The 89304-nt window shown below is 71.5% G+C and carries 91 protein-coding genes and 1 pseudogene; 56 read left to right on the top strand and 36 right to left on the bottom strand.

All coding sequences use genetic code 11. The features are described 5' to 3' along the window. The coding region (locus AB0A69_RS28380) for a biotin carboxylase N-terminal domain-containing protein (protein ID WP_146166841.1) at nucleotides 1–122 on the bottom strand (122 nt) is incomplete at its 3' end. Between the two features lie 346 nt (nucleotides 123–468). Between AB0A69_RS28380 and AB0A69_RS28375 the strand changes: the two genes are divergently transcribed. After that, complete coding sequence (locus AB0A69_RS28375; RefSeq protein ID WP_361427959.1) at nucleotides 469–888, top strand: hypothetical protein; 420 nt, start codon at nucleotides 469–471, stop codon at nucleotides 886–888. A 28-nt stretch (nucleotides 889–916) separates the two neighbouring features. Here AB0A69_RS28375 and AB0A69_RS28370 read toward each other — a convergent pair whose 3' ends face one another. The 4 genes from AB0A69_RS28370 to AB0A69_RS28355 all read right to left on the bottom strand — a co-directional run bounded on the left by AB0A69_RS28370 (nucleotide 917) and on the right by AB0A69_RS28355 (nucleotide 3603). After that, entirely contained in the window at nucleotides 917–1528 is a 612-nt protein-coding gene (locus AB0A69_RS28370; protein WP_361427957.1) for a nucleoside triphosphate pyrophosphatase, read from the bottom strand. 59 nt (nucleotides 1529–1587) lie between these two features. Beyond that, the gene (locus AB0A69_RS28365) at nucleotides 1588–1716 is read right to left on the bottom strand and encodes a hypothetical protein (protein WP_361427955.1); all 129 of its coding nucleotides are present in this window, start codon (nucleotides 1714–1716) and stop codon (nucleotides 1588–1590) included. Between the two features lie 72 nt (nucleotides 1717–1788). After that, nucleotides 1789–1998: an acyl-CoA carboxylase epsilon subunit gene (locus AB0A69_RS28360; RefSeq protein WP_361427953.1), complete on the bottom strand. Its 210-nt coding sequence runs from the start codon at nucleotides 1996–1998 to the stop codon at nucleotides 1789–1791. A gap of 9 nt (nucleotides 1999–2007) precedes the next feature. Beyond that, entirely contained in the window at nucleotides 2008–3603 is a 1596-nt protein-coding gene (locus tag AB0A69_RS28355) for an acyl-CoA carboxylase subunit beta (protein WP_361427952.1), read from the bottom strand. Between the two features lie 109 nt (nucleotides 3604–3712). Here AB0A69_RS28355 and AB0A69_RS28350 point away from each other — a divergent pair, with 109 nt between their 5' ends. The 5 genes from AB0A69_RS28350 (at nucleotide 3713) to hutH (ending at nucleotide 9667) form a co-directional block, all read left to right on the top strand. Beyond that, nucleotides 3713–4600, top strand: a complete 888-nt coding sequence (locus AB0A69_RS28350) for a biotin--[acetyl-CoA-carboxylase] ligase (RefSeq protein ID WP_361427950.1) — start codon at nucleotides 3713–3715, stop codon at nucleotides 4598–4600. 130 nt (nucleotides 4601–4730) lie between these two features. Beyond that, nucleotides 4731–6005, top strand: coding sequence for an adenylate/guanylate cyclase domain-containing protein (locus tag AB0A69_RS28345; RefSeq protein ID WP_361427948.1), 1275 nt, complete (start codon nucleotides 4731–4733; stop codon nucleotides 6003–6005). Between the two features lie 35 nt (nucleotides 6006–6040). Beyond that, a complete protein-coding gene (locus AB0A69_RS28340) occupies nucleotides 6041–6829 on the top strand; it encodes an enoyl-CoA hydratase-related protein (RefSeq protein ID WP_361427946.1) in 789 nt (262 codons plus the stop codon). A 56-nt stretch (nucleotides 6830–6885) separates the two neighbouring features. Beyond that, complete coding sequence (locus AB0A69_RS28335) at nucleotides 6886–8061, top strand: diguanylate cyclase (RefSeq protein ID WP_361427944.1); 1176 nt, start codon at nucleotides 6886–6888, stop codon at nucleotides 8059–8061. A gap of 64 nt (nucleotides 8062–8125) precedes the next feature. Next, a complete protein-coding gene (gene hutH / locus AB0A69_RS28330; RefSeq protein ID WP_361427965.1) occupies nucleotides 8126–9667 on the top strand; it encodes a histidine ammonia-lyase in 1542 nt (513 codons plus the stop codon). A 30-nt stretch (nucleotides 9668–9697) separates the two neighbouring features. Here the strand turns inward: hutH and AB0A69_RS28325 are convergent, their stop codons facing one another. Beyond that, a complete protein-coding gene (locus tag AB0A69_RS28325; RefSeq protein ID WP_361427942.1) occupies nucleotides 9698–10033 on the bottom strand; it encodes a hypothetical protein in 336 nt (111 codons plus the stop codon). A 106-nt stretch (nucleotides 10034–10139) separates the two neighbouring features. Between AB0A69_RS28325 and AB0A69_RS28320 the strand changes: the two genes are divergently transcribed. Beyond that, nucleotides 10140–10508: a hypothetical protein gene (locus AB0A69_RS28320; protein WP_361427940.1), complete on the top strand. Its 369-nt coding sequence runs from the start codon at nucleotides 10140–10142 to the stop codon at nucleotides 10506–10508. Between the two features lie 210 nt (nucleotides 10509–10718). Beyond that, complete coding sequence (locus tag AB0A69_RS28315; RefSeq protein ID WP_361427938.1) at nucleotides 10719–11984, top strand: Ig-like domain-containing protein; 1266 nt, start codon at nucleotides 10719–10721, stop codon at nucleotides 11982–11984. Nucleotides 11985–12058: 74 nt separating this feature from the next. Here the strand turns inward: AB0A69_RS28315 and AB0A69_RS28310 are convergent, their stop codons facing one another. After that, complete coding sequence (locus tag AB0A69_RS28310; RefSeq protein ID WP_361427936.1) at nucleotides 12059–12916, bottom strand: helix-turn-helix transcriptional regulator; 858 nt, start codon at nucleotides 12914–12916, stop codon at nucleotides 12059–12061. Between the two features lie 147 nt (nucleotides 12917–13063). Here AB0A69_RS28310 and AB0A69_RS28305 point away from each other — a divergent pair, with 147 nt between their 5' ends. Together AB0A69_RS28305 and AB0A69_RS28300 are read left to right on the top strand one after the other, a co-directional pair. Further along, on the top strand, nucleotides 13064–14104 hold the full coding sequence (locus AB0A69_RS28305; RefSeq protein ID WP_361427934.1) for an NAD(P)-dependent alcohol dehydrogenase: 1041 nt from the start codon (nucleotides 13064–13066) through the stop codon (nucleotides 14102–14104). A 94-nt stretch (nucleotides 14105–14198) separates the two neighbouring features. Continuing rightward, nucleotides 14199–14612 carry a DUF1330 domain-containing protein gene (locus AB0A69_RS28300; protein ID WP_361427932.1) on the top strand — a complete coding sequence of 138 codons (414 nt, stop codon included), beginning with the start codon at nucleotides 14199–14201 and terminating at the stop codon, nucleotides 14610–14612. Here AB0A69_RS28300 and msrA read toward each other — a convergent pair. From msrA to AB0A69_RS28285, 3 genes are all read right to left on the bottom strand, one after another. Beyond that, nucleotides 14537–15211, bottom strand: a complete 675-nt coding sequence (msrA, locus tag AB0A69_RS28295; RefSeq protein ID WP_361427930.1) for a peptide-methionine (S)-S-oxide reductase MsrA — start codon at nucleotides 15209–15211, stop codon at nucleotides 14537–14539. The two genes, AB0A69_RS28300 and msrA, sit on opposite strands and share 76 nt — an antisense overlap. Nucleotides 15212–15295: 84 nt before the next feature. Continuing rightward, nucleotides 15296–16399, bottom strand: a complete 1104-nt coding sequence (locus AB0A69_RS28290) for a hypothetical protein (protein WP_361427928.1) — start codon at nucleotides 16397–16399, stop codon at nucleotides 15296–15298. After that, on the bottom strand, nucleotides 16396–18057 hold the full coding sequence (locus AB0A69_RS28285) for a M48 family metallopeptidase (RefSeq protein WP_361427926.1): 1662 nt from the start codon (nucleotides 18055–18057) through the stop codon (nucleotides 16396–16398). The genes AB0A69_RS28290 and AB0A69_RS28285 overlap by 4 nt, the downstream gene beginning before the upstream one ends. A 142-nt stretch (nucleotides 18058–18199) precedes the next feature. Here AB0A69_RS28285 and AB0A69_RS28280 point away from each other — a divergent pair, with 142 nt between their 5' ends. After that, a complete protein-coding gene (locus tag AB0A69_RS28280) occupies nucleotides 18200–19441 on the top strand; it encodes an FG-GAP-like repeat-containing protein (protein WP_361427924.1) in 1242 nt (413 codons plus the stop codon). Nucleotides 19442–19490: 49 nt separating this feature from the next. Here AB0A69_RS28280 and AB0A69_RS28275 read toward each other — a convergent pair whose 3' ends face one another. Beyond that, nucleotides 19491–20594, bottom strand: coding sequence for a hypothetical protein (locus AB0A69_RS28275; protein WP_361427922.1), 1104 nt, complete (start codon nucleotides 20592–20594; stop codon nucleotides 19491–19493). Nucleotides 20595–20751: 157 nt separating this feature from the next. Here AB0A69_RS28275 and AB0A69_RS28270 point away from each other — a divergent pair, with 157 nt between their 5' ends. Continuing rightward, a complete protein-coding gene (locus AB0A69_RS28270) occupies nucleotides 20752–21906 on the top strand; it encodes a cystathionine gamma-synthase (RefSeq protein ID WP_361427920.1) in 1155 nt (384 codons plus the stop codon). A 20-nt stretch (nucleotides 21907–21926) separates the two neighbouring features. Here the strand turns inward: AB0A69_RS28270 and AB0A69_RS28265 are convergent, their stop codons facing one another. The 3 genes from AB0A69_RS28265 to AB0A69_RS28255 are packed head-to-tail and all read right to left on the bottom strand — an operon-like array spanning nucleotide 21927 to nucleotide 23216. Next, nucleotides 21927–22133, bottom strand: a complete 207-nt coding sequence (locus AB0A69_RS28265) for a hypothetical protein (protein ID WP_361427918.1) — start codon at nucleotides 22131–22133, stop codon at nucleotides 21927–21929. Then, nucleotides 22130–22633 (bottom strand): sigma factor-like helix-turn-helix DNA-binding protein, encoded by a 504-nt coding sequence (locus AB0A69_RS28260; RefSeq protein WP_361427916.1) that lies wholly within the window; start codon nucleotides 22631–22633, stop codon nucleotides 22130–22132. Before AB0A69_RS28260 ends, AB0A69_RS28265 begins: the two co-directional genes overlap by 4 nt. Before the next feature lie 31 nt (nucleotides 22634–22664). Next, nucleotides 22665–23216, bottom strand: a complete 552-nt coding sequence (locus AB0A69_RS28255) for a MarR family transcriptional regulator (protein WP_361427914.1) — start codon at nucleotides 23214–23216, stop codon at nucleotides 22665–22667. 226 nt (nucleotides 23217–23442) lie between these two features. On the opposite strand from AB0A69_RS28255, the gene ilvA reads away from it, so the two are divergent. The 3 genes from ilvA to AB0A69_RS28240 all read left to right on the top strand — a co-directional run bounded on the left by ilvA (nucleotide 23443) and on the right by AB0A69_RS28240 (nucleotide 26775). After that, complete coding sequence (ilvA, locus tag AB0A69_RS28250) at nucleotides 23443–24672, top strand: threonine ammonia-lyase (RefSeq protein ID WP_361427912.1); 1230 nt, start codon at nucleotides 23443–23445, stop codon at nucleotides 24670–24672. Between the two features lie 265 nt (nucleotides 24673–24937). Next, nucleotides 24938–25921, top strand: a complete 984-nt coding sequence (locus AB0A69_RS28245; RefSeq protein ID WP_361427910.1) for an ATP-binding cassette domain-containing protein — start codon at nucleotides 24938–24940, stop codon at nucleotides 25919–25921. Beyond that, nucleotides 25918–26775, top strand: coding sequence for an ABC transporter permease (locus tag AB0A69_RS28240; protein WP_361427908.1), 858 nt, complete (start codon nucleotides 25918–25920; stop codon nucleotides 26773–26775). Before AB0A69_RS28245 ends, AB0A69_RS28240 begins: the two co-directional genes overlap by 4 nt. Before the next feature lie 110 nt (nucleotides 26776–26885). On the opposite strand, the gene greA is transcribed toward AB0A69_RS28240, so the two are convergent. Next, complete coding sequence (gene greA / locus AB0A69_RS28235; protein ID WP_361427906.1) at nucleotides 26886–27383, bottom strand: transcription elongation factor GreA; 498 nt, start codon at nucleotides 27381–27383, stop codon at nucleotides 26886–26888. Between the two features lie 216 nt (nucleotides 27384–27599). After that, nucleotides 27600–28001: a DUF4307 domain-containing protein gene (locus AB0A69_RS28230; protein ID WP_361427904.1), complete on the bottom strand. Its 402-nt coding sequence runs from the start codon at nucleotides 27999–28001 to the stop codon at nucleotides 27600–27602. Between the two features lie 98 nt (nucleotides 28002–28099). Between AB0A69_RS28230 and mca the strand changes: the two genes are divergently transcribed. The 3 genes from mca (at nucleotide 28100) to AB0A69_RS28215 (ending at nucleotide 29840) form a co-directional block, all read left to right on the top strand. Further along, nucleotides 28100–28981, top strand: coding sequence for a mycothiol conjugate amidase Mca (mca, locus tag AB0A69_RS28225; RefSeq protein ID WP_361427902.1), 882 nt, complete (start codon nucleotides 28100–28102; stop codon nucleotides 28979–28981). Nucleotide 28982: 1 nt separating this feature from the next. Further along, the gene (locus AB0A69_RS28220; protein ID WP_361427900.1) at nucleotides 28983–29204 is read left to right on the top strand and encodes a hypothetical protein; all 222 of its coding nucleotides are present in this window, start codon (nucleotides 28983–28985) and stop codon (nucleotides 29202–29204) included. Between the two features lie 441 nt (nucleotides 29205–29645). Continuing rightward, nucleotides 29646–29840: a cypemycin family RiPP gene (locus AB0A69_RS28215; protein ID WP_361427898.1), complete on the top strand. Its 195-nt coding sequence runs from the start codon at nucleotides 29646–29648 to the stop codon at nucleotides 29838–29840. 144 nt (nucleotides 29841–29984) lie between these two features. Here AB0A69_RS28215 and AB0A69_RS28210 read toward each other — a convergent pair whose 3' ends face one another. After that, nucleotides 29985–30176 (bottom strand): hypothetical protein, encoded by a 192-nt coding sequence (locus AB0A69_RS28210; protein WP_361427896.1) that lies wholly within the window; start codon nucleotides 30174–30176, stop codon nucleotides 29985–29987. A gap of 27 nt (nucleotides 30177–30203) precedes the next feature. Between AB0A69_RS28210 and AB0A69_RS28205 the strand changes: the two genes are divergently transcribed. The 11 genes and pseudogenes from AB0A69_RS28205 (at nucleotide 30204) to AB0A69_RS28155 (ending at nucleotide 40781) form a co-directional block, all read left to right on the top strand. Then, nucleotides 30204–31709: an alpha/beta fold hydrolase gene (locus tag AB0A69_RS28205; RefSeq protein ID WP_361427894.1), complete on the top strand. Its 1506-nt coding sequence runs from the start codon at nucleotides 30204–30206 to the stop codon at nucleotides 31707–31709. Then, the gene (locus tag AB0A69_RS28200) at nucleotides 31699–32259 is read left to right on the top strand and encodes a hypothetical protein (RefSeq protein WP_361427892.1); all 561 of its coding nucleotides are present in this window, start codon (nucleotides 31699–31701) and stop codon (nucleotides 32257–32259) included. Before AB0A69_RS28205 ends, AB0A69_RS28200 begins: the two co-directional genes overlap by 11 nt. Continuing rightward, the gene (locus tag AB0A69_RS28195) at nucleotides 32256–32828 is read left to right on the top strand and encodes a CypD family RiPP peptide-cysteine decarboxylase (protein WP_361427890.1); all 573 of its coding nucleotides are present in this window, start codon (nucleotides 32256–32258) and stop codon (nucleotides 32826–32828) included. Before AB0A69_RS28200 ends, AB0A69_RS28195 begins: the two co-directional genes overlap by 4 nt. Beyond that, entirely contained in the window at nucleotides 32821–33558 is a 738-nt protein-coding gene (locus AB0A69_RS28190) for a class I SAM-dependent methyltransferase (RefSeq protein ID WP_361427888.1), read from the top strand. The genes AB0A69_RS28195 and AB0A69_RS28190 overlap by 8 nt, the downstream gene beginning before the upstream one ends. After that, nucleotides 33555–34187 (top strand): ATP-binding cassette domain-containing protein, encoded by a 633-nt coding sequence (locus AB0A69_RS28185; protein ID WP_361427886.1) that lies wholly within the window; start codon nucleotides 33555–33557, stop codon nucleotides 34185–34187. The genes AB0A69_RS28190 and AB0A69_RS28185 overlap by 4 nt, the downstream gene beginning before the upstream one ends. Beyond that, entirely contained in the window at nucleotides 34184–35734 is a 1551-nt protein-coding gene (locus AB0A69_RS28180; RefSeq protein ID WP_361427884.1) for a hypothetical protein, read from the top strand. Before AB0A69_RS28185 ends, AB0A69_RS28180 begins: the two co-directional genes overlap by 4 nt. Nucleotides 35735–35740: 6 nt before the next feature. Then, a pseudogene (locus AB0A69_RS28175) lies at nucleotides 35741–35895 on the top strand (DUF255 domain-containing protein); the annotation flags it as partial. A gap of 620 nt (nucleotides 35896–36515) precedes the next feature. Further along, nucleotides 36516–38702, top strand: a complete 2187-nt coding sequence (locus AB0A69_RS28170; RefSeq protein ID WP_361427882.1) for an N-6 DNA methylase — start codon at nucleotides 36516–36518, stop codon at nucleotides 38700–38702. Nucleotides 38703–38871: 169 nt separating this feature from the next. Then, nucleotides 38872–39273, top strand: a complete 402-nt coding sequence (locus AB0A69_RS28165) for a DUF4357 domain-containing protein (RefSeq protein ID WP_361427880.1) — start codon at nucleotides 38872–38874, stop codon at nucleotides 39271–39273. 116 nt (nucleotides 39274–39389) lie between these two features. After that, entirely contained in the window at nucleotides 39390–39623 is a 234-nt protein-coding gene (locus AB0A69_RS28160; protein WP_361427878.1) for a hypothetical protein, read from the top strand. A gap of 426 nt (nucleotides 39624–40049) precedes the next feature. Next, on the top strand, nucleotides 40050–40781 hold the full coding sequence (locus AB0A69_RS28155) for a DUF4365 domain-containing protein (protein ID WP_361427876.1): 732 nt from the start codon (nucleotides 40050–40052) through the stop codon (nucleotides 40779–40781). An 89-nt stretch (nucleotides 40782–40870) separates the two neighbouring features. Here the strand turns inward: AB0A69_RS28155 and AB0A69_RS28150 are convergent, their stop codons facing one another. Next, nucleotides 40871–41437, bottom strand: coding sequence for a Uma2 family endonuclease (locus tag AB0A69_RS28150; protein WP_361427874.1), 567 nt, complete (start codon nucleotides 41435–41437; stop codon nucleotides 40871–40873). A 200-nt stretch (nucleotides 41438–41637) separates the two neighbouring features. Here AB0A69_RS28150 and AB0A69_RS28145 point away from each other — a divergent pair, with 200 nt between their 5' ends. The 5 genes from AB0A69_RS28145 to AB0A69_RS28125 all read left to right on the top strand — a co-directional run bounded on the left by AB0A69_RS28145 (nucleotide 41638) and on the right by AB0A69_RS28125 (nucleotide 50442). Then, nucleotides 41638–43665, top strand: coding sequence for a thioredoxin domain-containing protein (locus AB0A69_RS28145; protein ID WP_361427872.1), 2028 nt, complete (start codon nucleotides 41638–41640; stop codon nucleotides 43663–43665). A 270-nt stretch (nucleotides 43666–43935) separates the two neighbouring features. After that, nucleotides 43936–45192: a glycosyltransferase gene (locus AB0A69_RS28140; protein WP_361427870.1), complete on the top strand. Its 1257-nt coding sequence runs from the start codon at nucleotides 43936–43938 to the stop codon at nucleotides 45190–45192. Next, nucleotides 45189–46823, top strand: coding sequence for a phospholipid carrier-dependent glycosyltransferase (locus AB0A69_RS28135; protein WP_361427868.1), 1635 nt, complete (start codon nucleotides 45189–45191; stop codon nucleotides 46821–46823). Before AB0A69_RS28140 ends, AB0A69_RS28135 begins: the two co-directional genes overlap by 4 nt. Then, complete coding sequence (locus tag AB0A69_RS28130; RefSeq protein ID WP_361427866.1) at nucleotides 46820–48001, top strand: glycosyltransferase family 2 protein; 1182 nt, start codon at nucleotides 46820–46822, stop codon at nucleotides 47999–48001. The genes AB0A69_RS28135 and AB0A69_RS28130 overlap by 4 nt, the downstream gene beginning before the upstream one ends. A gap of 50 nt (nucleotides 48002–48051) precedes the next feature. Continuing rightward, on the top strand, nucleotides 48052–50442 hold the full coding sequence (locus AB0A69_RS28125; protein ID WP_361427963.1) for a galactose oxidase-like domain-containing protein: 2391 nt from the start codon (nucleotides 48052–48054) through the stop codon (nucleotides 50440–50442). Here AB0A69_RS28125 and AB0A69_RS28120 read toward each other — a convergent pair. Together AB0A69_RS28120 and AB0A69_RS28115 are read right to left on the bottom strand one after the other, a co-directional pair. Then, the gene (locus AB0A69_RS28120; RefSeq protein WP_361427864.1) at nucleotides 50420–51037 is read right to left on the bottom strand and encodes a TetR family transcriptional regulator; all 618 of its coding nucleotides are present in this window, start codon (nucleotides 51035–51037) and stop codon (nucleotides 50420–50422) included. The genes AB0A69_RS28125 and AB0A69_RS28120 overlap by 23 nt on opposite strands. A gap of 18 nt (nucleotides 51038–51055) precedes the next feature. Then, nucleotides 51056–51748 (bottom strand): hemolysin III family protein, encoded by a 693-nt coding sequence (locus AB0A69_RS28115; protein WP_361427862.1) that lies wholly within the window; start codon nucleotides 51746–51748, stop codon nucleotides 51056–51058. A gap of 238 nt (nucleotides 51749–51986) precedes the next feature. On the opposite strand from AB0A69_RS28115, the gene AB0A69_RS28110 reads away from it, so the two are divergent. Together AB0A69_RS28110 and AB0A69_RS28105 are read left to right on the top strand one after the other, a co-directional pair. Continuing rightward, nucleotides 51987–53825, top strand: a complete 1839-nt coding sequence (locus AB0A69_RS28110) for a phosphoenolpyruvate carboxykinase (GTP) (protein ID WP_361427860.1) — start codon at nucleotides 51987–51989, stop codon at nucleotides 53823–53825. A gap of 298 nt (nucleotides 53826–54123) precedes the next feature. After that, complete coding sequence (locus tag AB0A69_RS28105) at nucleotides 54124–55860, top strand: Ig-like domain repeat protein (protein WP_361427858.1); 1737 nt, start codon at nucleotides 54124–54126, stop codon at nucleotides 55858–55860. An 84-nt stretch (nucleotides 55861–55944) separates the two neighbouring features. Here AB0A69_RS28105 and AB0A69_RS28100 read toward each other — a convergent pair whose 3' ends face one another. From AB0A69_RS28100 to AB0A69_RS28090, 3 genes are all read right to left on the bottom strand, one after another. Then, nucleotides 55945–56337: a hypothetical protein gene (locus AB0A69_RS28100; protein WP_361427856.1), complete on the bottom strand. Its 393-nt coding sequence runs from the start codon at nucleotides 56335–56337 to the stop codon at nucleotides 55945–55947. Between the two features lie 82 nt (nucleotides 56338–56419). Beyond that, nucleotides 56420–57631 (bottom strand): pyridoxal phosphate-dependent aminotransferase, encoded by a 1212-nt coding sequence (locus tag AB0A69_RS28095; protein ID WP_361427854.1) that lies wholly within the window; start codon nucleotides 57629–57631, stop codon nucleotides 56420–56422. A 121-nt stretch (nucleotides 57632–57752) separates the two neighbouring features. Next, the gene (locus AB0A69_RS28090; RefSeq protein WP_361427852.1) at nucleotides 57753–58043 is read right to left on the bottom strand and encodes a hypothetical protein; all 291 of its coding nucleotides are present in this window, start codon (nucleotides 58041–58043) and stop codon (nucleotides 57753–57755) included. Between the two features lie 117 nt (nucleotides 58044–58160). Here AB0A69_RS28090 and mptB point away from each other — a divergent pair, with 117 nt between their 5' ends. Next, entirely contained in the window at nucleotides 58161–59597 is a 1437-nt protein-coding gene (mptB, locus tag AB0A69_RS28085; protein ID WP_361427850.1) for a polyprenol phosphomannose-dependent alpha 1,6 mannosyltransferase MptB, read from the top strand. On the opposite strand, the gene AB0A69_RS28080 is transcribed toward mptB, so the two are convergent. From AB0A69_RS28080 to AB0A69_RS28050, 7 genes are all read right to left on the bottom strand, one after another. Then, complete coding sequence (locus AB0A69_RS28080; RefSeq protein WP_361427848.1) at nucleotides 59590–60555, bottom strand: hypothetical protein; 966 nt, start codon at nucleotides 60553–60555, stop codon at nucleotides 59590–59592. The two genes, mptB and AB0A69_RS28080, sit on opposite strands and share 8 nt — an antisense overlap. Continuing rightward, the gene (locus AB0A69_RS28075) at nucleotides 60555–61544 is read right to left on the bottom strand and encodes a hypothetical protein (protein WP_361427846.1); all 990 of its coding nucleotides are present in this window, start codon (nucleotides 61542–61544) and stop codon (nucleotides 60555–60557) included. Before AB0A69_RS28075 ends, AB0A69_RS28080 begins: the two co-directional genes overlap by 1 nt. Then, nucleotides 61541–62503: an ABC transporter ATP-binding protein gene (locus tag AB0A69_RS28070; protein ID WP_361427844.1), complete on the bottom strand. Its 963-nt coding sequence runs from the start codon at nucleotides 62501–62503 to the stop codon at nucleotides 61541–61543. Before AB0A69_RS28070 ends, AB0A69_RS28075 begins: the two co-directional genes overlap by 4 nt. Continuing rightward, nucleotides 62500–63066 carry a septum formation family protein gene (locus AB0A69_RS28065; protein WP_361427842.1) on the bottom strand — a complete coding sequence of 189 codons (567 nt, stop codon included), beginning with the start codon at nucleotides 63064–63066 and terminating at the stop codon, nucleotides 62500–62502. The genes AB0A69_RS28070 and AB0A69_RS28065 overlap by 4 nt, the downstream gene beginning before the upstream one ends. A gap of 102 nt (nucleotides 63067–63168) precedes the next feature. Continuing rightward, entirely contained in the window at nucleotides 63169–63483 is a 315-nt protein-coding gene (locus AB0A69_RS28060; protein ID WP_361427840.1) for a hypothetical protein, read from the bottom strand. A gap of 319 nt (nucleotides 63484–63802) precedes the next feature. Beyond that, on the bottom strand, nucleotides 63803–65419 hold the full coding sequence (locus tag AB0A69_RS28055) for a D-aminoacylase (protein WP_361427838.1): 1617 nt from the start codon (nucleotides 65417–65419) through the stop codon (nucleotides 63803–63805). Between the two features lie 15 nt (nucleotides 65420–65434). Further along, nucleotides 65435–66700, bottom strand: a complete 1266-nt coding sequence (locus AB0A69_RS28050) for an alanine racemase (RefSeq protein ID WP_361427836.1) — start codon at nucleotides 66698–66700, stop codon at nucleotides 65435–65437. A gap of 137 nt (nucleotides 66701–66837) precedes the next feature. Between AB0A69_RS28050 and AB0A69_RS28045 the strand changes: the two genes are divergently transcribed. From AB0A69_RS28045 to AB0A69_RS28035, 3 genes are read left to right on the top strand one after another with little or no spacing between them, the layout of a single operon-like run. Beyond that, nucleotides 66838–68076 carry a sugar kinase gene (locus tag AB0A69_RS28045; RefSeq protein WP_361427834.1) on the top strand — a complete coding sequence of 413 codons (1239 nt, stop codon included), beginning with the start codon at nucleotides 66838–66840 and terminating at the stop codon, nucleotides 68074–68076. Next, nucleotides 68073–68870 carry an IclR family transcriptional regulator gene (locus tag AB0A69_RS28040; protein WP_361427832.1) on the top strand — a complete coding sequence of 266 codons (798 nt, stop codon included), beginning with the start codon at nucleotides 68073–68075 and terminating at the stop codon, nucleotides 68868–68870. The genes AB0A69_RS28045 and AB0A69_RS28040 overlap by 4 nt, the downstream gene beginning before the upstream one ends. Beyond that, nucleotides 68867–69271 carry a RidA family protein gene (locus AB0A69_RS28035; RefSeq protein WP_361427830.1) on the top strand — a complete coding sequence of 135 codons (405 nt, stop codon included), beginning with the start codon at nucleotides 68867–68869 and terminating at the stop codon, nucleotides 69269–69271. The genes AB0A69_RS28040 and AB0A69_RS28035 overlap by 4 nt, the downstream gene beginning before the upstream one ends. Nucleotides 69272–69329: 58 nt before the next feature. On the opposite strand, the gene AB0A69_RS28030 is transcribed toward AB0A69_RS28035, so the two are convergent. Continuing rightward, complete coding sequence (locus AB0A69_RS28030; protein ID WP_361427828.1) at nucleotides 69330–70685, bottom strand: M14 family metallopeptidase; 1356 nt, start codon at nucleotides 70683–70685, stop codon at nucleotides 69330–69332. 207 nt (nucleotides 70686–70892) lie between these two features. On the opposite strand from AB0A69_RS28030, the gene AB0A69_RS28025 reads away from it, so the two are divergent. Next, entirely contained in the window at nucleotides 70893–72212 is a 1320-nt protein-coding gene (locus AB0A69_RS28025) for an Nramp family divalent metal transporter (protein ID WP_361427826.1), read from the top strand. 45 nt (nucleotides 72213–72257) lie between these two features. Beyond that, the gene (locus tag AB0A69_RS28020; protein WP_361427824.1) at nucleotides 72258–72614 is read left to right on the top strand and encodes a hypothetical protein; all 357 of its coding nucleotides are present in this window, start codon (nucleotides 72258–72260) and stop codon (nucleotides 72612–72614) included. Here AB0A69_RS28020 and AB0A69_RS28015 read toward each other — a convergent pair whose 3' ends face one another. The 5 genes from AB0A69_RS28015 to AB0A69_RS27995 all read right to left on the bottom strand — a co-directional run bounded on the left by AB0A69_RS28015 (nucleotide 72615) and on the right by AB0A69_RS27995 (nucleotide 77436). Next, nucleotides 72615–74321 carry a glycoside hydrolase family 18 protein gene (locus tag AB0A69_RS28015; RefSeq protein ID WP_361427822.1) on the bottom strand — a complete coding sequence of 569 codons (1707 nt, stop codon included), beginning with the start codon at nucleotides 74319–74321 and terminating at the stop codon, nucleotides 72615–72617. It lies immediately after the preceding gene. A 132-nt stretch (nucleotides 74322–74453) separates the two neighbouring features. Beyond that, nucleotides 74454–74861: a hypothetical protein gene (locus AB0A69_RS28010; protein ID WP_361427820.1), complete on the bottom strand. Its 408-nt coding sequence runs from the start codon at nucleotides 74859–74861 to the stop codon at nucleotides 74454–74456. Next, nucleotides 74858–75289 carry a DUF3592 domain-containing protein gene (locus AB0A69_RS28005; protein WP_361427817.1) on the bottom strand — a complete coding sequence of 144 codons (432 nt, stop codon included), beginning with the start codon at nucleotides 75287–75289 and terminating at the stop codon, nucleotides 74858–74860. The genes AB0A69_RS28010 and AB0A69_RS28005 overlap by 4 nt, the downstream gene beginning before the upstream one ends. An 11-nt stretch (nucleotides 75290–75300) precedes the next feature. Next, nucleotides 75301–75873: a hypothetical protein gene (locus AB0A69_RS28000; RefSeq protein ID WP_361427814.1), complete on the bottom strand. Its 573-nt coding sequence runs from the start codon at nucleotides 75871–75873 to the stop codon at nucleotides 75301–75303. 30 nt (nucleotides 75874–75903) lie between these two features. Continuing rightward, entirely contained in the window at nucleotides 75904–77436 is a 1533-nt protein-coding gene (locus tag AB0A69_RS27995; RefSeq protein ID WP_361427811.1) for a hypothetical protein, read from the bottom strand. A gap of 307 nt (nucleotides 77437–77743) precedes the next feature. Between AB0A69_RS27995 and AB0A69_RS27990 the strand changes: the two genes are divergently transcribed. The 14 genes from AB0A69_RS27990 to AB0A69_RS27925 all read left to right on the top strand — a co-directional run bounded on the left by AB0A69_RS27990 (nucleotide 77744) and on the right by AB0A69_RS27925 (nucleotide 89294). After that, a complete protein-coding gene (locus tag AB0A69_RS27990) occupies nucleotides 77744–78622 on the top strand; it encodes a hypothetical protein (RefSeq protein ID WP_361427808.1) in 879 nt (292 codons plus the stop codon). 151 nt (nucleotides 78623–78773) lie between these two features. Beyond that, nucleotides 78774–79493 (top strand): Flp pilus assembly protein CpaB, encoded by a 720-nt coding sequence (cpaB, locus tag AB0A69_RS27985; RefSeq protein WP_361427805.1) that lies wholly within the window; start codon nucleotides 78774–78776, stop codon nucleotides 79491–79493. A 7-nt stretch (nucleotides 79494–79500) separates the two neighbouring features. After that, a complete protein-coding gene (locus tag AB0A69_RS27980) occupies nucleotides 79501–80751 on the top strand; it encodes an AAA family ATPase (RefSeq protein WP_361427802.1) in 1251 nt (416 codons plus the stop codon). Nucleotides 80752–80797: 46 nt separating this feature from the next. Beyond that, nucleotides 80798–81175, top strand: coding sequence for a TadE family protein (locus tag AB0A69_RS27975; protein WP_361427799.1), 378 nt, complete (start codon nucleotides 80798–80800; stop codon nucleotides 81173–81175). A gap of 2 nt (nucleotides 81176–81177) precedes the next feature. Next, entirely contained in the window at nucleotides 81178–81534 is a 357-nt protein-coding gene (locus AB0A69_RS27970) for a TadE family protein (protein ID WP_361427796.1), read from the top strand. A 25-nt stretch (nucleotides 81535–81559) separates the two neighbouring features. Then, entirely contained in the window at nucleotides 81560–82900 is a 1341-nt protein-coding gene (locus AB0A69_RS27965; protein ID WP_361427793.1) for a CpaF family protein, read from the top strand. Between the two features lie 57 nt (nucleotides 82901–82957). Continuing rightward, nucleotides 82958–83896 carry a type II secretion system F family protein gene (locus tag AB0A69_RS27960; protein ID WP_361427790.1) on the top strand — a complete coding sequence of 313 codons (939 nt, stop codon included), beginning with the start codon at nucleotides 82958–82960 and terminating at the stop codon, nucleotides 83894–83896. Between the two features lie 11 nt (nucleotides 83897–83907). Further along, the gene (locus AB0A69_RS27955; protein ID WP_361427787.1) at nucleotides 83908–84798 is read left to right on the top strand and encodes a DUF5936 domain-containing protein; all 891 of its coding nucleotides are present in this window, start codon (nucleotides 83908–83910) and stop codon (nucleotides 84796–84798) included. After that, nucleotides 84798–86090 carry a histidine kinase gene (locus tag AB0A69_RS27950; protein WP_361427784.1) on the top strand — a complete coding sequence of 431 codons (1293 nt, stop codon included), beginning with the start codon at nucleotides 84798–84800 and terminating at the stop codon, nucleotides 86088–86090. Before AB0A69_RS27955 ends, AB0A69_RS27950 begins: the two co-directional genes overlap by 1 nt. 18 nt (nucleotides 86091–86108) lie before the next feature. Next, nucleotides 86109–86984: a response regulator transcription factor gene (locus tag AB0A69_RS27945; RefSeq protein ID WP_361427781.1), complete on the top strand. Its 876-nt coding sequence runs from the start codon at nucleotides 86109–86111 to the stop codon at nucleotides 86982–86984. A 165-nt stretch (nucleotides 86985–87149) separates the two neighbouring features. Continuing rightward, a complete protein-coding gene (locus tag AB0A69_RS27940) occupies nucleotides 87150–87386 on the top strand; it encodes a hypothetical protein (protein WP_361427778.1) in 237 nt (78 codons plus the stop codon). Continuing rightward, entirely contained in the window at nucleotides 87383–88027 is a 645-nt protein-coding gene (locus AB0A69_RS27935; protein ID WP_361427775.1) for a pilus assembly protein TadG-related protein, read from the top strand. Before AB0A69_RS27940 ends, AB0A69_RS27935 begins: the two co-directional genes overlap by 4 nt. Before the next feature lie 32 nt (nucleotides 88028–88059). After that, nucleotides 88060–88656: a hypothetical protein gene (locus AB0A69_RS27930; RefSeq protein ID WP_361427772.1), complete on the top strand. Its 597-nt coding sequence runs from the start codon at nucleotides 88060–88062 to the stop codon at nucleotides 88654–88656. Next, nucleotides 88656–89294, top strand: coding sequence for an OmpA family protein (locus AB0A69_RS27925; RefSeq protein ID WP_361427769.1), 639 nt, complete (start codon nucleotides 88656–88658; stop codon nucleotides 89292–89294). Before AB0A69_RS27930 ends, AB0A69_RS27925 begins: the two co-directional genes overlap by 1 nt. Nucleotides 89295–89304: the final 10 nt, after the last annotated feature.

Raw genomic sequence — 89304 nt, 5'->3', positions numbered from 1 at the left:
ACGTGCAGAGCGTCCCGGTCCGGATCGGCGTAGACGGCTACGCTCGCGATCCCGGCATCCCGGCAGGCACGGGCGACACGGACAGCGATTTCGCCACGGTTGGCGATGAGCACCTTGCGCACGATGGCTCCCTCCTTGAAACAAGCTGAGTTTAGGGACTACCGACACGGCCTTTCGACCCGTCCCCACTAGTGAGCTTGCCCACACGGAGCGTGATCCGAGGCGTATCCAGGGGGTGAAATCCCTTGTCGCACCACGTTACGCAGGGCACCTTCACGGCACAGTAACCCTGGGGTGTGGTCAAGGTCTCTGTCCTGGCGGCCAGCGCGCTGTCCGGTTTCTTTGTGGACTCCCTACGAATGGGCGAATGATTCTTTGCGGTCGTGTCGAGACCCTTGTCCAAAGGTTTACCAGTCAGTAGCGTTCGCGTCGTCATCCGTACTGCTGGTAACAGTCAGGGGGCCCGTGGTGACCCGAAGACCGATAGCCCTGGCGGCCGGCGTCGCCCTGCTCGCCGAGGCGGCGGGCGTCCTGCTGGTCCACGTCGCGCTGACCGCGGTCCTCGGCGGCCAGCGGATGTCCCTGGCGGGCCTGGACCCGGACGCCATGATCGCCGGGACCTGGGCCATGGGCGGCGTCCTCGCCGCGTTCCTGGCCCTGTGCGGGGTCCTGCTGCTGGTCCTGGCCGTGCGCGACCGCGCGCCCGGCCGCGCGGTGCGCCTCCTGCTGATCTCCTGCGCGATCACCCACGGCGTGCTCGGCGCCGTGACGGCCGCCCTGGTGGGCTGGGGCGCGTTCGCCCTCATGATGGCGATGCTGGCGCTGGTCGTGGCGTCGCTGGTCCTCTACGGCCCCGGGGCCGCGGAGCCCGACGCGGCTCCCGCCTGAGCCCCGCCCCGGCACGCGCGCCGCACCGTCAGGAACGCCCCGTCCACAGATCGGTGATCTCGACGCCCAGCTGCCGCAGCAGACGGCGCAGCAGCGGCAGGGACAGCCCGATGACGTTGCCCGGGTCGCCGTCGATGCCGTCGATGAAGGGGGCCGAGCGCCCGTCGAGCGTGAAGGCGCCCGCCACGTGGAGCGGCTCGCCGCTGGCGACGTACGCCGCGATCTCCTCGTCCGTCGGCTCGCCGAAGCGGACCAGCGTCGAGCCGGTCGCGGACGCGTACCGCTTGGCCGCCGTGTCGTAGACGCAGTGGCCCGTCTGGAGGACACCGACACGGCCGCGCATCGCCTTCCAGCGGGCGGTGGCCTCCTCGGCGTCGGCCGGCTTGCCGAGGGCCTGCTTGTCCAGCTCCAGGACGGAGTCGCAGCCGATGACGAGCGCGCCGCTCACCTCGGGGCGGGCGGCGACGTGAGCCGCCTTGGCCTCGGCGAGGGAGAGGGCGAGCTCGGCCGGCGTCGGGGCGGTGACCTTGTCCTCGTCGACGCCGCTGACGATCACCTCGGGGGCGAGTCCGGCCTGCCGCAGCAGGCCGAGGCGGGCGGGGGACGCGGACGCGAGGACCAGGCGGCGCTGAGCAGTCATGGCCGTCATGGTACGGAACGGATCACCGGACGGCGGATCAGTGCAGGCCGACGACGGGATCAGTGCAGCCCGACGACGAGCATGCCCAGCACCATCGCCAGCGCCAGCAGGATCCCCGCGCGGCGCAGCATGACCTGCATGTCGCGCATCTCTTGGGGGGGTTCGTTCTTCGGGTCGGACCACAGCATGCCTTCGATCCTGAGGCCGACCGGCCCGGTGGCGCCTGAGTACGCGTACTCAAGCGCCACCCTCCTTGGGAACTACGTCGGCCAGTAGGAGCGCGCCCACGAGCGCGGCCCGGGGCGCGGGCGCGCCGTACGGGCGATCCTGGCCGGGTCCGACCAGTCCTCGGGGACGCGTGCCGCGCCGCCGGAGGCCGCCGAGGCCGTCGCGGCGGCGCGCGCCCGGACCACCGCCAGTGCGGCGGCCAGCTCCTCCGGCGTCGGGTTGCCCCGCAGCACCTTGATCATGGGGGCTCCTTACAGGGGGATGTTGCCGTGCTTCTTCGGAGGCAGGTTTTCCCGCTTCGTACGCAGCTGACGCAGCCCGCGCACGATCTGCGCGCGCGTCTCCGACGGCATGACGACGGCGTCGACGTAGCCGCGCTCGGCCGCCGTGTACGGGTTGAGCAGGGCGTCCTCGTACTCCTGGATCAGGCGCGCCCGCGTCACCGCCGCCTCGTCTTCGTCCTTCGCCTCCTCGATGGCGCGCCGGTGCAGGATGTTGACCGCGCCCTGCGCGCCCATCACCGCGATCTGCGCCGTCGGCCACGCCAGGTTCAGATCGGCGCCCAGGTGCTTGGAGCCCATGACGTCGTACGCGCCGCCGAACGCCTTGCGCGTGATGACCGTGATCAGCGGCACGGTCGCCTCGGCGTACGCGTAGATCAGCTTGGCGCCGCGCCGGATGATGCCCTCGTGCTCCTGGCCGACGCCCGGCAGGAAGCCCGGCACGTCGACGAAGGTCAGCACCGGGACGTTGAACGCGTCGCAGGTGCGGACGAACCGCGCGGCCTTCTCGCTCGCGTCGATGTCGAGGCAGCCGGCGAACTGCATCGGCTGGTTGGCGACGATGCCGACCGGATAGCCCTCGACACGCCCGAAGCCGGTGATGATGTTCGGCGCGAACATCGCCTGCGTCTCCAGGAACTCGCCCTCGTCCAGGACGTGCTCGATCACCGTGTGCATGTCGTACGGCTGGTTGGCGCTGTCCGGGATGAGGACGTCGAGCTCCCGGTCCTCGTCCGTCGGCTCCAGGTCCGCCTCCTCCGGGAAGGCGGGCGGCTCGGAGAGGTTGTTCGAAGGGAGGTAGGAGAGCAGGGACTTGACGTACTCGATGGCGTCCTTCTCGTCCCCCGCCATGTGGTGCGCCACGCCCGAGGTGGTGTTGTGGGTCCGGGCGCCGCCCAGCTCCTCGAAGCCGACGTCCTCGCCCGTCACCGTCTTGATGACGTCCGGGCCGGTGATGAACATGTGCGAGGTCTGGTCCACCATCACCGTGAAGTCGGTGATCGCGGGGGAGTACACCGCGCCGCCCGCGCAGGGGCCCACGACCAGGCTGATCTGCGGGATGACACCGGAGGCGTGGGTGTTGCGGCGGAAGATCTCGCCGTACATGCCGAGGGCCATGACGCCCTCCTGGATGCGGGCGCCGCCGGAGTCGTTGATGCCGATGACCGGGCAGCCGGTCTTCAGGGCGAAGTCCATCACCTTGATGATCTTCTGCCCGAACACCTCGCCCAGCGCACCGCCGAACACCGTGAAGTCCTGCGAGAAGACCGCCACCGGCCGGCCGTCGACCGTGCCGTACCCGGTGACGACACCGTCGCCGTACGGGCGGTTCTTCTCCAGGCCGAAGTTGGTGGAACGGTGCCGGGCGAACTCGTCCAACTCCACGAACGAGCCCTCGTCCAGCAGCAGGGCGATCCGCTCGCGGGCCGTCAGCTTGCCCTTCGCGTGCTGCTTCTCCACGGCGCGTTCGGAGCCCGCGTGGGTGGCCTCGTGGATACGGCGCTGGAGATCCGCGAGCTTGCCCGCGGTCGTATGGATGTCGATCTTCTGGGCCGGCTCGGACATCGGGATGCGGCTCCCTGACTGGTCACGGGTTCGTTGGCTACTGATCCGTAGCGTATCGGCGGCGATACCGTTCGGCAGTGCGGTGTTTGCCACACCTACGCTGGCTTGCATGACGTCTTCACATGGTCCAGCAAGCCCGTGGTCGGATCTCGAACGGCCGCCCCTGAACGCCACCGCGCTGCGGCGCGCGCTCCTCGTGCCCGGCGGGCTGTGGACCTCGCTCGACGTCGTGGCCGCCACCGGCTCCACCAACTCCGACCTGGCGGCCCGGGCCGCGGAGCTGTCCGAGGGCGCCGTGCTCGTCGCCGAGGAACAGACCTCCGGGCGCGGGCGGCTCGACCGAGTCTGGTCCGCGCCCGCGCGCTCGGGCCTCTTCTTCTCCGTGCTGCTCCGGCCGCGAGTGCCCGCCGAGCGGCTGGCCTGGCTGCCGCTGCTGACCGGCGTGGCCGCCGCCACCGGCCTGGCCCGCGCGGCGGGCGTCGACATGTCGCTGAAGTGGCCCAACGACCTGCTGGTGAAGGTGCGGCGCGAGGACGGGGTGAAGGAGGAGCGCAAGGCCGGCGGCATCCTCGCCGAGCGGGCCGGCGGCGCCGCGGGCCCGGCGGACGACGCGATCGTCGTCGGACTCGGCCTCAACGTCACGCTGCGCGCCGACGAGCTGCCCGTCCCGACGGCCGGCTCCCTCGCCCTCGCCGACGCCGTCTCCACCGACCGCGACCCGCTGCTGCGCGCCGTCCTGCGCTCCCTGGAGCTCTGGTACGGGCGGTGGACGGCCGTCGACGGCGACCCGGCGGCCTGCGGGCTCCAGGAGGCGTACGCCGCGGGCTGCGCGACCCTCGGCCGCGCGGTCCGCGCGGAGCTGCCCGGCGACCGGACGCTGACCGGCGAGGCGGTCGCGATCGACGGAGGCGGACGGCTCGTCGTGGAGCGGGCGGACGGTGGCGGACGGGAGGCCGTGGGCGCGGGCGACATCGTCCATCTGCGCCCGGCGGACTGAACGCGCTCCCACGACGCCCCCAAGACGCTCCCGCGAGGGGACGTGAGCCACGGCACACCTGCCGTATCGTTGAGGCGATCCAGCGACAGATCGGCAGGGCAGTGCGCAGGGAACGGGCAGGAGGCGGCCGGTGACCGTCGACGACGCGAATTCGCGCAGGTCCGGAGCCGGGTCGGGAGACGGGTCCGGTGGTGGACCCGGAAGCGGGCCCGGAGGCGGGTCGGGAGGCGGACCCGGAGGCGCGTCCGAGCCGGGCTCCGGACCACGGTCCGGGCCGGGGGCCGGCTCCGGCGGAGCCGAGTACCCGACCCCCCACCACGTCGTCGACCACACGGCCGAGCCGACCGACGACCCGCTCGCCATCCGCCTGGAGCAGCTGATCCTCGGCGCCGACCGCCGCTACACCCCCTTCCAGGCGGCCCGCACCGCCGGTGTCTCCATGGACCTGGCGTCCCGTTTCTGGCGGGCCATGGGCTTCGCCGACATCGGCCAGGCCAAGGCGCTGACGGAGGCGGACGTCCTGGCGCTGCGGCGGCTGGCCGGTCTGGTCGAGGCGGGGCTGCTGAGCGAGCCCATGGCGGTGCAGGTCGCCCGGTCCACCGGGCAGACCACGGCGCGGCTCGCCGAGTGGCAGATCGACTCCTTCCTGGAGGGCCTCACCGAGCCGCCCGAACCGGGCATGACGCGCACCGAAGTGACGTATCCGCTGGTCGAGCTGTTGCTGCCGGAGCTCCAGGAGTTCCTGGTGTACGTGTGGCGGCGGCAGCTCGCGGCGGCGACCGGGCGCGTCGTCCAGGCCGCCGACGACGAGGAGATGGTCGACCGGCGCCTGGCGGTCGGCTTCGCGGACCTCGTCGGCTTCACGCGGCTGACGCGGCGGCTGGAGGAGGAGGAGCTCGGCGAGCTGGTCGAGGCCTTCGAGACGACCTGCGCCGACCTGGTGGCGGCGCACGGCGGGCGGCTGATCAAGACGCTCGGGGACGAGGTGCTCTACGCGGCGGACGACGCCGGTACGGCCGCCGAGATCGGGGTGCGGCTCATCGAGACCCTCGCGCACGACGAGACCATGCCCGCGCTGCGGGTGGGCATCGCCTTCGGCACGGTGACGACCCGGATGGGCGACGTCTTCGGTACGACGGTGAACCTCGCCAGCCGGCTCACCTCGATAGCGCCCAAGGACGCGGTCCTGGTCGACGGGGCGCTGGCGGAGGAGCTGTCGCGGACGGGCGAGGCGCCCGTGTCGGAGGCGCAGGTCGCCGAGGAGATCGCGCGCGCCGAGAAGGACGGCGAGGCACCCCCGTCGTACCGCTTCGCGCTCCAGCCGATGTGGCAGCGGCCCGTGCGCGGGCTCGGTGTGATCGAACCCTGGCTGCTGACGCGGCGGGAGCCTAAGATCCCGGGGTAGCGTCGCTAACGCTCGTTAACCGGGAGGGTGTCAGTATGTCCGAGGAGCGCTTCGGGGAGTTCGTCGCGGTACGCCGCCATGAGTACGTGGCGGAACTGGTCCTCGACCGGCCCAAGGCCATGAACGCCGTCTCGTCGGAGATGGCCCGCTCCATCGGCGCGGCGTGCGACGCGCTGGCCGCCGACCCGTCGGTCCGCGTCACCGTGCTGACCTCCTCCAGCGAGAAGGCCTTCTGTGTCGGCGCCGACCTCAAGGAGCGCAACTCCTTCACGGACGCCGAGCTGGTGCGCCAGCGCCCGGTCGCGCGCGCCGCGTACACCGGCGTGCTGGAGCTGCCGATGCCCGCCATCGCGGCCGTGCACGGCTTCGCGCTCGGCGGCGGATACGAGCTGGCGCTCGCCTGCGACCTCATCGTGGCCGACGGGACGGCGGTCATCGGGCTGCCCGAGGTGTCGGTGGGCGTGATCCCCGGCGGCGGCGGTACGCAGCTGCTGCCGCGCCGGGTGGGGGCCGCGCGGGCGGCCAGGCTGATCTACACGGCGGAGCGCCTGAAGGCGGACGAAGCCGAGCGGCAGGGGCTGGTGGACCTGATCGCGGAGGACGCGCGCACGGAAGCGCTGGAGCTGGCCGCGAGGATCGCCGCCAACTCCCCGGTCGGCCTGCGCGCCGCCAAGCGTGCCCTGCGGCTCGGGCAGGGGCTCGACCTGCGGGCGGGCCTGGAGGTCGAGGACGCGGCCTGGCGGTCGGTGGCCTTCTCGGGGGACCGGGCGGAGGGTGTCGCGGCCTTCAACGAGAAGCGCACGCCGCGGTGGCCCGGTGAGTGATGGCCGGTCGCCGGGCCCGGGAGTGAAAAGTTCTGGGGCGTCCCTAAGCTTGAGGAATGGGTGAGGATGTCCGGCTACGGGCCGTAGTGGCGCTGGCGCAGTCGATGGCGTCGGCGCACACCCCGCGCGAATCGTGGCGGGCGGCGGCACTGGGCGCGCGCGACGCGCTCGGCGGCACGTTCGCCGCGCTGTCGACGTGGGAACGGGACCTGGGCCGGCTGCGCGTCCTGGTGAACGCCGGGGACCGGGTCCAGGGCGAGGAGGAGTTCCCGGACGCGGAGACGTACCCGGTGTACCAGTTCTCCGAGATCACCGAGTTCCTGCACGAGCGCTGGGCCGGCGGCGGGGAGCCGAACGCCTGGGTCGAGACGGCCGAGGGCCCGCACGCGGACGCGCACGGGTACTCCGGACTGGGGTCACCTCCCGTCCACGAGGCGGTACGGGGCAGGGTGGCGGCTCTGCGCAGGCGGGGCCGCGGCTGCTGCGTCGTCGCGCCGATCGTGCTGCACGGGCGCGCGTGGGGCGAGCTGTACGTGGCCCGGCCGGTCGGGGCGCCGGTCTTCGGCCCGGAGGACGCCAAGTTCGCCACCGTACTGGCGTCGGTCGTGGCGGCCGGGATCGCCCAGACCGAGCGGCTGGAGGAGGTCCGCAAGCTGGCCTTCACCGACCCGCTGACGGGGCTGGCCAACCGGCGGGCGGTCGACATGAGACTCGACGAGGCGGTGGAGCGCTCCCTCGCCGACGGGTCGGTGGTCTCGCTGGTGGTGTGCGACCTCAACGGCCTCAAACGCGTCAACGACACGCACGGCCACGCGGTCGGCGACCGGCTGCTGGAACGGTTCGGCTCGGTGCTGTCGTACTGCGGGGCGATGCTGCCGGGCGCGCTGGCCGCACGCCTGGGCGGCGACGAGTTCTGCCTGGTCTCGGTGGGCCCGGGTGCGGACGAGGTGGTCGCGGCCGCGGACGAGCTGTGCGTACGGGCCGGGGAGCTGGAGCTCGGCGAGGGCGTGGCGTGCGGCGTGGCCTCGACGGGCGACCCGATCGGCGAGGTGCGCTCGGCGCGGCGGCTGTTCCGGCTGGCGGACGCGGCGCAGTACCGCGCGAAGGCGGCGCGCTCACTGAAGCCGGTGGTGGCGGGGCGCGACGGCGCGGTGATCGAGCTCGCGGACCACCCGCCCGCGGCCGCCCGCGACCGGCGCAGCTTCCGCGACGCGCCGCCCGCGGATCTGTAAGGGGTGCTGGAAAGGCGGGGTAGTGACACGTTGGGATTCAGTCCGTACGCTGCTGAATATGGATATGCACACAGTCGTGGTGGGGACGTCCGGAACCACCGCCCAGGACGTCATCGCCGTGGCCCGCGGCAACGCACGCGTCGAGCTGTCGCAGGAGGCCCTCGACGCACTGGCCAAGGCCCGTGAGATCGTCGATGCCCTCGCCGCCAAGCCCGAGCCCGTCTACGGCGTGTCGACCGGCTTCGGCGCCCTCGCCACCCGGCACATCAGCCCCGAGCTGCGCGCCCAGCTCCAGCGCAACATCGTGCGGTCGCACGCCGCCGGCATGGGCGCGCCCGTCGAGCGCGAGGTCGTACGCGCGCTGATGTTCCTGCGACTGAAGACCGTCGCCTCCGGCCACACCGGCGTCCGGCCCGAGGTCGCGCAGACCATGGCGGACGTCCTCAACGCCGGGATCACCCCCGTCGTGCACGAGTACGGCTCCCTCGGCTGCTCCGGCGACCTGGCCCCGCTCAGCCACTGCGCGCTCACCCTCATGGGAGAGGGCGACGCCGAGGGCCCCGACGGTGTGGTCCGCCCCGCGGGCGAGCTGCTCGCCGCGCACGGCATCGCGCCCGTCGAGCTGCGCGAGAAGGAGGGCCTCGCCCTCCTCAACGGCACCGACGGCATGCTCGGCATGCTGATCATGGCCCTCGACGACCTGGACAAGCTCTACAAGTCCGCCGACATCACCGCCGCGCTCTCGCTGGAGGCGCTGCTCGGCACGGAGAAGGTCCTCGCGCCCGAGCTGCACGCCATCCGCCCGCACCCCGGCCAGGGCGCCGCCGCCGCGAACATGCTCGCCGTCCTGAAGGGCTCCGGCCTCACCGGCCACTTCCAGCAGGACGAGGCCCCGCGCGTCCAGGACGCGTACTCCGTGCGCTGCGCGCCCCAGGTCGCCGGCGCGGGCCGCGACACCATGGCCCACGCCCGGCTCGTCGCCGAGCGCGAGCTCGCCTCGGCCGTGGACAACCCGGTCGTCCTGCCCGACGGGCGCGTCGAGTCCAACGGCAACTTCCACGGCGCGCCCGTCGCGTACGTCCTGGACTTCCTCGCCATCGCCGCCGCCGACCTCGGCTCCATCGCCGAGCGCCGCACGGACCGGCTGCTCGACAAGAACCGCTCGCACGGCCTGCCGCCGTTCCTCGCGGACGACGCCGGCGTCGACTCGGGCCTCATGATCGCGCAGTACACCCAGGCCGCCCTGGTCAGCGAGATGAAGCGGCTGGCCGTCCCGGCCTCCGCCGACTCCATCCCGTCCTCCGCCATGCAGGAGGACCACGTCTCCATGGGCTGGTCCGCCGCCCGCAAGCTGCGCACCGCCGTCGGCAACCTGGGCCGGATCATCGCCGTCGAGCTGTACGCCGCGACCCGCGCCATCGAACTGCGCGAGGGCCTCACCCCGGCGCCCGCCTCCCGCGCCGCCATCGAGGCGCTGCGCGCGGCAGGCGTCCAGGGCCCCGGGCCGGATCGTTTCCTCGCCCCCGACCTGGAGGCCGCCGACGCGTTCGTACGCGAGGGACGGCTCCTCGAGGCCGTGGAGCGGGTCACCGGCCCGCTCGCCTGAGGACACGGGCAGGAGGAGGGGCGCGCGCCGTCAGAGGGCGGTGTGCGCCCCTCGGCGTACCGCGAAGGCCACGAGCCCCGCGCCGAGGGTCAGGAACGCCGTGCCGCCGATCAGATACGGGGTGGTGTCCACGCTGCCGGTGTCGGCGAGCGCCAGCTCCTGCCGCTGCTGCTGCGGCTGAGGCTGCGACGCGGTGGACACGGTGGACAGGGTGGACACGGTGGACGTGGCGTTCGTCCGGGTCTCCTCCGGTGCGCGAACCACCGGGTCCTCAGCGGTGGCGTTGGCCGAAGGGACGAACCACAGCGCGCAGAGCAGCGTACCGGCGGCGGTGGCGGTCAGCAGCGGTCGACGTGCGACGGACACAGATTCAGATCCCCTTGCGGAACCGAGAATTGGTGGGTGCGTCGATGCTAATGAACACAGCGGGTCGCAGGAAAGTCGCGGGGGAGGGCAGCTTACGCTCCGTCATATGAGCCCTTCTGAGACATCACGTTATGTGCGGCTTCGGGTGGAACTGACGCTGGAAATCAGGGACACCGAGGAACTCACCGCCGCCGCCCTGGACCGTATCGACGCCGACGAATTCATGCCCGAGGACGAGCTGACGCACGCCCGCGCGGCCGTCCGCGAGGACGAAGCGGAAGCTCTCGCGTACCTCGTCGACCCGGACACGCTCCTCGGCGAGCTGCCCGGGGTCGAGCTCCTCCAGGCGTCCTGGACCAGCGAGCAGGTCGAGTACGACCCCGAGGTGGAGGAGTGGGATCTGGACGAGGACGACGAGGACGACGAAGGCGACGAAGGCGACGAGGAGGGCGCCGACGAGGGGGAACGGGTGTAAGGGGCGCCCGGTCGTCCGCCGGGGGAGTGGCCGGTTTCAGGGGCCCCGGATCACGTCTCCGGGGCCCGCACCTGCATGCTGGGAACCGGAACCGTTCCGCCATGCGTCGATCAGTGGTGTTCCCCACATACTTCGTGGATCCTTCGTGGATTGGGAACCGGACGGGTTGTTATGGGTGTTGTTGGAACAGTTGGCAGGGATTCGGCGACGATGGAGAAGCGTGTGATGACGGACGGCAAGCGGCGCAAGGGCCTGATGGCCGCGTCCGCCCTGCTCGGTGGCGTGCTGGTGCTCACGGCCTGCAACGACGGCGAGGCCAAGAGCAACGGCACCTCCGGCGGCTCGTCCTCTCAGGCGCAGGTCGACGAGGCGGCGGCCAAGGACGCCTCCAAGGCCCGAATAGTGATCTCGCCGAAGAACGGCGCGAACAACGCGGGCATCAACGACGACGCCAAGGTCACCGTGAGCGAGGGCACGCTCACCCAGGTCACCATGACCACGCAGGACGGCAAGAGCGTCAAGGGCGAGATGTCCGCCGACGGCACGAGCTGGAAGCCCAGCGAGCAGCTGGAGCGGGCCACCACGTACAAGATCGCCGCCTCGGCGAAGGACTCCGAGGGCCGCGAGGCCCACGAGAACTCCTCCTTCACCACCGTCTCGCCGGACAACAGCTTCATCGGCAACTTCACGCCCGAGGACGGGTCCACCGTCGGCGCCGGCATGCCGGTCTCGATCACCTTCAACAAGCCGATCACGGACAAGAAGGCCGTCCAGTCCGGCATCACCGTGTCGTCGAGCAGCGGCCAGCAGGTCGTCGGCCACTGGTTCAACTCCCAGCGCATCGACTTCCGGCCCGAGCAGTACTGGACCGCGGGCTCCACGGTCACGCTGAAGCTGAACCTCGACGGGGTCGAGGGCGCCGACGGCGTCTACGGCGTCCAGCAGAAGACCGTCACCTTCAAGATCGGCCGCAGCCAGGTCTCGACCGTCGACGTCGCCACGAAGACCATGACGGTCGTCCGCGACGGCAAGACGATCAAGACCATCCCGATCTCGGCCGGTTCCCCGGAGAACCCGACCTACAACGGGCAGATGGTGATCTCCGAGAAGTTCAAGGAGACCCGGATGAACGGCGCGACGGTCGGCTTCACGGACGACGACGGCAAGGGCGAGTACGACATCAAGGACGTGCCGCACGCCATGCGGCTGTCCACGTCCGGCACCTTCATCCACGGCAACTACTGGGGTGCCGACTCCGTCTTCGGCAGCGTCAACACCAGCCACGGCTGCGTGGGCCTCAACGACGTCAAGGGCGCCGGTGACCCGGGCCAGCCCGCCGCCTGGTTCTTCGACAACTCCCTCGTCGGTGACGTGGTGATCGTCAAGAACTCCAAGGACAAGACGATCGCTCCGGACAACGGCCTCAACGGCTGGAACATGGGCTGGGCGGAGTGGAAGGCCGGCTCGGCCGTCTGACCCACCCGTACGGCGAAAGGCGGCGGCCCCCCTCGTGGGGGCCGCCGCCTTCGTCGTCAGCGGCACGCGTGGGTTCAGCGCGTCGGCGCGACCTCGTCCACGCCCCAGTTCGCCAGCAGCCGCAGCGCGTCCGCCGACGGCGAGCCCGGCTCCGCCGTGTACGTCACCAGGCTCAGGTCCTGGTCGGCCGGGAGGCGCAGCGTCTCGTACGACAGCGTCAGCTCACCCACCAGCGGATGGTGCAGCCGCTTCACCCCGTGGCCCTTCTCCTGCACCGTGTGCGCGGCCCACAGCGCCCGGAACTCCTCGCTCTTCACCGACAACTCGCCCACCAGCGCCGACAGCTTCGGATCGTCGGGGTAGCAGCCCGCGCACAGCCGCAGGACGCTGACCACCTCGGTGGCCTTCGACTCCCAGTCGACGTACAGGTCGTGCGCGTTGGGGTCGAGGAACACCAGCCGCGCCATGTTCCGCTCCTCGTCCGGCAGCGCGGCGAAGTCGCCCAGGAGCGCGCGGGCCATCCGGTTCCAGCCGAGGACGTCGAGCCGCCGCCCCAGCAGGAACGCGGGCACGCCGTCCATCGCGTCGAGCAGGTACCGCACCTCCGGCCGCACCCGCTGGGGACGGGAGGCGGTCGTGCGCTTCTTCTTCGTCGTCGGCCCCGCCAGCCGCGTCAGATGCGCGTGCTCGGCGTCCGACAGCCGCAGCGCGCGGGCGATGGCGTCCAGCACCTCCGGGGAGACGTTGGCGCCCTTCCCCTGCTCGATCGAGGTGTAGTACGCGACGGAGACCCCGGCCAGCTGGGCCAGCTCCTCCCGGCGCAGGCCCGGCACCCGGCGCGCCCTGCCGAAGTCCGGCAGGCCGACGTCCTGCGGCTTGAGCCGGGCCCGTCGGGAGCGGAGGAACTCACTCAGTTCGGTGCGCTGGTCCATGACACCCCAGTATTCCCGTTCCCGTGCGGTCGAGCCTGATCCCGCCAGTAGTAGGACCAGCGGACGTACGGAAGCCAGGGGGCTGGGCCGATCGATTCCGGCCGGGCAAGATCATTCACGAACACCCCACCAGGAGGAGAGACCGGCATGAACACTGTTGCCGCTTACGCAGCCCCCGCAGCCAACGCCCCGCTGGAGCGCACCACGGTGCCCCGCCGGCCGGTCGGCGAGCACGACGTGCTGATCGAGATCAAGTACGCGGGCATCTGCCACTCCGACATCCACCAGGCCCGCGACGGCTGGGGCGAGGGCATCTTCCCGATGGTGCCCGGCCACGAGATAGCCGGTGTCGTCACCGAGACCGGTCCGGGCGTGACCAGGTTCGCGGTGGGCGACCGGGTCGGGGTCGGCTGCTTCGTGGACTCCTGCCGCACCTGCTCGTTCTGCCGGCAGGGCCTGGAGCAGTACTGCACCGAGGGCATGACCCCCACGTACAACGGCCGCGGCAAGGACGGTGAGCCGACCTACGGCGGCTACTCCACCCACATCGTCGTCGACGAGAACTACACCGTCCGCATCCCCGACAGCCTGCCGCTGGACGTCGCCGCGCCGCTGCTGTGCGCGGGCATCACCCTCTACTCGCCGCTCGTCCACTGGAAGGCCGGCCCCGGCAAGAAGGTGGCGATCGTCGGTCTCGGCGGCCTCGGCCACATGGGCGTGAAGATCGCGCACGCGCTGGGCGCCGAGGTGACCGTGCTCAGCCAGACGCTGCGCAAGCAGACGGACGGCTTCACGCTCGGCGCCGACCACTTCCACGCCACCAGCGACCCGGAGACCTTCGAGAAGCTGGCCGGCACCTTCGACCTGATCGTCTCCACGGTCGCGGTGCCGCTGGACTTCTCCGCCTACCTGGGCCTGCTCAAGACGGACGGCACCCTGGTGAACGTCGGCGCACCCGAGGAGCCGGTGTCCCTCAACCTCTTCTCGCTGATCAACGCCCGCCGCACGCTGGCCGGTTCGATGATCGGCGGCATCGCCGAGACGCAGGAGATGCTGGACTTCTGCGCGGAGCACGGGCTCGGCTCGGAGATCGAGCTCATCCGCGCGGACCAGGTCAACGAGGCGTACGAGCGCGTCCTGAAGAGCGACGTGCGCTACCGGTTCGTGATCGACGCCTCGACGATCTGAGGACGGGACCGGGCGGTGGCATGACCTCCGGGGTAATCGACCCCGGGCGGTCGCGCGGAGACCATGGGGTCATCCCGATGACGAGGAGGACCCCATGACCGCGTACGCCATCGCCACCCTGAAGCCGCCGGCCGTGCTCCACGACGAGGTGCTGGACTACATGGAGCGCATACAGTCCACCCTCGACCCCTTCGAGGGCCGGTTCCTGGTGCACGGGGCGCCCACCATGGAGGTGCGCGAGGGCAGCTGGGACACCGCGCTGGTGATCATCGGCTTCCCGTCGCTGGACCACGCCCGCCGCTGGTACGACTCGGACGCGTACCAGGCCCTGCTGCCGCTGCGCACCCGCCACATGGAGGGCGACGCCATCCTGATCGACGGTGTCGCCCCCGGGTACGACCCGGCCGCGACGGCGGCGGCGATCCGCGAGGCTCAGTCGTCCGCGCCGGCCCCGGCCCCGGCCACGCCCACCGGGCAGGAGACGCCCGTGCCGCCGATGCCGCAGTAGCCGTTCGGGTTCTTGTCGAGGTACTGCTGGTGGTACGGCTCCGCCGGGTAGAAGGGGCGGCCGTCCGCCGGCAGGATCTCCGTGGTGACAGCGCCGTAGCCGGAGTCCTTCAGCACGCGCTGGTAGGCGTCCCGGGACGCGTCGGCGGCCGCCGCCTGGTCCGGGGAGTGGGTGTAGAGCGCCGAGCGGTACTGCGTGCCCACGTCGTTGCCCTGGCGGAAGCCCTGGGTGGGGTCGTGGGACTCCCAGAAGAGCTTCAGCAGCGCGCTGTACGGGACGACGGACGGGTCGAAGACGACACGGACCACCTCCGTGTGGCCCGTCAGGCCCGAGCAGACCTCTTCGTACGACGGGTTAGGCGTGTAACCGCCCTGGTAGCCGACGAGGGTGGTCCACACGCCCTCCGTCTGCCAGAACTTCCGCTCGGCGCCCCAGAAGCAGCCCAGCCCGAAGTCCGCGACCTCCAGACCGGCCGGGTAGGGGCCGAGGAGGGGGGTGCCGAGGACCGTGTGGCGGTCGGGGACGGTGAACTCCTGCTCCGGGCGGCCCGGCAGGGCCTGGTCCGGGGTCGGCAGGACGGGCGTGCGGCCGAAGAACATGGTTCGGTCTCCTTGCGGGGCGGACGCGGTGACGGCACCGGAACAACGTTCCGGTGCCGTCTGGAATTCCTCGCTCCGCCCGCGTCAGGCGGTGGCCGCCGCGGCGGCCACGCTCTCGTCGCGCAGGCGGCAGTACGCCGCCGCCGGGTCGTTCCGGTAGCGCCACGGCAGGGCGTCGACGTAGCCGTCGACCAGCCGGAACTGCTCCACGGCGGCCTCGTCCCGGTCCTGGAGCGAGAGGTAGTACGCCAGCAGGTGGCGGACCTCCGCCAGACGCGGGTGGCCGGGGTCGGCGGCGGCCGCGTCGGCGAGGGCGGCGTCGACCAGGGCGTGCATCTCGGGCGTGCGGTCGCCCTCGGTCGTGTCCGACTCGTCGTGCTCGAAGTGCGCGATGAGCGGGAACGCCGTCATCAGGCTGCCCAGCGGCGCCCCCGCGGCCGCGCGGGCCGCGAAGTCCCGCGCCAGCTCCTCCGAGCCCCGCCACTTGCCGCACCAGTACTGGAGCGCCGAGAAGTGGGCCTCGTAGTGGTGCGGGGCCCGCTCGGTGATCTCCCGCCACAGCCGGTCCATCTCGGCGTGCGGATAGCCCAGCCCGAGCGCGGTCCAGATCTCCCCGACGTACGGCGCCGGGTCGCCCTCGGGTGCGAGGGCCGCCGCGCGGGCGTGCTCCTCGCGGGACCGGGCGAGGATCCGGTGGAAGCCCTCGAACTGCTCGTGCGTGGTGTTCCGCGCCCGCTGGGCGCCGCGGATGCGCCAGGCCAGGAACACCGTGGAGCGGGCCCGTACCAGCGCCGCGCCCGGGTCGTCCGGGTGCGCGGCCTCCCACGCCAGCAGCCAGGCGTCGTCCTCGGCCGCCACATCGGCGAACTCCTCGCAGTACCGGGTGCGCCACTCCCAGTCCCGCGCGGCCGCCGTCGCGTCGAAGAGGGCGGCGGCCGGCTTGAAGTCGCCGCCCTTCGCGGCGGCGAGGGCCGCCTCCAGCGGGGCGGGGCGCGGGGCGGACAGCTCGGTGTTCTGCCGCTCGGGCGGCAGGAAGCCCAGCGCGGCGGCCTCGTCCGCCCGCTGCTCCTCGGAACCGACGTAGCGCCAGCCCTCGCGGGCGCCCTGCACGATGGCCTTGAGGAAGTACCCGCCGACCGCCAGCACGGCGAGTGCGATCACGCTCAGGACGATCCAGATGACGGTCACCGCGCGGCCCCGTCCGTGAGGCCGTCCGTGAAGCCGCCCGGGTGGCCGCCCGTGTGGCCGTACGAGAGCAGCGCGCGCAGCGGCGCGGTGTCGGGGACGTCCGCGGTCGCCGCGTCGACGGCCGCCTCCAGGTCGAGCTCGGTCCCGTCCGGGCCCAGCGGCAGGTGGACGATCGCGGACCGGGACCACGAAAACTCCCAGCGCAGCTGGGCGCGGGCGCTCAGCTCCGCCATCACCATGCCGTTGATCGCCTTGCACAGCACGGGCCGGACGAACTCCCGGAAGACGCGTCCGGTCGCCGAGGCCGCCTCCTCCGACAGCGGCAGCCGCTGCGCCAGTTGCCACAGCTGACCGTCGTCGATCACCTTCAGCAGCGCGGGCAGCGTCGGCGGTTCGCCGGTGTACGCGCCCAGCGCCCGGTGCAGCGGCGACTCGACCGAGGCGAGACGTGCGCTCATGGCCGCGTCGAGCAGCTCCTCCCAGCTGCCGGTGCGGCGGAACGCGCGCGCCTGCTCCGACAGGACCACGTCCTCCAGCACGGCCAGCGTGCGGGCCGGGTCGGCGAGCAGACCCGTCGCGGCGCCCTTGCCCTCGTCGACGCGGCCGTCCTCCGGGAGCGCCTCGATGGCGCGGACCCGGTCGGCGATGGCCGGGTGGGAGTCGTACGGGGAGACCGGCTCGGTGGGCAGTTCGGCGCGCAGCCCGGCCAGCTCCAGCTCGCGGGCGGTCAGCAGGCGGTCGAAGCCGCCGAAGATCTCGCCGCGCGGCGGCAGCAGCCGCGCCGAGGTGCCCAGCGTCGCGTAGCAATCCTTGTAGAAGCTGAACGCGGCGTCCAGCGACGGCAGCTCGCGCAGCGCGGAGGCGGTCGCGTCGCGGCCGGCGATCCGGGCGGCCGCGGCGTCGGCGGCGTACTCCTGCCGGCGCGAGTCGTTCATGGTGGCGCGGAAGTACAGGTGCGCGTAGGCGGTGTAGATCCGGGCCATCGTGCGGTACGTGATGCCGGCGCCGCCCGTGTCGACCTCGCGCGTCTTGCGGCCCTTGGCCTCGGCCTTGGCGTTGCGCTTCTCCTGGCGGGCCCGCTCGCGGCCGGCCGTCTTCGCGGCGCGTTCCTCGAAGTGGGCGATGGTGCGGAAGAGCTGGGTGCGTCCGCGCGCGGTGATGGCGCCCAGCCGGGTGTCGTGGTTGACGTAGTGACCCAGCTCATGGGCGAGGACGGCGCGCAGCTGGGCTTCGCTGAGGCCCTGCATCAGCGGGACGCCGAGGTAGAGGTGGCGCGGCCCGGGGAGCAGGCCGAGGAGCCGGGCGTTCTCGGTGACGGCGGCGTTGACGTCGCCGGTGAGCAGGATGCGGGTGGGCGGCCGCGTGCCGACCTGGTCGGCGAGCTCGCGGACGGTGCGCCACAGCTCCGGTTCGTCGGCCTCGGTGACGGCCAGGCCGCCCTGGCCGTCGTCCTTCGGCGTGCGCAGCATGAACATGCCGCGTACGACCGGGATGGCCAGCAGCACGGACACCACGTACAGCTTGGTGGCGAGCGCGGAGGGCGCGTGCAGGTACAGCAGGTAGTCGATGCCGGCGAGGACGGCCAGCAGCAGGACGCCGAGCAGAAAGAAGCCGGCGAGCAGAACGAGTGCGCGCAGCGCGCGCAGGGATGCGCCCATCGGGCAGAGCTCCCCCACTGAAAATGGACATGACGAAGAGGCGTGGGGGGAAGCGGAGTATCACCCAGCCGGGCCGGTGCGGGCAAGCGAGATCCGTGGGGCTACTGTGACGCGCATTCATCGTCACTGGGGGGCACACCACATGCGCACTCTGCGTCCATCCCTGCGCGGACTTTCCCTGCGCGCGGCGGCCACCGCCGCGTTCACCGCGTTCACCGCGCTCGGCCTGCTGGCGACGGCCGTTCCGGGCGCGCACGCCGCGTCCGGGTACGACCGCTGCCCGCAGGGGAAGTTCTGCCTGTTCGACAACGCCGACGGCACGGGCACGATGACCACGTACACCGGCAGCACGCCCACGCTCGGCACCTTCGACAACAAGGCGTCCGGCATGCGCAACCGCACCGGGCTGTACGCCTGTGTCTACAGCCAGCCGCGGTACGAGTACTCCGACTCCGTCCGCCACGTGGCGCTCCAGGCGGGCAATGAGGACTATGCGTACGGGTTCGAGCACATCAAGGACGAGAACAGCTACCTCTCCAACAACGTCAGCTCCTTCCGCCTCGCCCGTACCCAGCACGAGTGCGGCACCGGCCTGGAGTACATGCCGTGGTATTCGCCGTCCGAATCCAGCGAGCGCGGACCGCAGGAGTTCGGCGACTTCAACGCGGACGGCACCACCGACCTCCTCTTCCGCTCGGTCCACGGCAACCTCTGGTTGCAGCGCGGCGACTCCACCGCCACCCGCATCGGCACCGGCTGGCAGTCCATGACCGCGCTCCTGCGCCACGGTGACCGCAACGGCGACGGCACGGAGGACATCGTCGCCCGCGACACCGCCGGCGCGCTGTGGATGTATCCGGGCAACGGCACGGGCGGGCTCAAGCGGCGCGTCCAGATCGGCACCGGCTGGCAGTCGCTCAAGCACCTCACCGCCGTAGGCGACTTCAACGGTGACGGCAGCAAGGGCGACCTGATCTCCACGGACTCCACCGGCGCGCTCTGGCTCCACCCGGGCAAGGCGGCCGGCACCGTGGCCGCGCGCCAGAAGATCGGCTCCAGCGGCTGGCAGTCCATGACCGCGCTCGTCGGAGCCGGTGACATGAACGGCGACCGCAAGAGCGACCTCGTCGCCCGCGACGCGTCCGGAAACCTCTGGCTCTACCCGGGCCGCGGCACCGGCACCCTGGCCCCCCGCAAGCTGATCGGTGCGAGCTGGAAGAAGTTCAGCCGCGTCTTCGCCGTCGGGGACGCCAACGCAGACGGCTCCAACGACCTGTACGCCCTGGAGGACCCGCTCCTGTACCTGTACGCCAACAACGGCACGGCCCGACTGCGCGAGAGCGGCGTCGACTGGGACTGGGACCGCCGCGAGACGGCGTTCTGACGCCTGCCGTGGAAGCGGGGGCGGCCGGGCCCGGCCGCCCCCGTCCGCGTCAGTGCGGCAGCGTCGCCGGGCTGCCCCCGTTCGCCTCGTACCCCGCCACCGCCAGCGCCCGGAAGATCGCGTACTGCGCCGCCGGGTCCTCGCTCAGCGTCCACGGCAGCGCACCGACGTGGCCGTCCACGTGCACCAGCTGGTTCATCGCCTCCGACCAGCGCTCGGCGCTCACCAGGAAGTGGATCAGCAGATGGCGCACGTGTGCCAGCATCGGGTCGTCCGGGCGGGCCGAGTGCACGGCGTACAGCGCGCCCTCCATGGCCTTGGAGACCACCTCGGTGCCGTAGAAGTCCCGCACCAGCGCCACCTCGGGCAGGTGCTCGAAGACCGCGAACAGCGGCAGCGCGGCCAGCAGCGAGCCGCGCGGGGCGCGGGCCGCCGCGGCGGTGGCGAACTGGTCCGCGTCCCGGCGCGAACCGTGCCACTTCTCGCACCAGTAGTGCAGCGCCGCCAGGTGCGCCCCCATGTGGTGCGGCGCCCGGTCGATGATCTTGGCCCACACCTGGTCGAACTGCTCGTGGCCGTACCCGAGGCCGCGCGCGACGGCCAGCTCGATGATGTACGGCACGGGGTCGCCGGGCGCCAGCAGCGCCGCCTCGCCGCTCACCGTGCGCGCCTCTTCGAGGATGATCCGGAAGTCGTCCGTGCCGGCCGACGAGGAACGCCACGCCTGCTGCACCAGGAACTCCGCGTGCACCGCCGCGCCGCCCGGGTCCTTCGGCTTCTCGGCCCGCCACGCCCGCAGCCACGCGCCGCCGGTGCCCGGCTGCTGCTGGAGCTCCAGCGCCGCCGCCCCCGCGAACGCCTGCACGCGCTGCCAGCGCACCTCGCCGTCCTTGTCGGTGCCGGCCAGCAGCTGCGAGGCGGCCCGCCAGTCCTGCGTCCGCTGCACCACGTCCAGCACGTCGACCAGGTCCTGGTCGGGTCCCGGCATGCGGACGTCCAGCTCCTCCTGGCGCACGAAGCCGTACGCGCTCGGGTCGGCCGCGTCCGGAGCGCCGGGGTCGACCAGCCGGATGCCGCCGCGGCGGCGCGACAGGAACGACGCGACGACCACGCCGATCAGACCGACGGCCAACAGGAACCAGAGAATCTCCATGCGCCCATTGTCCCGGACCCCACCGGCACTCCGGACCCACCGGCACTCCGGACCCACCGGCACTCCGGACCCGCCGGCGGGTCCGGACCGCAGCGGCGGTCCACCCCACAGCGGCGTCGCGTCCGCCGCGCCGCCGGCCCGACTACGCTCGGGCTGCATGAGCGACGAGCACACGCACCAGAGCTTCGAGACCCGCGCCATCCACGCGGGCAACACCGCGGACCCGCTGACCGGCGCGGTCGTCCCGCCCATCTACCAGGTCTCCACCTACAAGCAGGACGGTGTGGGCGGCCTGCGCGGCGGCTACGAGTACAGCCGCAGCGCCAACCCCACCCGTACCGCCCTGGAGGAGAACCTCGCGGCCCTGGAGGGCGGCCGGCGCGGCCTGGCCTTCGCCTCCGGTCTCGCGGCCGAGGACTGCCTGCTGCGCGCGCTCCTCGCCCCGGGCGACCACGTGGTCATCCCCAACGACGCGTACGGCGGCACCTTCCGGTTGTTCGCCAAGGTCGTGGCCCGGTGGGGCGTGGAGTGGTCCGTCGCCGACACCTCCGACCCGGCGGCGGTACGGGACGCGCTCACCGACCGCACGAAGGCCATCTGGGTCGAGACGCCGTCCAACCCGCTGCTCGGCATCACGGACATCGCGGCCCTCGCGGACGTGGCCCGCACCGCCGGGGTCAGGCTCGTCGTCGACAACACCTTCGCCAGCCCCTACCTCCAGCAGCCGCTCGCGCTCGGCGCCGACGTCGTCGTCCACTCGCTGACCAAGTACATGGGCGGCCACTCCGACGTCGTCGGCGGCGCCCTGGTGACCGCCGACGAGGCGCTCGGCGAGGAGCTGGCGTACCACCAGAACGCCATGGGCGCGGTGGCCGGCCCCTTCGACTCGTGGATCGTGCTGCGCGGCATCAAGACCCTCGCCGTCCGGATGGACCGGCACAGCGCCAACGCCGCCCGCGTCGCCGAGATGCTGACCCAGCACCCGAAGGTGACGCAGGTGCTCTACCCGGGGCTGCCCGACCACCCCGGCCACGAGGTCGCCGCCAAGCAGATGCGCGACTTCGGCGGCATGATCTCCTTCCGCGTCCGGGGCGGTGAGGCCGCGGCGGTCGAGGTCTGCAACCGCGCCGAGCTGTTCACGCTGGGCGAGTCCCTGGGCGGCGTCGAGTCGCTCATCGAGCACCCGGGCCGCATGACCCACGCGAGCGTGGCCGGCTCCCTGCTGGAGGTCCCGGCGGACCTGGTGCGGCTGTCGGTCGGCATCGAGAACGTCGACGACCTGCTGGCGGACCTGCGCCGGGCGCTCGGCTAGTTCCGGGCCCCCGGGCAGGATCAGGGCTCCAGGGTCGACGCCCACACCGTGAGCGCGGTCAGCGCGGCGCACAGCAGCAGCCAGGCCGTGCGCCGCAGCAGGCGTGCGCGGCGCAGGCTGCGGGCGCCGCGCTCGATCGCGCGGGCGGCCAGGTCGGCGGGGACCCGCGGGCGCGGCGGGGCCTGGAGCATCCGCCGGACCTCGGCCTCCTTCGCGGGGTCGTTCACGGCGCGGACCCCCGGCCGGTCCCGGGTCCGGCCGCCCGCCCGTCGCGGTGGCGGGCCCGTACCCGCATGGCCCGGACCGCGCGCGTACAGAGGGCCCGCACCCGCTCCACCGGCAGGTCCAGCAGCGCGGCCGCCCGCTCCTCGCCGATCCCCTCGTACAGGCACAGCACGAGGACGAGCCGCTCGCGGGGGGTGAGCGGGGACAGCAGGCCGCCCCGCCCCCGCCGGAAGCGCCAGGCGGCGCGGGCGAACCGCTCCGTCAGCTCGTGGCGGGCGATGTCGTACGGGTCCTCGCCGCGCAGCCGGTCCCAGCGGGCGTACGTGGCGGCCAGCGCGGCGGTCAGCAGTTCCCGCGCGTACGGGTTCCGGGCCGGCGTCTCGGCCGTCAGCAGCGTGGCGGCGTGCAGCAGCCGGCCGGCCGCGCCCGCGACGAACGCCTCGAACTCGCGGGCGCGGTGGGCCCGTGATCGCCGTGCCGTCGCCCGCCGCCGCTGTCGCACGTCCTCATATGAGGGCGTGCGCGCGGCCGGGTCAAGAGGCCGGGGCGGCTTCCGTCGTGCCGTCGCCTTCCGGGGAGGCCGCGGCAGCGGGCGCCTCCACGGGCGGCAGTCCGGCCTGGCGGGCCGAGAGCGCCGAGTTGAACCGGGTGAGCAGCGTGCAGAACGACTCGCGCTCCTCCTCCGTCCAGCCCTCCGTCACCTGGGCCATCAGCTCGCGCCGCGAGGAGCGGACCTCCTCCAGCCGGGCCTGCCCGCGCGGCGACAGCTGGAGCACGACGGCCCGGCCGTCCTCCGGGTGCGAGGTGCGCTTGACCAGGCCGGTGTCCACCAGCGGCGCCACCTGGCGGGTGACGGTGGACGAGTCGATGCCCATCCCGGCCGCCAGCGCCTTCACGCCCATCGGGCCCTCCCGGTCGAGCCGGTTCAGGAGCAGGTACGCGGCCCGGTCCATCGAGTTGCGGAGCTGGCCGGTGCCGCCGAGGCGGGTCTGCTCCGCCCGCCGGGCGAAGACGGCCACCTCGTGCTGGAGGGCATCGAGGAGGCCTTGGTGAAGATCAGTCGTCATGTCCTGGGACGTGGGCATGGCTGCGGCTCTCTCGTGCGGTGGTGGTGGTTGGTGGGGGACAGAGTACGCGGACCCGCGCGAGTCCGTACCAGCGCTGCACAAACGTGATGAGCGGCGGTGTGACCGGCGGTGCGAGCGGCCCTCCGGGCGCCGGCCGGTGCTGGTCCGGCACCGGCCCGGCACCGGCCCGGAGCCGCGGCGAGCGGTGATGTGGGGCGTGGGGCGAGCTGCGAGACTGGCGGTCATGAGCTTCCGTACGCCACACCCCTCACACTCGCTGATCCTCGACGACATCCGCGGGGCGCAGAAGATGCTGTCGGGCGTGGCCCGGATGACCCCGATGGAGGGCAGCCGGCACCTGTCGCGGCTGGTGGGGGCCCCGGTCCACCTGAAGTGCGAGAACCTCCAGCGGACGGGCTCGTTCAAGCTGCGTGGCGCGTACGTGCGGATCGCCGGGCTCCGCCCCGAGGAGCGGGCGGCCGGGGTGGTCGCCGCGTCGGCCGGGAACCACGCGCAGGGCGTCGCCCTCGCCTCCTCGCTGCTGGGTGTGCGCTCCACCGTCTTCATGCCGGTCGGCGCCCCGCTGCCGAAGGTGGCGGCGACCCGGGAGTACGGCGCCGACGTCCGGCTGCACGGCCACGTGGTGGACGAGACGCTGGCCGCCGCGCAGGAGTACGCGCGGGCGACGGGCGCGGTGTTCATCCACCCCTTCGACCACCACGACATCATCGCCGGGCAGGGAACGGTCGGGCTGGAGATCCTGGAGCAGTGCCCGGAGGTGCGGACGATCCTCGTGGGCGTCGGCGGCGGCGGCCTGGTGGCGGGCGTCGCGACGGCGGTCAAGGCGCTGCGCCCGGACGTGAAGGTGATCGGGGTGCAGGCGCAGGCGGCGGCCGCCTACCCGCCCTCCCTGCGGGCGGGCCGGCCGGTCGTCGTGGACACCGCGCCCACGATGGCCGACGGCATCAAGGTGGGCCGCCCCGGCGACGTACCGTTCGCCATCGTCGACGAGCTCGTCGACGACGTCCGCACGGTCTCGGAGGACGCCCTGTCGTCGGCGCTGCTGCTGTGCCTGGAGCGGGCGAAGCAGGTCGTGGAGCCGGCCGGGGCGAGCCCGGTGGCGGCCCTGCTCAGCACGCCGGAGGCGTTCCAGGGCCCGGTGGTCGCGGTGCTGTCGGGCGGGAACGTCGACCCGCTGGTGCTCCAGCGGATCCTGCGGCACGGCATGGCGGCGGCCGGGCGCTACCTGAGCCTGCGGCTGCGGCTGACGGACCGGCCGGGGGCGCTCGCGACGATGCTCGGGGTGCTGTCGGTGTCCGACGCGAACGTCCTCGACGTCGGGCACGTACGCACCGATCCCCGCCTCGGGCTCACGGAGGTGGAGGTGGAGCTGCACCTGGAGACCAAGGGGCCGGAGCACTGTCAGGAGGTGCGGGCGGCGCTGCAGGACGCGGGGTACGTGGTCATGGAGTGAGACCCCGCCGTGCCGCGTGGGGCGGTGGGGGAGCCGTATATCGCGATGGGTATCGCGAGAGTCGAACAGGCCGACGAGTGGCGGCGGTTGACGGCGAACAGCGGCGGCGGACAACGGAAAAGCGCTTGAGTAAACGCGATGTATCGCGTTACGGTGAGCGGGTTGTCATGTTCGCCGGGCGCGACCGACTCGGCGTACCTACGCTCGGGCGGTACGTGTTGATACGCCCGACCCACCACTCGCACCTGCCAACGGGAGAACCCACATGCCAGGCGCTATTCATGCCGAGGGTCTCGTGAAGACCTTCGGCGACGTAAGGGCTCTGGACGGCGTGGACCTGGACGTCCCCGAGGGGACGGTCCTGGGGCTTCTCGGCCCCAACGGCGCCGGCAAGACCACCACCGTGCGCGTGCTCACCACGCTCCTGAAGCCCGACAGCGGCAGGGCGGTCGTCGCGGGCATCGACGTGCTCAAGCACCCCAACGAGGTCCGCCGCTCCATCGGCCTCTCCGGCCAGTTCGCGGCAGTCGACGAGTACCTCACCGGCCGCGAGAACCTCCAGATGGTCGGGCAGCTCTACCAGATGTCCGCCAGGGCGGCGAAGGTCCGCGCCGGTGAGCTGCTGGACCGGTTCAACCTCGCCGACGCCGCCGACCGCCCCGCGAAGACGTACTCCGGCGGCATGCGCCGCCGCCTCGACCTCGCCGCCGCCCTCGTCGTCTCCCCGCCCGTGATGTTCATGGACGAGCCGACGACCGGCCTCGACCCGCGCAACCGCCAGCAGCTGTGGGAGGTCATCAAGGAGCTGGTCGCCGGCGGCACGACGCTGCTGCTCACCACGCAGTACCTGGAGGAGGCCGACCACCTGGCCCACGACATCTGCGTCGTCGACCACGGCAAGGTCATCGCCCGCGGCACCTCCGACCAGCTCAAGGCCCGCACCGGCGGCGAGCGCGTCGAGGTCGTCGTCCACCGGCACGACGAGATCGCCCCGGCCCGCGAGGTCCTCGCCGGCTTCGGCAAGGGCGAGGTCGCCGTGGAGGAGCACACCCGCAAGCTCACCGTGCCGGTCACCGGTGGCGCCAAGCTGCTCGCCGAGGTCATCCGCGAGCTCGACACGCGGGGGGTCGAGATCGACGACATCGGCCTGCGCCGCCCGACCCTCGACGACGTGTTCATCTCGCTGACCGGCCACGCCGCCGAGCGCGGGGGCGACGACACCGAGGCCGTGAAGGAGGCCGTGAAGTGAGCACCCTCTCCGACGCCCCCATGGCCGCGGCCCCCCGGCCGCGCGGGGGCATCGCCCAGTCGGTCGCCGACTCCCTGGTGGTCGCCAAGCGGAACCTCATCCGGATGTCCCGCATCCCGGAGATGGTGATCTTCGGGCTGATCCAGCCGATCATGTTCGTGGTGCTGTTCACGTACGTCTTCGGCGGCTCCATCGAGGTCGGCAGCACCATCGCCCCGGGCGCCTACCGCGAGTTCCTGATGGCCGGCATCTTCGCCCAGACCGTCACCTTCGCCACCGCGGGCGCCGGCGCGGGCATCGCCGACGATATGCACAAGGGCCTGATCGACCGGTTCCGGTCGCTGCCGATGGCCCGCGGGGCGGTCCTCACCGGCCGGACGCTCGCCGACCTCGTCCAGACCACGTTCACGCTGGTCGTGCTCGCGGTCGTCGCCCTCATCGTGGGCTGGCGGGTCCACGAGAACATCGGCAAGGTGCTGCTCGGCTTCGGCCTGCTGCTCCTGCTCGGCTACGCGTTCTCCTGGATCGGCGCCCTGATCGGCCTGTCGGTGCGCACACCGGAAGCGGCCACGTCCGGCGGCCTGATCTGGCTGTTCCCGCTGACGTTCATCTCGAACGCCTTCGTCGACGCCAACAAGCTGCCGACCTTCCTGCGCCACATCGCCGAGTGGAACCCGTTCAGCGCCACGGTGCAGGCGTGCCGGGAGCTCTTCGGCAACCTGCCCCCGGGCTTCACGGTCTCGGACGCCTGGCCCATGCAGCACCCGGTCCTCGCCTCGGTGCTGTGGTCGCTGCTGATCCTGGTCGTCTTCCGGACCCTGGCGGTGCGCAAGTACCGGTCCGCGGCCGCCTGAGGGCGGGCGCCCGCGAGCACGTGCCGCGTGTACCAGGCGTACCGGGCGTACGGAAAAGGGGCCGGGCCGCGTCTCGCGCGGCCCGGCCCCTCTCGTCGGATCTGCCGGGCTCAGCCCTGGTACGGCTTGGCGTCGAGAATCTTGACCGACGCCTTCTTGCCGTTGGGGAGCTCGTACTGGGCGTCCTCGCCGACCTTCTTGCCGTTGACGCCCGTGCCGAGCGGCGACTGCGGGGAGTACGTCTCGACGTCGGAGCTCGCGTACTCGCGCGAGGCGAGGAGGAAGGTCAGGGTGTCGCTCTCGTCGCCGTCGAACGCGATGGTGACCACCATGCCGGGCGCCACGACACCGCTCTCCGTGGGAGCCTCGCCGACCTTCGCGTGCTCCAGCAGCTGGGTCAGCTGGCGGACGCGCAGCTCCTGCTTGCCCTGCTCCTCCTTGGCCGCGTGGTACCCGCCGTTCTCGCGCAGGTCGCCCTCCTCCCGAGCAGCCGCGATCTTGGCGGCGATCTCGGTTCGCGCGGGACCAGACAGGTACTCCAGCTCGGCCTTGAGCTGGTTGTACGCCTCCTGGGTGAGCCAGGTGACGTTCTCGCTGGTCTGGGTCACAGGTGCTCCTCGTCGGTACTGGGATACAAAGCAACGCCCTACCCAGAAGCATTCTGCCTTCCTGGATGGGCGAAACCACGAGCCTAACAATTTCGCGGGGAAAGAGGGAGGACGAACGTCACTTATTTTGCGTCGTCGCAGGTCAGCACGGAATCGGACAGGGCCGTTCCGGTTACTTCAGGCTACTCCGGGGCGCCTACCCCGAGCCGCCCGCTCCTACTCGGAGGTACAGCCGAGCAACTGGGCGCTGGTCGCCTTCGCCGTCGTACGCACCGTGACGACCTCGTCGATCCGCGTGGCGGCCCCGTCGAAGCGGACCTCCTTGCGGCCCACCTCGCCGCCGTCCTCCGCGAGGGCCCGCAGCGTGCAGTAACCCCGGGCGTCCCGCTCCTTGCGGACCTCCAGGTGGACCGCGACCCGGTCCTCCGCGGAGAGGTCGAACTTGATCACCTCGGCGCTGACCTTCTGGCCCGCGACGTAGTCGTAGCCGAACCAGCCGACCACGGCGAGCAGCACGGCGCCCAGTACCGCGCCGAGGACCTTGAGCCGGCGGTCGGCGCGCTCGTCCGCCGAGCGGCCGTAACGGCCTTCGGGGAGCCCTTCGCGCACCGCGCTCATGATCGGTCCTCTCGTACGCCGGACGACGGAATTTTCCGTGCCCCGATTCCGTCACTATAGAAGCCGCCCCACGCCGACTATTCATCGAGGATCGAGTCTTGACCGAGCAGCTGCGACTGATGGCCGTTCACGCCCACCCCGACGACGAGTCGAGCAAGGGCGCGGCCACGATGGCCAAGTATGTGTCCGAGGGGGTGGACGTGCTGGTCGTCACGTGCACGGGTGGCGAGCGCGGCTCCATCCTCAATCCGAAGCTCCAGGGCGACGCGTACATCGAGGCGAACATCCACGAGGTGCGCCGCAAGGAGATGGACGAGGCCCGCGAGATCCTCGGCGTCCGACAGGAGTGGCTCGGCTTCGTCGATTCCGGCCTGCCCGAGGGCGACCCGCTGCCGCCGCTGCCGCAGGGCTGCTTCGCCCTGGAGGACGTCGACAAGGCGGCCGGCCGCCTGGTGAAGTCCATCCGCGCCTTCCGGCCGCAGGTCATCACGACGTACGACGAGAACGGCGGCTACCCGCACCCCGACCACATCATGACCCACAAGATCACGATGGTGGCCTTCGACGGTGCGGCCGACGCCGAGAAGTACCCGGAGCAGGAGTTCGGCCCGGTCTGGCAGCCCCTGAAGGTCTACTACAACCAGGGCTTCAACCGGCCGCGCACGGTCGCGCTCCACGAGGCGCTCCTCGCCCGCGGCCTGGAGTCGCCGTACGGCGAGTGGCTGGAGCGCTGGAAGGAGTTCGAGCGCGCCGAGCGGACGCTGACCACGCACGTGCCGTGCGCCGACTTCTTCGAGACCCGCGACAAGGCGCTGATCGCCCACGCCACCCAGATCGACCCGGACGGCGGCTGGTTCCGCGTGCCGATGGAGATCCAGAAGGAGGTCTGGCCGACCGAGGACTACGAGCTCGCCAAGTCCCTGGTCGACACCTCCCTCCCCGAGGACGACCTCTTCGCGGGCATCCGGGACAATGTCTGACATGAGCGCACACCAGGCACTGACCCAGCTCGTCCCGATCGCCGCCCAGGAGTTCGACAAGAACAAGGTCACTCCGGGCGTCCTCGGCTTCATCGTCTTCGCCGTCATGGCCCTGGCCGTGTGGATGCTGATGAAGTCGATGAACCGCCACATGGGCAAGGTGAACTTCGAGGAGGCCCCGGAGCCGGCGACCGCGCAGACGGCGCCCAAGGGCGCCGAGTAACCACCCGGCTCCGCCGCAGGGCCGCTCCGCAGGACGGGGCGGCCCTGCGGCGTGCCCGGGGGCTTCTCCGCGGACGCCGTCGCATGCGATGCCGGATTTCGTGTACGGAGCGCATTGCGGCGGCGACGGTGGGTCGATGAATCGCACCCGCGGCAGCGGAACAATTAATTCCGGCATTGCGTGTGAGCGTGCGGTTTTCTGTCAGTGGCCGAAAAGCACGGTTGATTTTGAGACACGTCGACCTCGCCGATGTGTAAGGTGCGTGGAGGTCAATGCTGCTTGACGCGTTCTGACGAGGCTGTTTATAGTCGCCACAAGATCGAGTTGCAGAAGTTGTGCAGCCCGCTCACTCGGAGTGGACGACGGGGGTTCAACGTTCGGCACACCGAGACCATTCGCTCGAATGACCACCGACGAAAGGTTAGTGAAGTGCGATCTGAAATGACCATCACGCGCTCGGATTCCGCTGCCATCCGCCCTGAGGCGCTGGCTGCGCAGGATTTCGCGAACACCGTCCTCAGCGGTGCGGCGCCCGGTTTCCACGCGGACTGCGAGACGCCCGCCATGGCCACGCCGGCCACGCCGACCGCTGCTCAGTTCGTCATCCAGGGCAGCACCATCTGCCTCGTCTGCTGACGGACAACTGATCCGGGTGTCGGGGAAACCCGCGTCATGCGGGTTTCCCCGGCATTCGGTTTCCGCGTGCTCGTGATGATGGCCAGATGTGCGATGGGGGAGACGAAGAATCCGGTGAGATGGAAGCGGCGGAGGCAGCGTGCCTCACATGCGAATGCCGCTCAGAAAGCGGCTGACCGCGTACTTCTGCCGATAGCGGTCGGGCAAATCCTCGCGGCGGCGGAAACGCTGTCTCTCCGCGAGGAATTCGAAGACGACGGATTTCTCCGGGGCACCTCGGCCCAGCAGTATCCGCCAGGCAGTCTGAGGCACCGGATCGGCCGCGTCCTCGACCATCCGCGTACCCCCAGGGTGCTCGCGGGAGTGACCCTTGCGGCCTCGGTGGGCCTGGTGCTCGCGCGGGGCAACAGGAAGGCGCAGATCGCCGCGGCGACGGTCATCGGAACGTGCAACCGGCTGAACGAGATCCGCACCCCGTACGGACGGGACGGTGCGGACCAGATGACGGCCGTCATCACGCAGTACCGCGCCCTCACGGCGCTGATCCCCGACCGGCAGGTCTCCGACGACCTGTTCCTGCGGGCGGTCAACTTCCAGGCCGGGCTCAGCTATGTGGTCTCGGGCGTCGCCAAGGCCTTCGGGAGCAGCTGGGTACAGGGCGACGCCCTGCTCGAAGTCCTGCAGACGGAGGCCTACGGCCGGGGGCCCGCCGCGGCCCTCCTGCGCAGGTACCCCCGGCTCTGCCGGGCTCTGACCGTCGGCACGGTGGTCTGGGAGGCGGCCTTCCCGCTCATCTACCTGCTGCCGCGCAAGCAGGCCTCCCACGCCCTCTCGGCGGTCAAGGCCTTCCACGTCGGCGTGGCGGCGACCATGGAGCTGCCGCGCTTCGTATGGGGCTTCTTCGGCTCCCACGGAGCGGTCGGCTACGTCCTGGACACCCGCGGCGCGCGCCGGACCTTCGAGAAGACCGTGCTCGGCATCGCCGGCGGCGTCACCCTCGCGAGCGCGCTGATCGCGCGCGAGAAGCGCCGGATCGCCGAGCAGCGGCGGCTCGGCCCCAAGGGCGCCGCACGGCTCCACCACGCGGACGGCGTCGTCGAGTACAGGGTGGACCGCCCCGCGGACGGGTCCGCCTCCGGCACGGTGATCATCCTCGAGTGCGGCCTGGGGCAGTCCCTCGAGTCCTGGGAGTGGGTCGCGGAGGGCCTGGCGCAGCAGCACACGGTCATCCGCTACCACCGGCCCGGATACGGCCTCACGACGTCGCGTGCGGAGAGCGGGGACCTCCTGGCCGCCGTGCTCGACGAGGTCGGGGCCGAGGGGGAGATCGTGGTGGTCACCCACTCCATCGGTTCGCTGAGCGCGGCCTCCTACGTGCGCGACGAGCGCTTCGCCGACCGCGTCGGCAAGCTGGTGGTCGTCGACGGCACCGACCCGGTGCTCCTGGAGGAGGACCGTACGGACCGCAGGCGGCTCGGCAAGTTCCTCCAGGCCCAGCTCTACACCCTCGTCGCCGCCGTGACCGGCATCTACGAGTGGGCGCCCAACGCGGTGGAACGGCAGGCGGGGTACACGCCCGACACCCAGTACAGCCACGTGCAGTTCGTGTTCACACCGAGGAACATCGTCAACTCGGTCCGCGAGTACCGGGGCATGCGGACCGACGACGCCGTCTCCCGTCTCGGGTCGGTCGCATCGGTCCTGGTCGTCGCCTCGGACGAGTACGCCGACCAACAGGCGGTGCTGGCCGAGAAGCTCGGAGCGAAGATCGAGGTGGTGCACGGCTCCGCGCACCGGTCGATCATCGGATACCGGAAGCACGCCGAGAAGGTCGAAGGCGCTATCAGAAGGTTCATGGATGCTTGCTGACCGGATCAAGGGCGTGGCGGCCTCCTGCGCCGTGGGGGCGCTCGCGGTGCACCTGGTCGCCACCGTCCTGCAGAACACGCCCGACTCCTACAACCAGGACCTGCGCAAGTTCACGGGCGGCTGGCCCATCCCCGGATGGAGGTTCTTCGCGCCGAACCCGGGCGTGCAGAACGTGCACCTGCTGGTACGTGAGACCACCGGCGACGGTCCGACGCCGTGGCGTGACGTGACCCCGGTGGTCCCGCACGGATGGACACAGGTGCTGTACAACCCGCGGAGCCGCGGCCCCAAGGCGCTGTTCGACGCCATGCAGCAGCTGTCCGTCATGAGCGCGAACCAGGCCGATTTCGCCTGGGTCACCCAGAGCCTGCCGTACGACCTGGTGCTCGCGGCGAGCCGGGCCGCGGTGGCCGACGACGCGCAGGCCCTGCAGTTCCTGCTGATGAACGTGTTCCCCAGCGCGCCGCCGGAGCACCGGATGAAGCCGATCCTCACCTCCGAGTGGATCCCCCTCGGTACCGCCGCCCGCACGGCGGGAGCCGCCGGGTGAACGTGGAGAGGTTCGAGGGCGCGGAGCTCCACGTCCACATCACGGGTTCCATCAGCGCGGCGCTCGTGCCGTGGTGGATCCACTGGCTGCGGGAGCTCCATCCGGACCTGGTCGTCAACGTGTCGGTGACACGCGCCGCGTCGCGGTTCCTGGCGGTCCGGTCCCTCCGCCACCTGGCCAACGGCAAGGTGTGGATCGACGCGTGGGACGACGAGGAGACGCCGCCCGAGGTCAACTCCGGGAGGAGCGGCGCCTCCGAGTGCTTCCTCGTCTTCCCCGCCACCCTGGACACCGTCATGCGCCTGGCGCAGGGGCGCGCGGACTCACCCGCCCTCCTGATGCTGCAGGTGACCGATGCGCCCATCGTCATCGCGGACACGTTCCCGGGTTCCAACGAGATCGTCGAGAGCCATGTGCGGACCCTCAAGCTCCGCCCGAACGTCGCGTTCGCCCCGCGGGTGACCGGCGTACGCGCGAGCAACCGGTCGACGGCCGAGGTGGGTTTCAACCTGCCGGGTGCCCTCGCCGTGGCCAACGCAATGCTGAAGGAAGGTCGTCCCGGTGAGTGACCCGAGCGTGTACGACGAGGCGGCGATCGAGGCCTACGACCTGGTGTCCTCGATGCTCTCCCCCGGGGCCGGGCTCGCCGCCTGGGTGTCGTCGCACCGGCCCCTGGCCGGCCGGACCGTCCTGGACCTGGGGTGCGGCACGGGCGTGTCCTCGTTCGCGCTCGCCGAGGCCGGTGCGCGCGTCACGGCGGTCGACGCCTCACGGCCGTCGCTGGACGTCCTCGAGGGCCGACGCCTGGACCGCGACGTCGAAGCGGTGCAGGGCGACTTCCGGGACCTCCGGTTCGACTCCGCGTTCGACGTCATCACCCTGTCGCGGAACACCTTCTTCCTCGCCCAGACGCAGGAGGAGAAGATCGACCTGCTGCGCGTCATCGCCCGGCACCTGAAACCGGGAGGCGCGGCCTTCCTCGACTGCACCGACCCCGCCGAGTTCCAGCAGGCGGGCGGCGACGCGCGTTCGGTCACCTACCCGCTGGGCCGCGAGCACATGGTGACGGTGACGCAGACCGCGGACCGCGCCGCCCAGCAGGTCCTGAGCGTCTTCATCGTCCAGAGCGCGTCGACACTGACCGCGTTCCACGAGCAGGCCACCTGGGCTACGCTCGCGGAGATCCGGCTGATGGCACGGATCGCAGGTCTGCAGGTCGCGGACGTCAACGGTTCGTACGCGGGCGAGCCTTACGGGGCGCGCTCTCGGGAGATGCTGGTCGTTCTGGAGCCGCAGTGAGCAATGTGCCCGCGATCGAGGCCGAGGGCGCCACGGTCGTCCTGGACGGAACCACGCTGCTGGCGCCGACGACGTTCGCGGTGATGCCGGGCGAGTTCTGGTGTCTCACCGGCAGCAACGGCTCCGGGAAGACGACGCTCCTGCGGGCCTTCCTGGGGAGCCGGCGGCTGACGGACGGTGCCGTCCGCGTGCAGGGCGAGACCGTCGACCTGGCCAGGCCCCGGCACCGGCGGATCGTCGCCTCGCTCGTCGATCCGGTGCCCGTCGCGCGCGACATGACACTGCGCGAGCAGGTGACCCTGGTGGCCGCCTCCTGGCACGGCAACACCACGACGACCGCGGAGCGCGCCGAAGAGGTCATCGGGCGACTGGGCCTCAACCCTCTGGGCGAGCGGTTCCCCTCGCAGCTCTCCTCCGGTCAGCTGCAGCTCTTCAACCTCGCGCTGACCCTGGTCCGCCCCGCCGACGTGATCCTGCTCGACGAGCCCGAGAGGCACCTCGACACCGACCGCGTCGATCTCGTCGCCACGCTTCTCGCCGAACGCGCGGAGCAGGGGACGTCCTTCCTGGTCGCCACCCACGAGGCCGCCATGGTGGACGCCTGCGACGGCGTCATGGAGCTGGGATGACGACGGACGGCATCACGGCGGTGGAGGCCGACCCCAAGGCCCGCGTCCACGCCGTACGGCACCGGTACGCCCGCCGCGGTGACCGCGCCACGGCGCACGACTGGGCGTACACCATCTACCTCACCGTCATCCTCGCCTCCGTCTACGTGGCGCCGGTCGTCTATCTGGTGAGCACCTCGCAGCCGCTCGTTCCGCTGGGGTCCTCCCAGGCGGCGACGCCCGTGGCCTGCGTGGTCGCGGCCGCGGCGGTCTGGGGCGCCCAGCTCACCGGCCGGTTCTGGGGACCCTTGGTGCTCAAGCCGTTCCTGCTGCACGTGTTCATGTCGACGGACCTGTCCCCGACGCACTACCTCGGCCCGATCGCCCGCCGCCGGCTGGTGTACGCGGGACTCGGCACGCTGCTGACGGTGTGCACGGCGGCGTTCCTCGTGACCGACCTGTTCGACCACCGGGGAACCGCGCTCCTGCCGCAGGGCGTGTCCGTCGCGGTGGGCATCGGCGCCGTCGCCGCCGTGGCCTGGCTGTGGGGTCAGATCCGTACGGTGCGCGACAACCTCCTGCTCGCCTCCGCCGTGGCCGCCGCAGCCGTCGTCGTCGCGCTGCTCGGCCGGTCCGCCCTCCTGGGCGGGGGCGGCCTGTGGCTCGTCGCCGGTGTGCTGGCGGTTTCGGCGCCGGTGCTCGGGCGGTCCGCCTTCCGGGCCGTCCGTACGGTCGACCTCGCCCGGCTCGCACGCGAATCGGCGCGTGCCGCCGAGGCCCAGACCTTCGCCTGGACCGGCACGCTCCACCACGCGCTCGACCTCTACCGCCCGCAGCCGCGCGGGCTCACGTCGGTCCTGGTGCGTGCGGACGGGCGCCTGCGCGGCCACCTCGCACAGGGGGCGGTCCGCGCGCTCCGCACCCGGGGTCGCGCCATCGCGGCCGGGGCGTTCCTGCTGACCGGCGGTGCCCTGCTGACGCTCGGCGTCACGGAGCCGGACGGCGGACTGGCGACGTTTTCCCTGGTGGCCGGCCCGGTCGCCGTGTACTGGGGGTCCGGGTGGGTCGGCGAGTCCTGGCGCGGTCTGCGCGACGAGCTGACGCTGGCCCCGCTGTTCGGTGAGTGGTGGGGCGGGATGCTCGCCCGCACCCTGGCCTGGCCGGTCGTCGCGGTGGTGGCCACGGTGGGCCTCGCCGGCGGTGTCGTGGCCATGGTCCGGTGGCCGTTCGCGGGTGGCGGGCCGCTCGACGCTCTGCTCTTCGCCGCGGGGACGGTGGTGCTCGTGCTCGGTGCCAGGTTCCTGCGCGAGATGAAGATGAACCTGCCGATCGAGCTGCTGCTGCCCCTCATCACGCCCCTGGGCGACCTCTCCGGGCTCCGGGTCTTCGTCTGGCAGTTCGACGGACTCGTCGTCGTGCTGGTCGGCGTCCTCGCGATGGCGGAGATGCCGTCCGCGCCCGGTGCGGCCCTGGTCGCGCTGGGCATCGCCGCCTGGTGTGTCTGGGCGGGCCTGCGCCGGACGGGGTGGGCCCGCCGGGCCGTGTTCAGCCGCCTCGGCCGGGTGTAGCGGCCCCTGCTCCGAGCGGCGGCGGGAGCGGGGTCCCGCGCGAGCCGGCTGCGCGCCGACACCCCGGTCGACTGGTGGCCCTGGTCGGACGCGGCGTTCGCCGAGGCCCGCGAGCGCGGCGTGCCCGTCCTGCTGTCGGTTACTCGTCGTGCCACTGGTGCCAGTGAACTCGCGCACCCAGGAGTCGGCAGTGCTCATGTCTCCCTGATGATCACGCACTGCTCGCAGAGCTTCGACCAGTCGCCTCGGTCGGAGGTCAGGACGATCGCCGGGGCACCCTCCGATGCGAGCCGCCATTCCGAGGTCGTTGCGTAGGAGCAAGGAGAGCGCCTCGGAGGCACGCGTCAGCGAGCGGGCCGGCCGCTCCTTCACGCGGGGCCCGCTCGGCGTCTTCGTTTCCGGGGCGCCGGCGACGAACGACTCGGCTCGAGCCGCAGTCTCGTCCGTCGGCGGCATGTGCTCCGGCATGGCCGACCAGGGGTGCCTCGTGAACCCGGCCGAGGAGCCATGGGTTCGCCCGTGCGCTGGAGAGCCTCCCCCTCAAAGTGATCTGCATCACACTTCACCCTTTTCTCCATGCCCCGCTGCTGCGGTTCGGTCCGGCGGGCTAGCGGCCGGAGCTGCGGCTCACCTGAGGGGATTCTGCGCAGCAAGACTGCGCAACGAGGCGGTTCAGTCTCTACTCGATGTGCCGCTTCACTGGATCAGGGCACTTTGCCGCTAATCTAGGTGTCACGCGGAGCCCTCGAGCGTCGAGGTCGACGAACGGTGAAGAAGATGGGTGTGCGCAGCGGCACTGCGCACGAAGTTCCGGGCGGAGCACGGGACGACATCGCGGCTGTACCAACTGATCGCGGCCACCGCTGGGGCGTACTTCATCAACCGGGCGAAGTGGAACGAGAAGGACTTCGAGGAGGGGTGCTCGATGATCGAAGAAGCGGAAGACCCGGCAGCAGAGGTCGCCGACCGGCTGTGGCGGGCGTACGCGCCCTACCGGCGCGGCCGGGGTACGGCCGGCGACCTCGACGCGATGCTGGCGATCCTGATGCTCGCCGCCTTCGCGGAGGAGAAAGGCCAAGCCGAGGGCGATTTCGTGAAGCGGTGGAAGCGTGCCTCGGCGGAGGCCGCCGTCGGTTTCTCTCCGGTGGCCGAGCTGCGGGGGGCTCTGCAGGAGGCAGCCCGGCGTCCGGATTTTCCGCTGCCATGGCCGGCTGACCTCGACCTTGGGAGCGGGCCGGACGACGCCGCCTGGACGACGGCTTTCGTCGCGGCGCTGGATCGGAGCCCCGGCCTCGGAGAGGTCGCGGTGGCCGACGTCTGCGAGCTGTTGCTCCAGCGGCACGCGGAAGAAGGGGCATTGCCGGGAGGGGAGTTCTATACACCGCGCGGGGTCGCTGATCTGCTCGCGTATCTGGCCGGCCCGCGTGCGGGAGACCGCATCATGGACCCGGCCTGTGGCACCGGAAGCGTGCTCGCGGCTGCCGCTCGGTACCTGGCCGAGAGGGGGTCGGTCGGTGACAACTCGTTCGAGGCGTATGCGGTGGATCGGGCCAACGTGCGCCCGGCGATGCTGAACCTGGCCCTGCACAGGGTGAGCGCGCCACAGGTGGGGCTGGCGGACCCGGCGATGCTGTTGCGGGACCGGAATCTGGGCCGTGTGGACCGGGTGTTGAGCAATCCGCCGTTCAACCAGCGGATCGACGGGTGGGAACGGCGACAGTTCGTCGCGCCACCGGAGTCGAGTGCCAACTTCGCCTGGTTGCAGCTCGCTTGGTCCCAACTGAAGGAAGGCGGGATCGCGGCGGTCGTGATGCCTGCGCGGGCGGCTTGGGCGGGAGGGGCAGAGGCGCTGATCCGCCGGGAGATGGTGGCCCGGGGCGCGGTTCTCGCGGTGATCGCCTTGCCGGCGTACCTTTTTGCGGGAACCAACATCGCCGTGCACATCTGGGTACTCGGCCGAGGGCGCCGGGCCTGTCCAGCGCACCGAAGCGATTCCGTCATCCTCGTCGATGCGCGCGGCGCGGGACGGCGGTCGTCGGAGCGGCCCCGCGTGCTGGCGAGCGAGGACGTCGGCCGCATCGCCGAACGCTTCCGACTCTGGTTCGAAACCCCGGAGGAGGTGGACGAGCCGGGTTTCTCCCGATCGGTCACCTACGCCGAACTCATCGAGAACGCCGGCAACCTTGATCCGCGGACCTACCTCAGGACGGAGAGCGAGCCGGGTGGGGTCACGGACCTGAGCGCCGTGCTGGCCGATTTTGAGCGGCGTAATCGCGAGACGTCGGAGCTCGGGGCGGAGCTGGCGCAGATCGCCGGCGCACAGGATCAGCTGGCGCAGAACGGCATCCGATGCCAGAGCCTCTCACTGAAGGACGTGGTGGCCGGAGAGGAGACGGCCGATGGCCGTCCCGTGCGGCTGCTCGCGGGGCCTTCGGGAAGCCTGATCCGGGCCCAGGACTATGTGGAGGCTCCTGGGGTCCCTGTGGTGATGCCGAAGGACATCTCGGACATCGGCTTCCTCGTGGACGACATCAAGCGAATTTCCGAGCAGCATGCCGAACGGCTCGACCGATTTCGGTTGAACCCGGGCGATGTCGTGATCGCCCGCCGGGGTGATCTCGGGCGGTGTGCCGTAGTCGGGGAAGAGCAGCAGGGCTGGGTCTGCGGCACCGGCTGTTTCGTGATCAGCCCTCCCGGCACCGTCGACTCCCACTACTTGGCGGCATTCCTCCGCAGCTCCGAAGCTCGGGAGTGGCTCGATGCGCACTCGACCGGAAGCCTGGCACTGCGGACCATCTCACTCGATGTGCTCGGGATGCTGCCCGTCGCCCTTCCCGATCTCGACACCCAGCGGTCCATCGGTGCGGCCATGGCGAGCTTCGATGTCCACGAGCGGCGATTGCTGGACCAGTTGGCGGCGATGCGGGACATGCGCAGCAAGGCGCTGAGCAGCTTCCTGGCGAGGTGAGGCGGCTGGACCCCGTCCGCAGGCGAAGCGGTCGGCATCCGGCGCCCTTCCCCCTTCAGTTCTCCTTAATTGCTGAACCAAGGAGTTGGTCCGAGCTGCTCGTGCTGCTTAAGATCGAAGACAAGTCAAGGAATACCGTCGGGGAAGGCCGTCTACGTCAGGAGCGCGCATGGCCACGCTGAGCATCCACTTCGACCCCGCCGTCATCGCCCGACTCGTGAGCGCGAGCGGTGACGACACCATCCACGTCACCCTGTCCCTCGGCGAAGGGGCCGCCTCGGCGCAGGCCGCTCCGGTGATCCCCCAGGGACCTCTGGCCGGGCTGATGCGCGCCGGCCTGCTGGAATCGGGGGCGGTGCTCACGTTCCGTCAGCGCCGCGCCAACAGGTCGGGCCGTGCCGTCGTCACTGCCGACGGGCAGCTCGTCGTCGACGGACACCCCTCCCCCTTCCCCTCGCCGTCGAAGGCAGCGGAGGCAGTGACCGGCAACATCATCAACGGCTGGACCCTGTGGCGGACACCCGACGGTTCCACGCTGGACCAGCTGCGGCAGAAGCTGGATGCCGAGTAGCCGTCCAGGCGCCCCCCGGCCGGGGGCGTCGAACCCGTCCTTGAACCAGGCCGTTTACCTGCACCCGCCGCCGAGGCATGTCGTTCCGGCAGCGGGCTTCGAATACGGGGGGCTCCTTGTACGTAACCTTTGACCTGATCACCGCCCTTGTCGTTTCCGGGGCCTTCGCGGCCGGGGTGCTCGTCTACCGCCGGACCGCGCCACCGGAGGGCGGTCAGTCGAGAGGAGAGCGGCTGGCGGTCGCACTCGGTGCGGCGGCGACCGTCATCGTGATCGGCAGCTACCTCGGGGGCGGGTTCCGAGGCATCGAGCACGCTGCGAACCCCGCGAAGTCCGAGGTCAGCCGGTAGGCGGTGCCGTGGCCGGAGGTGCCCCGGGCGGAAGGGTCGCCTGGGGCGCCTCCGACGTTCGGGTGCCTTCGGCTTTCGCGAACCCAGTGGTCGGCGGTGCTCACGCGTCCCTGATGGCCACGCGCTTCCCATAGAGCTTCGACCAGTCATCGCAGTCGGAAGTCAGGGGGCGAGCGCTCGGGAGCCGAGCGCCAACGAGCGGGCCGGCTGCTCCTTCTCTATGAGATCGCGGTGACGGAAAACTCGCCGACGCCATCCGGTGAGCGGCTGGCTCTTCGCCGCCACCCCCGCCCTCGCCTGTCTTGGTGCGTCAACTCGACGTCTCCGTAGTCGGCTTGCGTGTGGGTGCGCTGCCTTAGCCTTGACCGAGCAGATCAACAGGAGGGCGAGATGCCTAAGGTTCCTGAGAGCCGGCGCGTTGGACGCATGGCCGTGAACGAGGTGCGTTCGTTGCTGGAGCGGAACGGCCACATCGTGCAGGAAATCGACGGCGCGAACGACCACGGAGAGGATCTGCACGTCACCTTCGTCCGGGATGGGCGACGAACAGCGGACTCTCTGGCCGTGCAGGTCAAGGGCGGGGTCTCGACGCGCACCCGGCGGGGGTACCGCGTCCAGGTCGGGGACCATGGGGACAATTGGCGCGACGGCAGCCTGCCGGTGCTCTGCGTCGTCCACGACCCCGAGCGGAATGGCCTCTTCTGGGCCAATGCGACTCGTCAGCTTCGCCGAGCAGAAGCGCTGCGCAAGACGCTGAAGTCCGTTGTCGTCCGGCGGGAGTGCGCGCTGGACGATTCCACCTTCGAGGCCTTCGTCCAGCGCATGCGAAACTACTTGGCTCGGGAGCGCGAGGGTGTCGGCAGATGGGCGGACATGGCGGACGTCGACTTCGAGCCGAACGACATCGTCAAACCGTTCGTCAACGAAGTTGGCGAGCCCATGGTCTTCTGGCAGAAGCGCGGGGAGCCGTTCGCGGTGTTGCTGCATCACGACCTCGACTGGGAGCCCGTGCGCATCCAGGAGCAGATGCTTCGCCTCGATCTCGTCCCGTCGATCGGGGGCATCATCCTTGACGGTGCCGAAGCACACTGGCTCATGGGCTGCTTCAAGTCCACCGAATGGTGGCGTCGACCAGTCGAAGAAGGCAGGCCCTTCTAGATCCGGTGGTGATGGATTCCGCAAGGCTCGGCATGCCCCGAAAGCCCGCTGACAGCCAAAGGTCGACAACGGGGCGACGCCTCGGTTCCTTACAGGGCCCCGAGATCGACCGTGATGGAGAAAGGTGCGGTGGCCTTCACCGTGCCGGTGAACACCTCGCCGTCCCGGTAGGCCCTGGTAGCGGGATCCAGAACGTACGTGTAGACGATCGGGAGCCCGGTGGCGGCCTGCTCGACCCGCCAGTAGAAGGGAATGCCGGCCTTGGAGTACTGGTCCACCTTCACGATCCGGTCCGTGGTCTCCGAACCGGGCGACACGACCTCGACGACCAGGAGTACGTGCTCGGGGCGGGTGGGTGTGAGGTCGATCGTCTCCGCCCGGTAGACGATGACGTCCGGACGGCGGTTGGTGAGCGGAACGTCCTGCAGGCGGACGTCGAAGTCCGTGTCCGCGTTCCAGTCCGGGCCCGCGGCGGCGTCCAGGGCATTGGCCAGGACCCGCGCCAGCCGGTTGTGCCGCTTGGAGACGCTCGGGCTCACGACGACCATCCCGTCCACGATCTCGATGCCGGCGCACTGCTCCTCGGACCAGGAGTCGTACTGCTCCGCGCTGATCTGCGAATGCATCCACGCGGGCGCCACCATCTCGGCGGTCATGGTGTACCTCCTTCGAGGAGCCTCGGCAGGGCCAGCACTGCTGCGCTCAGCCTACTGTTCCGAGGTGCCAGGCCGCCCGCTCCGGAGGGAGGGAGGTGGATTTGCCACCACGAGATGGACCAGGAGTGCAATTCGGCCAAGCGAGGCGGGCGCGTGAGGGTTTCCCCGGTCGCGCCAGGCACTGTGAGAGGCTGGATCGTATGAACCGGTTGGCTGGTGTGACCTCGCCTTATCTGCTGCAGCATGCCGAAAATCCCGTCGACTGGTGGCCCTGGACACCGGAGGCGTTCGAGGAAGCACGACGGCGCGATGTGCCCGTTCTGCTGTCGGTCGGATACTCAGCGTGCCACTGGTGTCATGTCATGGCGCACGAATCGTTCGAGGACGACGCCACCGCCGCCTACCTCAACGAGCACTTCGTGCCCGTCAAGGTCGACCGCGAGGAGCGGCCGGACGTCGACGCCGTGTACATGGAGGCGGTGCAGGCCGCCACCGGGCAGGGCGGGTGGCCCATGACGGTGTTCCTGACGCCCGATGCGGAGCCGTTCTACTTCGGTACGTACTTCCCGCCCGAGCCCCGGCACGGCATGCCGTCCTTCCTCCAGGTCCTCGAAGGCGTACGGGTCGCGTGGACGGACCGGCGGGAGGAGGTCGGGGAGGTCGCGGGCAACATCGTGCGCGAGCTGGCCGGGCGGTCGCTCGCGTTCGGCGGGGCCGGGGTGCCGGGTGAGCAGGAGCTGGCGCAGGCGCTGCTGGGGCTGACCCGGGACTACGACGCGAAGTACGGCGGGTTCGGCGGGGCGCCGAAGTTCCCGCCGTCCATGGTGGTCGAGTTCCTGCTGCGGCACCACGCGCGGACCGGCGCGGAGGGCGCGCTGGAGATGGCGGCCCACACGTGCGAGGCCATGGCGCGCGGCGGGATCTACGACCAGCTCGGGGGCGGGTTCGCCCGCTACTCGGTGGACCGCGAGTGGGTCGTGCCCCATTTCGAGAAGATGCTGTACGACAACGCGCTCCTGTGCCGGGTGTACGCGCACCTGTGGCGGGCCACCGGCAGTGACCTGGCCCGCCGGGTGGCGCTGGAGACGGCCGACTTCATGGTCCGCGAACTGCGCACCGCCGAGGGCGGCTTCGCCTCGGCGCTCGACGCGGACAGCGACGACGGAAGCGGCAAGGTCGTCGAGGGCGCGTACTACGTGTGGACGCCCGAGCAGCTGCGCGAGGTGCTGGGCGAGGAGGACGCCGCCCACGCCGCGCGGCACTTCGGTGTCACCGAGGAGGGCACCTTCGAGCACGGCTCCTCGGTGCTGCAGCTGCCGCAGGACGCCGGGGTCGCCGACGCCGAGCGGATCGAGGGCATCCGGCGGCGGCTGTTCGACGCACGCGACCGGCGGCCCCGCCCCGGCCGGGACGACAAGATCGTGGCCGCCTGGAACGGGCTCGCCATCGCCGCGCTCGCCGAGACCGGGGCCTTCTTCGACCGGCCCGACCTGGTCGAGCGGGCCACGGAGGCCGCCGACCTCCTCGTACGCCTCCACATGGACGGCTCGGCGCGGCTCGCCCGTACCTCCAAGGACGGCCATGTGGGCGCCAACGCCGGTGTCCTGGAGGACTACGGCGACGTGGCGGAAGGATTCCTCACCCTGGCCGCGGTCACGGGCGAGGGCGTGTGGCTGGAGTTCGCCGGGTTCCTGCTCGACATCGTGCTGGACCGGTTCACCGGCGAGGGCGGCGAGCTGTACGACACGGCCCATGACGCCGAGCGGCTCATCCGCCGCCCGCAGGACCCCACCGACAACGCCGCCCCCTCCGGCTGGACCGCCGCCGCCGGGGCCCTGCTCGCGTACGCCGCCCACACCGGTTCCGAGGCCCACCGGACCGCCGCCGAGCAGGCCCTCGGCGTGGTGAAGGCGCTCGGACCGCGCGCGCCGCGCTTCATCGGCTGGGGGCTGGCGGTCGCCGAGGCGGTGCTCGACGGGCCGCGCGAGGTCGCGGTCGTCGGCGGGGCGGACGCGGAGGAGGCCCGGGCGCTGCACCGCGCGGCGCTGCTCGGCACCGCGCCGGGGGCCGTGGTGGCCTTCGGGCGGCCGGGCGCCGGGGACGAGTTCCCGCTGCTCAGGGACCGTCCGCTGATCGACGGGCGGCCCGCGGCGTATGTGTGCCGCCACTTCGTCTGCGACGCGCCTACCACGGACGTGGCCGAACTCGGTCGGAAACTGTCCAACTGACGACGGAAACAATGTTTTTATCGGGATAGCCCCTGAGTGTCGGTCCCGGCCTCTATTCTCGTCTGCACGAGGAGTTGAGGAGACTCCGCACGCGTTCTGGGGAGGGCGTGTGCGGACGTCGCGCATGGGCGTCGACGGCCAGGGGGGTCCTGCCGCGATCCGCCCCGAAAAGCTGCTTTTCGATCCGGGGATCGACCACCGTCGCGGTGGCGCGCGCCGTACCTGACCGCGCGCCCGCGTCACCGCGGCAGGTCCGAGGGGGGACCTTCCGTGCTCCTATCGCTGTTCGTCGCTGCCGTTTCACTGGCGTTGTTCTGGATGGCCGCGTTCACACTCTGGTGGCAGATGCACGCCTGGCGTACGCCGGAGACGCTCGCCGCCACCCGATTCGCCCGCCCGGACGGCCAACAGGGCCTGTCCTTCTCGCTGTTGCTGCCCGCCCGGCACGAACAGCTCGTCCTGGAGCACACCATCGACCGGCTCCGGGAGTCCAGCCACCGCGACTTCGAGATCATCGTGATAGTCGGCCACGACGACCCGGAGACCGCCGAGGTCGCCGAGCGCGCCGCCGCCCGCGACCCCGGGCGCGTACGCGTCGTGGTCGACACCCACGAGACCAAGAACAAGCCGAAGGCGCTCAACACCGCCCTGCCGTACTGCCGGGGCGACGTCGTCGGAGTCTTCGACGCCGAGGACCAGGTCCACCCCGAGCTGCTCGCCCACGTGGACCACGCCTTCACCGCCACCGGCGCCGACGTCGTCCAGGGCGGCGTCCAGCTGATCAACTTCCACTCCAGCTGGTACTCCCTGCGCAACTGCCTGGAGTACTTCTTCTGGTTCCGCTCCCGCCTCCACCTGCACGCCGCCAAGGGCTTCATCCCGCTCGGCGGCAACACCGTCTTCGTCCGCACCGACGTGCTGCGCGAGGCCGGAGGCTGGGACCAGGACTGCCTCGCCGAGGACTGCGACCTGGGCGTACGCCTCTCCAGCACGGGCAAGAAGGTCGTCGTCGCGTACGACGCCGACATGGTCACCCGCGAGGAGACCCCCGGCACCCTGGTGAGCCTGCTCAAGCAGCGCACCCGCTGGAACCAGGGCTTCCTCCAGGTCTACCGCAAGAAGGACTGGCGCCAACTGCCCACCCTCGGCCAGCGGATGCTCGCCCGCTACACCCTCATGACCCCGTTCATGCAGGCCTTCACCGGCGTCGTCATCCCGCTCAACGCCGCGGTCGCCCTCTTCCTCGACGTGCCCGTCGGGATCGCCTTCATCACCTTCCTGCCGATGATCACCGCCCTGGTGACGTTCGTCTTCGAGATCGTCGGACTGCACGACTTCGGCCGCCAGTACGGGCTGCGCGTGCGGTTGGTCCACTACCTGAAGCTCATCGTCGGCGGGCCCTTCTACCAGCTGCTGCTGGCGGGCGCGGCCGTCCGCGCGGTCTGGCGCGAACAGCGCGGCCGCAACGAATGGGAGCTCACCAGCCACGTCGGCGCCCACCTCGTCCGAGAGGAGGCCACCCGATGACCGCGACCCTGCCCGCACCGCACGCCGCCGCCGCCCCGCAGGCGGCCGTCCCGGCGCCGCCCGACAAGAGACGGCTCGTCACCCGGCCCGTCGTCCGCTTCCGCGGCTCGCGCCCCGACCTGGTCCTGTGCGGCGTCCTGCTCGCCGCGATCCTGCTCGTCCAGGGCTGGAACATCCAGCACTACCCCACCCTCAGCGACGACGAGGGCACCTACCTCGCCCAGGCCTGGGCCGTGCAGAACGGCCACGGCCTCGCCCACTACACGTACTGGTACGACCATCCGCCGCTCGGCTGGATGCAGATAGCCGCCCTGACGTGGATACCGTCGCTCCTGGCGCCCGAGTCGATGACGGTCGCCTCCATGCGTTTCGCGATGCTGCTGGTCGCGGCCGCGTCCGCGGTGATGCTGTACGTGCTGGCGCGCCGCCTGTGGCTGCCGCGCTGGGCGGCGGGCCTCGCCATGGCGCTGTTCGGGCTCTCCCCGCTCTCCGTCGTCCTCCAGCGGGAGATCTTCCTCGACAACCTCGCCGTGATGTGGATGCTGCTGGCGTTCTGCCTGGCCGCCTCGCCCAACCGCCACCTCTGGCACCACTTCGGGGCCGGCCTCGCCGCCGCCGTCGGCGTCCTCACCAAGGAGACGATGCTCGTCGTCCTGCCGGCGCTGCTGGTGACGATGTGGCGGCACAGCCACCGCGACACCCGTAAGTTCGCCGTCACCGGCGCCGTCACGGCCTGCGTGCTGATCGGCCTCACGTACCCGCTGTTCGCGCTCCTCAAGGGCGAACTGCTGCCCGGTGCCGGGCACGTGTCGCTGTGGGAGGGCATCACGTACCAGATGAGCCGCCCCGGCTCCGGCTTCATCCTCACCGAGGGCACCGGCTCCCACGGCGTCCTCGAAAGCTGGCTCTACTACGACCGGGTCCTGCCGCTCGGCGGCCTCGCCGGCGCCGCGCTGCTCCTGGTCACCCTCCGCTGGTCGGTCACCGCGCGGGCGCTGGCCGGGCCGGCCCTCGCCGTCGCCATCCTGGCCCTCGTCGCGATGCGCCCCTCCGGCTACCTGCCCGCCATGTACGTCATCCAGGCGCTGCCCTTCCTCGCCCTGGTGCTCGCCGGGGGAGCGGCGAGCGTCGCCCACGCCGTCCTGCGCAAGGGCCGCCCGCTGCCGGGGCTGGTCCCCGCGCGCCGGACGGCCGCCGTCCTGCTCGCGGCGGCCGCCGCGGTGTACGTCGTCCCGCGCTGGTACGACGGCGACCGCACCGCCATGACCGCCGACGCCAACGCCCCCTACCGGGCGGCCGCCTCCTGGCTCTCCCACGAGGTCCCGGACCCGGCGCGCACGCGCGTGCTGGTCGACGACGCGCTCTGGCTCGACCTGGTGCACGCCGGGTACGAGCCGGGGCTCGGCGCCATCTGGTTCTACAAGGCCGACCTCGACCCGGCGGTGACGAAGACCCTGCCCGGCGGCTGGCGGGACCTGGACTACGTCGTCGCCTCCCCGACCGTACGGCGCGACGCGCGTGACCTGCCCAACGTCAAGGCGGCGCTGGAGCATTCGACGCCGGTCGCCACCTTCGGCGAGGGCGAGGAGCGGATCGAGATCCGGAAGATCACCGGAGCGGAGGCCTCTTGACCATCCAGCCCACCGGCGCCGAGCACGTCGCCCCGGTCGCCGGGGACGTACCCGAGCCGGGAGCCGTCACCGTCGTCATCCCCACCTTCAACGAAGCGGGGAACGTACGGGAGCTGCTGCGCCGCATCGCCGACGCCGTGCCCCACCGCGTCCCGTGCGAGGTCGTCTTCGTCGACGACTCCACCGACGACACCCCCGCCGTGATCGCCGACGCCGCCCGGTACTGCCCGTTCCCCGTCACCGTCCTCCACCGCGACACGCCCGACGGCGGCCTCGGCGGCGCCGTCGTCGAGGGCCTCAAGGCCGCCACCGCCGACTGGGTCGTCGTCATGGACGCCGACCTCCAGCACCCGCCCGCGCTCGTCCCCGACCTCCTCGCCACCGGCGAGAAGGAGGGCGCCGACCTGGTCGTCGCCAGCCGTTACCTCCCGGGCGGCAGCCGCGCCGGACTGGCGGGCGGCTACCGCGTCGCCGTCTCCCGCGGGGCCACCTGGCTCGCCAAGGGGGCCTTCCCGCGCGCCCTCGGCTCCGTCAGCGACCCGATGAGCGGCTTCTTCGCCATCCGGCGCTCCGCGGTGACGGCGGACGCCCTCAAGCCCCTCGGCTACAAGATCCTGCTGGAGCTGGCCGTACGGTGCCGGCCGACCGGGGTCGCCGAGGTGCCGTTCGTCTTCGAGGAGCGGTACGCCGGCGAGTCCAAGTCCACGGCGAAGGAGGGCCTGCGCTTCCTGCGCCACCTCGTCGAGCTGCGCACCGCGTCGCCGCTCGCGCGCATGGCCGCCTTCGGACTGATCGGCCTCACCGGCTTCGTACCGAACCTCGCCGCCCTGTACGTCCTGACCGGCCTCGGGGTGCACTACCTCCCGGCCGAGATCCTCGCCAACCAGTTCGGCGTCGCCTGGAACTTCCTCCTCATCGAGGTGCTGCTCTTCCGCGACCGCCGCCACCACCGCCACTGGGCCGACCGCGTCGGCCGCTTCGCGCTGCTCGCCAACGCCGACCTCGTCGTGCGCATCCCGCTGATCGCCCTGTTCGTCGGGCAGCTCCAGCTGTCGGCGCTGCCCGCCACCGCCCTCGCGCTGCTGACCACCTTCGTCCTGCGGTTCGCGGGGACGGAGGCGCTGGTCTACCTGCCCCGCAGAGCGCGTGCGGCCCGCACGGGAAGGAACCCCCGGTGAAACGGACCCCTCGACGAAGGCGGGGAGTGGCGCTGTTCGCCATCGGCGCCATGACCTCCGGCCTGCTCCTGGCGGCCCAGCCCCCGGCCGCCGCCGGGGTCAACCTCATCAAGAACCCCGGTTTCGAGACCCCGGGGACCGGCCACGACGGCATGCCCGCCTGCTGGTCCACGTCCGGCTGGGGCGACAACGACGCCACCTTCACCACGACCACGGACGCCCACTCCGGCACCGGCGCCATGAAGGTCGAGCTGACCCGCCGGGTCGACGGCGACCGCAAGGCCCTGATCACCGAGTCCGACGCGTGCGCCCCGCCCGTCGTCGCCGGGCGGCAGTACGACCTGTCCCTCTGGTACAAGTCGACGACTCCCGACACGGCGATCACCCTCTTCCGGCACGACACGGGCGCGGGCTGGCAGTACTGGACGGACCTCAAGACCCTCCCGATGGCCGGCGCGTACACCCGGGCCGAGGTGCGCACGCCCGCCGTACCGCCGGGCACGGACCGCATCGCCTGGGGCGTGTCCGTCTTCGGCACCGGCAGCGTCACCACCGACGACTACGTGATGGAGGAGGTCGCGGCCCCCGCGCCCGACCCGGTCTGCACGGGCACGGCCGAGGAGTGCGCGAAGGGCAAGTGGGAGGTGCTGGGCGTCAAGAACCCGGTCCGCTCCATGCATTCGGTGGTCCTCCACAACGGGAAGGTGCTGCTGATCGCGGGGTCCGGCAACGACCCGGAGATGTTCAAGGCGGGCACCTTCACCTCCGCCGTCTACGACCCGGCCAACGGCTCCTTCAAGACCATCCCGACCCCCGTCGACATGTTCTGCGCCGGCCATGTGCAGCTGTCCGACGGCCGGGTGCTGGTCATGAGCGGCAACAAGGGCTACCCGTCCGCCGACGGCAAGATCGGCTACCAGGGCCTGAAGGACTCGTACGTCTTCGACCCCGCGACCGAGTCGTACACCAGGACCAACGACATGCACGACGGCCACTGGTACCCGTCGGCGACGATCCTCGGCAACGGCGACGTGATCTCCTTCGGCGGCCTGAAGGAGGACTCCACCGGCAACGTGACGGCGGAGAGGTTCTCCGCCGCGCAGAACAAGTGGCTGCCGACGAACGAGGTCAAGCAGACCTGGTCGTACTGGGGCCTGTACCCGTCGATGATCCTCATGCAGGACGGGCGGCTGTTCTACTCCGGCAGCCACACCTTCGGCAACGGCACCCCCGGCACCGGCGCCTCCATCTACGACTACGACAAGAACACCATCACCGACGTGCCGGGCCTGCGGAACAAGGACGAGCGCGACGAGTCCGCCAGCGTGCTGCTGCCCCCGGCGCAGGACCAGCGGGTGCTGACCATCGGCGGCGGCAACAACGAGCGGAACCCCGCCGCCAACCGCCTCACCGACATCATCGACCTCAAGCAGCCCAACCCGGCGTACGTCGCCGGCCCGCCCCTCCCGCAGGGCCTGGTCGACCAGGGCCAGGGCAAGCGCCCGCAGACCGGCGACGAGGGCAAGATGTACGTCTCGGCGGTGCTGCTGCCCGACGGCAAGGTCCTGGAGACCGGCGGCGCGCTGCACGACCGGGCCGACCCGGTGTACGAGGCGTCGCTCTTCGACCCGGCCACCGACACCTACCAGGCGGGCATGGCCGCCGACCCGGTCCCGCGCGGCTACCACTCCTCGGCGTTCCTGCTGCCCGACGGCCGGGTGATGGCTGTCGGCGACAACCCCGGCAACGGCTCGTACAACCACGACGTGTCCATCTACACGCCGCCGTACCTGCTCAAGGGCCCGCGTCCCAAGATCACCTCGGTGATCGACGGCCGCTGGAACTACGGCGACACCCAGCGGATCACGGTGGACCGGCCGATCGCCAAGGCGGAGCTGATCCGGCCGGCGGCCGTCACCCACTCCTCCGACCCCAACCAGCGGTTCGTCGACCTGCCGCTGTCCGTCATCGACGACCGGACGGTCGACCTGAACGTCACCGGGAACCCGAACCTCGCCCCGCCCGGCTGGTACATGCTCTTCGCGGTCGACGCGCACGGCGTCCCGTCCCTCGCCCAGTGGGTGCACCTCGGCGGGCCCGCGGCGATGGCGGCGGAGGCGGAGAGGTCGGCGCACGTCCACGACTTCGCCGGCGACCTCGCCGCCGCGCCGAAGAAGCCGCTGAAGAAGCGGGACTCGGCCCCGGTCAGCCCGCGGATCGCCGGGTGCGACCGGCACTACGGCACGGCCGGGGTGTGCGTGCCGACGGCGTTCCCGGCGTCGGTGAAGGCGACGACGAAGGCCCGCTGCGACTGGCTGGCGGCGCACGACTACGGCCGCCTGAAGGTCAATGGCAAGGACGACCCGCTCCGGCTCGACCCGAACCGCGACGGCCTGGCCTGCGGAAAGGGGGACACCGCTACAGGGAAGGGCCGCCGCTGAGCGTGTCGAACGCCCGGTCGATGAGCGCGATCAGATCGTCCCGCTGGTCGCGCTCCGCCCAATGGAGCAGCACCTCGCGCAGCGCGCCCATGACGGCGGCGGTGAAGACCCGCACCTCCAGGTCGTCCGCGGCCCGCCCGGTGCGGTCGGCGAGGACGCGGGACAGCGGCTGGGAGGTCTCGGCCATGGTCTCGGTCATCCGGGCCCGTACGGCCGGGACCTCCACCAGCAGCCGGGCGCGCTGCCGCATCTCCTCCGGCTCGTGCTCCAGGAGCTCGGCCGCGGCCTGCGTGAGCACGGCGTGGAGCGCCCGCAGGGGCTCCTCGCCGGCGGGCCGGGCGCGCAGCGCCGCCTCGATGACCGGGTCGTACTCATCGGTGAGGACGATGTCCTCCTTGGCCGGGAAGTACCGGATGACCGTGCTGGGCGAGACCTCCGCCGCCTCGGCGATCTGTTCGATGGTGGTCGCTTCGTACCCGCGCTCGGCGATCAGCCGGTAGGTGGCCCGTCTGATCGCGATGCGGGTCTTGAGCTTCTTGCGCTCCCGCAGGCCCATGGGCTGACGCGCGGCGAGGAGCGGGGTGCGGGCGGCCATGGAACCCATTGTCGCGGCTCAGGCGTGCTGGTACGCCACCAGCGAGATCCCCACGTAGTGGGCGACGAACGCCGCCAGGGTGAGGGAGTGGAACACCTCGTGGAAGCCGAACCAGCGCGGTGACGGGTTCGGCCGCTTGAAGCCGTACACCACGCCGCCCGCGCTGTAGAGCAGGCCGCCGACGACCACCAGGACCAGCACGGCGATGCCGCCCTTGCGGGCGAAATCCGGCAGGAAGAAGACGGCCGCCCAGCCCATCGCGATGTAGCACGGCGTGTACAGCCAGCGCGGGGCGCCGACCCAGAACACCCGGAACGCGATCCCCGCCACCGCAGCCGCCCAGACCGCCCACAGCAGCACCCGCCCGGTGGAGTCGGGGAGGAGGAGCAGCGTCAGCGGGGTATAGGTGCCCGCGATGATCAGAAAGATATTGGCGTGGTCGAGCCGACGCAGTACGGCGGTGGCGCGCGGGCCCCAGTCGCCCCGGTGGTACAGCGCGCTCACGCCGAAGAGCGCGCAGGCGGTGAAGGCGTAGATGCCGCACGCGATCCGGCCGCGCGTGGAGTCGGCCAGCGCGGTCAGGACGATGCCGGCGATCAGTGCGGCGGGGAACATCCCGGCGTGCAGCCAGCCACGCAGCTTCGGCTTCGACACGCTCGGTGTTATCTCGGTCACGTCGTCGGTTTCATCGGGCATGGCCGCTGCAGTCATGTCGGAATGCTACCGACGCCTCCATACGTGGGGTGTTGGAGGCCGATGAGGGAGGTGTGGGGGCGTAATGAGTGGCAATGCTCACGTGAGAGGCCCTCTGGACATATGCGCACCGGACGCGGATGATCAGATGAGTGCGGTCGGCACCGGATGAGCGCCAGGAGATCAATGCCGTGAAGCATCCGGGTCGCAGCCCCCACGGGGCAGACAACCTCAAACCCCTCAACAAGGAGCAATCGTGGCGCGCGACAACGCGGCTCCCTCCACCGTCGTCCCCACCAACCACCGGGAACTGATCTCCTGGGTCGACGAGATCGCAGCAATCACGCAGCCGGACAGCGTCGTCTGGTGCGACGGTTCCGAAGCCGAGTACGAGCGTCTGTGCGACGAGCTCGTCGCCAAGGGCACGTTCCGCAAGCTGGACCCGATCAAGCGCCCGAACTCGTACTACGCCGCGTCCGACCCCTCCGACGTCGCCCGCGTCGAGGACCGCACCTTCATCTGCTCCGAGAAGGAGGAGGACGCGGGCCCCACGAACCACTGGAAGGCCCCCGCCGAGATGCGGGAGATCTTCACGGGTGACGAGGGCATCTTCCGCGGCTCCATGAAGGGCCGCACCATGTACGTGGTCCCCTTCTGTATGGGCCCGCTCGGGTCGCCGCTCTCCGCCATCGGCGTCGAGATCACCGACTCCGCGTACGTCGCCGTCTCCATGCGCACCATGACCCGCATGGGCCAGGCCGTCCTCGACGAGCTCGGCGACGACGGCTTCTTCGTCAAGGCCGTCCACACCCTCGGCGCCCCGCTCGCGGAGGGCCAGGAGGACGTGCCGTGGCCCTGCAACACCACCAAGTACATCTCGCACTTCCCGGAGTCCCGCGAGATCTGGTCGTACGGCTCCGGCTACGGCGGCAACGCCCTGCTCGGCAAGAAGTGCTACGCCCTGCGCATCGCGTCCGTCATGGCCCGCGACGAGGGCTGGCTCGCCGAGCACATGCTGATCCTCAAGCTCACGCCGCCGCAGGGCGAGGCGAAGTACGTCGCCGCGGCCTTCCCGTCCGCCTGCGGCAAGACGAACCTCGCGATGCTGGAGCCCACGATCTCCGGCTGGACCGTCGAGACGATCGGCGACGACATCGCGTGGATGCGGTTCGGCGAGGACGGCCGGCTGTACGCGATCAACCCCGAGGCGGGCTTCTTCGGCGTCGCGCCCGGCACCGGCGAGCACACCAACGCCAACGCCATGAAGACCCTGTGGGGCAACGCCGTCTTCACCAACGTCGCGCTCACGGACGACAACGACGTGTGGTGGGAGGGCATGACCGAGGAGGCGCCCAAGCACCTCGTCGACTGGAAGGGCAACGACTGGACGCCGGACTCCGAGACGCCGGCCGCCCACCCCAACGCCCGCTTCACCGTGCCCGCCTCGCAGTGCCCGATCATCGCGCCCGAGTGGGAGGACCCGAAGGGCGTGCCGATCTCGGCGATCCTCTTCGGCGGCCGCCGCGCCACCGCGGTCCCGCTGGTGACCGAGTCCTTCGACTGGCAGCACGGCGTCTTCCTCGGCGCCAACGTGGCGAGCGAGAAGACCGCCGCCGCCGAGGGCAAGGTCGGCGAGCTGCGCCGCGACCCGTTCGCCATGCTGCCGTTCTGCGGCTACAACATGGGCGACTACATGGCCCACTGGATCAAGGTAGGTGAAGACGCCGCGCGGGGAGGGGCCGCCGCCAAGCTGCCGAAGATCTACTACGTCAACTGGTTCCGCAAGAACGACGCGGGCACGTTCGTCTGGCCCGGCTTCGGCGAGAACAGCCGCGTGCTGAAGTGGATCGTGGAGCGCCTCGACGGCAAGGCCGAGGGCGTCGAGACCCCGATCGGCATCCTGCCGACGCGCGAGTCCCTCGACACCGACGGCCTGGAGCTGCCCGACGAGGACCTCGACTTCCTGCTGAAGGTCGACACCGAGGTCTGGCGCGAGGAGGCGGCCCTCATCCCCGAGCACCTCAACACCTTCGGTGACCACACGCCGAAGGAGCTGTGGGACGAGTACCGCTCGCTGGTCGCCCGCCTGGGCTGACCCGCGCCAAGACCTCGCGGCGGGTCAGCCTGCATCCGCCCTGACCTGTGGGTTCACGAATGACCCGCCGCGATGCACCGGCCCCCGGAGCCCCCTCAGGCTCCGGGGGCCGATTTGCGCGGGCCGGATTTTTCCGCGCCTGCTTTTCGAACTCCTGTGTGCAATCTGTGCACAGCGGTTACATTTCCCCCACGTGTCCCTCTCCTCGCGGAGGGGGCAACCATGCCTGTGGGGGGCCCAGTTGAGTACGTCCGTAGCATCCGCACCGTCCGCACCGTCCGCACCGTCCGCACCGTCCGTGCGTTCCCGGCGGCGCGCCACATCCACGCTCGTCGCCCTCGCACTCACCCTCGGCACGGCCGGCCTGGCCACGGCCGTCGCGCCCGCCGCGTACGCCGCCGAGGCGAGCGACGTCGTCGCCAAGCTGCCGATCTCCTCGTACTCCGCGATGGCCGTCGACTCCGCGCACGAGCGCGTGTACATCGCGGACAAGCAGTCCTACTACTACAACGACAAGGGCCGGGTCCTCGTCTACAACTTCCAGGGCCAGCAGGTCGCGGTCCTGACCGGCACCGGCCCGGTCACCGGGCTCGCGCTGAGCGCCGACGGCGCGACGCTGTACGCCGGTGAGCGCGAGTTCATCGCCGCGTACGACACCGGCACGCTCCAGCAGACCGGCCGGACCCCGGCGTACAGCGAGACGTGCGGTCGTGAACTCGCCTTCTCGGGCGGCAAGCAGTGGCATACCAGGGGGAACGCCCCGTACGACTCCGAGTGCGCGTACGCCGTCCACGCCCTCGACTCCGTCAGCGGCGGTGTCCAGGCCGCCACCGGCTGGAACGTCACCGGCCGGATGCTGCTGGAGACCGGTGCGGGCGCCGAGAACCGCCTCTTCATGGGCCAGGCCAAGAACGAGAAGGCCACCGACCCGGCCCTGACCTCCTTCGACAGCAGCGGGGAGACCCCGGTGCGCGGCGACTCGCGCCGCTTCGCGGACGCCGAGGGCAAGGGCGGCCTGGACCTCAAGGACCTGGCGGTCAGCGCGGACGGCAAGCACCTCGCGGTCGCCGACGCCGCGTACGGCACCCGGCTGCTGAACTCCGGTGACCTGCTCGACGCCCCGACCCCGTACCAGCCGCTGCCCGAGGGAGCGGTCGCCTCCGGGGTCGCCTTCAGCGGGGACGGGAAGTACATCGCCCGCGGCGCCTCGGCCGGCGGCTCCACGCCGGACCTGCTGATCCAGCCGGCCGACCCGGCCAACGGCACCACCGCGCTGGAGTTCGCCTACGAGGGCGAGCTCGACGGCAGCCGGGTCGTCCCGCGCGGCATGGAGTGGTCCGCGGACGGCTCCCGGCTCTTCGCGCTCACCACCAACGCCGGCGGCAACGCCTTCTGGCTGCACGTCATCCAGCCGCCGGCCGCGCAGTACGACTCCCGCTTCACCGGCACGCTCACCTCCACCCCCGCCCAGGCCGTCATCGGCGAGCCGGTCGGCATCCGGGGCCGGCTGGAGCTGGACGGCCCGGCGCCCGTCGAACCGGCCAAGGTCACGGCCGTACGCACCGACGCCGACGGCACCCGGAAGACCGCCGCCGCCGAGGTCGCCGCCGACGGGACGTTCACCGTGCTGGACGTGCCCTCGCGGGTGGGGCAGTCGACGTACACGCTCTCCTTCCTCGGCGACCTCACCCACCGGCCGGCCGAGGACGTCAGCCTGATCGTGTCCGTGGCCAAGGCGCCCACCGCGATCGCGCTGACCGCGCCCGCCGAAGCGTCCAAGAGCGCGGGCCTGGAGATCACGGGCAGGCTCACCACGCAGGGCCCGGCGCTGCCGCAGGGGCTGACGCTCGGGGTGCAGCGCGCCGACCGGCTGGGCAGCGGGACCCTCACCTCGGTGGCGGTCGCGGCGGACGGCACGTTCCGCATCAACGACCTGCCGAGGACGCGGGGCGCGGTGACGTACACGGTGACGTACGCCGGTGACGACACGCACGCGGCGTCGAGCGCCGCGGCGACGGTGCGGGTGGTCCGCTGACGCCACCGCCGCTGAGCTCCCCTCGGGGAGCGGGGTGGGTGGCACCCGGCCCGCGCGCCTGAGACGGCCGCGGGCCGGGGCCGTTCAGAGGGCGCCGACCGGGCGCGGCCGCTCCAGTGCGGCGCTGTGCGCGTCCATGCGCTCGGCGGCGAGGATCGCGGCGGCCGTGTCGGCGCGGGAGGCGGCGACGACCAGGGCCCGGCCCGCGAGGGTGTGGGCGCGGCGGTGCAGATCCGCCGGCTCGGCTCCGGTGAGGCCCGCGTGCCGGGCCGGCGGCGCGCCGCGCAGCCGGGCGACCTGCTGGGCGATGCGCTCCGCCGCCGCGTCGTCGCCCAGCTCGTCGGTGACGGCGAGCAGCGCGGCGAGGTGTCCGGCGAGCTGGATGTCCAGCTCCTCCTCGCGGGAGCGGTGCGGGATCCGGTCCTGGGCGTCGCCGGCCATCCGGTGGACCGACTTGGTGCGGATCGGTTCGTACATGGTGGACGGCCTCCTGCTCTTGGACAGGAGGCCATCCTACATTGGAATCTGTCTAAAGTTGAGTTCGCTTTAAGTGCCGGGTTCAGGGCTGGCTGTAGCCGTCCAGGAAGTTCCCGATGCGCGTCACCGCGTCCGCCAGGTCCGTCGCGTTCGGCAGGGTCACGATCCGGAAGTGGTCCGGCTCGTGCCAGTTGAAGCCCGTCCCGTGCACCACCATGATCTTCTCGGCCCGCAGCAGGTCGAGCACCATCTGCCGGTCGTCCTTGATCTTGAAGACGTTCGGGTCCAGCCGCGGGAAGAGGTACAGCGCGCCCTTCGGCTTCACGCACGTGACGCCCGGGATCTGCACCAGCAGGTCGTACGCCACGTCCCGCTGCTCCAGCAGCCGCCCGCCCGGCTGCACCAGGGCCTCGATCGACTGCCGGCCCTGCAGCGCGGCGGCGATCGCGTGCTGCGCCGGCATGTTGGCGCACAGCCGCATGTTGGCGAGGATCGTCAGCCCCTCGATGTACGAGGAGGCGTGCGCCTTCGGGCCGCACACCGCCAGCCAGCCGCTGCGGTAGCCGGCCACCCGGTAGTTCTTCGACATGCCGTTGAACGTCAGCACCAGCAGGTCGGGCGCGATCGCGGCGGTCGGGGTGTGCGTGGCGCCGTCGTAGAGGATCTTGTCGTAGATCTCGTCCGAGCAGACGACCAGGTTGTGGCGGCGGGCGATCTCCGTCAGGCCGCGCAGCATCTCGTCGTCGTACACCGCGCCCGTGGGGTTGTTCGGGTTGATGATGACGATCGCCTTGGTGCGGTCGGTGATCCTGCGCTCGATGTCGGCGAGGTCCGGCATCCAGTCCGCCTGCTCGTCGCAGCGGTAGTGCACCGCCGTACCGCCGGCCAGGGAGACGGACGCCGTCCACAGCGGGTAGTCCGGCGCCGGTACGAGCACCTCGTCGCCGTCGTCGAGCAGCGCCTGCATGGACATCTGGATGAGCTCGGAGACACCGTTGCCGAGGTAGATGTCCTCGACCGAGAGGGGGATGCCCTTGGTCTCGTAGTGGCTCATCACCGCGCGCCGGGCGGAGAGCAGGCCCTTCGCGTCGCCGTAGCCGTGCGACTCGCCGAGGTTGCGGAGGATGTCCTCCAGGATCGCGGGCGGGCACTCGAACCCGAAGGCGGCGGGGTTGCCGGTGTTGAGCTTGAGGATCCGGTGACCTGCAGCCTCCAGCCGCATCGCCTCCTCGAGCACCGGGCCGCGGATTTCGTAACAGACGTTGGCGAGCTTCGTGGACTGGATCACCTGCATATCGCGAGCTTACGGCGGTGGCGGGAGGGGCGCCTCGTGTTTTGTGCCACTCGGCGCCCGGCCCGGACCGCTGTCGTCGACGGAATGGGCGACGGATTCGACGACGGATTCGGCGACGGAATCAGCGGACGAAGAGGCTCATGCCGTCGACGTCCTCCTCCCAGTCGTGCGCCTCGACGATCTCCTCGACCTCGCCCGTGCACCCGGGGAGCTCGTAGACGATCACGACGTCGTTGGTGAGGTTGTAGACGAGCGGCTCGATGGCGTGGAAGTCGTAGCAGCCGCTCGGGTTCGGCACGGCGGTGCGATCGACGTACAGGGTTCCCTGCGCGCCGAACGCGGCGGTGGCGCCGGAGACGGCGACGGCCGCGGCGGCGGCCAGGGTGATGCAGACGGTGGCGATGCGGCGCATGGCGCCTCCCTTGGGGTGAGGGGTGGATCACCACTCACGGTAGGCGGGCGGGTGCTCCCCGCAACCGTGGCTGCTCCGAAGCAGGAGCCCCGCCGCCAGCGCCTAGGCTGGCCGGTCATGTGGGAGATCAGCGCGGTCGGGTACCGCCGACTGGGTGTGGCCGGGGCGGTCGCGGTGGCCGCGGGCGGTTGGGCGGCCGGATCGCTGCCCGCGCGCGACCCGTGGGGCCTGTGGGTGGCGCACGGCACCGCGACCACCGTGGCCGCCGCCGTCCTCGCGTACGCCGGACTCACGCTGCTCATCGCCGCCTGGTGGGGGTACGGGCGCGGCGCCCGTGAGGTGCCCGTACGCGAGACCCTCCGCACCCTGGCCTGGTGGGCCGGGCCGCTGCTGCTCGCGCCGCCGCTCTACAGCGCCGACGCCTACAGCTACATCGCCCAGGGCGCGATGGTCCTCGAAGGACACGACGTCTACGGCGCCGGGCCCTCGGTGCTCGACCCCGGCGGGCTCGGCGGGGACGCGGCGGCGAGCGTCGGCGGGCACTGGACCGACACCCCGGCGCCGTACGGCCCGGTCTTCCTGGCGCTCGCCCAGGCGGTGACCTGGGTGACCGGTGGAACGATCGTGCCGGCCGTCCTCGGCCTGCGGCTGATCGCCGTCGGCGCGCTCGCGTTGACCGCGTGGGCGCTGCGGAGCCTCGCCCGCGAGCGGGGCGGCAGCGAGAGCGGTGCGCTCTGGCTCGGCGCGCTCAACCCGCTGCTGCTGATCCACGTCGTGGGCGGCGTCCACAACGACGGCCTGATGATCGCCCTGATGCTGGCGGGTGTGGTGTGCGCCCTGCGCGGCCGCTGGATCCTCGGCAGCGCGCTCGTCGGTCTCGCCGCCATGGTCAAGTCACCGGCCGCCGTGGCGCTGCTCTTCATCGGCGTGATCGTCGCCCGCGCGGCGGCGGGCCCCCGCGCCCGGCGCCTCGCCACAGGCCTGCTGGCCCCCGGCCTGGTCGCCGCGGCGGTCGCCGCCGCCGCGACACTGCTGACGGGCACCGGCTTCGGCTGGCTCCGCACCCAGGGCGTCGCCGGGACGATCCACACCGCCCTGTCCGCCACCAGCGACCTCGGTCTCGGCCTCGGCCACGCGCTGCACCTCCTCGCGGGCACGGACCCCGCGCCGGTCAAGGCCGCCGTCCAGCAGCTCGGCCTCGCCGCCGCGCTCGCGCTCATCGCGTACCTGGCCTGGCGCTCCCTGCGCGGCCACCTCCACCCCGCGCACGCCCTGGGCCTGGCCCTCCTCGCCCTGGTCGCCCTCTCGCCGGTGGTGCAGCCCTGGTACCTCCTGTGGAGCGTGACCGCGCTCGCCGCCACCGCCACGCCCGACAGCCGGATCGTCCCCGCCCTCGCGGTCCTGTCGGCCGCCCTGCCGTACGAGACCCAGCCGTCGGGGCACACCCCGGCGTACGGCTTCGTCCTGGCCGGGCTCGTGTGCGTGGGCGGGGCCTGGCTGGTGCGACGGGAGCGGCGCGCGCCGGTCCCGTCGGGGTCCGGGACGCTCAGCTGATGTCCTGGCGCAGGAAACGCCAGGCGGCGGCCGACACCACCGGTACGAGATGGAGCATCAGACCGAGGAACGCCTGCGTGGCCGTCGTCCCCTCCCGCATCGCCGCACACGCGATGTCCCCGACGCATGTCGTCCGGTCGGACGCCATGAGAAGCCGCTCGTCGAAGACGGCGAAGGTGATGCCGGACAGGTGGTACTCCACCAGCCCGGGCGCGTAGTCCTTGACCAGCCGTTCCCCGGCGACGAGATACACGAGGGCGATCCCGAGCGCGGTGACCTGACTGCGTGCCAGCATTCCCAGGCCGTACCCGATGAGCGCCATCAGCCCGACGAACAGCGCTCCCCGGACGGCTATCACGCTCACGACCCACCAGTAGTGTCCGTCCGTGCCTGCCGACGTCCCCCTGAACTGGGCCACGACGAGCAGGAGCGGCAGCAGCAGCGCCACCGCGAGCAGCGTCATGGCCACGACGACGGCCGCCACGAGCAGGCCTCGCACCGCGAAGAGGCGCAACCGGCGGGGCTCGGCCGCGGTGAGGGTCAGCATGACGCGGGTGGACCAGTCCCTGCCGCCGCTGAACAGGCCGAGCACCAGCGCGATGATGGAGAGGCCGGTGCACACGGCCCGCAGGTCCACGAACGACGCCTTGGCCATCTGATAGCGGGGATCGTCGAAGAAGGAACGCGGCGACAGTTCCTCCCAGGTGCCCACCGGTCGCCGCGCGGCCTCCTCGACGTACCGGCGGTGCGCCTCCTCGGCCGCGCCCCAGGCGGCGGACACGTCGGTGTGGTGGCCGGCGAACGCCGCGGCGGCGTAGAGCAGCAGCAGTGGCGCCAGCGCGTACAGGAACCAGCGGACGGGGCGCGGGCTCACCAGGCGGTGGAGTTCGGCCCTGGCCAGACGTGCCAGCGGCAGTGTCCGGGCGCGGCCCGGGGCGGCGGCGAGGGGCGTCGTCATCAGGTGATGTCCGTTCTGGTGGAGCGCCACAGAGCCAGGAGCAGCACCGGACCGAGATACAGCAGCACGCCGACGAAGCCGTCTGCGGTGGTCAGGTCGACGTGCGCCGCCTCGCAGCCCGGCCCGGCGAAGCAGTCGGACTCGGCCAGCGGGACCACGGGTTTCTCGTTGAGGACGGCGAAGACGAGGCCATCCATGTCGTACTCCGCCAGCCGGGGGCCCCGCCCGCCGAAGATCCGGTCCGCGCTCGCCAGGTAGAGGAAGGCGATCGCCAGTGCCGGCGAGGTGCCCCGGACGAGCATGGCGAGGGCGTAACCCAGCAGGGCGAGCAGGGCGACGAGGACGATGCCGCGCAGGTACTGGCTCGTCAGGGCGGCCCAGTACGAGCCGTCCAGGCCGCCGGTCGAGCCGCAGCTCACCGCGGCCAGCAGCAGCAGCGGGACCAACAGGGCACCTGCCACGGCGGTGGCACCCGCGGCCACGCCTCCGACCAGGAGCGCACGGGTGCCGAACAGTCGTGCGCGGCGCGGCTCGACGGTGGCCAGCGTGAGCATGACGCGGGACGACCAGTCCCTCCCGCCGCTGAAGATGCCGAAGACGACGGCGGCGGCCGCCAGTGCGCCGATGAGCGTGCGCAGGTCCGCGAAGGAGAGCGGGTCCATGAGGTAGCGGGGATCCTCGAAGAAGGTCCGCGGGCCGACGGCCTCGTTCGTGGGGAGGCCGAACTCGGCCGCGTCCGACTGGAACCGCCGGAAGCGTGCCTGGGCCTCCAGCCAGGCTTGAGACGTGTCCGCGTCGTGCAGCAACAGCTTGGACAGGCCGAAGAGGACGACGGTGACCGGGACCAACACGGCGCCGATGCGTGTGCCGCGAGGAGCGAGCAGACGGTGCAGCTCGGCGGCGACGAGGCGCCTCCAGGACGGTGGGTGCGAGGGGGACGCGACACGCGGCACGGGTTCGGCCGCCACGACGGGGAGCTCGCGGTTCACGCGAGGGCCTCGTCCGCCTTGTGGATGGCCGCGATGTACGCGTCCTCCAACGACGGCTGTTCGAGGCGCACTTCGTGCGGGTAGATGCCTCGATCGGCCAGCAGCCGGGTGATCAGGGGGCTCGACGTGGTGGTCATGATGTGGAGCTCGGGTCCCTGCGCGCCCACCGCCGGAGTCACGGTGTGCGCCCCTTCCTCGAGCGCGGAGCGGGCGGCGGCCACGTCCTCCACCCGCACGACGACGCGCGTCGGCTGGTGGGCGAGCAGCTGGTCCACCGGCTCGTCGCAGATGACCGAGCCGTGCCTGACGATGGTGACGCGATCGCAGACCAGTTCCACTTCCGCAAGGATGTGGGACGAGACGACGATCGTCATCCCGCGCTCGTCGCGCAGCCGGCTGAACAGGGAGCGCATGTCCCTGACGGCCTCGGGATCCAGGCCGTTCATGGGCTCGTCCAGCACGAGCAGATCGGGCGAGGGCAACAGACCGCCGGCTACCCCGAGGCGCTGCTTCATACCGAGGGAGTATCCGGAGTACGGCCGGTGCCCGTCCTGGGTGAGGCCCACGAGCTCCAGTGCTTCGGTGACCGCGTCCCGGCCGGCGCCGTGGAGCTCGGCCAGCAACCGCAGATTGTGCTCGCCGGACAGGGAGCCGGTGAACGCCGGCCCTTCGATCAGGGCGCCCATCCGCGCGGCGATGAACCGCTGACCGGCGGGCAGCCGGTGCCCGAACGCGGTGATCGTGCCGCCGTCGGGACGCACGAGCCCGAGGAGGGCCTTGAGGGCGGTCGTCTTGCCCGAGCCGTTGGGGCCCAGCAGGCCGACGATCGAACCGCGCGGAATCCTCATCGAGAAGCCGTCGAGCGCGGTCTGCCGCTTGCCGCGGGCCGTGCGGAACCGCTTGGTGACGCGGTCGAAACGGACGAGCTCCTCCGCCGGCTCCACTGTCTCGTTCGTCACGAAGTGCCCTGCCCGGCGGCGGTCTTGCCGGCTCCCGCGGCGGCGCCCAGGCTGCCACGTGTGGGCTGGGGATAGGTGATGGCGCAGTAGCCGGTGCGGTTGCCGCTTTCCCAGGACTCCTTGTCGTACGCCATGAAGTGCAACCGGATGCGGGTGCCCGGCGCACCGGCGGCGAGCGGGTCCAGCGCTGCCTGACACGCGGTGCGCAACCTGTCCGCGAGTACGCGCTCGCCGGGGTGCGGCGCGCTCGCGGCCTCGCGGAGGACGGCCTTGGACACGACCTCGAACACGTGCGGGCCGGCACAGTCGACCGTACCGACGCTCTCATCGGCACGCACCGGCCCCCAGTGATTCGAACAGGTACCGGGCGTGAGGCGCCCGTACGGGACGGGGGTGCCCTGCGGCAGCCCCTTCATGGCTTCGAGGGGATTGCCGGCCGTTGGGGGCCGCTCGGCCGACTCGTCCCATGTCGCGTCTGTGGTCGCGCAGCCGGAGACGATGACCGCGGCGGCGAGCGCTACGGCGAGTGTTGCGGCCGGCCGGATGCCGAGGGCTCGGGTCATGACATGTTCGCCTTCGTGTCGTGAAGTGCGCTGCCTGGACAGGGCCGTTGGTGGCGGCCTTGCCCAGGCAGCGGTCAGCTCAGGGCTTCAGGACGTGCGACTTCAGCAGACGATGGTTCCGAAGTAGCTGTCCCAGGTGTCCCCGTCGTCGCCGCCGTTGTTGTCGGCGTACCAGTCCACCACCACGTTGCCGCCAGTGTTGGCTATCGCACCCACGTAGTGGTTGCCGGTGCGGTGAGTGTGACCGGAAGCGGTGCTGGGCGCCTCGGCGCCCCGGTTCCCGTTGATGGTGATCGTCCCCCAGGTGCAGCGCGTGTCCGCGTGCGCCGTCGAGGCGGTTCCCCCCACGAGAACGAGGCCGGAAAGCGCCGCTGCGGCGGTGCCCAGTGCGCTGATGCGGCGCAGGTTCTTCTTCACGATGTATTCCCCTCCTAGAACGTACGTTCCATTCACAACGTGCTTGATCAACGTATTGAGGTGATGGCTCGCCGTCTCCTGGGTTTCGTACTGTTGGCCGGAAGGTGGTCGCGAACCGTTTCGGTCAACTTGTCGAGCGAGGCGTTCCGTTCATGTTGCGCCGCGTGACGGTGCTGGGCGCGAAGCCTTCGCTCATGCGGCCCACGCTCGCCGTGGGTGACGGGCCGGTCCCACCCCCCGCGCCGCGGCGGGATGTGTTATTGCGGCTGTGTCGCAAAAACTTCAAGGATGCGGACTTCCGGAGGTCCGGATCTCGCCTTCAGGCCCGGACCGGTGTCCGCCGCACCGACCGTCCCGCCAGGGCGTCCGTGCGGCGGCCGTCCGCGATGACGAAGCGGCCGTCGATCAGGACGTACGGGATGCCCGTCGGGGCGGTGCGCGGGGCCTCGAAGGTGGCGCCGGCCGCGACCGTGGCCGGGTCGAAGAGCACCAGGTCGGCGCGGTGGCCCTCGCGGACCAGGCCCCGGTCGGACAGCCGGAGGCGGGCCGCGGGGCGGCCGGTGAGGTGGGCGACCGCCTCCTCCAGGGAGAGCACGCCCAGCTCGCGCGCGTACCGCCCCAGGTAGTGCGGGAACGTGCCGTACGCGCGCGGATGCGGCTTGGCGCCGCGCAGGATGCCGTCCGAGCCGCCCGTGTGCGTGCGGTGGCGCATGATCGCGCGGACGTTCTCCTCGTGGCCGACGTGCTGGAGGATCGTCGGGGCGAGCCGGTCCGCGAGCAGCAGGCGGCGGGCCGTCGTCCACGGCTGCTCGCCGCGCGCGGTCGCCGACTGCCGGATCGTACGGCCGACGTACCCGGCGAGCGCCGGGTCGCCGACGCCCGAGATCTCGATGGTGTCCCACTCGACCGGCACCCCGTGGCAGCCGTCCGAGCCGGTCACTTCGAGGCCGTGCCGGATCCGGGCGGCGGTCGCCTCGTCGCGCAGCCGCGCCAGCGTCGCCTCCGGGCCGCCCTCGCTCGCCCAGCTCGGCAGCAGCGCCACCAGCGTCGTACAGCCGGGCGTGTACGGGTACGTGTCGAGGGTGATGTCCGCGCCCTCGGCCAGCGCCGCGTCCAGGAGCGCCAGCAGCTCCGGCGCCCGGCCCTCGTTGACGCGGAAGTTGAGCGTGGCGTGCGCCAGGTGCAGCGCGCAGCCCGCCTCGCGCGTGACCGCGATCATCTCCTCGTACGCCCGCAGCGCCCCGGCGCCGTAACTGCGGTGGTGCGGGCAGTAGTAGCCGCCGTACGCCGCCACCACCCGGCACAGCGCGGTCAGTTCGGCGTCGCGCGCGTACATCCCCGGCGTGTAGGTCAGCCCGGACGACAGGCCGACGGCGCCCTCCTCCAGGCCCCGCGCCACCAGCTCCTTCATCCGGGTGAGTTCGGCGTCGGTGGGCGGCCGGTCGTCCCAGCCCATGGCGTACGCGCGGACCGTCCCCTGGGGGATCAGGTACGCGGCGTTGACGGCGATGCCCTGGCCGCCGAAGCCCCGGTCCAGGCGGTCGAGGTACTCGCCGACGCTCCGCCAGTCGAAGGCGATGTCGGAGCCGTCGCCGTTCCAGCCCGCGATGGCCGTGCGGACCCCGTCGAGCGTGCGCGCGTCGACCGGCGCGTACGACAGGCCGTCCTGGCCCAGCACTTCGAGCGTGACGCCCTGTGCCGCCTTCGCGCTGTGGTCCGGGTCGCGCAGGAGGGCGAGGTCGCTGTGGGCGTGCATGTCGATGAAACCGGGCGCGAGCGCCAGCCCGTGCGCGTCCAGCGTGCGCCGCCCCGACAGCGCCGGGTCACCGGCACGGCGCAGGGCCGCTATGCGGCCGCCGGTGACGCCGACGTCGGCGCGGTACGACGGGCCGCCGGTGCCGTCGACGACGCGTGCGCCGCGTATGACGAGGTCCATGGCCGCCGGGCCGCTCTAGAAGAACGTCCGGATGTAGTCGACCACCGTGCCGTCCGCCTCCACCAGCGGGATCAGCTGCCACTTGTCGAAGATGGTGCACGGGTGCGACAGGCCCATGCCGACCCAGTCGCCCACCTCCAGCTCCGCCGCCTCCGCCGTCGTCTCCAGCCAGGCGTGCTGGTCCGACAGGCGCGTCACCGTGATCCCGGCGGCGGGCCGCACCGACCCGTCGCGCGCCGAGCGCACCACCTGCGCCTCCGGGAGGTGGAGGTCGTACGCCGCGTCCCGCTTGCCCGCGTTGACGAAGGCCTGCTCCGGCGTGGGCCGGGACACCACCTGCGCCCAGAGGCGGAAGGCCGGCTGGAGGGCGCCCTCCTCGGGCACGCGGTTGAACGGGGTGAGGTTGCGGTACTGGCCGTCGTCGTGTGACACGTACGCGCCCGAGCGCAGCAGCTTCAGGACCGGGCGGGACAGCGTCGGCAGCTCGGCGAAGACCTCGGCCACCGTGTCGAACCAGGCGCTGCCGCCCGCGCTGACCACGATCTCGTCCAGGTCGGCGGGGAACCGCCCCGCCTTGTCGAAGTCGACCGCGAGCGCGGTCAGCCGGCGCAGCCAGGCCCGTACGGTCTCCGGCGTGGCGTCCGGCACCTCGCCCTCGTAGCCCGCGACACCGACCAGGCGCAGGTGGCGGGCCCCGGCGACGGCGTCGGCGACGGCGGCGCAGTCCGCCTCCGTACGCGCCCCGGTGCGCGCGCCGTCGCCCGCGCCGAGCTCCACGACGACGTCGACGGGGCGTGCCGTGGAGTCGAGCGCCTCCTCCATGAGCTCGACGCCGCGCACCGAGTCGACGTAGCAGACGAAGTGGAAGCCCGGGTCGTCGGCGAGCTCCCGCGCCAGCCAGCGCAGGGCGGCGGCGTCGACGAGCTCGTTGGCGAGGAAGATCCGCCGCACGCCGAACGCCCGGTACACGCGTGCCTGGTGCGGCACCGCCGCCGTGATGCCCCACGCGCCGTGGGCGATCTGGCGGTCGAAGAGGTGCGGCGCCATGGACGTCTTGCCGTGCGGGGCGAAGGCGAGGCCGTGCCGCTCGGAGTATGCCTCCAGGAGCGCGAGGTTGTGCTCGACGGACTCGGCGGAGAGCGCGAGGACGGGCGTGGTGAAGCCGCCGGTGAAGAGGTTGCGGCGCTGGGCCGCCAGCGCGCCGACGGTCAGGCCCTCGGCGTCGACCGGCAGCCCCTTGAAGCGGTGGTCGACGCGCTCGTCCTTGAGGTCGTCCGTCATGCGGGCCCCTCCTCCTGCTGGAGTAGCGTTGCGTGGTGCGCAATGCTCGTTGCGTATGCCGTTTGCCGCTGTCTAACATCCGGCTCAACGCCGGGTCAATGGACCCGGATGCGCGTGGCCCGTGAGGAGCCCCCAGCGTGACCGATGTCGATGTCGTCTGCCTCGGCGAGTCCCTGGTCACCTTCCTGCCCTCCCGGCCGGGCCCGCTCGCCGACGTCCCCTCCTTCACCCGCGCCATCGGCGGCGCCGAGTCCAACGTCGCCTGCGCGCTGGCCGCCACCGGGCACCGCGTCCGCTGGGTGAGCCGCGTCGGCACCGACGGCTTCGGCGACCACCTGGTCGCGGCCATCGCGGCGTACGGCGTCGACACCGGGGCCGTACGCCGCGACCCGCACCGCCCGACGGGCGTGTACTTCCGCACGGCCACCGACCGCGCGGCGGCGGAACACGAGGTCGTCTACTACCGCGCCGGGTCCGCCGCCTCCGCGATGTCCCCCGAGACCGTGGCGTACGACGACCTCCGCCCGGCCCGCGTCCTCCACCTGTCGGGCATCACGGCCGCGCTGTCGGACGGCTGCCTCGCTCTGCTGCGCGGCCTCACCGGGCGGTGGCCCGGCCGCCCGCTCGTCTCCTTCGACGTCAACCACCGGCCTGCCCTGTGGCACGGCCGCCCGGACGCCGCCGACGTCCTGCTGGAGCTGGCGCGGGGCGCGGACGTCGTCTTCGTCGGCGAGGACGAGGCGGAGGCGGTGTGGGGTGTGCGGGGTGCGGCGGAGATCCGGGAGGCGTTGCCGGAGCCGGCGGTGGTGGTCGTAAAGCAGGGCGGGGCCGGGGCGATGGCATCGAGCCGCCGCGCGGGGCCTTTCCCCACCCCGCCCCTTCCCGAACCGGGGGCTCTGCCCCCGGACCCCCGCGCCTCAATCGCCGGCGGGGCTGAGTTTCAGCCCGTCCGGCGTTCGAGGACACGCGCGAAGCGCGTACGGGGTCCGGGGCGAAGCCCCGGTTACGGGAAGGGGCGGGGTGGGGAAGAAGCCCCGCGCAGCGGCCACATCCACGTCCCCGCGCCCCGCGTCGACGTCGTCGCCGCCACCGGCGCCGGCGACGCCTTCGCCGCCGGCTTCCTCGCCGCCACCCTCCGCGGCCTCGACATGCGCCGGCGCCTGCGCCACGGGCACCTGATGGCCGCCGCCGCGCTCACCGTGCCGGGAGACCTCGGCGCGCCGCCCGCCACCGCGTACGCGGACCGGCTCGTGGAGCTCGACGACGCCGCCTGGGGGAGACTGCACCTCGGCCCGGGCTGGACGGCGACGGGGCCGACGACGGGGACGGGGCCGGGCAACGGAACCGGGAACGACCAGGAGGCACGCACGCCATGAGCCAGACCGTCGACCGCGCGCTCAGCATCCTGCCGCTGCTCGCGCGCGGCCCCGCCGACCTCGGGCAGGTCGCGGACGCCCTCGGCGTGCACAAGTCCACCGCCCTGCGCCTGCTGCGCACGCTCCACGGGCACGGCCTGGTCTACCGCCAGCAGGACCAGCGCTACCGCCTCGGCGCCCGGCTCTTCGCGCTCGCGCAGGAGGCCGTCGAGAGCCTCGACGTCCGCGAGATCGCCCATCCCCACCTCGTACGGCTCGGTGAGCGGACCGGGCACACCGTGCACCTCGCCGTGTACGAGGACGGCGAGGTGCTCTACCTCGACAAGGTCGAGAGCCGCTACCCGGTCCGCATGTACTCGCGGATCGGCAAGCCCGTCGCGATCACCGTCGCCGCCGTCGCCAAGCTGCTCCTCGCCGACCTCCCCGAGCCCGAGCGCCGCGCCGTCGCCGCCAAGCTCGACTACCCCATGTACACGGCGCGTTCGACCCCCAACGCCGCGGCCTTCCTCAAGGAGCTCGCGACCGTACGCGAACAGGGCTGGGCCACCGACCTCGGCGGCCACGAGGAGTCCATCAACTGTGTCGCGGCACCCATCCGCGGCGCCGACGGCCGTGTCGTCGCCGCCATGTCGATCTCCGCCCCGAACGTCGTCGTCACCGCCGACGAACTCCTCGCCCTCCTCCCGCTGGTACGCCGCACCGCCGACGCCGTCACGCGGGACTACTCCGGCACCACGAGCCCGACCCCGACCACGACCCAGACACCGCCCCCGACCCCGAAGGACGCCGCATGACCGAGAAGACCGCGATAACGCCCCCGACCCACACCGCGCCGCCCGCCGCCTTCTCGCACGGCGTCCGCAAGGGCAACATCCTTCAGGTGGCGGGCCAGGTCGGCTTCCTCCCGGCCGTCGAGGGCGAACCCCCGGCCGTCGCCGGTCCCACCCTGCGCGAGCAGACCCTGCAGACCCTCGCCAACGTCGAGGCCGTCCTCACGGAGGGCGGTGCCACGTGGGAGGACGTGGTGATGATCCGCGTCTACCTCACCGACACGGACCACTTCGCCGAGATGAACGAGATCTACAACGCCTACTTCAAGGACCTGAAGGCGCCCCCGGCGGCCCGCACCACGGTCTACGTCGGCCTCCCCGCCGGCCTGCTCATCGAGATCGACGCCCTGGCGGTCCCCGGCTGACACGCACGCGACCGCCGTGGCACGGCAGGGAAGTCCGTGCCACGGCGGTCTCGGACGCCTACGCGCAGTACTGCTGCTCCTTGCCGATCGAGCGGTACATGCAGTCCGCGTTCTCGATCAGCTGCAGCACCGCGTCGCGGTTGCGGCTGGTCTCCCGCTCGATCACCTCGTCCGGCGGGTAGAAGCCGCCGCCGCTCGAGCCGCGCGGGTACATCTCGAAGGTGTAGCCGAAGATCTTGTGCGCGCCCCACAGGTAGTCGTCGATCGACCCGTCCGTGATGTAGAGGTCGCTCGACTGCTGCGGCGTGTAGCCGTTGCTCGCGGCCATCTTGCGGCCGACCGCCGCGAAGGCGTCGCGGTCGTCCTGGGTCAGGCCGGGGGCGGTGTCGTTGTACGTGTAGCCGTACGGCCAGAGCACCAGCTCGCTGTACGTGTGGAAGTCGATGCCCGCCTTGATCTGCTGCGTGCCGCCGACGACCCGGGAGCGTACGAAGTCGGCGACGACCTTCACCTCGGGCGCCGACTCGGGCGCCGAGCCGCGGTAGGTCTCGGAACCGTACGAGCCGGAGGAGCCGCCGCAGCAGCCCCACTTGAAGTTCCAGTTGCGGTTCATGTCCGTGCCGACGGACGTGGAGCCGGCGTTGGGCTGGCGGTTCTTGCGCCAGCTGCGGTAGGAGCCGGAGGCGATGTCGTACTCGCCGCCGTCCGGGTTGAGGTCGGGCACGATCCAGATCTCGCGGTTGTTGACGGCGCTGGTGATCCGGGAGTCGGAGCCGTAGCCCGCGCCGAGCTCGCGCAGCAGGTAGAGCGCCATCTCGACGGTGAGGTGCTCGCGCGCGTGCTGGTGGTGGGTGAAGAGGATCTCGGGCTCGTTCTCGTCGGTCGCCACGTTGTCGCTGATCTTGATGGCGACGATGTCGCGGCCCTGGTAGCTCTTGCCGATGACGCGGCGGCTCATGATGTTCGGGTACTGCTGGAGCCGCTGGGTGATCTCCGCGTTCATCTCCGCGTAGTTGTGGTACCGCGAGTCGGCGGACGGGAAGTCCAGGGCGCCGAGGGAGGTGCCGGACGCCTTGCCGCCGCTCCGGTCGGGCGGCCCGGGCAGGACCTCCAGCTTGTGTCCGAGGGCGCGCAGGCGGCGCGCCTGGTCGGCGGTGGCGCTGACGACGACCGCGTGGGAGTCGGCCTCGTCGATCGAGACGCCGGTGGCGGCGAGGGCGGTGCGCTCGGCGGGGGTGGACGGGCCGTGGATCTCGTACTGCCGGACGACCTCCTCCGCGGTGGCGGCGGGGGCGGCCGGTGCGTCGGTTCCGGTGCCGGTCGCGGCGCCGAGGGGCACGACGACGGCGAGCGCCAGCAGGGCCGTGAGGGTGGCGGACCTTCTGCCGCGTGAGCCGCGTATGCGAAGTCGCATGCTGAGTCTCCTGGGTGGGGGGTACGGGGTGGCTCTCCCCGTGCGAGGCATCGTGCGGCCGTGGCATGACCGCGTCAAGAGTCAGACTCCGGCCAAGGTCGCTCCGCCGGCCGCCGCCGCCTCACCCCGCACGGCCCCTTGCGCGATCACCCCACACCCGGTTACGTGACCTGACGTCACATGAGCGCGAGGGGAAGGTGGCCGGACATGACGGACGCGGACACGGCACGGACGGAGGGGACGGGCGAGGGCGCCCCCGGCACCCCCGGTGCCCCCGGGGTGCCGCCCCGCAAGGCGAGCTGGCGCTCCATCGGCCCCGGCATCGTCGTCGCCGCCACCGGCGTCGGTGCCGGTGACCTGATCGCCACGCTCATCGCGGGCAGCAAGTTCGGCTACACCCTGCTGTGGGCCGCCGTCATCGGCTGCCTCGTCAAGATCTCGCTCGCCGAGGCCGCCGGCCGGTGGCATCTGGCCACCGGCCGCACCCTCTTCGACGGCTGGCGCAGCCTCGGCGCCTGGACGACCGTCTACTTCGTCGGATACGTCGTCATCTGGGGCTTCGTCTACGGCGCGGCCGCCATGTCCTCCAGCGCGCTGCCGCTGAGTGCGCTCTTCCCGGGCGTCATGGATCTGAAGTGGTGGGCCGTGCTGTGCGGCCTCGTCGGCCTGGTCTTCGTCTGGTTCAACCGGTACGCCGTCTTCGAGAAGGTCATGACGGTACTGGTCGGCGTGATGTTCCTGGTCACCGTCTACCTCGCCGTCCGGGTCACCCCGCACCTCGGCGACGCGGTCGCCGGCCTCGCGCCCGTCCTGCCGGACGGCTCGCTGATCTACACCCTCGGCCTGATCGGCGGCGTCGGCGGCACCATCACGCTCGCCGCGTACGGCTACTGGGTCAACGCCAAGGGCTGGACCGACATCAGCTGGATCAAGGTCATGCGGTTCGACAACCGCGTCGCCTACCTCACCACCGGCGTCTTCGTCGTCGCGATGCTCTTCGTCGGCGCCGAGCTGCTGCACTCCTCCGGCGTCGCGCTCACCAAGGGCGACAAGGGCCTGCTGGACCTGGGCAAGGTCCTGGAGGACCGGTACGGCGCCGCCACCGCCAAGCTGTTCCTGATCGGATTCTTCGCCACCTCCTTCACCTCCCTCATCGGCGTCTGGCACGGCGTGAGCCTGATGTTCGCCGACTTCGTCGCCCGTTTCCGCGAGGGGAGGGGCGGGGGCGGAGCCGCCGCCGTCGTGGCGCGCGAGAAGTCGCTGCCGTTCCGCGCGTACCTGCTGTGGCTGACGTTCCCGCCGATCAGCCTGCTGTTCCTGGACCAGCCGTTCGGCCTGGTGATCGTGTACGGCCTGATCGGCGCGTTCTTCATGCCGTTCCTGGCGCTCACCCTCGTCTGGCTGCTCAACTCCGACCGTACGCCGCGCGAGTGGCGCAACGGCTGGCTGAGCAACGGCATGCTCGTCGCGGCGGGCCTGCTGTTCCTGGTGCTGTGCGTGCAGCAGGTGCGCGAGCTGCCCTGGTAGGGCCGCTGGGAACGCCCCTGGGAACGCCCCTGGTAGAACTGCGGCATGAGCATGCCGCCCCAGCCGCCCCCTCCGGGCTTCGGCCCCCCGATACCCGTACCACCGCTCCACCCCACCGGCGGCCCCGAGTTCGTCGCGCACGACAAGCACAACTCCGTCGTCGTCGACGCCTCCGGGGTCGGCCTGGAGGTCAACGGCTACCCCATGGACTTCCCGTGGGAGGCGGTCGCGACCGTGCACTTCGCGCCCGCCCCCCACGGCCACGTGCTGATGGTGGCCGTCCGCCACCCCGGCGGCATGCTCTACGAGTGCCGGATCGCCGCGCGCCGCAAGGCCCAGCTCCACCAGTGGCTGGCGGAGCTGGGCCCCGTACTGCACTACTACCTCGCCGGAAGGCGGTAGTTACGGCAGGTTGTGGACGTGCGGCCCCACCGCGTTGGACCACGCGTTGCCGGCCGTCGCGTCCCAGTTCGTGGACCAGGTCATCGCCCCGCGCAGCGCCGGGTACGTCTTCGACGGCTTGAAGGAGCCGCACCCGGTGCCGCGCGTCAGGCAGTCCAGCGCGTTCTTCACGACCGACGGGTCGACGTAACCGCTGCCCGCGCCGCGCGGCGAGGCCGGGACACCGAGGCCGACCTGGGACGGGTCGAGACCGCCCTCCAGCTGGATGCAGGCGAGGGCGGTGAGGAAGTCCACCGACCCCTGCGCGTACACCTTGCCGTCGCAGCCGAGCATCGAACCGCTGTTGTAGTACTGCATGTTGACCACCGTGAGGATGTCCTTCACGGCCAGGGCCGTCTTGAAGTACTCCGTCCCGGTGTTCTGCATGTCGATGGTCTGCGGCGCCATCGTGAGCACCATGCCGGGCCCGGCCTTGGCCGACAGCTGGCGCAGCGCCTTCGTCAGGTACGTGGAGTTGATGCCGTGCTCCAGATCGATGTCGACCCCGCTGAATCCGTACTCCTGCATCAGGGCGTACGCGCTGTTCGCGAAGGCGGTCGCGGAGGCGTCGCTGTTGATCGTGACGTTGCCCTTCTCGCCGCCCACCGAGATGATCACCGACTTGCCGGCGGCCTTCTTCGCGGCGATGTCGGCCTTGAAGTCGGCGACCGAGGCGTAGCCGACGGCCGGGTCGAGGTTGAAGACGATCTGGCCGGGCGTGGCGGTCGAGTCCGCGAACGAGACCGCGATGATGTCGTACTGCGCCTGCACGTCGCGCAGCTTCTGCACGGTCGCGCCGTTGTCGAAGTTCTGCCAGTAGCCGGTCACGGCGTGGCGCGGCACGGCCGGGTTCGGGTTGGTCCCGCCCGGGGCCGTCTTCCCGGTCACGGCCGCCGACTTCGCCGACTCACCGGCGGCGTTGACCGCGCTGACCTGGAAGCTGTACGAGGTGTTCGCCGCGAGCCCGGTCACCGTCGCCGACGTGCCGGTCACGGTCTGGGCCTTGGTGCCGTCGCGGTAGACGTGGTAGGAGGTGGCGCCCTGGACGGGGTTCCAGCCGAGGGCGACGGACGAGGAGGTCACCGCGCCGGTCGTGAGCCCGGCCGGGGTGGCGGGCACCACGGGGTCGGGGTCGCCGCCCCCGCCGCCGTCGGGGCCGAAGACGGAGACGTCGTCGGCGTGGTAGGCGGACTGCCCGTACCAGCCGTGCGTGTAGACCGTCACGGAGGTGGTGTTCGCGCCGGTGGTGAAGCGGGTGGTCAGCTGCTGCCAGCCGGTGGAACCGGGCGTCCACGTCGAGACGTCGGTGGTGCCGGTGCCGCTCGCGCCGAGGTACGCGTACCCGCCCTGCACCCAGGCGCTCAGCGTGTACGTGGAGTTCGGCCTGACCACCACGCTCTGGGCGCAGCGCGCGTTGTCCTGGCCGCCGGGCGTGGCCTTGAGGGCGGCGGTGCCGCCGTGCACGGGGCTGGAGACGGTGGTGCCGCTGCCCGCCGAGCAGCTCCAGTTGGCGAGACCGGACTCGAAGCCGGCGTTCTTGGCCACGTTGACGTCGGCGGCGGCACCGGCCGCCTGCGCGGTGCCCGCGCCGCCGGTGAGCGCCAGCCCGGGGGCGGCGGCGAGCGCGAGTGCGCCCCCGAGCCATCTGCGTGCGCGAATGCGGTCCACTTGCTGCCTCCGGTGGGGAGTGGGGGAGTGGGGGTACGGACGGAGAACGGTGGCCACCGCTGCCGCAAAGTTGGTCCAGACCAATCGCGTTGTCAAGACTTCCGGCACCGATCTCCGTCATATGACGGGCTGTCAGGCGGCGTTCTCCTGCAACCGGTCGGCCGCGTATCCGGCCACGCACCCCACCGCCAGCACGGCGTTCGACAGGAACAGCCCCTCCGCCGCCAGCTCCCGCCACTGCAACGCCATGTTCAGCGCCTGCGCCGCCACCGGCACCGCCAGCACGGCCGCCAGATGCCGGGCCGGCCGCTCCCGGTACGGCTCGCGGTGCGACCGCCCCGCCGCCCACGCCGCCAGCGCCACGCACAGGGCGTTCGGCAGGTGGATCAACAGCAGCCGGCCCCCGAAGGTCTCCAGCCGCGCCTCCGACGCGAGGTGCTCGTACACCAGCGTGGCCTGCGCGTACTCCGTCACGACCAGCACCACGATCCCCACCGCCCACGCCCACGTCAGCGCGAGGACACCCGCACCCCGGGTCATCGGCCCTCCCCCCACGTCAGCAGGAACACGACCGCGAAGCCCGCCGTCCCGAACCCGCACCCCGCGACCAGCACCCCGTACCGCACGAGCGTCGGCCACCGCCCGCGCCCCGTGATCGTCGCCGTCCCCTCCGGGTCGGCGGGGTCGTACGACACCGTCACCCGCGTCCCGGCCGTCACCGACCGGCCCGCCAGGTCCTCGAACTCGACCCGCCGCCCGTCCCGCGCCCGGAAGGCGAAGAAGTGCCGCTCCGCGTCCGAGCGGCCGTACGGCTCCGACTCCACGCGCACGCACTCGCCCGTGGCCCGCTCGCCGCCCCGCACCCCGCGCACCACCGCCGCGAGCCGTCTGGCGTACGTCACCGTCAGCCAGCCGAAGAGCGCGACCATGAAGCCGAAGAAGAGGTGGTCCCCGCCCGGCACCTCCATGCGCGCCGCCCCTACCCCACGACCGTGATCGAGCCGACGATCCGGTCCACGTCGGCGTCGCTCAGCGTGCCCTCGGCCGCGTCGATCCGCACCGCGTACGCCTTCTTCCCCGCGTCCAGCCCGGCCACGATCACGCCCGCGTACCGCGTCCCCTTCTCCGTGAAGGCGAACGCGATCCGCCGCGCCTCCCGCGCGCCCTCGGGCCCGGCGACCTCGATCTCCTCCTGTTCGCCGAGCGTCGAGCCGAGCGCGATCCCGGCCTCCGCGCCGATCGCCGCCTCCTCGACCGAGTCGGCGTTGGTGAAGTCCAGCTGCACCGAGAGCATCCCGGTCGCCTTGCCGCCCTCGGTGCGGACCGCGGCCGCGGCGTTGTGCCTGCTGCGCTCGGCGTCGCCCTGCGGCGTGAACGCGGGCGGGTGCGCGACCGTCACGGCCCGGGTCTTCAGGGTCCCCCAGCCCTCCGGCACCGGGCCGTCGCCGCCCGTGTCCCCGGTCCCGCACCCGACGACCAGGGCGGCGGCCAGCAGCGCGACGGCCGGCAGCCGGGTCTTCTCGCCTTGCACGAAACCTTGCACGAAACTCATGGCACTCATGGCACTCCCGTCCCAGGCAGGTCAGTTCGCACAGTAGCTGTACGGCACATAGCTGCGGGTGTCCCCGTTCGGCGCCCCCAGGAAGTGGGCCCGGTCGAGCGTCTCCTCCTTCTTCTCGGTCGACACCGAGAAACCGAGGCTCAGCCCCAGGTTCAGCTCGAAGCCGTACTCCGCCGCCTGGGTCCGCCCCGTGTACGTCATCCGGCTCGACAGGCCCTCGTCGAAGAGCAGCTGCCCGAACGGGTCTTCGTTCCCCGGTCGCGTCGTCGGAGCATGGTCGTCGAACATGTAGGCGAAGGGTGCTCCGTACTGCCCGTTGCCGTCCAGCCACGCCTGCGCCACCTTCCGGTGCGCGTCGCCCTGCGGGCCGGGCTTGAGCACGACGGAGTGAGTCACGACCTCGATGCCGACACCGTGGTCACCGCCCTTCACACCGCCGCTGCCGCCGCGCTTGCCGTCCCCGGTCCCGCCGTTGTCGCCGCCCACCTTGACGCCGTCCTTCACGGCACCCTTCTCCACGGTCCGCGTCATGTCGATGCGCAGCAGCTCGCCGGTCTTCTTGTCGTGCGTGACGGTGAGGGTGCCGGTCCGTGTCGTGGCCGCCGACGACTCGCCGGCGACCGGCCCGGCCTCGTACCCCACCTTCGAGCCGTACTCGATCGCCGCGCTGTACGTGTACGACTTGGTGCCCTTGAAGTCGTTGTCGGTCCAGGTCACCTCGGGGGAGAAGGTGAACTTCCCGCCGAGCGTGGCGCTCAGCTTCTTCTCGTCGCCGGGGCCGACCTTGAGGCCGCCGGCCGCGCTCGCCTCCAGCCCGACCTTGCCGTACCCGATGTGCCGGTTGCCGAGCTTCTCCTCGATGCGGTCGCGCAGCTTCTCCTCCTCCGCCATCGGCCCCTTGCCGAAGAGGTAGAGGATGCTGCTGCCCAGGCCGCCGCCGCGCGCGTTGGCGTGCCGGTTGGTGAGCTCGTACGCCTTCAGCTTCTCGATGTCGTCGCGGAACGCCCTGGCCTCCTCCTCGCTGCGGAAGACCCAGGTGTCGCCGTTGGTGACCTTGATGCCGGCGCCCAGCTCGACCTGGTCGGAGCCGAACCTGCCGATCTTCGCGCCGGGCTTGAAGTCCTTCTTCGCGGCGAGGGACGCGGCGTCGGTGAAGGTCATCATGACGAGCCGGTCGCCGTCGTCCACCGTGCCGTCGCCGTTCTGGTCGGTGCTGGAGCGGAACGTCTGCTGCTGGAAGCCGTACTCCTCGCCCCACTCGATGAACAGGACCTTCGCCTTGGCGCCGGCCTTGTCGGAGAGCGCCGAGATCTGGCAGAGCGGCGGCTCGTAGTCGGCGTCGGTCCTCGGCGTGCCCGCCTCGTCCCGTCCGCCGTCCCCGGTGGCCGCCGAGCAGCCGGTGGAGAAGCTCAGCAGGCAGCGGAACCTGGCGGCGATCGCCGCGTCGACGTCCGTCCCGACGAGCGCGCCGAGGATCGCCGCGGCCACCACGACCACCCCGACGTACTCGGACGCGGTCGCGCCGCGGTCGCGGCGCAGACGTCTCGGTCCCATGTCCCGTGCCCCCGTCGCCCGTTCGGATGATTCGGATGACCGGAAGCGGAGATTACGCAGCGACCCGGCGGGGGACGTGGGCCCTCGGGCCCCAATCCGGGCCCAGACGTACGGGCCCAGGCGCGCCACGGGCGGGCCCGCCTGCGCCCACCGCCGATTCCGGTTCCGCAAGGGTGCCGAAAGGTGTTCTCCGCCACGTAGGACGTGGATAAAGTGCTGCTGCAGGAGCAGCACGGAAGCACGACGTAGCAGTACGTAACTGCGGCCCGCCGGAACCCCGGTGGCCGGAGCCGAACGGGGAACCAGCGTGCCGACCGCAATAGCCGTGACCAGCGCCGATCTGGTGCTGCCGCCGACCGACCGCCAGACGCCCCCCGCGGCGGTGCTGCCGCCGCCCGAGGGCCAGCCGCTGGACGCCGCGCTCGCCGACATGCAGGTGCTGGTCGAACAGCACGGTTACGTCATCGCCCTGTACCCGGCGTCCATCCCGGTCGCGCACCAGCGGCGGCTGCACACCGTCCGCTCGGTCCTGGAGAGCGACCGCATCGCGCTGCTCAAGCTCGACCTGCCGCCGCTGGGCGTCGCCGTCCTCGTACGCCAACTGCGCCAGCTGTCGGTCCTCGACTTCAGCCCCGGGGTCGTCGCCTCCGCGGCGCGGCTGCTCGCGCACTACATCTACGCGGGGGCCCTGCTCAACTCGGTGACCAAGCTGGACCGGGTGCCGGTGAGTCTGAAGACGCACGCCAAGTCGTGGGTGCCCGGCTCGCAGTTCGGGGTGCTCGCCCATCCGGACCCCCAGCTGGTGAAGATCGGCGGCGGCGAGCTCGCCGGGCCCGAATTCGGCACCCAGCTCCTCGTCGCCAAAGGGCAGTTGCAATCGGACTGGGTCACCGCGGTCCTCGCACCCGCGTGGCGGGTCCAGGGAGTTCAGGAATCCCCGCTGCCGGCCGATTCGCCGAGATGGTGGGGCACGGCGAAGATGATCGAATTCGCGGCGTTCCTGCCGGACGTTTCCGTGCTCTACCAGCTGGTCTCCTCGGTACGCCGGGAAATGTGCACCTGGTGCGGGATCGAACTCATCGGTGACCGCTGCGGTTTCTGCTCCGCACCGCTCGCGCCGCCCGAGAACCGACAACAGCCCGACGGTGTCCTGAACCATGGAAGCCCGATGCGCCACGGGTCGTAAGCGCGCACCACCGGCTCGGCTCGTGCGCGTCGACCACTCGAATCGACCACTCGAATCGACCGCTCGAATCGACCGCTCGGACCGACCGCCCGAATCGCCCGCCCGAATCGCCCGCTCGTCAGTCCCCGTCTCCCACGAGGTCGTCCTGCCCATGAATTCACGGCAACGCCGCGGCGTCATTCTGCTCCTCCTCTCCGTGCTCTGCGCGTTCGGCGCGTTCGCCGGAGTTCTCTCGGTGATCAGCGATGTGAATTCCAAGGTGGGGCCGGAGGTGACCGCGTACCGCGTCAAATCGGATGTGGCCGCCTATACGGCCCTCGCACCGGGCCAGTTCGAAAAGATCAAAATGCCCAAGCGCTGGCTCTCCGACAACGCCGTGACCGACCTCGGCGTACTCGACGGGAAGATCGCCGTCACCCAGCTCCGCAAGGGCTCGCTGCTCCAGAGCGACATGATCGTCAAGCGCCCGGCGCTGGAGAACGGCCAGCAGGAGATCGCCATCATGATCGACGCCGCCACCGGCGTCGCCGGCAAGATCACCCCCGGCTCGCTCGTCAACATCTTCGCCACCTTCGACGACGAGGGGAAGGGCAAGGGCGCCCTCGCCGAGTCCCGCATCATCGTGACCAACGCCCGCGTCATCGACGTCGGCAGGCTCACCGCCCTGGAGCCGAGCCGCGACGACCGCGGCAGCCGCGCCACCGAGGCCGTGCCCATCACCTTCGCGCTCAACACCCTCGACGCCCAGCGCGTCGCCTTCGCCGAGTCGTTCGCCGTCCACGTACGCCTCGCCCTGGTCGCGGACGGCAGCCCGACCACCCTGCGCCCCGGCGACGGCACGTACACCCTCGACGAAGACAAGAACAAGTGAGGGCCGGATGACCACACGCATCCTCCCGGCCGTCGGTGACGCCGACGCCGCCCGATCCGTCACCACGCTGCTCAGCCAGCTCCCCGACGCGGAGCCGGCCGGGCCGGTGGGGGACTCGACCTCACTGCTCGACACCCTGGCCCGGCTCGCCGCCGAGTCGCTCGACGAGCTGCCCGAAGTCGTCCTGGTCCACGAACGGATCGGCCCGGTCCCAGCCCTGGAGCTGATCCGGGAGGTTGCCCTCCGCTTTCCCGCGGTCGGCGTCATCCTCGTCACCTCCGACGCCGGCACCGGCCTGTACTCGGCCGCCATGGACTCCGGCGCCCGCGGCCTGGTCGGGCTGCCGATGTCGTACGAGGAGCTCGCCCAGCGCGTCCAGGCGGCCGCCTCCTGGTCGACCGGCGTACGCCGCCACCTCGGCCACGGCGCCGCGGAGGCCCTCACCGGCCCCGGCGGCACCGTCGTCACCGTCAGCGGCGCCAAGGGCGGCGTCGGTACGACGGTGCTCGCGGTCCAGCTGGCGCTCGCCGCCCGCGCCTCCGGCAAGAACACCGCGCTCGCCGACCTCGACCTCCAGGCCGGCGACGTCGCCTCGTACCTCGACGTGCAGTTCCGGCGCTCCGTCGTCGACCTCGCCGGCATCCAGGACGTCGCGCCGCGGGTGCTCCAGGACGCGCTCTTCACCCACCCGACGGGCATCGGCCTGCTGCTCGCGCCCGGCGAGGGCGAGCGTGGCGAGGAGGTCGACGACCGCGCCGTACGCCAGATCGTCAGCGCCCTGCGCCACCGCTACGAGATCGTCGTCGTCGACTGCGGCACCCACATGACCGGCGCCAACGCCGCCGCCATCGAGATGGCCGACCTCACGCTGCTGGTCACCACCCCGGACGTGGTCACGGTCCGGGCGGCCAAGCGGATGGTGCGGCTCTGGGACCGGCTCCAGATCCGCAAGGCGGAGGAGACCGTCACCGTGGTCAACCGCCACACCCGCGCCACGGAGATCCAGCCGCCGCTCGTCGAGCGCATCACCGGCACCCGCGTCGCCCGGACCGCCGTGCCCTCCGGCTTCAAGGAGCTCCAGCCGGCGGTCGACGCGGGACGCATGCAGGACCTGGAGGCCAAGTCGGCGGTCAAGCAGGCGATGTGGGCGCTGGCCGGCGAGCTCGGCTTGGTCAAGGCACCCGAGGGCGTGGAGAAACAGGGAAAGTTCCGGGGCGACCGGGGTTCGATCGGCATGCTTCGTACCAGGAACAAGTGACGGGCGACGGCGACGCCGTCGGCGGACCGAGGGGGCACGTTGAGTCATGGCACTCCCACTTGCACGGACACGCCTCGATGACCGGGGACAGACGGTCGTCGAGTTCACCGGCACGCTGCCGCTGATCCTCATCACCCTGGCGCTGCTCTGGCAGGCGGCGCTCGTCGGCTACACCTTCTCGCTGGCCGGGAACGCCGCGGACAAGGGCGTGCGGGCGGGCACGGTCGGCGGGCAGGACGCCTGCCGGGCCGCGGCGGCCGAGGACATGCCGGGAGCGTGGGACGCGGACTACGCCTGCCGCGAGGAGGGCGACACCTACCGGGCGGAAGCCCGCGTCCAGGTCCCGCTCCTCTTCCCCGGCGGCTTCAACCTGCCGATCACCATCCCCGGCGAAGCCGCCGTACCGGTCGAGAGCAGGTGGTGACCGTGCGCGCGTCGCGTACCTCCGGCAGGGAGCGGGGCCAGGCCGCCATCGAGTACGTCGGCATGCTCGGGCTGCTGCTGTTCGTCGCCATGGCCGTCGTCCAGCTCGGCCTCGCGGTGTACGCGGCCCAGCAGGCGGGCACGGCGTCGCGGGCGGCGGCCCGGGCGGTCTCCCTCGACCAGGGCAGCGCCCAGCAGGCGGGCAGGGCGGCGATGAGCGACTGGCTGGAGGCGTCCTTCGAGGAGGCCAGGACGGGTGACGGAGTCCAGGTCACCGCCAGGGTCGAGGTCCCCTCCGTGGTGCCCGGACTCTCCTTCGGCCCCATTCGCAAGAGCACCACCATGCCCATGGACCGTTGAGAGAGCTCAGGGAGTTGAGGACCACATGAGCCTGCGGGCGCGCATCACCAGCCCGGAGCCGGCGAAGGGCCACACCGAGACCGACCACCTCGTCGGGGTCTACCGCGCCAAGCTGCTCGAGGAGATCGACCTCGCCGAGATGTCGGCCCTCGCGGCCGCCGAGCGCCGTGCCCGCCTCGAGCGGGTGCTCGGCCACATCATCAGCCGCGAGGGCCCGGTCCTCTCCACCGTCGAGCGCTCGCAGCTCATCCGGCGCGTCGTCGACGAGGCCCTCGGGCTCGGCATCCTCGAACCGCTCCTGGAGGACGCCTCCATCAGCGAGATCATGGTCAACGGCCCGGACCAGGTCTTCGTGGAGCGCGGCGGCCGGCTCGAACAGCTCCCACTCCGCTTCTCCTCCACCGAGCAGCTGATGCAGACCATCGAGCGCATCGTCTCCACCGTCAACCGCCGCGTGGACGAGGCGAACCCGATGGTCGACGCCCGCCTCCCCAGCGGCGAGCGCGTCAACGTCATCATCCCGCCGCTCTCGCTCAGCGGCCCCATCCTCACCATCCGGCGCTTCCCCCGGGCGTACACGCTCCAGGAGATGATCGCCCTCGGCTCGCTGGACGAGCACATGATGATGCTGCTGGCGGGGCTGGTCAGGGCCCGGTTCAACGTGATCGTCTCCGGCGCCACCGGCACCGGCAAGACCACCCTCCTCAACGCCCTCTCCGGCCTCATCCCCGAGGGCGAGCGCATCGTCACGATCGAGGACTCCGCCGAGCTCCAGCTCCAGCAGTCCCACGTCATCACCCTGGAGTCCCGCCCCGCGAACGTCGAGGGCAAGGGCCACGTCTCCATCCGCGACCTCGTGCGCAACTCCCTGCGCATGCGCCCCGACCGCATCATCGTCGGCGAGGTCCGCGGCGGTGAGACGCTCGACATGCTCCAGGCGATGTCGACCGGCCACGACGGGTCGCTCGCCACCGTCCACGCCAACAGCGCCGAGGACGCGCTGATGCGCCTCCAGACGCTCGGCTCGATGTCCGAGGTCGAGATCCCGTTCGTCGCGATCAAGGACCAGATCAACAGCGCCGTCGACGTCATCGTCCAGCTCACCCGCAACGCCGACGGCGCCCGCAAGATCACCGAGATCGCCGTCGTCGACTCGCACGGCCGCGAGGAGTACCGGATCGTGACCGTCTGCCGGTTCCACGCCCAGCCGATGACCGCCGACGGCCGGATCCACGGCCACTTCGCGTACTACCCGCTGCCGCGCGGCACCGCCGAGCGGCTGTACATGAAGGGCGAGGCGATCCCGGCGGCCTTCGGCGTCGCCGAGTCCGAGGAGCAGCTGGCCCTGCGCAGGGCGGCCGCCTGACCCGTACGCAGCCCTCACCCCTCTGAGCCCCGAAGGCACCGGACATGGACACGCGACATGACTGACCTCACCCTCCTGACGATCGGCGTCACCCTGCTGGCCTGCCTCACCGCCGTCATCGGCGTACACGTCTACACCTCGGGCAAGGCCCACGAGCAGGCCCTCCTGGAGCGCATGTCCCAGACCGGGCAGCTCGCGCTCCCGGGCCGCCGCCGTCGCTTCGCGGGCGTGGACCGCCGGCTGCGCCGCACCACCCTCGGCAAGCGCATCGAGCGCAAGATCACCACCACGGGCCTGGACCTGACCGTCGGCGAGTACGTCGTCTACGTCATCGCCGCGCTGCTCGCGCTGTACTTCATCGTCGGCTCGGTCTTCGCCCCGTTCTTCGGCCTCATCGCGGCCGTCATCGGCCTGTGGGGCGCCAACGCCTTCCTCAACTGGCAGGTGCTCAAGCGCACCGAGGGCTTCATCAACCAGCTCCCCGAGCTCACCCGCGTCCTCGCCAACGCCACCCAGGCCGGCCTGGCGCTCCGTACCGCCATCGCCATGGCCGCCGAGGAACTCGACGACCCGGCGGGCGAGGAGCTCAAGCGGGTCGCCGACCAGCTGGCGGTCGGCCGCTCCCTCGACGACGCGCTGGGCGACCTCGTCGAACGGCTCCCCTCCCGCGAGCTGACCGTCCTCGTCACCACCCTCATCCTCTCCAACCGCGCCGGCGGCACCATCGTCTCCTCGCTCCGCAACCTCACCGAGACCCTGGAGGAGCGCAAGGAGACCCGGCGCGAGGTCTCCACCCTGCTCTCCCAGGTCAAGGTCACCGCCGTGATGGTCCCGGTCCTCGGCCTCGGCTTCCTGATGCTCATCAACTCCATGCGGGCGGGCGCCCTGGACGACATGACCGGCGCCTTCGCGGGCAAGGTCGCCGTGATCATCTCCGCCGGCCTGTACGCGCTCGGCTTCTTCCTCATCAACCGCCTCACCCGCGTACGCATCTAGGGGGATGGGACATGGAACTGCTCCTCGCCGCCGTCGCGGGACTCGCCGTCTACGGCGCCTTCCACGGCGTCCGCATGTACCGCGCCGACGCCAAACTCCCCGGCGACCTCGCCATCGCCCTGGAGGTCGGCGCCACCCGCACCACCGCCGCGGGCTCCGCCATCGACCGCGTCGGCATGCGGTACGCCCCGCGCGTGCTGCGCATGATGGGCCCCAAGCGCGTCGACAAGGTGCGCCGCAAGCTCGACATGGCCGGCAACCCCAGCGGTATGACCGTCGACCGGTACGCCGCCCGCCGCGCCGTCTACACCGGCCTCGGCACCATCTCCGCGCTCGCCATGCTGATGAACGGCCAGCTCGTCCTCGCCGTCCTGCTCTTCGTCTACGGCTGGTTCTGGACCGACGTCGTCATCCGGTCCGCCATCGGCCGCCGCAAGGACGACATCGAACGCACCCTCCCCGACTTCCTCGACGTCCTCGCCGTCGTCGTCTCCGCCGGCCTCGGCTTCCGGCAAGCCCTGGAACGCGTCGCCGAGAAGTACGAAGGTCCCTGGGCCGACGAGCTGCGCATCACCCTGCGCCAGATGGACATGGGCGTCAGCCGCCGCGACGCCTTCGAACAGCTGCGGCGCCGCAACCAGTCCGAGCAGGTGTCCATGTTCGTCTCCGCCCTCCAGCAGGGCGAGGAGCTCGGCGCCCCCATCGTCGACACGCTCATCCAGATCGCCGACGACATGCGCCGTACGGACGCCCAGAACGCCCGCCGCAAGGCCGCCAAGGCCGTCCCCAAGGCGACGCTCATCGTCACCAGCTTCATGCTCCCCGGCACGATGATCCTCATCGCGGTCGGCTTCTACTACGCGTCCGGCGTCAACTTCGACGACATGTTCGGCGGCAGCTGATGGACGCCACCGCCACCGCCACCACCCCCGGCGGCCCCTCGGTCGCCCTCCAGGTCAACGCGCTACAGGCGATGTGCCGCCAGGTCTTCGGCTTCCGCATGGCGATGATCGCGCTCGCCGTCCCCTTCTCCCTGGGCGGCATCCGGGCGGGCGTGGGCATGTGGCTGGTCGTCGCCGCCGTCACCGCCACCTTCATGGCCTCGTACGCGCTGCTCCGCGACTGGGAGCGCTTCGGCCCCGTCCTGCTGCGCCACCCCTCGCTCCTCGCCGTCGACATGCTCTTCGGCGCGCTGCTGCTGGTGACGGCGTCGCCCGAGTCGACCCTCGCGTACGTCACGATCTGTACGCCGCTGCTGGCGGGCCTGGTCTACGGCTGGCGGGGCGCCGCCTTCTTCGCGGGGTGCCAGTCGCTCGTCCTGGCCGGCGCGTACGGCGTCAGCGACCGTGTCGCGCTCAGCGCGGGAGCCCTGCTGCTGCCCGGCCTGTGCCTCATCACCGGCGCGGTCGGCAGTACGCTGCGGGGCCTGGTCCTCGGCTTCGGGGCCGCCAGCCAGGCGCTGACCGAGGCGCGGGCGCGGCTCGCGGTCCACGAGGCCATCGAGCAGGAACGGGCCCGCCTCGCCCGCGAGATGCACGACTCCGTCGCCAAGACCCTGCACGGCATCGCCCTCCAGGCCGACGGGCTGGTCGCCTCCGCCGACCGGATGGACCCGCCCACCCTCAAGCGCCAGGCGGAGATGGTGGCCCGCTCGGCCCGCCGCGCCGCCGCCGAGTCCCGCGAACTCCTCTCGGACCTGCGCCGCGAGTCCGGCCTCGACGGCGGCGTCGACGTCCTCGCCGAACTCGCCGCCCGCACCGCCGACTTCGCCCGCCGCCACGCGGTACGCGCCGACTTCCGGCGCCTCGGCACCGCGACCCCGCCGCCGGTCCCGCAGATCGTCGCCCGGCAGCTGCTCACCATCGCCTCCGAGGCCATGGAGAACGCCCACCGCCACGCCCACCCCACGCACGTCGACGTCTCGGCGGGCGTGGTCGGCGAGGTCCTGCGCCTGAGCGTGTACGACGACGGCTGCGGCCTGCCGGCCGGCACGACCCTCGACGAACTCAAGCGGGCCGGTCACTTCGGCCTCGTCGGCATGGTCGAGCGCGCCGCGTCGATCGGCGCCCGCATCCGCATCGGCCGGGGCCGCGCGGCCCACGGCACCGAGGTGCGCCTCGACATCCCGGTGCGGGCCCTGACGCCGGGCCCGTCGCCGCTCCCGTACATCCCGAAACAGCCGATCACCACCTGAGAGAGGAGGCGCCGCCCCATGCCGACCGAAAGCACGGAGTTCCCGTCGCTCCCCGCCCCACCCTTACTGCGGGTGGTCGTGGCGGACGACAACCCGGTGGTCCGCGCGGGCCTGACGGTCCTGCTGTCCGGCCGCGACGACATCGAGGTCGTCGCGGAGGCGGGCGACGGCCGCGAGGCCTACGCCGCGGCGGTCGAGCACCGACCGGACGTCATCCTGCTGGACGTCCGCATGCCGGGCGTCGACGGCATCTCGGCACTGCCGCACCTGGTGCGGCTGGCACCGGTGCTGATGATGACCTACAGCCGCGAGAGCGCCATCGTCCACGAGGCGCTGCGCCTGGGTGCGGGCGGCTACCTGGTCCACGGCGAGTTCACGGCGGACCAACTGGTCGCGGCGGTCCGCGACGTCCGCCGGGGCCGCCCGCACTTCACCCCCACGGCCGCCGGCGCCCTCCTGGCCACGGTCCGCGACGGCACCCCCGCCGCCGCCCCGCCGGGCCCGCTGCCGGACGGCCTGGGTGCGGCGTTCACGTCGACGCCGTCGCGCCGTCAACCATCTGCAACCGCACATGCAATTTCGGCGCCAGACACCCAGGTGGGCGCTGTGCACCGGGACTTGCCCGCATCGGGATCTGCTCAAAACCCTTCGCTTCCGCAAGCGAATGTGGCACATTCGTCTCCGGGTGTCCTTACGGAGCTGAGCCAGAGGGAGGTGGAGGTGATGGACCTGATCGCTGCGGGCATGACGAACCAGCAGATCGCCGCCACGTGCTTCATCAGCCCGAAGACCGTCAAGAACCACATCAACCGCATCTTCGCCAAACTCAACGCCACGAGCCGCGGCGAGGCCATCGCCCTCTGGCACACCCTCCGCCGAGGAGGCCCGGCATGACCCCCCGGACCCAATCCCCGGAATGGGCCCGCGGTTGGGCCCGGAGGCCCATGCCCCCGGCCCCCGCCCGGCCGTACGTTCTCGGTGTCGCCAGCGAGACCGGCCAGGAGGAACCCGGTCCCGCACACGGCACCAGGACTCACGCCGGACCGGGAGGGGCACACCATGATGAAGGACGCCACGCTGAAGGCCGTCACCACGACGCAGGTCTACATCGGGCACTGGGCGAACACCCGCGTCGAGAAGATGAAGGCGCGCAGGGACCGGGGGCAGGGCGCGATCGAGTACGTGGGGATCACGATTCTGGTGGTGGCGATCGTGGTGGCGGTGATGAACACGAACATGGGCGAGCAGATCGCCAACACCTTCACGGAGAAGATCAACGAGGTGCTCGGCGGGTGACTTGGGTCTCCGCTCGTAGCGAGTCAGGGCAGGCCGCACCGCTGTACATCACAGCGGTTGCCGGCCTGCTCTTTCTTGCGTTGGTCTTCTTCGCGTTCGGTCAGGCGGATGTCACGCGCAACGGCACCCAGTCGGCAGCGGAAGCCGCCGCGTTGGCAGCGGCCAAGGAGTCTCGGGACCGGTTCGCGGACGACTTCCTCATGAGCATCCTGGACCCCGATTACCTTGAGGCCGTCTTCAATGGTGACGTGATCGGCACGGCGAACGGCTGTCAAGCCGCCGGCCGTTACGCGGTTCAGAACAAGGCCGAGATGCAGGAATGTCACTGGGTATCTGGGGGCCGGTGGGGCTTCACGGTGAAGGTCCAGTCGCAGGACTCCATGGGCACCAGCATCGTCGAGGGTACGGACAACAAGCACGCAGTCACCCAGGCGACCGCCCTGGTGGAACCGCGTTGTGCCTTCGAACGCAACGACCAGGGTGACAAACCGGATGATGGGGACGTCGGCGAAGGCGCGGCGCAGCCGGTATCCCCAGGCGAGCTCGTCTGTGACGGCGGGACGTGGGATATCGACCCGGAAAACCTCAAGCTGCTTCCCGATATTGCCGACCTCTTCACCGTCAGGCTGGCCAAGGACTGACCGCATATGACGAGCGCAAAGGAAAAGGGAGTATGAACGTTCGGTACGTGGGAGCGGTACGCCGGGTTGGGATTGCTGCCCTTCTGGCAACCTGCCTCGTCTTTTCCGTCACAGCCTGTGGTGATGGCGAGGGGGCCAAGGCCAAGGAAGACTCCAGCAAGGAGTCTTCCGCTCCAGCGGCGAGCACTGGCGCCCCAGCCAGCGATGGCAAGACGCTGCCCGATACGAGCAAGGTGCTAGCCACGCTCAAGGGTGAGCGGGACATCGAAATGATCATCCATGAAGCCAGGCGTGACGATGGTGGCTTCGTCACCGTGAGCGGCCAGCTGAAGAACACCGGCAGCTCCCTGTACACCACCCCGGTGCAGTGGAGCGGCCAGGAAACAGAGGTTGCGCGCACAGGTCGCTCGATGGCAGCAATGACGCTCGTGGACTCGAAGGAGAAGAAGCGCCACTACGTGCTACGGGACACCGACAACCGTCCGTTGACAACCAGCGGGTACAAGCCGAGCATCGCGGCGGGTGAAAGCCTGGCGTTCTTCGCCCAGTTCCCCGCACCCCCGCAGGCCACAACGTCCGTCGACCTCCAGTTCCCCGGCTTCCCCAACGCCCCGATCGAGATCTCCTGATGAGCGGCACCACCACCCACCAGAGAACGGCCGCCCGCCTCGCGGTGACCGCCCTCTCCGGGGCGCTCGCCTTCGGGGTGGGGCTCGCCCCCGAGGCGCTGGCCGAGGACAGCCCGTACCCGTCCGCGTCCGCCGCGCCGCCGGTGCAGGTGGACGCGAACGACGCCGACCTCAAGCTGCCCGACGGGGCGACCCTCGCGCCGCCCAAGGTGCTCGACATCAAGTCGGTCGTCGAGGACCTCGCGGGTGAGGAGCGCCGCGAGGACACGAACGCCGACATCAAGTTCGCGCTCCAGGCGGAGGTGCTGTTCGGCAAGGACAGCGCCGCCCTGTCCAGCAGCGCGAACGCCCGTATCTCCGCGATCGCCGCCGAGATCAAGAAGCAGGACGCCAAGCGGGTCCGCGTCTTCGGCTTCACCGACAACCTCGGCTCCTCCGCGCACGGCGACGTGCTGTCCAAGCAGCGCGCCGAGGCCGTGCACAACGTCCTGTCGAAGGAACTGGCCGCCGACGGCATCACCTTCGAGATCCGGGGCTACGGCGAGCAATACCCGATCGCCGACAACAGCACGGAAGAGGGCCGCAAGAAGAACCGCCGCGTGGAGGTCTCCTTCCAGCGCGGCGTGGGGGGCAGCTAGGCGCGGTGTC

It is taken from the genome of Streptomyces sp. NPDC045431 (assembly GCF_040646655.1).
GTDB lineage: Bacteria > Actinomycetota > Actinomycetes > Streptomycetales > Streptomycetaceae > Streptomyces.
Note: the sequence above shows the minus strand (reverse complement) of the source record. Positions and strands in the feature narration are given on the sequence as shown.

What these genes read in the sequence shown, in the direction of transcription:
- AB0A69_RS28370 (WP_361427957.1), bottom strand. Translation starts at nt 1,528, where the DNA reads ATGACTGCTCAGCGCCGCCTGGTCCTCGCGTCCGCGTCCCCCGCCCGC.
- AB0A69_RS28365 (WP_361427955.1), bottom strand. Translation starts at nt 1,716, where the DNA reads ATGCTGTGGTCCGACCCGAAGAACGAACCCCCCCAAGAGATGCGCGAC.
- AB0A69_RS28360 (WP_361427953.1), bottom strand. Translation starts at nt 1,998, where the DNA reads ATGATCAAGGTGCTGCGGGGCAACCCGACGCCGGAGGAGCTGGCCGCC.
- AB0A69_RS28355 (WP_361427952.1), bottom strand. Translation starts at nt 3,603, where the DNA reads ATGTCCGAGCCGGCCCAGAAGATCGACATCCATACGACCGCGGGCAAG.
- AB0A69_RS28350 (WP_361427950.1), top strand. Translation starts at nt 3,713, where the DNA reads ATGACGTCTTCACATGGTCCAGCAAGCCCGTGGTCGGATCTCGAACGG.
- AB0A69_RS28340 (WP_361427946.1), top strand. Translation starts at nt 6,041, where the DNA reads ATGTCCGAGGAGCGCTTCGGGGAGTTCGTCGCGGTACGCCGCCATGAG.
- AB0A69_RS28335 (WP_361427944.1), top strand. Translation starts at nt 6,886, where the DNA reads ATGGGTGAGGATGTCCGGCTACGGGCCGTAGTGGCGCTGGCGCAGTCG.
- hutH (WP_361427965.1), top strand. Translation starts at nt 8,126, where the DNA reads ATGCACACAGTCGTGGTGGGGACGTCCGGAACCACCGCCCAGGACGTC.
- AB0A69_RS28320 (WP_361427940.1), top strand. Translation starts at nt 10,140, where the DNA reads ATGAGCCCTTCTGAGACATCACGTTATGTGCGGCTTCGGGTGGAACTG.
- AB0A69_RS28315 (WP_361427938.1), top strand. Translation starts at nt 10,719, where the DNA reads ATGGAGAAGCGTGTGATGACGGACGGCAAGCGGCGCAAGGGCCTGATG.
- AB0A69_RS28310 (WP_361427936.1), bottom strand. Translation starts at nt 12,916, where the DNA reads ATGGACCAGCGCACCGAACTGAGTGAGTTCCTCCGCTCCCGACGGGCC.
- AB0A69_RS28305 (WP_361427934.1), top strand. Translation starts at nt 13,064, where the DNA reads ATGAACACTGTTGCCGCTTACGCAGCCCCCGCAGCCAACGCCCCGCTG.
- AB0A69_RS28300 (WP_361427932.1), top strand. Translation starts at nt 14,199, where the DNA reads ATGACCGCGTACGCCATCGCCACCCTGAAGCCGCCGGCCGTGCTCCAC.
- msrA (WP_361427930.1), bottom strand. Translation starts at nt 15,211, where the DNA reads ATGTTCTTCGGCCGCACGCCCGTCCTGCCGACCCCGGACCAGGCCCTG.
- AB0A69_RS28285 (WP_361427926.1), bottom strand. Translation starts at nt 18,057, where the DNA reads ATGGGCGCATCCCTGCGCGCGCTGCGCGCACTCGTTCTGCTCGCCGGC.
- AB0A69_RS28280 (WP_361427924.1), top strand. Translation starts at nt 18,200, where the DNA reads ATGCGCACTCTGCGTCCATCCCTGCGCGGACTTTCCCTGCGCGCGGCG.
- AB0A69_RS28275 (WP_361427922.1), bottom strand. Translation starts at nt 20,594, where the DNA reads ATGGAGATTCTCTGGTTCCTGTTGGCCGTCGGTCTGATCGGCGTGGTC.
- AB0A69_RS28270 (WP_361427920.1), top strand. Translation starts at nt 20,752, where the DNA reads ATGAGCGACGAGCACACGCACCAGAGCTTCGAGACCCGCGCCATCCAC.
- AB0A69_RS28255 (WP_361427914.1), bottom strand. Translation starts at nt 23,216, where the DNA reads ATGCCCACGTCCCAGGACATGACGACTGATCTTCACCAAGGCCTCCTC.
- ilvA (WP_361427912.1), top strand. Translation starts at nt 23,443, where the DNA reads ATGAGCTTCCGTACGCCACACCCCTCACACTCGCTGATCCTCGACGAC.
- AB0A69_RS28245 (WP_361427910.1), top strand. Translation starts at nt 24,938, where the DNA reads ATGCCAGGCGCTATTCATGCCGAGGGTCTCGTGAAGACCTTCGGCGAC.
- AB0A69_RS28230 (WP_361427904.1), bottom strand. Translation starts at nt 28,001, where the DNA reads ATGAGCGCGGTGCGCGAAGGGCTCCCCGAAGGCCGTTACGGCCGCTCG.
- AB0A69_RS28220 (WP_361427900.1), top strand. Translation starts at nt 28,983, where the DNA reads ATGAGCGCACACCAGGCACTGACCCAGCTCGTCCCGATCGCCGCCCAG.
- AB0A69_RS28215 (WP_361427898.1), top strand. Translation starts at nt 29,646, where the DNA reads ATGACCATCACGCGCTCGGATTCCGCTGCCATCCGCCCTGAGGCGCTG.
- AB0A69_RS28210 (WP_361427896.1), bottom strand. Translation starts at nt 30,176, where the DNA reads ATGGTCGAGGACGCGGCCGATCCGGTGCCTCAGACTGCCTGGCGGATA.
- AB0A69_RS28200 (WP_361427892.1), top strand. Translation starts at nt 31,699, where the DNA reads ATGCTTGCTGACCGGATCAAGGGCGTGGCGGCCTCCTGCGCCGTGGGG.
- AB0A69_RS28180 (WP_361427884.1), top strand. Translation starts at nt 34,184, where the DNA reads ATGACGACGGACGGCATCACGGCGGTGGAGGCCGACCCCAAGGCCCGC.
- AB0A69_RS28165 (WP_361427880.1), top strand. Translation starts at nt 38,872, where the DNA reads ATGGCCACGCTGAGCATCCACTTCGACCCCGCCGTCATCGCCCGACTC.
- AB0A69_RS28155 (WP_361427876.1), top strand. Translation starts at nt 40,050, where the DNA reads ATGGCCGTGAACGAGGTGCGTTCGTTGCTGGAGCGGAACGGCCACATC.
- AB0A69_RS28150 (WP_361427874.1), bottom strand. Translation starts at nt 41,437, where the DNA reads ATGACCGCCGAGATGGTGGCGCCCGCGTGGATGCATTCGCAGATCAGC.
- AB0A69_RS28145 (WP_361427872.1), top strand. Translation starts at nt 41,638, where the DNA reads ATGAACCGGTTGGCTGGTGTGACCTCGCCTTATCTGCTGCAGCATGCC.
- AB0A69_RS28135 (WP_361427868.1), top strand. Translation starts at nt 45,189, where the DNA reads ATGACCGCGACCCTGCCCGCACCGCACGCCGCCGCCGCCCCGCAGGCG.
- AB0A69_RS28125 (WP_361427963.1), top strand. Translation starts at nt 48,052, where the DNA reads ATGACCTCCGGCCTGCTCCTGGCGGCCCAGCCCCCGGCCGCCGCCGGG.
- AB0A69_RS28120 (WP_361427864.1), bottom strand. Translation starts at nt 51,037, where the DNA reads ATGGCCGCCCGCACCCCGCTCCTCGCCGCGCGTCAGCCCATGGGCCTG.
- AB0A69_RS28115 (WP_361427862.1), bottom strand. Translation starts at nt 51,748, where the DNA reads ATGACTGCAGCGGCCATGCCCGATGAAACCGACGACGTGACCGAGATA.
- AB0A69_RS28100 (WP_361427856.1), bottom strand. Translation starts at nt 56,337, where the DNA reads ATGTACGAACCGATCCGCACCAAGTCGGTCCACCGGATGGCCGGCGAC.
- AB0A69_RS28095 (WP_361427854.1), bottom strand. Translation starts at nt 57,631, where the DNA reads ATGCAGGTGATCCAGTCCACGAAGCTCGCCAACGTCTGTTACGAAATC.
- AB0A69_RS28090 (WP_361427852.1), bottom strand. Translation starts at nt 58,043, where the DNA reads ATGCGCCGCATCGCCACCGTCTGCATCACCCTGGCCGCCGCCGCGGCC.
- mptB (WP_361427850.1), top strand. Translation starts at nt 58,161, where the DNA reads ATGTGGGAGATCAGCGCGGTCGGGTACCGCCGACTGGGTGTGGCCGGG.
- AB0A69_RS28080 (WP_361427848.1), bottom strand. Translation starts at nt 60,555, where the DNA reads ATGACGACGCCCCTCGCCGCCGCCCCGGGCCGCGCCCGGACACTGCCG.
- AB0A69_RS28065 (WP_361427842.1), bottom strand. Translation starts at nt 63,066, where the DNA reads ATGACCCGAGCCCTCGGCATCCGGCCGGCCGCAACACTCGCCGTAGCG.
- AB0A69_RS28055 (WP_361427838.1), bottom strand. Translation starts at nt 65,419, where the DNA reads ATGGACCTCGTCATACGCGGCGCACGCGTCGTCGACGGCACCGGCGGC.
- AB0A69_RS28050 (WP_361427836.1), bottom strand. Translation starts at nt 66,700, where the DNA reads ATGACGGACGACCTCAAGGACGAGCGCGTCGACCACCGCTTCAAGGGG.
- AB0A69_RS28040 (WP_361427832.1), top strand. Translation starts at nt 68,073, where the DNA reads ATGAGCCAGACCGTCGACCGCGCGCTCAGCATCCTGCCGCTGCTCGCG.
- AB0A69_RS28035 (WP_361427830.1), top strand. Translation starts at nt 68,867, where the DNA reads ATGACCGAGAAGACCGCGATAACGCCCCCGACCCACACCGCGCCGCCC.
- AB0A69_RS28030 (WP_361427828.1), bottom strand. Translation starts at nt 70,685, where the DNA reads ATGCGACTTCGCATACGCGGCTCACGCGGCAGAAGGTCCGCCACCCTC.
- AB0A69_RS28025 (WP_361427826.1), top strand. Translation starts at nt 70,893, where the DNA reads ATGACGGACGCGGACACGGCACGGACGGAGGGGACGGGCGAGGGCGCC.
- AB0A69_RS28020 (WP_361427824.1), top strand. Translation starts at nt 72,258, where the DNA reads ATGAGCATGCCGCCCCAGCCGCCCCCTCCGGGCTTCGGCCCCCCGATA.
- AB0A69_RS28010 (WP_361427820.1), bottom strand. Translation starts at nt 74,861, where the DNA reads ATGACCCGGGGTGCGGGTGTCCTCGCGCTGACGTGGGCGTGGGCGGTG.
- AB0A69_RS28005 (WP_361427817.1), bottom strand. Translation starts at nt 75,289, where the DNA reads ATGGAGGTGCCGGGCGGGGACCACCTCTTCTTCGGCTTCATGGTCGCG.
- AB0A69_RS28000 (WP_361427814.1), bottom strand. Translation starts at nt 75,873, where the DNA reads ATGAGTTTCGTGCAAGGTTTCGTGCAAGGCGAGAAGACCCGGCTGCCG.
- AB0A69_RS27995 (WP_361427811.1), bottom strand. Translation starts at nt 77,436, where the DNA reads ATGGGACCGAGACGTCTGCGCCGCGACCGCGGCGCGACCGCGTCCGAG.
- cpaB (WP_361427805.1), top strand. Translation starts at nt 78,774, where the DNA reads ATGAATTCACGGCAACGCCGCGGCGTCATTCTGCTCCTCCTCTCCGTG.
- AB0A69_RS27980 (WP_361427802.1), top strand. Translation starts at nt 79,501, where the DNA reads ATGACCACACGCATCCTCCCGGCCGTCGGTGACGCCGACGCCGCCCGA.
- AB0A69_RS27975 (WP_361427799.1), top strand. Translation starts at nt 80,798, where the DNA reads ATGGCACTCCCACTTGCACGGACACGCCTCGATGACCGGGGACAGACG.
- AB0A69_RS27965 (WP_361427793.1), top strand. Translation starts at nt 81,560, where the DNA reads ATGAGCCTGCGGGCGCGCATCACCAGCCCGGAGCCGGCGAAGGGCCAC.
- AB0A69_RS27960 (WP_361427790.1), top strand. Translation starts at nt 82,958, where the DNA reads ATGACTGACCTCACCCTCCTGACGATCGGCGTCACCCTGCTGGCCTGC.
- AB0A69_RS27955 (WP_361427787.1), top strand. Translation starts at nt 83,908, where the DNA reads ATGGAACTGCTCCTCGCCGCCGTCGCGGGACTCGCCGTCTACGGCGCC.
- AB0A69_RS27950 (WP_361427784.1), top strand. Translation starts at nt 84,798, where the DNA reads ATGGACGCCACCGCCACCGCCACCACCCCCGGCGGCCCCTCGGTCGCC.
- AB0A69_RS27945 (WP_361427781.1), top strand. Translation starts at nt 86,109, where the DNA reads ATGCCGACCGAAAGCACGGAGTTCCCGTCGCTCCCCGCCCCACCCTTA.
- AB0A69_RS27940 (WP_361427778.1), top strand. Translation starts at nt 87,150, where the DNA reads ATGATGAAGGACGCCACGCTGAAGGCCGTCACCACGACGCAGGTCTAC.
- AB0A69_RS27930 (WP_361427772.1), top strand. Translation starts at nt 88,060, where the DNA reads ATGAACGTTCGGTACGTGGGAGCGGTACGCCGGGTTGGGATTGCTGCC.
- AB0A69_RS27925 (WP_361427769.1), top strand. Translation starts at nt 88,656, where the DNA reads ATGAGCGGCACCACCACCCACCAGAGAACGGCCGCCCGCCTCGCGGTG.